The sequence below is a fragment of the Carnimonas bestiolae genome (genome assembly GCF_051251145.1).
GTDB lineage: Bacteria > Pseudomonadota > Gammaproteobacteria > Pseudomonadales > Halomonadaceae > Carnimonas > Carnimonas bestiolae.
Genome location: NZ_JBPCZK010000007.1, coordinates 57,672 through 173,014 on the forward strand (window position 1 = coordinate 57,672; position 115,343 = coordinate 173,014).

Genomic DNA, 115,343 nt, shown 5'->3' on the forward strand with positions numbered 1-115,343 from the left:
ATCGCATTCTGCCCACCGCCGCGCGCACCATGGTGGCGCTCGCCCAGCAAGGCATTACGCCAATGATCCTGAGCGGTGATCACCCGACTACCGTGGCTGCCGTCGCTGAGAAACTGGGCGTTAGCGATGCTCGAGGTGGGCTTGATCCTGCCCAGAAACACCAGGCCATTGATCAATTGATCGCGCAGGGACATCGGGTGGTCTATGCGGGCGACGGCATTAACGACGCCCCGGCGCTGGCGAGCGCTACTGTCGGTATCGCGGTGGGCAGGGGCACGGATGTTGCCATCGATGCCGCAGAGATCATCCTTATGCACAGCGATCCCGGCCAGTTGCTTAACGCCATTGCGCTATCGCGTGCCACCATGCGCAATATCCGCCAGAACCTGGGCTGGGCGTTCGGCTACAACGTTCTCTGCATTCCTCTGGCTGCCGGCCTTTACTACAGCTTCTTCGAGTGGATGCTATCACCACAGGCAGCCGCCTGCGTGATGGCGCTCTCCAGCCTGCTGGTCGTCCTGAATGCGCTGCGTCTGCGCCCGTTCAAGCCGCCGTTCATTGGAGCGCCCGCCGTCACCGAGCTGCTCCACGATGATGCTCCCTATCGCATTGCTGATGCAGCGCACATGCTCGCCGTACCGGAAGCCACTCTTACCGCCGTGGCCGCGCAAAACGGATTCGACAACGCGCTGCAGCACTTCGCCAGCAGCGCCGACATAAGCCGCTTGTGCTGGCTGGCACTGGCTGTTCAGGAAAATATACCCGTACCACAGCCGTTGCCGTGGTTCAGCGAGACAAGCAGCACGCCATTACTTGATCTCGACGCCATTGAGCGACGCATCAGCCGAGCGATAACCATCACCACTCGCTGGTTAGAAAACGGCTTTGACGAAACTACGGCAGCGCCCAGCAGCGATACATCATTGAAAGCACTGGCTGCCAACGCATCAGTATCGAGCGCTATGCTCGATCACTATATCGCCACCGGTCTGTTGCAAGGTGCCCCACAGCAGCCAGCGTCGGCGGACGATACAAGGCGCCTGGCGTTGATTCGTGAAGCGCGTTTGGCGGATGTGTCCCTCGAAACCACTCAGACGTTATTCGACGCATCTGCCAGCGAGCTGAATCGCCGCGAGGCTGGGCTGATCCATCTAGAGCGTCTTGGCGCTCGCCGAGATATTGCGCGTCGGGCCAAGGATACCGATCCGTCCGCACACTCCCCTACCACTCCTTGAGGATATTGCCATGATCGAGTCAGATTGGCTGCGCTGGCTGATTACCGCGCTGTTTGCGTTCGCTGCCATCGATTCTGCCTACCGCATTATCAGGCCAGAGCGCTCCATTCTGCGCTACTGTCACCTTTGGCACCTGCTAATGGCGCTAGCAATGCTGGCGATGAGCTGGCCATGGGGACACCAGTTGCCTGCCTTGCCGCAGGTGGTGCTGTTTAGCGTGGCAACGCTATGGTTTGTGTGGCTTGGTATTAGCGGTGGCTGCTGTGCAACTGATGATCCGCACCGCAACCTGACTCGCTTATCGATGGGCTATCACGCCCTGATGATGGCGGCGATGGCATGGATGCTGCTGGATATGGCCAGCATGGCCGGCATGAGTGATATGAGCGGAATGGCACATCACGCCCATCATGCGATGTCCCATGACGCTCATCACATGGCTCAGCCATCTTCCTCTTTGCTGTCGCGCTATCGCGAGGTGATCGGCCAAGCCTGGATCTTTGTATTCACGCTGAGCACGCTCTACTACCTGCTGAAAAGCTGCGTAAGGGTAATCAACCGGCATCGGGTTGTCGTGGAAGAGCTCAGCCAAGCGGCGATGGCACTCGGCATGCTGACGATGATAGGCGTAACGCTATGAACTGGCGCTGTCTCGCGGGGCTAGCGCTATGTGGAGTGCTGGCAGGCTGCAATCCGATCAGCGCTGATCAGCGTGTCGGACAGTGGAAGCTGGACAAGCCGGTAGAGGTACCGGGCAGTTCGATGGGCAAAGCTTACGTGTATCTCGATATCAGTTGGCAGAACAGCGGCATGGGCACGCGTAACTATCAGCTCGATCAAACGGTACGCGTACCTGCCACTGCGGATCAGCCCAGCAATGCCAACTGGCGTCAGATGGCGACGTTGATTACTGCGCGCGGGGAAGATGGCAAAGAGCGGCAATGGTGGCAGTTTGGCCGCGCCTTCCCGATGCTGCGCGGCGATCACGGCACGCTGTGCGAATCGGGTAACAAGTGCCCATTGAGACTGACCGAGGACGGCCAGCATTTGGAGGGTACGCTGCTTATTTTCGATACGCCGGTCAGCATGCGCCTGACCCGCATCGATGCACTGCGGCGGCAGTAGGCGCTAGCCGAACGCCTGCGCGGGCATGATCGCCTCAACGTGAATCGCCAGCTCTTCCAGCAACCGACGCTGACGCTCGTCCTCCGCCGACAGCGTTTGGTTAAGTCGCTCTATTTCGCGCGCGAACGCTTGCAGCGTTAGTGACGACAGCTGCGAAGAGTTGAAACGCTCCCAGCGCAGGGCGTCCCAGCGTTCGCGCTCTTCGCCTTCCAGGGTGTCGGGATAACTGCGCGCGCGCATTCTAAAGAGCATTTCCTCAAGGCGAGGGTCCTGAAACGACGGCGTCACGCCTACCAGATCCCAACCATGATGCTGATGCACCTGCGCCATGGCCGCTTTATCATCTTTACTAAAGAAAGCACCCGAATAGAGCATGAGATCGGGGTCATCCACTGAATCCTGATAGCCACCCGAGAATACCGCCGCCACCTTGTCGGCCAAATCGGTTGCCGAGGCAAGCGCTTGCCAATGCTGCTGCGCCTGATCGCGGTCGATATTCAAACGCTCTGCAGCCGTCGCATCGAGGGTGTTGATCGGCAGCAACACAGGGCTTTGATTGACCTGCACCACCTTGAGCGGAATCCGCTCAACACCTTCCGACAGCTCTTCGCGACTTACAAACACGCGCTCGCGAATTTCTTCCACCGACAGCGATAGCAGCGGCTCAGGGTCAACCGACAAATCCGCCACAATCACGCCATTGGCGTTGCTGGGATGTCGTGCCAGCGGTGCGATCAGCGCACAGCAGCCGCGTGCCGCAGGATAGCGCCGCGAGATGTGCACCATCGGCTTGCGCGCACCGATGTCCAGCAAACTGTTAACACGGTGCTTGTCGCGCAGCCCCAACAGGTGGGAAAACAGCTTGGCGTTGCACGATTTCAGCAGCTTGGCCATTTCGATGGTAGCGCGCACATCCGCCAGCGCGTCGTGGGCATCAGCGTGTTCGATACCGTTGGCTACCGACAGCTGATCCAGCTTGAAGCTGGGAACGCGCCGCCCTTGGGCATCCTCACGCATCGGCCATTCGATACCTTCCGGCCGCAGTGCGTAGAAGGTGCGCACCGCATCGATCAAATCCCAGCGTGAATTGCCGTTTTGCCATTCGCGAGCATAGGGGTCGAGCAGGTTGCGATAGAACAGATGCCGCGACACCTCGTCGTCGAAACGCAGCGAGTTATAGCCTACCGAGCAAGTGCCCGCCACGCTCATCAGTTCGTTGATACGTTCGGCAAATTCCATCTCAGGCAAGCCGCGACGGTTGGCCTGCTGCGGGGTAATACCCGTAATCAGGCACGCCATGGGGTGCGGTAGGTAATCTTCTGCCTGACGACAGTAGAGCACCTCCGGTTCACCGATCGGATTGAAATCAGCGTCAGTTCGAATGGCGGCAAACTGGGAAGGACGATCCCGCCGCGGATCTGTCCCGAAGGTTTCGTAATCGTGGAACAGGAAAGTAGGCTCTGACACAGCTTGCTACCTAACGCATGAGAGGCGGGGAAGAGAGCGACCAGCGCCATGGGCGCCGATCGCCAGGACGTCAGCCTTCCTGGTTGGGAAGCGTCACGTTGAGCTCGAGCACCGAGCAGTCAGCGTCACGATCAAGGCTGATGTTAATGGCATCGTCGTCTACTTCGACATAGCGACGAATCACTTCGAGCAGTTCTCGCTCAAGCATGGGCATGTAGTCGGGCTGGCCGCGCTGACCGCGCTGGTGCGCGACAATAATCTGCAGCCGCTCCTTGGCAACGGACGCAGACTTCTTGTTCTCACCCCTTAAGAAATCAAGCAGTCTCACCGACGACCCCCTCCGAACACACGGCTCAAGAACCCACGTTTCTGCTCTTCATGGAAGCGCAACGGACGGTCTTCGCCCAGCAGACGATCGACGGTATCGCCGTATGCCTGACCGGCATCGCTGTCGTGGTCATGAGTGACCGGCACGCCCTGGTTGGAAGCGCGCAACACGGCTTCCGACTCGGGGATCAGCCCCAGCAGCGGGATCGATAGAATCTCGCGAATATCTTCCAGATTAAGCATGTCGCCGCTGGTGACGCGGTTCGGCGAGTAGCGAGTGATCAGCAGATGTTCCTTGAGCGGATCGCCCCCTTGCTCGGCGCGACGCGTCTTCGAGCTTAACAGCCCCAGAATACGGTCGGAGTCACGTACCGAGGAGACTTCAGGGTTAGTGACGACCACTGCTTCATCGGCGAAGTACATGGCGAGCTGGGCACCGCGCTCGATACCGGCCGGCGAATCGCAGATGATGAAGTCGAAGTCTTCTTTCAGCGTGTCGAGTACCCGCTCAACGCCTTCGAGCGTAAGTGCGTCTTTATCCCGCGTTTGAGAAGCAGGCAGGACGTAGAGGTTATCGATGCGCTTGTCGCGAATCATCGCCTGGTTTAGCCCGGCTTCGCCCTGGATAACGTTAATCAGGTCGTAGACAACGCGGCGCTCGCAGCCCATGATCAAATCAAGGTTACGCAGGCCCACGTCGAAATCGATCACGATGGTTTTTTTGCCGCGCTGTGCCAGCCCGGTGGCGATAGCGGCTGCGCTGGTGGTTTTACCAACGCCGCCCTTTCCCGATGTCACTACTATGATCTTGGCCAAGGTAAGTTTCCTGTATGACGCAATTATCGACGCTCGGCCCCGCACGGTGGCTAGCACCCCAAGGCCCTTGTAGATACTTCCATCACAGCGATGGAAGAGCCGAATTTCTTATATAACTACCCATCGCTCTGATTCTACCTGCAATTGCTGGCAAGGCTAGCAGCAGTGCGACGGGCAGCCGAATAGGTGGCGATTACAGCTCGAATGCACTGATATCGAGCTGATCTTCTGCCATGTGAACCTGAACGCTCCTACCCAATAATGCAGGATCGATGTCTTCAAGCCGCTTATAGTTGCCTGCAACCGCGATGAGCTCAGCACGCAGCTCCTGACAAAACACCGCTGCGTCGAGATCACCGTGAATGCCTGCCAATGCCCGGCCGCGTAGCGCACCGTAAACATGAATGCTGCCTGCGGCGAGGATTTCGGCACCCGCGTTAACCGCACCGACCACAATCAAGTCGCCGCGCGGCGCGCTGAGTTGCTGTCCTGACCGCACCGTACCACGGAACACGCGCGCTCCGTAATGGTTTTCAGTGTCGCCTTGGTCGTCGCGGTTAGCCGCCGGAACCACCTGCTCAACCGGCGCTGCCTGCGTGGGCGTACGGGCTTCGTTGGGCGGGAACCAGCCCATCCCGAGCGCCCAGGCCGATTGCTTGATCTCATCACTGCCACCGCGCACTGCCACCGGCAGCAATTTATGCGCGCGCAGCATGGTGCAAAGCTTATCGAGCTCCAGCGCGCCGTCTTCCCATTTATCCAGCCCTAACACCACCGGCGTTTGCTGGAAGAAGGCCGGCGCCTGGCTGATTTTCCCACTAAGCTGCTGCTCAATGAGATCGACATCGTTTGAGGCTAGCTCAAGCACTGTCATCGGCAGCATCCCGCCTTTAAAGGTGAATGCTGCCGACTCGGCGTTCAGCTCTTGGCTCATCGATCGCTCCATACCTGAAAGGTACTCGTATTCAACAACATGCTATGGCGCATCCGATAGGTGAATATGACTAATAATAAGATCGGGCCTTGCGCTAGGCGTGACCCGAGTTGTCACGAACAACGGCGGCCTCGGTAATATATACCTTCTACCCTGCTCCACCCCGAGTACTCGAGCACTCCAGAGGGGGGCATTGAAAAGCGCCTGAAAACAGCGAGCGAGGCCGTGACAAGGCCCTTCACTGCGCCGGAAAACACCGAAACCGCCGCTCTCGACAGAGACTAGCAATTTTTATGATGCAACGCAGTCGCGAACTGCGATATCGCGCTAAATTTATATGCTGCGCGCGTATCTCCTTGACCTTCTGTAAAAAATCTGTAAGATTACGCCTCATTGATGCGGGGTGGAGCAGTCTGGTAGCTCGTCGGGCTCATAACCCGAAGGTCGTTGGTTCAAATCCAGCCCCCGCTACCAAATTTTAACCGGAAGCTTTTTAAAAAGGCTTCCGGTTTTTTATTGTCTCGCCATTGCCTACCCGCCTGAATCGCACCCTTTTCAAACTGCCGCTCCAGCAACTTTCAAAAAAGGAAATACATCGTCCTTTATTACGAAAACGTGGCGGCAAGCTTTATTCATTCTTAATATTGTAGTTTTTAAATCATCGCCGCTCTATTGTGCAAAAAAAGTTCACGCCAGCAAACCATCGTCGCTCATTTTCTCAAGACAATAATAGTTCGCCTCGAATACCCACATGGCGGCCTTTTCCTTAATTTCGACAACATTGCCTGATCGCGCTTCTGCCGCGTGAAATACGCCGCGCCGCAATAACAGCAATAATTATGAAAACTCCCCTTACTACCATCGGTTTAATCAATTACATACAATATCGGAAACAAATGAGGTCGCCATCATCGTGGCCTGACTATCTTCGGGCTACCGTTATGAGTAAACGTGATGACTAATGCACAGCGCTCACCGCTGACACATCAATCAGGCGCCTTCACCGGTTGGGAAATTCACTGCGACTTCGATGGCACCATCAGTCGGCAAGACGTCACTGACACCTTGCTCAACCGCTTTGGTCAACGCGGTTGGCAGGCTTACGAGGATGCGTGGGAGCGCGGCGAGATTGGCTCGCGCGAATGTATGGTGGCGCAAATTGCGCTGCTCGACATGAGCAAGGAAGAACTCGATCACTGCCTCGACATCATTGAGATCGACCCGGGCTTTATCGCTTTCGCTGCGGCAGCACGTCATGCGGGAATTCCGCTGATTGTCGTCAGCGACGGACTCGACTATGCCATCACCCGCATTCTGGCACGCGAGGGCATTACCGATGTTCCCGTCAGGGCCAATCGGCTGCTTCAGCACGACACGCGCGCATGGCGATTGGAAACGCCGTGGGCGAGCCCCGTATGCCCAAGCGCCAACTGTAAATGCCGAACTGCGAGAGAAGCCGCCTCGCGCGACAACGCGGTGCTGTATATAGGCGATGGCAGCTCCGATTTTTGCGTCTCGAAGCGCGCGCGTTTGGTGTTGGCAAAAGGCAAGCTGATCGACTTCTGCCAGACCCATCGCCTCCCCTTTCAATCCTTTAATCACTTTGAGCAACTAATGCCCACACTTGAACGTATCGTAGCGAGTACCACGCAGGACACCAAGGCATGAGCCTGACGCCATCGGCAGAACCGGCAGAACCGCAGCGCTCGTCTTCGGATGCCACTGCGCCCGAACCAGCGGGACTGTTGGAGCACGAGATCTGGATGCCAGGCCACGGTGAACACGCGCAAACCGGTGTGCTGCTGATTCACGGGTTAACGGGTACGCCTAACGAGATGCGCATTGTGGGGCGCGGGCTCAACAAGCAAGGGTTTACCGTCTTCGCGGTGAAGCTGGCGGGCCACTGCGGCACGGTCGAGGACCTGCTCGCGACCAGCTGGCACGACTGGCTTGATAGCGCATGCAGAGGCGCTGAGCTTCTGGCAACGCACGTCGACAAGATCGTTACCGGAGGGCTGTCGATGGGTGCTGTGCTGGCGCTAGCGCTGGCGCAGCGTCGCCCCCAATTGATTGACGGAGTGATGGCCCTTTCGACCACCTTTCGTCATGACGGTTGGAGTATTCCGTGGTGGGCACGCCCAATGACCGCACTGCTGCCCATCACCTGCAAGCTGGGCCTGGCACGCAACAAGGTGTTCAACGAGCAGCCGCCCTACGGCATCATGGACGAAGCCCTGCGCGCGATGATCGTTAAAAGCATGAACAGTGGCGACAGCGCCGAGGCTGGGCTACCGGGCAACCCCTGGTGGTCGGTAGCGGAGATGAAAAAGCTTTCGGAACATACCCGCCGTCACCTCGATAGCGTTTATGCCCCCTGTCTGGTGATGCACGCGCGCAATGACGATATCGCATCGGTCAAGAATGCCTACAAGATAGTAGCCGGCGCGCGCCATGCTGAAGTCACGCTGGTGCTGCTTACCGATAGCTACCACATGATTACCATTGATAAGCAGCGACGTCAGGTGATTGATACCACCATCGCCTTCGTCACTAACGTTCACAACCGCAAGTACAGCGTGACGTCGCATAATGATGAATAACAGCATGCTCTCACTGACCATCATCCTATGGGTGCTCAACGTGCTGGTGGACTCGGGCGGACAGCTCGCCTTCAAGGCCGCCGCCAGCCATCCTGATAGCGGCGATGGTGTTGAGCACTGGAAGCATATGGCCATGCGCCCTTGGCTGTGGATAGGCATCGCCTGCTACGTGTTCGAGTTTGTGCTGTGGTTGGCATTTCTATCGCTGGTGCCGCTATCGCTGGGCGTATTGATGGGATCGATCAATATCGTCGCAATCATGATTCTAGGCAGATTCATCTTCAAGGAGCGCCTTACGCCGATGCGCGTACTCGGTATTGTGCTGGTATCGCTTGGCGTGGCGGTGGTTGGTATACAGCTATGACTCACGCCGTTATGGCCTTTCAATGCCGCGTACATGTGCGGCTGCAGGTAGTGCGATGAAACGGTTTTACATCATTGGTTTTCTCGTCCTGATGGGCTTCGACACGCTCGCGCAGCTCAGCTTTAAAATGGCTGGAGAGCATGCGCTGCCGCTGGCGTTATCAACTGAATGGCTGGCGCGGGTGTTTGCTCACCCGTGGATTTACGGCGCCTTCGTTGGCTATATTGGCGCTTTTTTCACCTGGATGACGCTTCTGAAAAGCGCCCCGATTGGCCCGGCATTCGCTGCTTCTCACCTCGAGATTGTCTCGGTGCTGCTGATATCGGTGCTGTTTTTTGCTGAACCTTTCCATTGGCCACAAGCGTTGGGCGCGCTGCTGATTCTGGCAGGCATTGGCTGTCTGGCGGTCAGTGAGCGCGATATTGTCGAGCAGCAAGAGGCGCACTGACGATGTCGCCCCAGCCGCGTTCCGATGTCGCCAAACAACGCGCCGAGCCACCGCCCACCGGCGGACTGCCCGCGCGTGCGCGCGATTGGCTGCCGGGACGCTCGGACCTTACCGCTGAACTTGCGCGCTTTCTCGGGGTTGAGCGCGCCCTGCTCTCGTGCTCCGGCACGGCTGCACTGGTCGCCGCCCTCGATGCGCTGAAGGCCCGTGCGCCCGCACGCCGCAAAGTCATCATCCCCGCCTACACGTGCCCGCTGGTCGCCATTGCCGTCGTCCACTGTGGGCTCGAACCAATACTGTGCGACCTGCTGCCCGATAGCTTCGACCTTGAGCCTGAGCAGCTGGCACAGCTCTGCAGCAACGCCACGCTAGCGGTTGTGCCCACGCACTTCGGCGGGCGTGTCAGTGATATCGCGACCGCGGTTAGGATTGCTCACGCGCAGGGGGCTTGGGTGATTGAGGATGCAGCGCAAGCACTAGGGGCAACCATTGATGGCCATAGCGTCGGTTTGACGGGCGATATCGGCTTTTTCAGCCTGGCGGTAGGTAAGGGAATGACGTTGTTTGAAGGCGGCGTGCTGATCTCACGCGATGAAGCACTGCTTAACGCATGCGACCAGCAGCTGCACCAGCAGCAGCACCCATCGCGCTGGTCGCACAAACTCGGCGGATTACTGTGGGATGGTCGGCGCACCGCTGAGCTAATCGCCTATACGCTTGCCTATCGCCCGCGCTTGCTAAACTGGGCCTATGCCCGCGAGGTTCGTCGGGCACTGGCAGAAGGCGATTTGGTCGCAGCCGCCGGCGATGATTTTTCTCGCCAGATTCCGCTGCATCGCGTCGGCTACTTGCGCCGTCGTGCAGGCAGCAGTGCGCTGCAGCGCTTGCCCGAATGGCTAAGCCAGTGCTATCAGCAGGCCCAGCAGCGTCTTCCGCTGCTGCGGGCAATTAATGGCGTAACGGTACTGAGCGATAGCCCTCGGGCCCCTGCTGCTCAGGGCACATGGCCGGTGGTGATAGTCCTGCTTCCCAATCAGGCCATCCGCGATTGGGTACTGCATAGAAGCTGGGGAAAAGGCCTTGGCACCAGCCTGATGTTTGTTCACGCGCTACCCGACTATGAGTGCTACCGCGATATCTTTGCTGCCGAGGAAGGAGAGCAGGCGCCGAACGCGCGCCGGCTAGCGCAGCGCATGCTCGTGATCAGCAATAGCCCATGGCTCGACCAACCACGCTTTGAGCAACTGTGCGTATTGCTGCATCGCGCAACCAGCGAGGCGCGGGAATTACCAGCCACAGCATAGTCGTCGACAGCGCCGTCATCTGCCCTTGCCTCTCTCGGCACGCCAGCCCAAGCCCCTCATGATGACACCCTCGACCCGTGGCAACCACTTAACGCAAACGCTGCGTATCGACGCGTGCAGTCAGACTGCCGGCGCTGCGCAAGGCGTTAGTTGCAGCGCCATGCTCTTTCGAGTGTCGCCACGATATGCTGATTGAACAGCGCTTGCTGATGCTGCCATTCGCTCAGCTCAGCATGGCTAGCGCCGGTATCCTGACCGTCGGCGGCACTTAGCCAGCGCTTCCATGCCGCCTTGTAGTGCCAAGTGGATATTTCACCGGTTACATCGCTACCGACCAGCGTACCGCTTAACGCCGCTACCAGCGCATCGAACTGCTCGCGGCGCATCTGCCCCTGATCCCAATTGGTGCGAACGACATCGGGGGCGAAAACATCTTTATCGATACTGAGATAGGTGGCAGTGCGATCACTCGACAGCTCGCTCACGGCCGCCGCCACCAGCGCTTCCTCGCTATCAAACTGCCGAAAGCGTTGGCTTAGGCCGATACGCGATGCCCAGCGTGTATTCACGCCCGTACACCAGTAGGTAATCCGCCCTTTGAACAGCGCCGACAGATGGTGCTCCCATGCGTGCGCAGCACCGAGGTCACCAGAGGTGATGCCAATCACGTGAATATGGGCAATGCCCGTGAGTTTGGCAGCATGCGCCACCCACGAGCCGCAATGGATACCCCACGGAAAGCGCATGTTGTCGGGGTGGTTATCGAGCACTACCAGCCGCAGCCCGTTGGATTCACTGAAGCCGTAGTCCTTGATACAGCGCTCGACCAGCGCAAGGCTGAGATGATGGAAATCACCACTGCCCATGAACAGCGCGCCCTGCTCGCGCACGCAGGGCAAACCTGCCGTCGCTCGGGCGACCTGCTGACGATAGCTGGAAAAACGGCTGCCAAAGCGCACACACTCGCGCCACGCCCGCGACAGCGACACGCGTGTTTCGCCCTCGAGTACCGCCACCGAATCGTCGGTATCGAGCACCACTGGCTGCCTACCCATTACGAAGCCTCTTGTTCCGTTACCCACTCGCTGTCGGGCGATAGCCGATCAGCAAAGCGATTGAGTACCCACCGAAGCAGTGGATTGCGCACCAGCACCGCATGCCGCGTCGCGGTAAAACTGGCCCCCAGCATCGCTTTTACTGCGGGATCGGTCCAGCCGGCCACGTATGCGCTTAAACCTCGTTCAAGCGCATATTCAAGATTGACCACCCAACTCAGGAAGTAAAGGCTGAGCTCTTTGGCGTCGGGATAGCGCAAACCGATATATTTATCGATCAAGCGCCCCTGCTCTTCGTAGCAAAGGTTGAAGCCGAGCAGCTGATGGTCAGCGGCGCGGCGATATTCAAAGACGATGCCATCGGCAGTGGTGTCGCTCAGCAGCGCACCAAAGAACTCCCGCGTTAACAGATCGAAATGAATGTCGCTTTGGTCGTAGACCGCTGAGTAGAGCGCGTAATATTCATCAACGCGCGCTTGATTATCGTACTCATGGCCGGTGGCACAGCGAATTACCTGCACCTCGTCACGAGTGCGCAAACGGCGCTTGATATAGCGCCGAGAGCTCTTCTTGAGCCGCGCCAGATAGCTGTCGATATCGGGAAAATCGATCGGCACATAGGCCAGCGCCTGACCGTCCACCGCTAGAAACCCTTGCGCTCGACAGGCGCTCACCAGTTGGTCGGCGTAGCGGTTTTCGGCGTCGCTTAGAAGCGGCGAAGCCTGCGGAATATCCTTGATAATCACCAGCCGATGATCGCGGCCCAACTGGGCGCGTACATCGCGGGCAACGCTATCGGGATCGTCGGAAGGGGAAAACAGCGCGTATTCGCTGACGGTAGTGCCCACAAAGGCGGTGTTGATCGTCAGCCATTTCGACCAGTAGCGATAGCCGGGAATACGCTGAAGCTTGTGCAGCAGATCGTCATCTGCAGTGGTTAGCAAATTGAACGGCGCCACGAAAGCCGGCATTTCCGGCCACTCCTCAAGGGCAGTGAAGCCCTCAGGGGGGTGGCGCCGAAAATGCCGAACCAGTGACGCCGGCTCAAGCGCATTGCGCAACTTCTCCAACTGCCCTCAGCCTTTTTTGGCGCGGGTGATCAGTTGGTCAAGCAGGTACATGGCTTCGTCGATTTCTTCGCGCGAAATCATCAGCGATGGCGCGAAGGTAATCACGTTTTTGTAATACCCGCCGACATCGAGCACCAGGCCGCGTTTTTGCCCTTTGTACTCGAGATCACCCGCCAAACCGATATCGACCATGCGATCAAGCAGCTCGCGGTTAGGAGTAAAGCCGTCTTCGGTACAAATTTCGGCACGCAACGCCAAACCAAGCCCATCGACATCACCGATTTCGGGATGGCGTGTCTGTAGATCACGCAAACCTTCCAGGAAGTAGGCGCCTGAATCACACACCTGCTTACCGAAGTCAATTTCGTGGGTCATCTTCATTACCTCAAGACCCACTGATGTACCGAGCGGGTTGGAGGCAAATGTCGAGTGCGTGGAGCCCGGCGGGAAGGTGGTTGGGTTGATCAGCTCTTCCTTCGCCCACAGGCCGGAAAGCGGATTCAGCCCGTTGGTCAGCGCCTTGGCAAACACCAGTACGTCGGGAGTAATGCCGAAGTTTTCGACCGACCACAGTTTACCGGTACGCCAGAAGCCCATCTGGATTTCATCAACCACCAGCAGGATGCCGTACTTGTCGAGCACGCGCTTCAGACCAGTAAAGAAGTTGGCAGGCGGCACCACATAGCCACCAGTACCCTGAATCGGCTCGATATAGAAGGCAGCGTATTCGCACTCCTGAACCTTGGGATCCCAAATAGCGTGATATTCGTTTTCGAACTTGCGCTCGAACTGCTGCACGATGGAATCAGCGTATTCTTCCGCGGTCATGCCCTTGGGGCGACGGAACGGATAAGGGAAGGGAATAAACTGAGCGCGATCGCCGAAGTGGCCGTAACGGCGGCGATAGCGATAGCTGGAAGTAATACTGGATGCCCCCAGGGTACGACCGTGATAACCGCCCTCGAAGGCAAACATGAAACTTTTGCCCTGCTTGGCGTTGCGCACTACCTTCAGCGAGTCGTCAATGGCCTGAGCGCCGCCCACGTTGAAATGTACGCGCCCCTGCTCGCCCCACTTCTTCTCGGCATCCTGCGCGATAAACTTGGCAAGCTCGATTTTGGAAGGATGCAGATACTGGCTTGCTACCTGCGGCAATGTATCGATCTGCTGGTGGAGCACCTGATCAAGGCGCTTGTTCTTGTAGCCGAAATTGACCGCTGAATACCACATTTGCAGGTCAAGATAGCCCGTACCCTTGCTGTCGTACATGTAGCTACCTTCACAATCAGTGAAGATTTTGGGCGGGTTGACGTAGTGAACGGTGTCACCAAAAGAACAGTAGCGCGCTTCATCCTGAAGCAGCTGTTTTTCATCTATAGACATTTAACACACCTAGTAAAACAACAATGCATTCATGCCGAGACAGCAGGAATGTAATTTGTAGAACTTTACCATGAAAAAATTTGGTTTGGGGGCGCTTACTATAATTTGCCTTTATTAGTGCACAATCTTTTAAAACCCTTAACGACGGGCGCTACAACGCTACAAAGGGGATTAATCAGGACCCCAAACTTTAATTTATCTTAATATAATAGAGAGCAAATAATCTTCATTCCAGCTGTAGTGATAGTGTCAAAATCATACGTCTCCTAACGTTCTGCCGGAGTCTTAGCTTCGCGCCCACTTCTTAAGCTTGTCGTCAATGACTAAAACGGGCGATTTATCACTCGCAGCAATGGCATATACTCGGCGCGAATTTGCCGCCAGCGCAATGCACTGCGGAAGGAGACAGCGACTGGCGCCCTCGGCTATTTCAAGGGGCGCATTCGCCAGACGCTGCGCTATTTGACGTTGAAGCCATTACTATGAAAATTCTTTATCTGATTACCAGCCTGGAAACCGGCGGTGCCGAATTTGCCGTCGCCGACATCGTCGCGAGCCTGCAAAAACAGGGGCTATCGGTGGATGTCATCGCATGCGAACCGCGCGACATGGTGGCTGCCACACATTTGCAGGCCGCTGGCATTCCTTATCGGGTGCTGTGCTCACGGAGAAGAGCAAGCTGTGTGGTGCTGGCAAAACTGCTCCGCTACATGCGCCACCATCGCCCTGACATCATCTGGACATCGCTGAGCTGGGCTACCCGCATTGGGCAACGCGCCGGACAACTGCTCAACATTCCGGTGGTCAGCTTCAAACATAGCGCCAGCGTTAAACGCGCCACCTATCGCATGCGCCACCTGTCCGATCTATGGGTAGGCGATTCGTCGCTGGTCACCCGCTACCTTGTCGAGCACATGGGAATACCTGCCGACCGCGTGCTCAACTGGCCGCTTTATCAGTGCGATGCCCACGCCACCCTCGCGGCACCGTGGGACGGCTCTTCGACGTTACAGCTGGGCAGTGTGGGACGCCTGCACAGCGTCAAGCAGTACGACAAATTGATTGAAGCACTGGCACGCGCTATTGCTCGCACGCCCAGCCTCGCCCGTCGACTGCACCTGACGATTGTGGGAGAAGGTCCCGAGCGAGCGGCGCTAGAGCAGTTAATCGAACGTTTAGCGCTGCAGAACAACGTGTCGCTACCGGGATTCTCCAACAACGTCGACGCTTATCTGACAAGTTGGCATGTCTACTTTCAGCCATCGTTTTATGAAGGCATGTGCCTGGCCGTTCACGAGGCAATGAATGCGGGCCTGCCGATTGTCGCAACGCCGGTGGGAGAACTGACGAACTGCGTTCAAAACGGCGTTACTGGCTTTATCGCTGAAGGTGAAACGGTCGCCGCACTTACCGAAATCATCCTGCAAATCGCCGCCCACCCCGAACAGCTGGCCGCGCTTGGTCAGCAGGCACACCGCTACGTTCAGCAGCACTATAGCCGCGCTAGTTTTGACGCTGCCGCGCACGCCATCGCTACGCGACTCTCCACTCTGCCACCCCACCACGGCACCCGCATGGATAGGGCGGCGTCATGAGCATGTTGGTCAGCGATATTTGGCGTGTCGGCATTATTAGCGCCCCCATTAGCCAAGTGGCTCAGCAGAGCGCCTTGGAGCAAGCCAGCATTCACTGGCTCGAAGCCGCCGACTCGATGTGTTTCCTGGCCGATCCTTTTGGGCTGTGGCGCGATAACAGGCTCTATGTGTTCGTGGAAGCCTATGACTACCGCACTCGGCATGGCCACATTGAGGTTTACGTGTTCGACCGTCACCTTGAGCTCTTGGATCAGCGGGCGATACTGAAGGAGCCGTGGCACCTCTCTTATCCTTACGTCTTCGAGGATGGCGGCGAGATATGGATGCTGCCAGAAGGCTATAAGTCGGGGCGGCTATCGCTGTATCGCGCGGTCGACTTTCCATGGCGCTGGCAGCGTGTTGAGGAATTTGCTTTTCCAGCGGCGGCGATTGATGCGTCGCTGTATAGAAACGCAAAAGGCTACTGGATCTTTTACACGCCACCCGCTCCCAAACAAGCTCGTACCAGCGCCTTGATGCTGGCGCACGCCGACACATTACTGGGGCATTGGGAAAACGTCTCGCCGCAGCCTATCCATATCGATCGCGGTGGCGCACGCATGGGTGGCACCCCCTTTGAGAGCGGCGATCAACTGGTGCTGCCGACACAGGATTGCGCTGACAGCTATGGCGGTGCTCTGACACTGCTGTCGCTGCCCGTCGCACAGCTTCAGCGACCCACCTTCCAAACGCTAGGACACCTGACAGCGCCCGCTTCTGCCCGCCGCTACAGCGACGGTTTACATACGCTGTCAGCCGTCGGCGATGAATTCACGCTGATCGATACCAAGCGTCTCGTTAAAGGCTCACCCAAGCGGATTGCCATTGATATTGGTCGCGCGCTGAGAAAATCCCGCTGAGCAACCAAAAACGGCAGCCTAATGGCTGCCGTTGCTGCGATCACGAATCGTGGAAGGTCACTCGGACGTTCTGCCCCACTAACGCCTGGGCATTACCGTCGAAGGCGAGAATACATTGCACGACTCGTACCTCGCCGACCTGATTATTATTCGACAGCGTAGAGCTGCCGTACACCGGACTGATGTGCGTGACGTGAGCTTCTGGCAATGCCGGACCATCTGCACCGTCCATATCAGACACCACCGTCGCGCGCGCCCCCGGTTTTATCTTGTCGATATAGGCCGCCCCCACTTCGGCACGCACGATCAACGGTCGCGCTGGCATCAGCATCAGCGCCGTCGCACCTTGATGAAGGTAAGCGCCACGCTGCGTAGCCACGCTAACCACCGTACCGTCGTCAGGCGCCTTGATCGCGAGCAGTGCACGGCGATTGAGCGTTTGCTGGTATTCACTGTCGGCCAGCTTCACGCGTGCGGTGGCAATCGCAACATCCGACTGTGCCGAGGCAAGCTGTTGGCGAATATCGGATAGCTCGTTGCCATCTGCCGCGCCGGCTTGCGCCGCTTGTTCGTATCGCGATGCCTTACTGCGCAGCGCGGTAAATTCGCGCTGGGCGGCGGTTTGCTGCGCACGTGCCAACGTACGCTGACCATCACTAACGCTGAGTTGCCCAGCCAGTGCGCTATCGTTTTGCTGCAACAATAGCTGACCGCGTTTCACCCGCGTGCCCGGCTGTACCGCAACAGCGCTGACCACGCCGTCCTCAACCGCCGCGAGCTCGATAATGCCGCCATCGACATCGATCTTGCCGCGCGCCACTGCCACGCGGTCCGATGCCGCATGCTGATCGGAAGCAGCGGATGCACCAGGCTCATCGCTATCGGAAGAAGAACACCCGGCCACCAGCGCTAACATGATGGCTACGCCTGCCATGCGCCATTTGGCTGGGCGGCGAGCAAGGTGCGTTATCGCGTTACTCATAAGATTGTCACCTGTTAATACCGCGCTGCTGACGGGTCGGGCTGCGCGCCAGCAGCCATACGCGCGGCGGCGTCCCCACGCAAATCGTTGATAACTTGGCCGTCTTCCATCTGAACAATCCGATCGGCATAGCGCATAACGCGCGCGTCGTGGCTAACACACAGCACCGTTGCGCCCTGCTGCTTGGCAAAATGCTGCAGTAGATCAACCACCCGCTGACCGTTTTCAGCGTCCAGCGCACTGGTCGGCTCATCGACAAACAACAGCTCGGGCTGCTTCGAGATAGCGCGAGCAATCGCTACACGCTGTTTCTCGCCGCCGGAAAGATGCGCAGGACGCAGCTGCGCGCGGTGCTCCATATCGACATCGCGCAGCGCTTGTAATGCCAGCGCCTTGCTCGTTTTGCGATCCTTCCCTACATACCCCAGCAGCAGCTCAATCTGCTCCTGCGCCGTTAGCGCTGGAAACAAATTGAAGCCCTGAAATACGAACCCGGTATGCGCTAGACGAAACCGCTGCAGCTCACGCCCTCGCATGCTGGAAACGCACTGTCCAAGCGCCTCAACCCTGCCTTGATCGGCCTGCTGCAAGCCTGAAAGCAGCGACAGCAGCGTACTTTTGCCACACCCCGACGGCCCCGAAATCAGCGTGAACTGTCCGGCATACACCTCGAGATCAAGGCCGCGCAGCACCGACGTTTTGACGCTGCCGGTCACGAAAGACTTGTGAAGCCCTTGAGCGCGCAGCGAGGCCTGAGCAGCTGTCGATGTCGTCTGTTGTGAAGGATTGGCTGGCATCTCATTGCACCTAATAAGGGCGCTACGCTAGCGCAGCAAAATGGCTGGATCGGTACGCTGCAAGCTCCGCAGCGCCAGAATGCTGGAACACAGCGCCATTGCGATCACCAGCGCAATACAGCAGCAGGCCGCGAAGGGCGTTAGCGCCACTGGCACATTTTCAGCCGCGGCTAGCAGTAGCAGCACCGCGCTAGCGATACACGCGAGTATCAGTCCTACCAGACCGATCAGGCACGCTTCCTCAAGAACAACGCGCGCCAGCGACCAGCGGCTTGCCCCCAGGGCATTCAGCGTGGCGTATTCACGCGCTGACGATGCCACCACCGAGGCAAACGACTGATTGGTAATAATGGCCCCGACCAGACACACGATGATTGCCATGAACAGAATCGCCATACCGGCCCCGGTATCGAGCAACCAGAAATTTTGCGACTGGCGCGAAAACTGATCGGCGCTCCAAATCTGCACCGCACCGCCCACACCGCTGTGCTGAAGCTGCTCGCGCACCTGCTGTAAATCGCTGCCCGGGCGAAGATGCGCGACGTAATAGGTGGCACCCTCGCTCGCGTTTATCTCTCCTACCATTCTGGCGGTGTCGATGGACGACAGCACGTTTAGGCCGCCCAGCCCTCGCAGCCCGGGAATGGTCGCTACCACTCGTACTTCATGACCGTTAATAAAGCCGCGATCCCCAACGCCCTTCACACCCAACGCATCGAGATCGGCGCTATCGACGATAACGCTGCCAATTTCCCCTAGCCTGGCCCGCATGTCAGGCGTTAGCAGCTTGGAGAACATCAGCGCATCGGGCGCGACGCTGATGCCTGACAGATAGATTGACTGCGGCCCTGACGCTGAGTGACGAGTGTTCCAGTCACCGTCCACCCACTGGTAGGGCTCGGTTTTATCGACATCAGGATGGGCCCACAGCCTGACTTCTGCATCGGGAGACACCGGACTTCCCAGGTTGACGCTTTGAGTACCGGGATGCCCCGCCCATATCTCAGCCGACGAGGCCTTCACATAGATCGCGGTGCTTTGGAATATCCCCAGCACCAGCGCGGCCTGCGCTGTCAGCAGCACACCCACAAAGCCGACCGCCAGCACCACCGGCAGAAATCGCCGCCATTCATGGATCAGCGTTTTACGCGCGAGAGAAACCATTACTGGCTGGCCGCCCTGAGTTGATCGAAGGGGGCACCACCCAACGCCTTGTAAAGCGCGATAAACGCCAGCGAGCGTTGGCTTTCAGCCAGCAGTTGCTCGATGCTGGCGTCGCTTGCTGCCGCCTGCTGCTGCGCAACGGCATAGCGACTAGTCAAACCGAATCCCGCACGGGTACGCAGCCGCGTTGCGCGTTGGTCGGCGCGTTGGGTAAGTTCCGCCAGCAATTGTGCCTGCTGTCCTTGGTAGTGCAGTGAGGCGAGGCTTTTCTCTACTTCGGCTTCACCGCTTACCACCGCGTTGCGATAGCCCAGCAAGGCCGCGTTCAACGCCTGTTCGCTGGCGTCACGTCTGCCAATGCGCGCCCCCCAATCCCATAACGGGATATTGATACGCGGCCCGATTGAGGGCGTGGTGTCGCTGCCGCTGTGCTCATCACCGGTCACGTTGTAGGAATAGAGCATCGATCCTTCCAGACTCAGCTGCGGATACAGCTCGGAGCGCGCGAAACCTAAATTAGCCGCCGCATGCAAGACATCGGTTTCGGCCGCCAGAATATCCGGTCGAGTGCGCAGCAGATCGGCGGGCACCTGAGCAAGCGTGAAGGCTGCCAGCGTGGGCGGCGTGCTGATGGAGTCCCATCCGGCCTCTGGCTGATCGCGCCCCAGCAGTGCCGCCAAATCGTGCTTGCGATGGGCCGCTTCCTCGCGCACCTCAGCCAGTGCCGCTTGGGTATGCGTCAACTGCGCATCGGCCTGGTCGACGCCTTCTGGATCGCTGTGCAGATACCCTGCGCGCGCTTTAGCCAGACGCACCATGGTGCTGGCATGCTGTGCTTTCTGCTCGAGCAGCACCGCCTGCCGCTGCGCAACGCTGAGTGCCAGGTAATTGCGCACTACCTCGGCAATCACCGACACCATCGCGGCATGACGCTGATCAATGGCCTGCTGCAAATCGGCCAGCGCGGCCAAATGAGCGCTGCGATAAGCCCCGAAGATGCCCACCTCCCAGCTCATATCGATGCTGGCGTGGTAGAACGAGTTCTGCGCTTGAGCATCTTCGACAGGCGCACCGTTGGCGCTAATGCTGGGCAGAAATTCATTGTTCCAGCCGCGCGAGAGATTGCGAGCACTGGCAAGGCGGCTGCTCGCTTGCTGCAAGTCGAGATTGTCGCGCAGCGCCGTATCCACCAGCGCGTTGAGGCGTGGATCATTGAACGCCGTCCACCAGTGCCGTAAATCGACGTGAATACCGGCGGCATCGGTATCACCCGACTGCCACTGGGAAGCGGTTTGCTGAGGAAGTTCGGGCGGGTTAACCGTAATACAGGCGCTTAGCGCCAGACACGGCAATACCCCTACCACGGCCGTAATTACCGGCAAACGCGAGAAAGAAAAATATGACAAAACCCGCCCCGAATTCTTTTTCATGTGCCAAGGGTATCGCCGACGTAATGGATAGCAAGCATGCCTGGCCCCCTTGCACTATGTTACTAAGTGTAATTCGCTAAAGTTTGGCAGATTTGCCGCCAGATTCAAGCAAGCCTGCTGCTCTGCAAGCCCCTCCACAGCGCCATTCGTGGCAAACAGACGCAATCAGCCCAGGCGCTCCGATAGCTTAACGATAGCTGAATATATCGACGCACTTTTAATAGCGTTAGCGCGGTTTTCAGGGGGCATTCATCGCCATCAAAATGCACTGTTAGCATCAAACGGCATCGGTTTATTGCGTCGCCGAATGCTCTCTCTTCACAATGCAGCGTATTCACCGCCCACGCTTTCAATCGAGACGTTCAATGACATCGCGACCATCGCTGGTGCTCGCCAGCAGTTCTCCTTATCGGCGCGCATTACTAGAGCGCCTGCAGCTTCCGTTTACCTCTGCGTCGCCGGATATCGACGAATCAGCGCGCCCCCACGAAACGCCAGCAGCGCTGGCCGAGCGCCTTGCCATTGAGAAGGCGCGCGCTGTAGCAGCAAGCCATTCCGATACCATCGTGATTGGCTCCGATCAGGTATGCGCCATTGATGATGCGGTGCTAGGCAAGCCTGGTTCGGTGGCGAACGCATGCGCGCAGCTGGCGCGGTTTTCGGGCCGCAGCGTCGACTTCTATACTGGGCTTTGTGTCATCAATACCGCCAGCGGTGGCGAGAAGGTGGCTGTGGAGCGCTCTACGGTGACCTTCCGCACGCTCAGCGACGCGCAGATCACTGCCTATGTAGAGCGTGAACAACCGCTCGATTGTGCGGGCGCTTTCCGCATGGAGGGGCTGGGCATCGCGCTGTTTGAGCGCATTGATGGCGACGATCCGAATACGCTGATAGGGCTACCGCTGATTCGGCTCTGCCAGCTGTTGGGCGAGTTGGGCATCGATCCTTTGACAGGCGAGTAGCGCCACCACGATTGCGCCGACGCAGCACGAAGGTGCAGATCGCGCGATCAATCGACATATTGCCGAGCGATACTGAAGCGGAGTAACGCGTGATGCGCGGCACTATTTTCGACGACCTGCCCCGTGCCGATGCCCGCACAGCTACCCTGCGTCATCGCTCTGGCCTTGGCCCTTATCATCCCCGAAGGAGATTCTGTTATGGCGATTGCGAATACTTCCCGCTTGCTGGGCATAGTGGCTGGCTGTGGCGCTGCAGTGCTACTGGCAGGAGGGGCCGCGCAGGCAAAGCCCGCGCCTTCCGCCGCTGAAATTCGCGTTCCATGTGTGTTGGATAACTGTAGCAACGGCATCGCCATGCGCTTGATTGGAGAGCACGTGATCGCCACCGACAGCACCGTGGATGGCACGCCGGTGGGCGGCCTGTCGGGCATTGATTATGACCCGCGCAATAACCGCTACGCCACCATTTCAGATGATCGCTCGGCCAAGGCTCCCGCGCGTTTTTACTGGTTAAGCATCGATGCCGACCGCCATCGGCTGCATAGCGTGAAGGTCGAGCAGGTGCAGCGTTTGAAGGATGCCCTTGGCCATCATTATGCAGAGGGCACCGTCGATCCCGAGTCAATTCGCGTGGGCCAGGATGACAACCTGTATTGGACCAGCGAGGGCAACTCGGACAACACCGTGGCGCCGTCGGTTAACGTCTCACGCCCCGACGGGCAGTGGCTACGCCGCTTTCAGGTGCCCGCCGCCTTCACTCCGGACGCTAACCACCAGCATGGTATTCGCGCCAACCTCTCCTTCGAAGGGCTTACTTTTACTCCCAGCGGTGACGCACTCGTTTCTACCGAAGGCCCGCTGTATCAGGACGGCACGCTGCAAACGCTGCGCCATGGAGCGCTGGTGCGTTTCGTGCGTTTCGATCCGCGCACTGGAGCGGCTAAGGCGCAGTACGCGTACCCAGTGGATCCTGTTGCCGTCGCCAGTCAATTGCCCAACGGCGCGGAGGACAATGGCGTATCCGAGATTATGGCGCTGGATGACCACCGCCTGTTAGTGATAGAACGGGGATGGTCAGCGGGCTACGGTAATACCGTTAAGGTGTACGTCGCCGATACCGAGGGCGCCAGTGACGTATCACCACTCGACTCGCTGCAAGAGCGTGACGATTCGCTGGTGCCGATGCGTAAACAGCTGGTGCTGGATATGCGCGCGCAGGGCATTATTCCCGATAACATCGAAGGCGTTACCTTGGGCAAAGGCCGCGATGGCACCCCGCTGCTGGTCTTCATTGCCGACAACAACTTCAACGCTGAACAAAAAAACCAACTGCTGATATTCGCTCTCGACCGCTGGCCCAGCGCTGGCTAACGCCCCAAGGAGTAGTGCTCAACGCGCAACGCTCCACTTTTTTACTGCTGCGCTAAGGTTTTTTCGCATGTTAGACGCTTCTGCTTCCACGCCTGATCGGCACAGCACCCACCCTGCGCCCCGCCACGTTACGGTCATCGGCGCGGGCATTATCGGTGCCTCTATCGCGTATCATCTGGCGCGTCGCCACGCTAAGGTGACGCTGGTCGAGAAACACACCCCTGCGCAGGCGACCACCCGCACTTCCTTCGCATGGCTGAACGCCAATAGCAAAACCCCTTACGACTATTACCGTCTTAATTACGACGGTTTGCTGGGGTGGTATCGCTTGCAGCAGGAACTGCCCGACGCCTTCGATATTCAGTGGGGCGGCAGCGTGGCGTGGTGTTCATCCGATGCCGATGAGATCGCCGCGCTGGCCCACACAGTGCGCGAGCATCAGCCGTGGGGCTACCCCATTCACGACATCGACGCTGCCGAACTACAGCGTTTGCTACCTCAGGTAAGCACTGGCGAATTTGGCGGCGGTTGGCACTCCAGTGTCGATGGCACTCTCGACCCGGTGGCAGCGACTCAGGCGCTGGTGAGCGCGGCATGCGCGTACGGTGCCGAGCTGGTTCAGGCGGATGTCACCGGTTTGGCGACGCAGCAAACGCGCGTTACGGAGGTCGTCACCGCTCACGGACAATGGGCAACCGACGCAGTGATTATTGCCGCCGGCAACGACACGCCAGCGCTGGCCGAGCAGCTTGGCATTGCCGTGCCGATGCTCGATTCCTACGGTATTCTGGCGCACAGCACGCCGGTCGAAAAACGCTTGCCGCGCATCCTGCTGCCATCGGGTGCCGACATCAAACAGAATCCCGATGGCCGTGTTGTCACCGGTGAAAACTTCGGTGATAGCGGCGCTACGCCTGCCACCGAGGCAGTCGGCCAAGCGCTACTGGACAAGGCGAGCGAATTTCTGCCCGAGCTGGGGCGCCTAACACTTGATTTTGTGACGCGCGGCAAACGCGTATTGCCCGTCGATGAGCGGCCGATCATCGGCACCGGTGCCGATATCGACAACGCTTATGTAGCGGTCACCCACAGCGGCATTACGCTTGCGCCGGTGATTGGGCAGCTACTGGCAATCGAGGTGCTGGATGGTATTGCCACCGAGCAACTCGCGCCCTTCCGCCCCACCCGCTTTGATGGTGTTGAACGCTGATCGCGCCGCTGCATCGTCAATCCGGAATCTTGGCCCATGTACCTGCCTGCGGGCGCGTATGATTCAAGCTCGGCCGCCCGATACGCCCTTACTGTCCAACACGCGGCAGTTGAAGGCGCAGGCATTCAGGCGCACCTTGATAGCGCGCCATCAGCGCTTTTCCACTTCGATAACCTATGGCTACCATGGATACATCTAACGCAACACAGGGCACACAGCACCTTAGCGGTGCTATCTTCTCCGGCGAAGGCTGGCTGCAGGGAGAGCTAAGCTGGCATCAGGACAAGCTGATCTCGGTAAGCGGGCAACCGGTCGCTGAGCGAGATGCCCAGCCCCCCTATCTGGTCCCAGGTTTTATCGATTTACACGTCCATGGCGGCGGCGGTCGCGATGTGATGGAAGGCGGCACCGCCATGGACACCATCGCTGCCAGCCATGCCCAGCACGGAACGACGTCGCTACTCGCCACCACCATGACCGCCAGTCATCAGGATATCGTGACCGCGCTGGAGGGTGTGGCGGCCTTCCGTGAGCGGCAATCCGCGGGGGCTAACGATAGCGTTGCCGCTGCGGTGATCGGTGCGCATCTGGAAGGCCCCTATATCAATCCGGGCAAGCTAGGCGCCCAGCCCGATGCCACGCGCATCGCAACCGTTGAAGAACTGGCGCTCTATCATCAGCGGGTCCCGCTCAAGGTGATTACCCTTGCGCCTGAGTGTCTTGCCGAAAACGGTGCCCTCGAGTGGCTGCTCGAACAACAGGTGCGCGTACAGGCAGGCCACACGCTAGCCACCTACGAGCAGGCCAGCGAGGCGTGGGATGCCGGCGTGCGCGGGTTTACTCATCTGTTTAATGCCATGCCGCCGTTTAATCATCGCGAGCCGGGCCTACTCGGGTTTGCGCTGGCGCACGCAGAATATGCCGAAATCATTCCTGATCTGGTGCACGTACATGAAGGCGCACTAAACACGGCGCTGCGTGCGATTCCTTCGCTGTATGCCATTACCGATGGCACCGCCGCGTGCGCCATGCCTGACGGCGAATATCGCCTCGGCACCCAGCAGGTGTTCAAGCACGGCGGCTGCGTGCGGCTGCGCAACGGCAGTTTGGCCGGCAGTTGCCTCACTCTCGATCAGGCGCTGCGCAATCTGGTCACGCTGGGACGCTCATTGGGCGATGCCTGTCAGCGCGTTGCCACCCTTCCCGCGCGCTATCTCGGGCTTCGCGATCGGGGGCAGTTGGCGACAGGCCTGCGCGCCGATATTGCGGTACTCAACCACCAGCTACAGCTAGACAAGGTAATTTGCGCGGGGCGAGAAGTGCAGCGCTGAAGCCTTCACCAATACCACTCAGGATCATCGCGCAAATAACTCAATTGCCGCAGCGCACGCGCAGTTGCTAGCGTATGCGCTCTTTTTCCGATAACCAGCGTGGCCATTTATCCGATGGTCACGTGTCGCTTCGAGCTGTTCGCGCTGATGAATGTTTACTGCCGCCCCTCCCACACCCTACTGGCGTTAAGTTTGGCGCTACCGTGCTACTGCTGGGGCGCTCAGTCGGCAGCAAGCGACGCCGCCAGACAGCGGCACCCGCATGAACGCGCAGCAGCAGCGAACGAACAAGCTACCGCCGAAGCAGCGCTGGCACCGATGGTGGTTACCGCTGCCCTGACGCCGCAAACCGCCGATCAAAGTCTTGCGTCGGTAACGCTACTCGACCGCAAGGCACTGACGCGGCAGGCGCCGGTGTCGCTCACAGATGTGCTGCGTAGCCAGCCCGGTGTGGATGTCGCGAGCAACGGCGGCCCGGGCGCACCGTCAAATGTGTACATTCGTGGCGCTAACGCACAGTCGTCCACGCTGCTGATCGATGGCATTCGGCTGCGCTCGGCCACCACTGGTAGCGCCGCTTATCACTATCTCGACCCTGCCATTTTCAATCGTGCCGAACTGGTCAGAGGCCCGCGCGGCAGCCTCTACGGTGGCGATGCAGCGGGCGGTGTCATTCAGCTATTTACCGACGATGAGCAGCCCGGTGTGCGCCCGCGGCTGTCGATTGGCGGCGGCTCTCATGCGACCTGGCACTCCAGCGCATCGTTGAGCGGACGGCAGCATGGCACCGGCTTTACCTTCGCGGCCAGCACCATTAACAGCAACGGCACACGTGATCGCGCGGGTGGCAGCGGTCAGTCCTATGACAACCACACAGCGTTAGTGCACCTTAGCCATGACTTCGATAACGGTGCGCGCATCGGTGGCCTACTGCTGCGAGCGCGTGGTCATAGTGATTACGACGGCGGGGAAAGCTACTTTGCCGGCCGCAATGCCTTCGTACAGCAGGTTGCTGGTGTCTATGGCGAAGTACCGCTACTGACCCACCTGAAAAGTCGCGTTACGCTCAGTCAGGCCGACGACAAGCTGGATAATGCGGGCGACGGTGCTGCGACCAGCCATCTGAACACCCGTACCCAGCGCGTACGCTGGCAAAACACCCTGACGCTAGGGCAACAGCAGCTAATTGCCGGCGCTGAATACGCCGATGATCGCGTGACCGGCAATACCAACTACACCCATCGCCACCGCGACAACAAGGCAGTGTTCGGGCAAGGCGTATTCGATCTTGCGCCGTTTCGCGCGCAGGCCAGCGTGCGGCACGACGACAACCAGGCGTTCGGTGGTACGACCACCGGCGGGCTAGCGCTGGGCTACAGCCTTGACGATGTACACACCCTGCGCGCCAGTTGGGGCAATGCGTTCCGGGTACCAACGTTCAACGAACTGTACTGGCCGAACGACGGCTACTTCAGCGGTAATCCCGACCTCAAGCCAGAGAAGTCGTCCACCGTAGAGCTGGGAATGCGTGCCGAGCATCGCCTTGGCTTTTGGGACATCGCGCTCTATCAAAGTCGTTATCGCGATTTGATCAATTATGCGGGCGACGATTTCTCCCGCGAGGTCAATGTGAATCGCGCCCGAATCGAAGGCGTTGAGCTATCGGGCGGCATTCACCCCGGCCCATGGCAGATCGGTGCCAGCTTCTCCTACATGAAGCCACAGGACCGCAGCAGCGGGCTCGACTTGCAAAACCGCACGCGCCGCACCGCACGCCTTGACGTTGATCGCCAGCTTGGCGATCGCTTCGATGCGGGCGGCTCGGTGATCGCGCAGGGTTCGCGTTTTGCCGATACCGGCAACACCGACAAGATTGCCGGATTTACTACGCTCGATTTACGGGCGGGAATGCGTCTTGCGCAAGGCGTGCGCCTGCAGGCCAGCATTGAGAACCTGCTGAGCCACCGCTATCAGAGCATCAAGGGCTATCTCGAACCCGGCCGCACCGCTATGCTGACGCTATCGCTCGATCCTTCGCTATAGCGATGACCCGATGACCGTGACTTGTCCACCATGATGCACACCGACACCTTCTCTCTTAAGCTGCTGCTATGGCTCGTGCTGGTGCTGCTTGCGATGCTGCCATCGTTGGCCGTGGCCTCATCACCGCTATGCGCCGAGGACAGCGAAGGGAAGACGCTGTGCCTCGCGCAACCCGCCACCCGCATTATCGCGCTGTCACCGGCCGCGGTAGAGCAGCTATATGCCGCCGGGGCCGGTTCCCAACTGGTGGCGACCGTAGACTTCAGCAACTACCCCGCGACGGCACAGCGCTTGCCTTCGGTGGGAGGCAGTAGCCGCCTCGATCTTGAGCAGATAGTGGCGCGTCGGCCTGATTTGGTGGTGGCGTGGACATCCGGCAACTCTCCCGCGCAGCTGCGTCAGTTGGAACAACTGGGCATCAAGGTGCTGCGCCTCGACCCGCAGCATCTCGATGATATTGCGGCCGACATTGCCAAGCTCGGACGACTTAGCGGCCATGCAGCAATCGCACAACAGCAGGCGGCACACTTGCGCCACGGCATTACCGCGCTGCGCCAGCGCTACGCTGAGCGGCCCAAGGTAAGCACTTTCTATCAGGTGTGGGATAAACCACTGATTACCGTGAACCGCCGCTCGATCATCAGCGAAATGATCACCTTGTGCGGCGGCAGCAACGTATTTGCCCCACTAACGCCCTTGGCACCGCGCGTCAGCAGCGAAGCCGTACTCACCGCCAACCCCGACGCCATCGTCGGCGACAGTGCTGGGAAGCCACATCCGCTTGCCCCATGGCGTCGCTACCCACAGCTAAACGCGGTGCGCTTCGATAACCTGATCACGCTGCCTGCTGATATTACCCAGCGGGCAACACCACGCTTGCTCGATGGAGCCAAGCAGCTGTGCCAACAGCTCGATGGCGCGCGCCAACGTCTGGCGGGCGGGCAGTAGATGGCGAGGCTACGCGGCGGCACGCTGGCACTACTGTTAACGGTACTGCTGTTCGCGGCACTGCTGCTGGCGCTTTCGCTGGGCAGCGTCACGATCGCGCCGACGGCACTGCTCAAGCTGCTCGGTGCGCATCCGCCGTCGCTGGAGGCCACGTTGGTGACTCAGCTGCGCCTGCCGAGAGCGCTTAATGCTATTGCCGTGGGCGGCCTACTGGGGCTTTCCGGTGCGGTGATGCAGGTGCTGCTGCGCAATCCCTTGGCCGATCCCTACGTGCTTGGCGTATCAGGCGGGGCCTCGCTGGCAGCCTTGGGCGCCATGCTGCTCGGCATGGGAGGTATGCTGCTGCCGCTAAGCGCCTTCGGCGGCGCACTGCTCGCGATGGTGCTGGTATTCGCGCTGGCTGCCAGCGCTCGCGGCTTCCCTACTACCCGCTTGCTGCTGACCGGCGTGGTGATGGCATCGGGCTGGGGAGCGCTGATCGTGCTGCTGCTTGCCTTAGCCCCCTCCCAGCAATTGCCGAGCATGCTGTTCTGGCTGATGGGCGATCTCAGCTATGCCACCACCCCATGGCCGGGCCTGGCGGTGCTAGTCCTGTCACTGCTATTGCTATCGCCCTGGGGACGCACGCTTAACGTACTGGCGCGCGGCCCAATGCAGGCCGCCGCGCTTGGCGTGGCCGTGCGTCCGGTCAGTTGGGGGCTCTATGTGCTGGCCAGCCTGATGACCGCGGTGGCCGTTGCAAGTGCCGGCACCATCGGCTTTGTTGGCTTGATCACGCCGCATCTGCTGCGGCTGATGATCGGCAACGACCAGCGCCTGCTGCTTCCGGCCAGCGCTATGGCGGGTGCCATTCTGTTGCTGGTGGCTGATACGCTGGGGCGCAGCCTACTGGCACCGCAGCAACTGCCGGCAGGCGTGGTTACGGTGCTGCTCGGCGTGCCGGTATTCATTGCTCTATTGCGCAGGAGTAGCCAGTGATGTCGCTCCTGACCTGCCAACAACTAGTAGTGGATATTCCCGGTCGCGCCGAGGTACAGCCGCTCGATCTCGCTGTCGAAGGCGGTGAGCTGTGGGGCGTGCTTGGCCCCAATGGCGCGGGTAAAACCACGCTGCTGCACAGCCTGGCGGGGCTTAGGCCTCCTCGCAGCGGCGCTATCACGGTGGCAGGACGGGCGTTGTCAGACTGGCGTAAACGCTCGCTGGCCCAGCAGTTGGGCGTGCTGTTTCAGCAGCCGTCATCGGCAATGGAGATGAGCGTGTTTGAGAGCGCGCTCGCGGGACGCTACCCATGGCTGTCGCGCTGGCAGAGGGAAAGCAGCACAGACCACCAACGCGTATATGATGCCTTGGCCGCCGTGGGGCTGAATCAACGCGCTCGCCAGCGTGTTGCAACGCTCTCGGGCGGTGAACGTCAGCGCTTGGATATTGCCACCCTGATGGTGCAAGACCCAGCGCTGTGGCTGCTGGACGAGCCCACCAACCACCTCGACATGCACCAGCAGCAGCGCGTGTTGCAACTGCTGCGCCAGTACGCTCAGCAGGGCAAAGGCGTGATAATGACACTCCACGACGTAAATCTTGCCGCGCGCTGGTGTAGCCACCTGATGCTACTGTTCGACGACGGCTCGCTATACGCTGGGCCGCGCGATGCGCTGCTTGATACCGAACGGCTAAGTCGCCTGTATCACCAGCGCTTGCGCCGTTTGGATGTCGACGGCCAAGCATTCTTTTTGCCTATCTAGCGTCTCTGCACGCAAACGCCCGACTCTGATAAGAGCCGGGCGTTTGGTTTGCTGCCTATGTCAGTCTGGGAAAAGTGGCGATTGCTGATTCTTCTATCGAGTGCTGATATCCCGAGCGCTAGCCCACGCAGCCGCGCATGGGCATCTTTCGCTCGCCAGCCGGTAGCGATCTCCTAGCGCACACCTTTGATCGGAATGACCGCCAATGCACCCAGCACGGCAATTACCGCGGCAGCACAGAACAGCGCGCCATAGTTACCCCCGCCGCCAATCGCAAGAAATAGCGGCGCGGTGGCAGGCGCGAGCGACTGTGGTGCGACGTTGGAGATGTTGAAGATACCCATGTTCTTGGCGGCATCTTCGGCCCGCGAAGGCAGCACGTCGACCACTAGCGCCTGATCGACCGCCAAATAGATGCCCAATCCGCATGACGACACCAGAATGGCAGCGAGGAACATGGCGAAGCTGGAGCCTACCATCAGTAGCGCCAATCCCGCCGCGTACACCAGACTAGCGACAAACACGAACACCTTGCGGCGACCGGTAACATCGGATAACCAGCCAGAGAGCAGCGACATCACCACGATCGCACCGCCCATCAATAGCGATGCAACAAACACCGGCTTGCCTACCGTGACATGGCTGAAGCCGACCACATCCATCAAGTAGTACACCTGATAGGTCATCATCACCGATGCTCCGTACTGCACCAGAAAACGGCTCAACCATGCCCACGAGAAATCAGGATGCTGACGCGGATCGAACAGGAAGTTGCGTAGCATTGCCATTGGCCGGAACGGCTTGGGCGGCAGCTCGGCAACCTCGGGTTCGGGATAGCGCACCGCAAACACGGCCACCAGCGCCAGCCCCAACACGCCCGGCACCACGAACATCCAGATATCATCAGTGCCCACCACGTTAATCACCGCAGCGCCGGCGAAGATAGCCAGATTCGAGGACATTCCCGACAGCGCCGACAGTCGCCCGCGCTGCTGCTTCGGAATACGGTCGGGAATGACCGCCACCAGCGCCGCCAAACTGGCATTAATGGCAATTTGGGTGAGCCACCAATACAGCGCTACCAGCATCAGCGAGCCAGCGCTGCCCAACCCCAGCAGCGCCCCCACCGCGACCAGCATGCCACCCACCACCCAAGGCTTGCGCCGCCCGAAGCGCGAACGGGTCAGATCGGACAACTGCCCCAGTAGCGGATTCGCCACCATCGCGATCAAGGCCCCTACGCCCAAAATAAAGCCCAGGCTAGACGCTTTACTATCGGGAGCCAGCGCGGCGACACGTATTGCCAAGGTAATGGTGACGGGTGTCATTACCGCCAGATAGATGCCCACCACCGCCATCAGGTAGCGGAGCATAAAGCCAGACGATACCTGCGCAGGCTGGGTAGTCTGGTTGTAGCCCAAACTCGCATTCATCGAAGCCATGGCCGCTACCCCGCGCGATGATCGGCAAGCGCGTCGCTCAGGTGCCCTAGCAGCACCTCGAGATCGCTTTCGCCGAAGGCGCCCTCACTGAACGACACCAAGGCACGCAGCGGCAAATAGCGCCCCATCGCCTGCATCATCTCGTCGTCGCTGGCTTCACCGAACATGCGTTTCAGCTTCGGATTCTGCTCGAAGGTAGCGGACATTGCCTTCTGTAGCGCGCGCGCAGTGACATCGTGCGCCATCAGGTCGCCCACCAGCGCATTACGGCCAATGGCGGGAAGCATATGATCGCCCAGCGACTCGACGCTGCCGGTCAGGCGAATGTCACGCGAGGAAGCACCGATTTGCACCTCGAACTGCCCTTTCGGCATACGCCAGTCGTTGTGATCGACGTCGAAGTAGGCAAAATCGCGACGCTCAAGGGTGAGTTCGATACGCTTGGTTTCACCGGCTTCCAGCGCCACCTTGTCGAAACCGCGCAGCTGATGCACCGGCACGCTGATCTCGCCCGTTTGGTCAGCCAGATAAAGCTGCACCACTTCGCTACCCGCCCGTTCACCGCTATTGGTCACATCGAACGCGACGGTCAGCGTGTCCTGCGGGCCGACTCGGCTCGCCGACAGCGACAGATTGGCGTAATCGAAACGGGTGTAGCTGAGGCCAAAGCCGAACGGGAACTGCGGTTCGATCTGTTGGGTATCGTAGTAGCGGTAGCCCACCAGCAGCCCTTCGGCGTAATCTACACGATCACTGTTATTGGGCCGCGCGGGCGTGGCGAAATGGTTAAAACAGGGCGTCTGCTCAAGTGCGGCCGGATAGCTTTCTGACAGTTTGCCGGAAGGATTGCGCTTGCCGAACAGTACATCGGCCACCGCCGCGCCCACGGCCTGCCCGCCCAAGTGGCTTTCGAGCACCGCTGCCGCTTGCTCGATCCATGGCATGACCACCGGCGCACCGTTGGCAAGCACTACGATAATCTGCTGGTTAACCTCGCTCAGCGCCTTCAGCAGCTCGATTTGGTTACGCGGCAGATCTAGATGCTCGCGGTCATAGCCTTCCGACTCGTAACGATCGGGCAGGCCGAGATACAGCACCACCTTTTCAGCGCTTTTCGCCAGCGCCACCGCCTCTTGGAAGAGCGATTCGTTGGCGCGATCGCTATCGATATCAAACCCTTGCGCATAGCGATAGGACGCACCCGCTGCGTCGAGCGCTTCAAGCAGCGACTCAACGTGGCTAGCGTTAACGTGAGAACTGCCGCCGCCCTGATAGCGCGGGCGCTTGGCAAACTCACCAATTACCGCGACCTCGCTGCCTTCCGCCAGTGGCAGTACGTTGTGATGATTTTTCAGCAGCACCATCGAATCCGCTGCGATACGGCGCGCCAATTGGTGGTGCTGATCGGCAGAGAACTCGAGCGGCTCGGTGGCTTCGCGGGTGTTGAAATAGAGCGCCAGCAGGCGCTCGACGGCAGTATCCAGCACCGCCTCATCGAGTTTGCCTTCGCGCACCGCCTTCACGATCAAGCCATCGCGATCGTTGCCGCCCGGCATTTCAAGCTCGAGGCCTGCCGCTACGCCCGCCACGCGCTCGTTGACCGCGCCCCAATCAGACACCACTACCCCAGAGAAGCCCCACTCATTACGTAATACCTCGGTGAGCAGCCAGTGATTTTCCGAGCAATAGTCGCCGTTCAAGCGGTTGTAGCTGCACATCACTGTCCACGGCTGTGCTTTCTTGACCACGCGCTCGAAGGCCGACAAATAAAGTTCACGCAGGGTCCGCGGATCCACCACTGCATTGACCGACATGCGGCGATGTTCCTGGTTATTCACCGCAAAGTGCTTGAGCGACGTGCCCACACCCTGAGCCTGCAGTGCGTTGACATAGGAGGTTGCCAGCTCACCGGCCAGCAGCGGGTCTTCAGAGAAGTATTCGAAGTTGCGCCCACACAGCGGCGAGCGCTTGATATTGATACCGGGGCCAAGCACCACCGCCAGCTCAGCCTTGCGCGCTTCGTGGCCCAGCGCTTCACCGAGCTGAGCGGCAAGTGAGCGATCCCAACTGCTCGCCAGCGCAGAAGCGCTAGGAAAACAGGTGGCCGGATTACTGCCGGTTATGCCGAGGTGGTCGCCACCCTTGGGCTGTTGGCGCAGGCCGTGGGGACCATCCGCCATCATCCACTCCTCGATACCCAAGCGCTCAATGGGCTTGGTGTGCCAGAAGTCTGCGCCCGAGCACAGGCTGGCTTTCTCTTCCAGGGTAAGCTGTTTGATCAGTTGTTTGACGGCATGACTACTCATTAAGTGCTCCACTCTTTGTCGCAATAGCTGGAAAACGCTGTTCTGAAAGCAATGTTGGAGGAACTCCAATATCTTTATGAAAGCGCTTTCATACATCATCACTCAGAGCACCTTTGAGTAATAATCTACTTTAGTTAAGAGCATCATCAATAAAGGAGAAAAACGCCAAAAAAAACATAAGCTTACAACATGAAAACTTTAGTCGAAGCCTATGCACCCTTAAGTTCCATGCTAGTCTTGGCAACAGGCACAAGCAGCTTGCGAGCACTTTCAAACAGGAATCGAATGTGGCAACGATCAAGCAGGTAGCGGAGCTGGCCGGCGTTTCGCAGGCCACGGTATCGCGGGTCATGAGCGGTAGCTCGCGCGTTAACGAGGCAACTCGACAGCGTGTCGAAGAGGCCATCAGCGTCCTTGACTACCAGCCCAATGCCTTCGCACGCTCACTGGCGTCGAATCGTTCGTCCAGCGTCGGGCTGGTCATCTCGTACCTGGCCGGCGGCATGCTCGGACGACTAATGACGCACATTGAGCAGCATTTGCGCCAGCACAATATCTCGCTGCTTATTGCCGTGGGTCACGCCAACGCTGAGCAGGAGCGCGAAGCCGTTGCTTTCCTGCGCTCACGTCGCTGCGATGCGCTGATTGTGCAGGTCAATGGCTTGGCCAACTCGGAGCTACGCGCGCTCGCCAGCCAAACGCCAACGGTGGTGGTCAACCGAGAGGTGTCGGGGATCGAGCAGCAGTGCGTGTTCAGCAACGACGTGCACGGCGGCTATCTGGCCACCCAGCACCTGTTGGCACAGGGACATCAGCGTATTGTCTGCATCTCGGGGCCGCTGTCGCAGCAGGATGCGCAACGCAGAGTCGAGGGCTATCAGACGGCCATGCGCAATGCCGGCCAAGCGGCGAATATTCGTGTCGTTGAGGGCGATTTTACCGAAGCAGGCGGTCGCACTGCGGTGGAGCAATTGCATCAGCAAGGCGTGGCTTTCACCGCCATTGTGGCGGGCAGCGACGACACTGCGCTGGGCGCCATCAGCGCCTTGAGTGAACGTCAGCGACGTATCCCCGAGGATGTATCGATTGTGGGTTACGATGACGAGCGCCATAGCCGTCACATTGCGGGGGGCCTGACGACCATTCACGCCCCCGCTGAAGAGATGGGCGATGCGGTGGCGGCGCTTGCACGCCAGCTGATTGAGGGCACTGCCAAGCAAGCGCCCGCATGCTTCGCTCCGTACCTGGTCGAGCGCGCCACTACCCGTCCGCCGGCGTGAGCCCGCTGCGCTTACGCGTCGCAGGCGCCAGATAGCCAGTTTTTCGAGGGCACAGAACACCGTCTGCCCTGCGCGCTGCCATCAAGGTGCGCGTATTTCCCCTTCCCCTTCCCCTTGCGCTAGCGCGGTGCGCCGATAGTCACGACGGTACACCGCTAACGCACTCGCGCTGGTGCCTGTGTGCTCGCCGCCCCCTCCCAAGGTCTAACAGTGATCGCGCGTTCGTTTAATAAAACCAACACAATCTGCGGTAACGATAAGGAAGCTTACTTATTCCACCTTCCTTGCAGGATGACACTCGAATGCCTTGCTCTTATCGCCCTTTACTTATTGCTGGCCTATCGCTGGCTGCCTGTTGTTCCGCTGCTTCTCACGCTGCTGCCAGCGACCAGCCCCAATGGATGCAGCGCAGCGCCCAAGGCACGCTCGCTGAACATGGCGGCGCGCGACGCCTGCATGGCGATATCACCGATAATCTGCGCGACGCTATCAAGGGCGGCAAGGTACGCAATGTCATCTTATTAATTGGCGACGGCATGGGCGATTCGGAAATTACCGTCGCACGTAACTATGCCGAGGGCGCAGGCGGTTATTTCAAAGGGCTGGATGCGCTGCCCATTACCGGTCAGTACACCCACTACTCTCTGGACAAGAAGTCGGGCAAACCCGATTACGTGACCGACTCGGCAGCGTCGGGATCGGCGTGGGCCACCGGCACCAAAAGCTACAACGGCGCCATTAGCGTTGATATCCACGAAAAGCCGCAAGCGACGCTACTCGAACTCGCAAAAGAAGCGGGACTCGCGACCGGCGATGTGTCTACCGCTGAAATTCAGGACGCAACACCGGCGGTGCAAGTCGCGCACGTCAGCAAGCGCAAGTGTTATGGGCCAAACGTTACCGCCAAAGAGTGCCCTGCCAATGCGCTAGAGAACGGCGGCAATGGCTCCATTACCGAACAGCTCCTGAGCACTCGCCCTGACGTAACGCTAGGCGGCGGATTCAAGACGTTTGAGGAACAGGCGCATGCAGGGCATTGGAAGGGTAAAACACTGCTGGAGCAGGCGCGGGAGCGCGGCTATAAGATCGTCAATAATCAATCACAGCTGGCGAAAATCGATCGTGCCAATCAACAGCAGCCGTTGCTCGGACTTTTCGCCAGCGGCAATTTGCCAGTGCGCTGGAACGGGCCTAAAGCCAGTCATCACGGCAACCTCGACAAGCCTGCGGTGCAGTGCACTCCCAACAAGGAGCGCAGCAGCGCCATTCCTACCCTTGCCAACATGACGCAAAAAGCCATCGAGCTACTAAACGCGCACGACAAGGGCTTCTTCCTGCAAGTAGAAGGCGCATCCATCGACAAGCAGGATCATGCAGCCAACCCGTGCGGCCAGATTGGCGAGACCGTTGATCTCGACGAAGCGGTACAGCAGGCGTTGGCCTTCGCTCGCAAGGACGGCCATACGCTGGTGATTGTGACGGCGGACCATGCTCACGCCAGCCAGATTATCGCCAATGACTCGAAAGCACCGGGCCTTACCCAGCGGCTGATTACCAAAGACCAAGCGCCGATGACGGTTAGCTACGGCACCGCAGAAGACACCGACGAAGGCCACACCGGCGCACAGCTGCGCGTTGCCGCCTTTGGCCCGCACGCCGCTAACGTAACCGGCCTTACCGACCAAACGGACCTGTTCTACACCATCCGCGACGCGCTTGCGCTGTAATGGAGGGGCCTGGGCAGCGCGGCAGGATTGCGTGCCCAGGTGGCAATAGCGTGGATCGTGAAGGCTACAAGGGTTGGGGCTACCGCTAAGCCGATAGCGCGGCGGTAGCTCACACGAATATTCACTGAAAGGGTCCACCTGACAAAAAGAGCCGCCGCCCCTGACCGGGCGGCGGCTCTTTTGCTGGCTATCGTTGAAAATTTTGGCGCGGCGCGCTTACCACGCCCTGCGCTTGGCAATATGGTGGCGCAGTTCTTGGGGGATGCGTTTCAGCGCCTTCAGCACGCCCTTCTTGCCAACGCGATAAACGCGCAGCACGCGGCTGGCACTGATGAGCAGCACGAATACCTGGTCGGCCACGCGCTCAATGCGGGATTCGCTGGGGGAAGGCTGTGCCGCGACACCATCGCCCGACGATGTATAGTAGTCGCCGAGGGCTCGCCGCAATAAGACGTCGTCTTTTTTGTTCGACATGATGATTACCTCTCTCTGCTACCCCATACTAGACCAGTCAACGCGGGGAAAGTTTAATACTATGTGCCTATATCTAATGATCTGATGGCTGTCGTTGTTATTACTGAACGCGATTCACTGCGCTACTGTAGTGCGGACAGCGCAGCCGCTTTTCAAGTGACAGCATCACCCCCAAGCCGCCGCACCAGCGAGCGCGGAAACGCGATCATTTGCGCGCTGGCAGCAAATGCTGGTAAAACCTGCGCGGCGACAGTGGTGCCTCGATCGCGCCTCGTTCCCGTTATTCTTCACTTATCGCGCCGGAGCCTCCATGCAGCCACGCCGCCTTCTTCGTTCTCTCAAGCAGCGCGCTGCCCCTGCCGTGCTAGTGCCGGTCACGCACCCCTCGCCGCAGCAGGCGCTCGAGTTCATCAACGAGGCTGCCAGACAGCCTTTTATCGACTTCCTTGAGCTGCGCATTGATTGTCTTGAAGGTGCACGGGATATAGAAGCTGTCGGTACCTATGTCAAAAAAGCGCTGGCTGCCATGGGCGACAAAGGCGCCATCGTTACCTTTCGCACGGCGGCAGAAGGTGGCAACTGCGCTATTGCTGAAGCCGATTATGTCGCGCTCTACCAGCAGCTTATGGCAATTACCACACCGCACTATGTCGATGTAGAAGCCAATCGCGGCAGCGCGGTGGTTGAGCAGGTAATGGCCGCCGCGCGTGCGCAGCAGGTGGGGGTGATTGTCTCGCAGCACGACTTCAAGCGAACCGCAACGCGCGAGGTACTGATTGAGCAGCTTGAGCAGCTGCATCGATGTGCTGCCGATGTGGTAAAACTGGCGGTTATGCCCCACAGCAACGATGATGTACTGGCGCTGCTTGGTGCCACCTCGACGTTCAAGCAGCGTTATCCCGAGCAGCCATTGATTACCATGTCGATGGGCCCGCTTGGAATGCTGTCGCGGTTGGTGGGCGAGCAGTTTGGTTCAGATGCCACCTTCGGCAAGCTCGACAATGCTTCGGCACCTGGCCAAATTGACGCCGACGTACTGCACCAGCTTGTTACCCAGTTGCATCAGCTTAGCAACGACTAACCTGCCGCTCGCCGCATTGCGGGGCCGCGCGCCCAAGCAGCCAGCGGCGGCGCGCCGACAACACACCCTGTAAGCGCTGCCACTGCGTTACCGTGCGCATCGAACAGCGCCCTGTATGCAACCGTCCATGCTTTCCGCGGGAAGGCAGCCATCCACACACCGCACCAATAACGATAATGACTTCTTCCAGCAATCTTGGTATTTCCCGACAGCCCGGCTTTATCGCCTTTCTGGGCGCGCGTTTAGCGGCCGTATTCGCCATGCAAATTCAGGCGGTGGTAGTGGCCTGGCAGCTCTACGACATGACGCACGATGCCATGTCGTTGGCCTATGCGGGGCTGGCCCAATTCCTGCCGATGGTGGTGCTACTGCTACCCGCGGGCGATTTGATCGACCGCTTTCCCCGCAAACTGATTTTGATGCTGAGCTGGCTGCTGCAATGGCTGTGCAGCGGCGCGCTAGCAGCGCTATCGCTGCTGCCGCATAGCTCGCTGATGCCGTTTTATATGGTGCTGGTGCTGTTTGGCTGCGCACGCGCCTTTACCGGCCCAGCACTGCAAAGCCTGCTGCCGCAAATAGTGCCGCACCGCCAGTTGGCGCAAGCCATCGCGATTAACTCGGTGATCATGAAGGTTGCTACCATTGCTGGCCCGCTGCTGGGCGGCGTGCTTTATATAGGCGGCGCTGCCAGCGCTTATCTGGTGTGTTTCGCCTGTACTCTTGCCGCACTGCTGGCGATGCTGAAGGTGCCCGTGCGCGAAGCTAGCATCAGCACAGCTGCGCCCGACACCACAGCAGGCAGCAGTTGGCAGCGTTTTGCCGCCGGCCTGCGCTATATCGCGTCACGCCCGATTATCCTGGGGGCGATTTCACTCGACCTGTTCGCCGTGCTGCTGGGCGATGTGGTAGCGCTGCTGCCCATTTACGCCCAGCATATCCTGCTCACCGGCCCTGCCGGTCTTGGGGCACTGCGCAGCGCCTCTGCGGTGGGGGCAATGCTAATGGGCGTGTATCTCAGCATGCGCGCCTTCAACCGCCACGTGGGGCTAGTCATGTTCTCAGCGGTGGCGGTGTTTGGCGTGTGCAATCTGGTGTTTGCGCTATCGTCGGTGTTCTGGCTTTCGTGGCTAGCGCTGTTGATCGCGGGTGCAGCCGACATGATCAGCGTTTATGTGCGCTCCACGCTGATTCAGCTGGCAACGCCCGATGCGATGCGCGGTCGGGTTAACGCCGTCAACATGCTATTTATCGGCTCGAGCAACGAACTGGGCGAATTCCGCGCCGGCACCAGCGCTGCCTGGCTGGGCGCTCAAACGACCGCCGTGGCTGGCGGAGTCACGACGCTGGTAGTGGTGCTGGGATGGATGGTGCTATTTCCGGTGCTCAGGAAGGTCAATCGCTTCGAGCAGGCTGATGTCTCGAAGCAGACCACAGGCTAACGCGACACCGGTCGCGTCTTTCTTATGCCGCGTTATACGCTGCCGTCAAATCCTGGCGAAAGCTGGCAGGGTCAGTGTGACGCGTCCAGCGATGCCTGCTGCATCGCCCGCTCAGTAAGCAGAGTAATCTCATCGCGGCGTGACGCAATGCACAGCGTTTGATGAGTGTCACGGTAAATTTCATCCAGCAGCGCCAAGCGCTTGCGATAGGCCGAGCGGTGCTTGCTCTTCACCTCGCTGATATCCTTGCGCGGCAGTGCGGTAGGCAAACGATACCAGTACTGCTCGCGGATGCCGCCGGTTTCTTCCCAGTAGCTGTCGTAGTCGAGCTGGATCTTGTGGCCGTGCCGATGGTTGTTGGCATACTCGGCGGGAATGCCGTAAATCACCTTCAGTGCCAGCGCATCCTTAACACCAAACAGCGCGCTCATCAGCAGCGTGAACGGCCGCGCGTTGTGGCAGTAGCGATGCAGCGCTTTGATATCGTCGTTAGCGCCTTCGTGCTTGCCACCTTGCAGCGAGCCCACATAAAGTGCGCCTTCCTCGATATCAATGCAGAAGGTGACGCCGAACACAATGCGCCCCTGCTGATTGCGAATATAAAGCCCCTGCTCGCCTTCCTTGCGGTAACGACCGCGCTCCAGCTTGAGAAACCATTGGTCGGAGAAGGTCGAAATAACCAAGCCATAGCCGTTGTAGATTTGCTCAAAGGCTTCTGGCGTGAAGAACGAGAGCATGAACTCATTGTGGCCACGAATGGCCGCCAGCTTCTTGCGCGATGACCAATGGCGATGCACGTAGGAGTGCAGGTGACGATCGCTTTCACCGCGCACCATGGTGACCAGGCGCGGCTCGTTAGAGAGCGCGGCCAGCCAGCGCTTGTGCTGTTGTCGAATCGGAAACGAATTTACCGCTCGTGCGAGCCGTTTCTCCCACTCGCGAATCCTTGCAGACGCCATATCGCTGTTCCCTGCCTTGCCGCTGCGTTTCTACACTGAAGCGGACGATTATGTGAATGGCAGGAATGGTACGCCCTTCACTTCATCGCAAGGCTGAGGTTAGACGACGCTCCTCGAAGTTTTCCTGATCGGTGCACACAATGTTCACATATTGTTAATTTTCGTTTAAGCCCCGTATGGCGCGGCCTGTAGCGATACCCACCAATATTGCTGAAGGCATCTGCCCGCGTTTTCAGGCGGCGGCTCTCTCCGCACCAGCACCCTCAACGCTTATCCCTGTTCGCCTCCTATCTGATGCTGCCGCTAAAGGCAGGTACCGTAACGCTGGCACTGCTGTTGAGCAGCGTCATCACGATGCCTTTGGCTTTTGCATCGACGCGTGAGTGGACGCACAATACCCTGGCTGCCGCGGGCATAACGCTTGCTGCGCGCTTCCCTTTCAACCGATGAGTTGTTTCCGACATGACCTCTTCTTCGAAAAAGCTGGGCATAACAGCACTGGTAGTCATTGTTATCGTCGCTGCGCTTTACGTCTTTGGCATGCTGTATAGCCGTCACCTGTTCTTCTCTCATCTGGACAGCGTGCTTGATGATCTCAAGCAGGATCAGGGCATCACGCTGGAGAAGAAAGAAGTCAGCAAGGGCTTCTTTAGCAGTACCTTCACCCTGGAGGGGACGCTGGCAGCGGAGGGTGAAAGCAGCATGACGCTGAATGCACCGCTGACCGCTCATCACGGGATTTTCTCCTCGTCTGTTGACGGGCATCCGGCGCTGCTGGTGGAGGGCAAAAAGCTGTTCTCAGAGATACTCCAGGCCGACCAGGAGCCAATGGTTGACGCCAATTTCAGCTCGCTCAGCGGCCACTATCATGTGCATATCGAACTTCCCGATAGCCGCATCGACAACAATGGCAATACTGCACGTACCCATGACTTGCGGGTCAATGTTGATGGCAACGCCAACAAAAATCACATCGAGTCCGTGCTTGAGTGGCAACAGCTAAGCCTGAAAGACCTAGCCAATAACATCGTGATCGGCCCTGGCTCACTGCGCCTCAATGTTCCCAACCGCGACACCTTGGTCGGCACCAATACGCACTTCGAGCTGGACAACGCGACCATTCACAAAGTGTTGCTGGGAAGTGTTGAGCTCAAGGATCTTCACTACGACGATCATTATGACAAAGGCGATAACGGCATCGATTGGCACGGTGAATACCACATCGGTAGCGTGCTGCATTCGGACAAGGAAATAGGCAGCGGTGACGTTAAACTAAACATTGCGAACCTCGATGAGCAGGCGCTGCTATCGCTGGTAAGACGTCAGGCCAATGCCGTCGACAGTGACGAAGATGACGAAGCACGCGATACCGACGCACAGCGGCAGCGCGATATCCAGCGTCTGCTGTCGAATTCGCCGCTGCTGACCATTGAGCACTTCGAAGTTAAATCGCCACTGCTGGACAAACCGATCACTGCTAAAGGTCACTTGCAGGTTAATGGCGACAAGGTCAACTCGGCCCCGCAACAGCCGGCAAACGGACGCGTATTCAGTGTGGTGGCGCAGCAGTTTGCGCAATACGCCACCGGCCATATTACGCTGACTGGACTGGCAAACATTCTTGGCGGGCAATCCAGCAACGACAACACCGAGCTTGAGTTCAAGGATGGCCAGCTAACGATCGACGGTCAGCCGGTGGACGGTAGTGCATTGGGCGGCAACCCGCTGGATGCAGCCCCGCTGCCGAGCATGCCTTGATGGCAAGCGAACGCTTTGATCGTCGAGGGCACGGTTAGCTCGATACGATAAGCGCTGTACCAATAAAGAAGCCGGAGCGATATTCGCTCCGGCTTCTTTTATATCCAACGCTAACGCTTACTGCTGCTGCAGCTGATCGAACACTCCGCCATCGGCAAAGAAGGTTTGCTGCGCTTTGCTCCAGCCGCCGAACACTTGATCGACATTCACCAGATCGAGTTTCGGGAACAGCTTCAGTTCATCCTGCGGAATGCCATCGGTATTGCGCGGGCGGTAATAGTTGTCAGCGATAATGCGCTGCCCTTCCGGCGAATAAAGGTGCTTCAGGTAAGCATCGGCGGCCTTCTCTGCGGCCTCTCCCTTGCGCTTCACATTACCTTCCACCTTCGCAACCGGCGGCTCGGTAAGAATACTCAGGCTGGGCACCACGATTTCGTAGTTGCCTTTATCGAGCTTCTCGTTCGCCAGCAGCGCATCGCTTTCCCACGCGATCAGCACGTCACCCTGGCCGTTTTTAACGAAGGTGTTGGTCGAACCGCGCGCCCCGCTATCGAGCACCGAGGCGTTTTTGAACAAATCGCGCACATAGTCGCGTGCATAGGCCGTTGCTGCCTTCACCTCATCCGCATACTTGGGATCGTGCAGCTTATCCAGATTGCCCAGTTTCTGCTTCAGCGCCCACGCCCACGCAGCGAGGAAGTTCCAGCGCGCGCCGCCCGACGTTTTCGGATTAGGCGTGATGACTTCCACGCCTTTTTTGGTCAAATCGTCCCAGTCCTGAATGCCTTTGGGATTACCCTTGCGCACCAAAAACACGATGGTCGAGGTGTACGGGGACGAATTATCCGGCAGCTGCTTCTGCCAGTCCTTGGGCACACCGGCATTGCGATCGGCAATCGCATCGATGTCGTAGGCCAGCGCCAAGGTCACCACATCGGCGGGCGCGCCTTCGATCACACTGCGCGACTGACTGCCTGAGCCGCCGTTGCTTTGCTGAATCGACACCTGATCGCCGCTCTCTTTCTGGTACCACTGAGAGAAGGCTTTGTTGTATTGCTGATACAGCTCGCGGGTGGGGTCATAAGAGACATTCAACAGCGTGACGTTTTCAGCGTGGGCAAACAGCGAAGTCCCCAAGGCAGAGGCGGCAAACAGTAAGGCGAGAAAATGACGGGCTGACATGGCGAGCTTCCTGAACAGATCGATATGAGGATGTTCAGCCATGCTACGCAGCTGATAAATAACACTAAAATATTAATAATTGGTTTTTATATTCACAAAATGAATATCAGGTACGCCTGCGCGGCAAGGCTTAGGCGGTGCCCGCGCGCTTTCCTCGGGCACGATCACCATCGGTTGCCCACAGCCCGCGCTTACGCATTCGCAGCGCAATATCTACCGCAAAAAACGCCGCCGTGATCACACTAACGGCGTGAGCGCCGCACTCTCAGGATCGACCAGCGCCAGTCGGTGTGGATGCACATAGAGGGTATCGCCCACCGCGAAAGCTGCTTGCTCGAGATCACGCGGTGACAGCGTGACCTGTAGATTAGGCGCGTGCCAGGCTGGCTGAAGCTCAACCTCCACCACTGCGCCAATCGGGGCGATGGCACTGACCTTGGCCGGCAGCGTTGCGCTCTCGCTCGGCGAACGGTGCAGCGATAATTCGTGCGGACGTGCCACTAGCTCGGCCGCGCCAGCAGCCACCTTCGGTAGCCGTATGGTGCTCTGCTCACCCAAGTGCAGCAGACCGTCGCGTACTTCCCCTTTAAAGCTATTGGTGGCGCCAAGGAAATCGAACACGAAGCGATTGGCCGGCGCGCGATAAAGCTGCTCAGGCGTTGCAATCTGTTCGATTCGTCCTTGGCTCATTACCGCCACGCGGTCCGAGAGCTCCAAGGCTTCGTCCTGATCGTGGGTAACAAAGACACAGGTAAATCCGAGCTGCTCGTGCAAATGGCGCAGCCAGCGGCGCAGTTCGATGCGCACCTTGGCGTCCAGCGCGCCAAACGGCTCGTCCATCAACAGTACCTCGGGCCTGACCGCCAGCGCACGCGCCAAGGCAACACGCTGCTGCTGACCTCCCGACAGCTGTGCCGGCAAGCGCTTGGCATAGGGCTCTAGCTGGATTTGGGACAGCAGTTCGTTGACGCGCTCGGTAATCTCGCGGCGACCCAGCGATAAACGACGCGCATTGGCTTTGAGACCGAAGGCGATATTGTCGAACACGCTCATGTGCCGAAACAGCGCGTAGTGCTGGAAAACGAAGCCTACCCGCCGGTGGCGCGGATGCAGTCGGGTTACGTCGTGCCCTGAAAACAGAATGCGCCCCGCTGTCGGCGTTTCGAGTCCAGCGATAATGCGCAGTAAGGTGGTTTTGCCAGAGCCGGACGGCCCCAGCAACCCCACCAATTCGCCTTCCTTGATATCCAATGAGCTGGGCTGAAGCGCCACGGTGTTACCGAATTGGCGGGAAATCTGATCGATCGTAATACTCATGGCGACATACTCATGACATCAGCAAAAAAAGCAGGCACTGCGGCCCTATGGAAGGCACCCAGTGCAATGGGTAACGTTGGCGCGACCGCCTATGGCGTAGCGTTGGCAGCCAGTCGTGCGGCCGTGGCGGCAAATCGCGCCAGCGTATGCGCGCACCGCATCCCGCTCGATAAACAGCGGTGACAGCGACAGACCGCACTCCTGCCTTCAGCCTCTGAAGCAACCCTGACTAGCGCACGACTACGCATCGTCAGCAACGCCTTGCTGGCGCGCTTGCCGACGCTCGGCCTGCCACTCAAGCAGCGCTTTGATCACCAGCGTTAGCACCGCCAGCGCGGCCAGCAGCAGCGCCGAAACAAACGAACCAACGGTGTTGTAGTCCTGATAAAGCTGTTCAACCTGTAACGGCAGGCTAATGGTGACGCCATTAATCATCCCCGACACCACCGACACCGCACCGAATTCGCCCATGGCACGTGCATTGGTCAGAATCGCCCCGTAAATCAGCCCGCTGCGAATATTCGGCAGGGTAATGTGCCAGAACAGCGGCACGCTGCGCGCCCCCAGACTGACCGCGGCTTCTTCCTCCTGGCTTCCCTGCGCCTGCATCAGCGGAATCAGCTCGCGCGCCACAAAAGGACAGGTAACGAACAGCGTGACCAGCACCATGCCGGGCCACGCGAACATCAGTTGGATGTCGTAGCCCGCTAGCCACTGCCCCAGCCAGCCGTTGCGGCCATACAGCAATAGATACACAAGCCCTGCGATAACCGGCGACACCGCAAAAGGGATGTCGATCAGGGTTTGCAAAAATCGCCTGCCCGGAAAACGGAAGCGCGTTACCAGCCATGCCAGCACAATCCCGAACACCACGTTTAGCGGCACGGTAATCACTGCGATCAGTAGCGTCAGCCAAATGGCGCTGAGGGTGTAGGTATCGGTGAGGTTAGCGAGCAGCCCGCCAACGCCGTTTGCGAAGGCCTGACGCACGATCTCGACCAGCGGCACCACCAGCACTAACGCCGTTAGCAGCAGCGCTAGGACAATGAGCGTCCACTTTACCGCTGGGGAATCTCCGACCCGCTGCATCAGACAGCTCCTTCACACATGTTGGTTGGCGTGGATACGGCGGAAGAAGCGCGCCTGATAGATATTGATCGCCAGCAGCAGCAGTAGCGAGGCGATCAGCACCACCGATGCGATGGCGGCAGCGGCGGGATAATCGAATTCCTGCAAGCGCGTTACTACCATCAGCGAGGTGACTTCGGTTTTATAGGGCATATTGCCGGCCACGAAAATCACCGCGCCGTATTCTCCTAAACTGCGTGCGAAGGCTAGCCCGGTACCGGTCAACAGCGCGGGCCAGATAAACGGCAGAATGACGCGGCGGAACGCGTAAGCGTTGCTTGCGCCGAGGGTAATCGCCGCTTCATCGACACTGGCAGGAAGCTCCTCAAGGACCGGCTGCACCGTACGCACCACAAAGGGCACGCTGGTAAAGGCCATCGCAATCACAATGCCCAGCCATGAATACGCCACCTTGAAGCCCAGCCACTGCCCTATTGCCCCCTGCGATGCGTAAAGGGTGGATATGGTGATGCCCGCAACGGCCGTCGGCAGCGCAAACGGCAAGTCCATCAGAGCATCGAGCACGCGCTTACCGGGGAAGCTGTAGCGCACCAGTACCCACGCACACAACAGCCCAAACAGCATGTTGAATAGCGACGCCAGCAATGCGCTAAGCACCGTAATGCGGTAACTAGCGAGATTGCGCGGGTCGGTGATAATCGACCAATAGCGTGCCCAGCTGAGATCCGCCAACTGCCCCACCAGACTGCCTAACGGCAGCAGCAGCACGATCGCGACATAAACGAGCGCGATGCCCAGCGATAGATGGAAGCCGGGCAGAATACGACGGGGAGCTCGCCTGCTCATTGGCGCTGCAACTGATCGAGCTTGGCGCCCGAGGCAAAATGGGTGCTGAGAATATCGTCCCAACTACCGAATACGTCACTGATGTTGAGAAGTTGGGTGTCGGGGAAGCGCCCGGCCGTTTGCTTGGCTACTTCGGGGTTGCGCACGCGATAAAAGTGATCGGCGATAATGGTCTGCGCCGGCGCTGTGTATAGATAGTTGAGATACGCCTTGGCCAATTTCTCCGAGTGATTCTTACGCACATTGGCATCGACCCACGCCACCGGCATTTCCGCTATCACGTCGACCTTCGGCACCACCACTTCGTATTTATCGCCATACTGACGTGCCAGACTGCGCGCTTCCGCCTCGAAGGTAATCAGCGCATCCCCCTGACCGCGTTCGATAAAGGAAGTCGTCGCGCCCCGACCACCGCTGTCGAGCACTACCGCGTTGCCGAGGAAGTTGCGCATGAAGGCTTCGGTATCAGCTTCGTTGTTGTGATTCAGCGCGCTCTGCGAGGCCCAAGCGCCGAGATAGGTGTAGCGCCCATTACCTGAGGTTTTGGGGTTGGGGAAGACCAGCTCGACACCCGTTTCAGCGAGGTCTTGCCAACTGGTGAGGTGCTTGGGATTGCCCTTACGCACCAAGAACGCCATGGTCGAATAAAACGGTGAGCTGTGTTCGGGCAGGCGCTGCTGCCAATCGCTCGCAATCAAGCCAGCGTGGGCAATGGCATCGATATCACTGGTTTGATTGAAGGTCACTACATCGGCGTTCAAGCCTTGAATGATCGAACGCGCCTGAGTGGACGACCCCGCGTGGGTTTGCTTGATCACCAGATGATCGTCGTGCTGCTGATTCCATTCTTCAACGAAGGGTTTGTTGAGCGCTGTAAACAGCTCCCGCGCCACGTCAAACGAGGCATTGGTAAGGGTAGTGTCCGCTTGCGCGGCGGGCACGGCAGCGCTGCCTAGCGCCACGGTCAGCGCCAGCGGCGCAAAGCGACGCAGACGGGAAGCGGTTAACAACGACATTTTTCTCATGACTTGCACACCTGGTCGATAGCAACAAAAGGCACGGGTCGGCGGGCGTTGCCAGCCGCCTCCCTGGAAGGCCGCAAAAAGCGGCGTTTTCCGTTACGCAAAAATGCGTGCTTCGACTAGGCTATTTAAAGCCAAGAGTTATTACAACACGGCGATATATTCAATAAATGAATATCAAAATAGCGTTACGCCACTATATTCCTTAGTGGGCTAAATCTTCTTGGCAGATATCACCTTTAGTTATCAGGTGGTTCCATTTTTGAATTTCAGCAACGGCACCAAGATTTGCGACACTCACTTCCTCAGCGCTAACAATTTTTCCGTTAACGGCTGAAGAAGCATGCAGTGATCGAGTACGTTAGCCACATAACAACACCGAATGACTAACGGCTGCTCACCGTTGCTGCATTGATCAGCGCGTGACCCAGCGCAATAGCGCTTCATTGAGCACCAAGCTGGCGTGAGTGCTTGCCGAACGCTGATTACCTCCTCCGACGACCAGACTAGATACCGTACATGCCGTTTTTTTCAGCACTGCAACGCTCTGTTTCGCGCTCTTCGATGTTACTGCTGCTGGCCGCGGCGACCGCACTACCGCTTGGCGCTCAAGCGGCGGACGATGCTTCCTCCGGCAGCTTTACCTTTGCCTGGCAAACCGGTGCTGATCCAACCAAAGTGCCGCAGGCCCAGGGCGATTATGAAAAGGCAACGGGCTGGCACATCGACTGGAAACGCTTTGATAGCGGCCCAGCGGTCATTGCCGCACTCGCCTCCGGTGATGTGCAGGTTGCTGATCTTGGCTCTGGCCCACTGGCCGCGGCCACCTCGCGGGATCTACCGATTACCACCTTCCTGATCGTGAACCAACTGGGCAGCGCCGAATCACTGGTGGTTAGCAATAAAAGCGGCATCACTAATCCGCAGCAGTTGAAGGGCAAGACCATTGCCACCCCCTTCGTTTCTACCAGCCATTTCAGTTTGCTGGGCGCGCTCAAGCACTGGGGCATCGATCGCCGCGATGTCGATATCGTCAACATGGACCCGCCGTCCATTATTGCGGCTTACAAACGCGGTGACATTGACGGCGCTTATGTGTGGGCTCCGGCGCTGAACCAGCTAACGCCCTCTGGGCACGTGCTCACCGACTCGGATCAGGTCGCGAAATGGGGCTCGCCCACTTTCGAGGTGTGGGTGGCACGCAAGGATTTTGCTGAGCAGCACCCTGACGTGTTGCGCCAACTGGCCGCCGTCAGCCTGGATTACTTCGACCGCTACAACCGCAACCCCAAGGCGTGGAATGCCTCCTCTGAGCAGGCACAGCAGATTGCCAAGCTGATCGGCGTTTCGGCCGACGACGTGCCAGGGCTGCTGGCCGGCGCCCATTACCCCGATAAAAACGCCCAGCTATCACAACGCTATCTGGGCGGCGGCACCGCTTTGCAGCTCAAGAAGACCGCTGCCTTCATTTATGGACTAGGCACTATTCCGGCAGTGCTCGACGATTACGCTCCTTATGTAGATAACGCCTTTATCAAGGCGATACCCAGCACCTCTAAAACACAACAAGCGGCCGCCCATTCGGCCAATGGCTCTCCAAGCGACAACAGGTCTTCCCATGAGTGAATTGATCGCAGAGGGGATCAGCGTCAGCTATCCCACCGGCAACGGGCGCAAGCGCGTGCTCGAGCCGCTGAACGTGAGGATTCAGAAAGGCGAATCGGTAGTAGTGCTCGGCCCTTCCGGCTGTGGCAAGTCCACCCTGCTTAATGTGCTGGCGGGCTTTCTGGCACCGGACAGCGGCCGTATTCTGCTCGACGGGAAGGAACTGACATCCCCGGGCGGTGAACGCGGCGTGGTGTTTCAGGATGACGCGCTAATGCCGTGGCTAAACGCACGCGACAACGTGGCGCTGGGCTTGCGTATTGCTGGTATTGGACGCCATACACGCCGCCAGCAGGCAACTCAGCTGCTCGATCAGGTAGGGCTGGTGCAGTTTGCTGACCAGCGCCCCGCCGAGCTATCGGGCGGCCAGCGTCAGCGCCTGGGGTTGGCCCGTGCGCTGGCCGTCGATCCCGATTTCCTGCTGCTCGACGAACCCTTCGGTGCCCTCGATGCGCTTACGCGCGAACGCATGCAAGGGATGCTGCTGGAGCTGTGGCGCGATACCGGCAAGGGCATCTTCATGATTACCCACAGCATCGAAGAAGCCTTGCTGCTCGCCACTGATCTGGTAGTAATGGGCGGTCCGCCGGGACGCGTGGTTGAGCACAAGGCGTTGGGCTTTGCCCAGCGTTTTATCAATGGCGAATCGCCGCGCGCACTGCGTGGCGATCCTGAATTCGTGCGCCACCGCGAACATATCAATCAATTGCTCGATGACATGTCCCAGCAGGCGCAGGACGATGCACCGAGCGCTGCCAGGGCAGGAAACTAACATGGCTCTCTTCGAACAACTGCCCGCTGCTCATGAATCCGCGCCGCCTGCACCGCGCCGCGGAACGCGGCTGGCGCATCCCAAAATTGTCGCGACGCTCACGATACTGGTCGTGATTGCGGTGTGGGCCATCGTTACTCACGCGGGACTGGTCAGCACGCTGTTTCTGCCGCCGCCCGATCAACTGGTGCGCTCGTTCTGGGTGCTGCTGCACCAGGGCTATCTCGATGTGCCACTGTGGCAGCACGTGGCGACGAGTTTGGCGCGGGTGCTGGTGGCGCTGTTCTTCGCGGTGATTATCGCGGTGCCGCTCGGCATTCTGATGGGCAGCTGCGGCGTAATACGCGCGGCCATTGATCCACTGGTTGAATTTTATCGTCCAGTGCCGCCGCTCGCCTATTTGCCGCTAATCGTGATTTGGTGCGGCATTGGCGAGTTGTCGAAAGTGCTGCTGATTTTCCTCGCGCTGTTTGCCCCACTGCTGATCAGCACTGTGGGCGGCGTGCTACGCGTTGATCGCTCGCGCGTTCAGGCCGCACGCAGTCTGGGCGCTAGCCGCTGGCAAGTCATCTGCTACGTGGTGCTGCCCAGCGCCCTTCCCGAGATGATTACCGGGCTTCGCATCGCGCTGGGCGTCGGCTGGTCGACCCTGGTTGCTGCTGAGTTGGTGGCTGCCGATACCGGGCTGGGCTTTATGGTGCAATCGGCCGCGCAGTACCTGGCCACCGATGTGGTGATGGTGGGCATTATCATTATCGCGATCATTGCCCTGCTGATGGAGTTTGGCCTGCGCTGGGTGCAGCGCCGCTTCACCGATTGGTAACTGGGTAGCGAAGTGGCCCTGCCTATTAGCTAGCGTGATCAAGGCGACAAATCAAGGTGCAGATACCCTGTCGTGCGCGGAAATAAGCACAACGTCGCCCGACCCCTACCGTTCGCTGCGGTACGCAGGGCTCTCCCCGTATCTTGCCCGATGCACGCCCTAACAGACGCAGCTACCCTTTCCTGCGTACCATTTGCTGCGGGGAGGCCTTCGCCTAGTATGATAGCCACTGCAATAGCGCTATTCGAGAAGGCCGCCCTACCGATTACCCGCGATACGATTGCCCCAACCACTCGCTCGTTGTGGTTCCTTCCCTGAAGCAGTAACGATCTCACTGCTGGTCACATGTTCACTTTAGCGATTTTTTCCGTAAGACATTGGTCGCGATTTGAAGGCTATTTTCTCGCGCAAACCGGGCCCGCTAACATCCTATTTATGTGTGCTCTCACTCCTGCTCGCTACTGCCTGCTCCCCCATTAAAACGCCCTGTTGAGGGCTATTGTGTCTTTTTTCCTTTTTCATTCTAAGCCCTTGGCACTCGGGAAAATGCGCGTCGTCCCCGCACAGCGCAGACGCTGTTGACCGTAGGTAGGGATTGCACAACCTCGGGCGTTACACGTACTTTAGGTGAAGGCATGATTAAACTTAAGAAAACGATAATAATTCCCGACTAGAGCGATGAGGAAGACGGTAGATGGATGTTTCGCAGCTCACCTCGCTGGTACTGCTGGTATTGCTTCTGGTTCTAGCAATTTGGCGCAAGATAAATATTGGGTTACTAGGACTAGCAGCCGCTGCGGCGCTGCTGGTGGTTTCAGGCACTGGCACCAAAGCGGTTTTCGCTCACTTCCCCGGAGGAATCTTTACGCTGCTGGTGGGCGTCTCACTGCTTTTTGCCCATCTGGAGAAAAGCGGCGGCCTATCGTGGTTTGCGAGCAAGATCTATGACTCCATCGGTGAGCGAACCGCGCTGATTCCCTGGGCGGGCTACGTGCTTGGTGTTGCCATTACTACCGTCGGCGCATTTTCAACGGCCACCATCACCTTGCTGGTACCGATTATCGCCGCGCTATGTCGCCGTCATCCACGCATCTTCTTCATTAGCGAAATGGCCGCCATTATCGGTGCCAACACCGCAGGGCTATCGCCGCTTAACCCCACCGGGCAGATTCTGGGCAGCGTCGCCGCCAGCAACGGCACCCATTTCAATGGCTGGACGGTGTGGGCACTCGGTACCGTTATCTCATTTATTACCGTGTTGGCCCTGCAGCTGATCTTCAGCTCCAAACGGCTGGTGGACGGCGATGCTCAGAATGCTTCGACACAGCGCGGCTTCATGCTGATGCGCCCCGCGGCTTCGGAAGAGACCGGCATCAAACTCCAACCGTTCTATGCACTGTGCTCCGCGATCGGCGTGTTGGCTTTCGTGGCGCTGGTTATTTTTGCGGGAGCCGACGTAGGCTTTGCATCGATTTCAATCGCCGTTGTGCTAATGCTGATCTTCCCCGGCAGCAACTCAGGCTTCTTGCACAAGATCCCGTGGAACGCGGTAATTGTGCTGTGCGGACTGTTAACCTTCATCGGCGCAATGGAAGAAGTGGGCACCATGAAAGCGCTTGAAGAAGGACTGCTGGCGATGACCCACAACCCCATCATACTGATCTTCCTAATGGCGTACCTGACCACCTTCCTGGCCAACGTCGAGGCATCGACCATTGGTGTGATCAGTTTGATGGCCCCGATGGTCTGCACCATCTTTGGCGACTCGCCCTACCTCGCGCTGATTATTGCCGCCATTGCCGCCCCGGCGACGCTAAGCGTTATCAACCCCATCCACGTTGCGGGCACACTGGTCGTAGGCTTCACCGATGAACGCCAGCAGAACGCGCTGTTCCGCCGCCTGCTGTTGATCACTGGTTGTATTGTGGTGGTAGTGCCCGGGATAGTAGCGGTGCTACCGTCGGTGGTGTTGTAGGGAGATAGCTTTTTCTGGGTGGCTGATTTTGGAGTTTGCGCAGTCTTTCACTGTTAGCGTCTTTTCAAACGTTATTTATTGATATCTGAAGGGGACCTTGCAGGCCCCCTTTACCCCCGCTGTCGTCATGCGCGTCAGGCCATCCGCTTGCAAAACCACGCTGCAAGCGGATGATTCCGCGCCTTCCTTTACGAAGTTTGCGTATGTCGTTAATTAGCTACGCTAAGCGTTCTATTTGCCAAGCCATGACAGCCCATTGAATGTGTGCGCTGTGCATGCACAGCGACATCACATTCGGGGCGCTTCCACGAGCGGGAGAGGGACAAGGTTCCTCTCGCATTCAAAGGAAAAGTTGGGTTTGAAAAGACGCTAACAGTAAAGCCCTGCGCAGGCTCCCGAATGAGTTATTGGTAAAACCGCCACCGGTGAAAGACTGCGCAGGCTCCAAAATGAGTTACCGATAAAGCCGCCAACAACGAGAACCCGCGCAAGCTCCAAAATCAGCCACCCGATAAAGCCACCAACAACGAGAACCCGCGCAAGCTCCAAATCAGCCACCCAATAAAGCCACCAACACTGAAACCCCGCGCGAACTCCAAAATCCCCTCCCCTCAAGAATGCCTAACACTCTTGCCCTGCTGCTCTACCTGTAACGTCACATCCACGGCACGCCTAAACCATGGCCTCCCCAATAACAGCAAGGCGACGGCGGCACAGTCGAGCAGTGCGGTAAGCCCGAGCGATAGCGGTAATCCGATATGGTCAGCACCGATACCGATCAGCAGCGGGCATAGCCCTGCGCCTGCGAAGCCGAGGGTAGTCATGAGTCCCACCGCGGTGGCACGGGATGAGGGGGGAACGAGATCGTGCATCGAGGAGTAAATGGAGCCGTCAAAAATGCCTTTGAAGAAGCCGGCACACAGTAGGCAGATTGCTACGGTGGTGGCGCTGTGAGCAATGGCTATCGCAGCGGTAAACACGAGCGCGGCGGCCAATCCAATCGTGAGCACTGAGAAGCGCGCGGCACGGTGGCGACTTACTGCCCAGTCGGCGATAACGCCACTGCACAGCACGGCAATAAAGCCCGCCAGGTTGAGCGTTGCTGCGCCAAATAAACTGGCACCGGTTAGCGACATGTGAAGCTCATCGACGAACAAGGTGGGCGCCCAGATCAGCAAGCCGTTACTGACGGAGTTGGCGAAGAAGTAAACCAGACACAGTATCCAAACGGCGGGGATTCGTTTCAGCAGTGCGTAAGGCGTTTCTCTGCCCAGACTCACCACGCGCTCACGCCGCTTGCTGGTATTGCCGGGCAAAATACGCGCTAGCAGCAAGGCATAGGCGATGCCCAGTACACCATAAAGATAGAAGGCGTCGTGCCACGACCACAGTCCCGCAATCCAGGCGGCGCCAACGGTTCCTAGCGCGCCACCGGCGAAAACGGCGGTCTGATGGATCGACAGCGCTTTGCCACGCGTTCTGTCATCGTGAAAGTCGCTGATCAGCGCCGTACCCGCTGGGTAATAGCAGGCTTCTCCCAGTCCGGTCAGCGCGCGCAAAATCAAAAACAGCGGAAAAATGCTGGCGAGCGGCGATACCAGCGTGAAAAAGCTCCACGCGACCAGTCCCCAGATAATCACCCACTTGCGGCTATAGCGATCACCCAGAACCCCCACCAGCATAGCGGCACTGGCGTATACCCATAGGAACGAGGAACTCAGCAAGCCCAACGCAGCGTTATCAAGCTGGAAATCGCTACGAATCATCGGCATCACCGCCGTGATCGCATTGCGGTCAGCGTAATTGATGAACGAGACCAGCCATAGCAGCCCTACCACTCCCCACTTCGACTGCCACCAATGACCGACCGCAAGCGGCTTCACCATGTCGTGCTCCTGTGCTGGGCCGTTAGAAACGCACCGCCAGGCCAGCGCCCAGCAGCCCATATTGTTGTGTTTATCGCGTTCGTCAAAGAGCGGCGCCACGTGATGTACGATCATTAGCGCTTGCAAGAAGATTAGTGAGATTTTTGGGGCTTGCCTACCACCAAACGAAAGCAACCGTGCAAAACGACAGCGTCCGCCATCGAATAGTCGAATGACGGACGCTTGTATTAACCGTAGGGATTGGCCCGGGCCGCCGTTACTCCTCGGGTTTGTGAGGCGGATGCAGTTGGAAGTAGCGGATAATGCCGTCGGCTATTGCTTGGCCCATTCGCGCCTGGAACGCCGGCGATTTCAGCTTGGCAAGGCCCGTAGGACTCGAGAGGAAATCGGTTTCGACCAGCACCGCCGGGATATCAGGTGAGCGCAATACCGCGAAGTTTGCCTTCTCGACGTTGTAGTTGAACATCGAATTGACCTTGGAAATGCTTTTGACCAAATCCAGGCCTGCCGCTGACGAGCGCTCTTCCTTGGAGCCCAGGCTAAGGTCGATCAGCGTGCGCCGCACCGATGCCGATTTGTCGCTCAGATCCACTGCATCGGCATCATTGAGCATGGAAGAATGGTTCTCTTTGCGTGCCATCCAGCTTGCCATGGTCGAAGAAGCGCCGTGCTCCGATAGCGCAAAAATCAGCGTGCCATGCGCTGAGCGCCCTTTGGCCGCGTTAGCGTGAATCGAGGCGAAAAAGTCGGCATGGTGATCACGCGCGGTCTCGACGCGCTGCGGCAAAGTAAGGAAGTAATCGCCATCGCGGGTCATGAAGGCCTTGAAACCGGAGCGTTTGTTGAGGTTATTGACCACCTGCTTGGCGATGCTAAGCACCACGGTTTTCTCATAGGTGCCATCGCTTCCGGTGGTGCCGGTATCCTTCCCGCCGTGGCCAGGGTCGATCGCCACCACAATATCGCGATGGTGTTGCGTCGCTCCCTTCGAAGATGCCGTGCGGGACGCCGCTGCCGGTGCCGCCGCCTGAGCACCGCCAAAGGTCACCCTGACGTATCCCCCCGTGGTTTCTACCTGCGGCTGCCCCTGGGGAGCGCGCGACACATCCATTACCAGCCGCAAGGAGCCTCCCTTCAGGCTGCCATAACGCACGTTGGTTACCCAGTTCTTGCGCAGGCTGCCAAAGTTATTGCCTGACGCCACCTTCGACGCAGGCAAATCCACCACCACACGCGAAGGGTTCGAAAGAGTGAACACATGCGGCTGGCTGACCGCAGGGCCTGAGGTATCGATTCTGATGCGCTGTTCGGTACTACCGTTCACCGAACTGACTGCGCGCACTTGCGCTGCATGTGCAGCCTGAGCCGTAACGGCCAACATCAGCAGAGTAAAAAGCAGCAGCACACACCAGCCAGAGGGCGAGCGTTGCTGTACGGCGGGAAGCGAAGAATGATAAGACATGCGAATCCGAGAGTTGCTGGCCACGGTGTATTGTTAGAGGTGCTCTAGTGTAAGTGCTGCACGATCAGGAAGCGAATCGGAGCCAACCACAAAGACAGTGACCAGCGGGGCAGCGCGCCCTCCCTCATTGCACCGTGCCTTGAGAATGAAGCGGCAGCCAGACGCCAATGAGATCGCCAACGTTGCGTATCATCGATTGAAGCGCAGCAATGCTCTCAACGCTGCGCCTCAGCGCCAAGCATCTCCCACGCCCGCCAGACAACGAATCGCGTGGTGGTCCCTATAAGTTCGCCTCCCGGACAGCACCATTGGGACGCATGCCACGGCCAAGAGTTCCCGTTCGATAGCGATATCGATCGCTTACCGAAGCGTGATGACGCGGCCTTCCCTATCGACATACCTGTTTCCCCAACATTAAAAAAGCCTACCGGTAATCGGTAGGCAAAGGGGACATTGCCACTTGCGAATGCAGCCTGTGGCCGCACCGCTGGTGTTTATTGCTGCTAGAACTCCATTTGCACACCAAGCTGCACATTACGTCTGGCAGCGGGCGAATACTCGCGCAGCACCGAAGACGCATAGCGAATCTTGGCATCCGTGAGGTTGCCGCCTTTCACGAAGGCGAACCACTGGGTCGCCCCGACATCGAAATGGTAGCCAAGACGCGTATCCAGCCGAGTGTAGCCGCCAGTGCTCAAGCTATCGTCACCACTGTTATGCGGCACGCGATGCTGCCCCGCAGCATGCTCCACCGATACCTGCGCATCCCAGTCTTCAAGCTGCCAATCCAGCGCCGAACGCAACCGCAACGGTGCGATACGGGGCAGCGGCTGATGACGTTCGGTGTCTTCGGCATTGGTGTAGTCACCGCCGGCTTCGATCTGATAAAGCCCCGAAGGACCGTCGTACAGCTGCCATTTGCTTTGGGCTTCTACGCCATAAAAGCGCGCTTTAGTGTCGGCGTACTCATATACCGGCAGTGGACCGTCTTCACCGGGCTGCTCCTCGCCGGTGCCACGCATGCCTAGATAATTACCGAAATGAGTGTAGAACACGCCCACTCGACCAGAGTGCTTGCCGGTATCGAACTCCAGCGCTGCATCGGCGGCAACCGCCTTCTCGCGACTGGCATTGGGATTACCTACTTCATAGGTGCCGGTAGCGCCGTGAGGACCGTTGGCGTACAGCTCGTAGAAGGTGGGCGCGCGCTCGGTGTAGCTGAGATTTCCGGTCAGCGACCAGATATCGTCAAGCTTGAACACGCTGCCTAGCGATAGACTCGGGGTAACAAAATTACGGTCACGGCTATCAGCAAACTGTGCAGCCCCCTGAGCGTCCGGGCTCAGGCGGGTGTAATCGAGCCGTGCGCCGAAGTTCAGGTCGAGTCGCGGCGTTACCTGCCATTTCTCCAGCGCGAACAGCGCGTACTTATCGGTATCGGTTTGGGGAATGAAGCCCTCCTCGCCCAATGCCGAGAAGCGGCTATGCGAAAACTCGGTGCCCACCACTCCATCCAGCGGACCTAGCGCCGCATGGTGCGCTTCGATGCGCGCATCGACACCGCGATTCTTGAAGGTGGTCCCCACCTCGCCATCCTCGATTTCACTGTGCTTGTAGTGGGTGTAGTTGGCTTGCGCCTTTAGTGAGGTGAAAGGGCCGTCCAGATCACGTACTTCACTATCGAAACGATAATTGTCCTGCTGCATATCCAGCCGCGCATCGGGCTCCGCGACCGAGCCATAGTTGGAACGGTAGCGATTGTAGGAGAACCCAGCGTGGCCGTGATCCCACGCATAGGACGTGCCGATGGTTGCCGAATCCGCGCGACCATCGCTGTTAGCGAGCCGACCGCTCTCATCGCTGTGCTCGTCATCAGGGTTTTCCTGCCTGAAGCGCTTGGTCGCCGCATGCCCCGGAATACGCAGACGCTGGAAAGAACGCGATGAGCCGTCAACGTGTAGATTGAAGCCGTCGTGGCCGGTATTGAGCGAAGCGCCCGCATGACGATCGTTATTGGCCGCGGAGAAGCCACTTTCGACCTTACCGTTGACACCTTCCACTGGCTGTTTGGGAATACGCCCGTCGATGGTGTTGACCACCCCGCCGATGGCATTACCGCCGTACAGCAGCGCCGAAGGTCCACGTAACACCTCTACCCGATCCAGCCCCATAGGATCTTCCGGCACCGCATGGTCCTGCGACAGCGACGACGCATCGAATGATTCAGTGCCGTTGCGCAGAATACGAATACGATCACCATCCATACCCCGAATGATCGGGCGGCTGGCAAAAGGCCCAAAGTAGCTCGACGAAACGCCGGGCAAGCCGTTGAGCGTTTCGCCCAGGCTGGCTTGCTGACGGTAGTTAAGCTCATCCCCCGTGACTACCGTGCTTGGCGACGAAAGACGCGTGCTGGCGAAGGGGTTAGCGGTGACCTGGATTTCCGGTAGCCGCGTGGAGTGTTGCTGCTGGCTACCGGTATCGTCCTGTTGCGGCGTATTGGCGTTGGCGTTGGCGTTGGCGTTGGCGTTGGCGTTGGCGTTGGCGTTGGCGTTGGCACTAGCGTTGTCGGGTACGGGGCTTTGCGCTACAGCCGCCAAGGGATAGGCGAACAGCAGCGCTGCCGCCAAGCGGGGCCGCGCAACAGCGCGGAGGGGAAGAAACAACATGAAAGAGCTCTCTTGCAGTACGGGATGGAGTGAATGCTTGTTATTTTTGAAATGTTATACTATTGCACTTTAAAGGTGAAGAGCGACGAAAATCTTTTGTTAACCTCGACGCAGCGCAGAGCTGATTCGGCTGATTCGGCTGATTCGGCTGATTCGGCTGATTCGGCTGATTCGGCTGATTCGGCTGATTCGGCTGATTCGGCTGGTTCGGGGCGTCGGGGCGTCGGGGCGTCGGGGCGACATGCTACGACACTCGCCCGTCCGCTCGTGGCTTTACGCACACAAAAAAACACCCCCGAAAGCAACGCCTCGGGGGAGGTTTGACGGCGATTTCTACGAGGCTGCCACCCTGTTCGGTGGCAGCGCATTCGTTAGAACGCGTAGGTAGCGAACACTTCGGCAATCTGGCTGTTCTTTTTGCTGCCGAAGTCCGCTTTCGCCGCGTCGTCGGGGAACGCGATACCGTAGACCGTGGACAGCGAGAAGTTGTTGGTGATGGTCCAGTCAGCGTATAGGTTAATCTCTTTGGAGAAGTTTCTGCTGCCGCTGCCGGTCGCCGTTTTGCGGCGGAAGTTATATCCAATCAAACCGGTTTCGACGAAGTCGGCAGGCTGCACCGCAACCTTCAGCATATCGATGTTCATATTGTTGTTGCTGATCTGGTATTCGCCGGCGATTTCACCGTAGTACCAGCTTCCCCAGCCACCGGCAAAGGAGTTGTACATCGAGTCGTAGTTTTCACCGTACTCGGCACGACGGTAGGAAATAACGGGATTCCAGGGGGTATCCTGGAACGCATAGCTTGCCTGTCCATACCACGCATGGCCGTTGCCGCCCTGATCGCGGTCTTCCCACACGTACTGACCACCCACTGAGAAACCTGGCAGCGCTTCAAACGGCACTCCTTTGGCGCGCACGTTGTAAACGTCCATGCCGTTGCGTGAGGAGTCCCACGAGTTATACGCGTGCACATAGGCGGCGCCGAATTGGGCGCGCTTATCCAGCGTATAGTCGACGTTCAGGCCGTTAAGCGAAGTGTTCTGATATTCGCCGTAGTTGCCTTCCAGCAGATTGTATTCACTGGCCTTCAAGTGGAAGAGGTCAGCGTGCCAGCCGTTGCTATCAAACGACAGCACCGCGCTCGAATGGAAGCCGCTGCTTGGGCCAATATAGTAACCACCGTATTTTCCCTGCTCGGTGAAACCGTCGCCGATCAGGAAGCCATCGCCAAATTCGAATGACTGGCGACCGAAGGAGAAGGTAAACGCATCCTTGCCAAGGCTATCGGCAAACAGATCGCCACTGCGCCATCCAAGGTATGCCGTGTCGAGGCGGAAGTGCTCGGGGTGATCCGGCGTCGCGCCAGCGGGATCGCCGTCGCTATTACCGCGCGTCATGGTGTAGAACGCAGTGGTACCACCGAACAGCGTGCCAGCGTTATTGGGCAGGTCGTATTCCGCCGTCAGCGACGGCGCGACGGTTGCTTCCCACCAGGCAGGGCTTTTGTGTTTGTTACCGGTGCGGCTGCCGTAGTTGATGTTATGGGTACCAGCAGCGTAGCCCAGCAGCGAGAAGCCGCCGTTCAAGCGCACGCCCTGAGAGGGATTATCGTAAATCGCGTGATCGGCGGGGGATTCAAGAATGCCATCCTTGGTGAGCCCAACATCGGTCACCTCAGCCGCATGAGCCGACATGGCAAATAGCACCCCTGCAGTGCTGCTTCCCAAAAGACGCGACGCTGTGCGAACGCCGCTTTTGCGTGGAAAAGTTGTCATTGTATCCCCTAACAATATGTATAAAACATCATGCAATATCTTAATGGTGTATCGAACTGAGTAAATGCTTATTTCAGCAATCGGTGACTAACTACTTGCTGACCCAGCGTAAAAAGTAACCGTTACCATCGTGGGTATTCAACATAAGTGTTTAATTTCCAGCACCTATAAACGCGATATGTTGAGTTTCCAACAGCATCAAGCATCGCTGAATATCCCCACCACAGCCCAGCGTCGCGTAGTGAACGCCGCTGCCTCCCATGGCATGGCTTTTGCAGCATTATTCATACTCAACACGCCAGTGCATGCGATGAATCTGAATTTCCAAACGAGCGCCGATGCGGCATCGCCATATCGCCGCTACGCCCATCCCTGCTCTGGCGCTGTTTCCACTACAGGACATACGGATTTACCATGGCTTTAGATACCCAACCTCTCGATTTTTTATGGTTTATTCCCTCTTCGGGCGATGGCGCGTATCTGGGCTCTGATCAACGCGTGCGTGATCCGGACCCGGATTATTTTAGTGAGCTGGCTCAAACGGTTGATCGTCTTGGCTACTCCGGCGTGCTGATTCCTACTGGCTCCGCCTGCGAGGAGTCGTTTGTGCTTGCCGCTCACCTTGCCGCGCGCACCAAACGCCTAAAGTTTCTGGTCGCGATTCGTCCTGGCACCGCTTCGCCTGCACACTATGCGCGGCTAGCCTCAACCCTTGATCGTTTCTCGCGCGGCAGGCTGCTGCTAAATATCGTGGTCGGCGGCAACGCCGCTGAGCTGGCCGGCGACGGCGTATTCCTGCCCCACGACGAACGTTACGATCACGCGGAAGAGTTTTTCCAGGTATTCACACCGCTGATTGAAACCGGGCAGGCCAACCTTGATGGCAAGTACATCAAGGCGCACAACGCTCGTCTCGGCCTGCCGCCGGTGCAGGAGCCGCGACCGCCCATCTACTTTGGCGGCTCATCGGACGCCGCGATCGATTTCTCGGCTGGCTTCGTCGATAAATACCTCACCTGGGGCGAGCCGCCCGCGCAAGTGAAAGAGAAAATCGAACGGGTCAAGGCTGCTGCGGCCAAGAAAGGCCACAAGGTGACCTTCGGCATCAGGCTGCATTTCATTGTACGTGAAACCGACGAAGAAGCATGGGCAGCCGCCGACAAGCTGATTGAGCATCTTGATGAAGAAACCATCGAGAACGCGCAAAAAGCGCTGCGCGCCTCCTCTGATTCCGTCGGCCAGCAGCGCATGTTCGCGCTGCATAACGGCCGCCGCGATGCGCTAGAAGTGTCCCCCAATCTATGGGCGGGCATTGGGCTGGTGCGTTCAGGAGCAGGCACGGCGCTGGTCGGTTCTCCTGCGACAGTGGCCGAACGCCTGCGGGAGTACCAGGCACTGGGCATTGATACCGTGATCGGTTCGGGCTATCCCCATCTCGAAGAAGCCTACAGCGTTGCGGAATTGCTCTTCCCTGAGTTGGGCATCGACTCACCGCGCGATCGCATCCGCTCCTCCTTCGGCGAAAAGAGCGTGTTCGGCGGCGGTGGCCATGCTGGCAACGTCAGAAATCAGGCTACCTCGTAGCGGCCTGATCGCCCGCATCGCTATCGCGCTGCGGGAATACCCCAACCAACAAAAAACCGGCGCCTGAGCGCCGGTTTTGTTTGCTAGCTGTACCGCAAGAAAGCTTAGTTCTTCTCTTTGTCGACCAGCTTGTTGGCAGCGATCCACGGCATCATTGCACGCAGTTTGCCGCCAGTTTCTTCGATCTGGTGCTCAGCACCAAGACGACGCTTGGCCTTCAGGGTAGTGAAGCCAGCCTGGTTGTCGAGGATGAAGTCCTTGGCAAATTCGCCGGTCTGGATATCCTTCAACACCTGACGCATAGCGTTTTTGGTGTCTTCGGTGATGATCTTCGGACCGGTTACGTAATCGCCGTATTCCGCAGTGTTGGAGATCGAGTAGCGCATGTTGGCCATGCCGCCTTCGTAGATCAGGTCAACAATCAGCTTCATCTCGTGCAGACACTCGAAGTAAGCCATTTCCGGTGCATAGCCTGCTTCTACCAGCGTTTCGAAACCGGCCTGGATTAGCGCGGTAACACCGCCGCAGAGTACCGCCTGCTCGCCGAACAGGTCGGTTTCGGTTTCTTCGCGGAAAGAGGTCTGGATAACACCAGAGCGACCACCACCGACAGCGCTAGCATAGGAAAGTGCGATTTCCTTGGCCTGGCCGGACTTGTCCTGGCTGACCGCGATCAGGCAAGGGGTGCCGCCGCCTTCAACGAAGGTAGAGCGAACGGTGTGGCCCGGCGCTTTCGGCGCAATCATGATGACGTCGATGTCATCGCGCGCTTCGATCTGATTGAAGTGAATGTTGAAACCGTGCGCGAAGGCCAGCGCTGCGCCCTCTTTCAGGTTCGGCTCAACGTCACGGTAGTAGATTTGCTTCTGAAGTTCGTCAGGAGCAAGAATCATGACGACATCAGCGCCTTTTACCGCGTCAGCAACTTCCGCCACGTTAAGACCGGCTTTTTCAGCCTTGGCCCACGAGGAAGAGCCTTTACGCAGCGCGACGGTAACGTCAACGCCAGACTCTTTGAGGTTGTTAGCGTGAGCGTGACCCTGAGAACCGTAACCGAGAATGGTCACTTTCTTGCCCTGGATCAAAGAAAGGTCGCAATCCTTGTCGTAATACACCTGCATGTCGTTCACCTTTTCGCGTTAACCGCTTAATCGAATCGAGTTCATTAATGGTGCCCCCAACGGGCACCGATGGATCTGTTTATACGCTGAGCGTCTTCTCGCCGCGGGCGATACCAGACACCCCGGTACGTGCCACTTCGAGTACCGAAGATGGCCCCAGAGCTTGCAGAAAACCGTCGAGTTTTCCCGCATCGCCGGCAATTTGCACGGTATAGATGCTGGGCGTTACGTCGACGATCTGAGCACGGAAAATTTCCGCCGTGCGTTTGATTTCTTCACGCGCGTCACCCACCGCCTTCAGCTTGACTAGCATCAGCTCACGCTCGACGTGGTCGCCTTCGGTCAAATCAACCAGTTTCACCACGTCGATCAGACGATTGAGGTGTTTGGTGATCTGCTCGATGATGCGCTCATCACCGAAGGTTGTTACCGTGAGCCGCGACAGCGACGCATCTTCGGTGGGCGCAACGTTCAAGGTTTCGATGTTGAAGTTGCGCTGTGAAAACAGCCCTACCACGCGAGAGAGTGCGCCGGGCTCGTTCTCCAGCAGAATCGAGATAATGTGGCGCATCAGGTTCTCTCCGTCTTGGACAGCAGCATGTCGTTCATCGCGCCGTTGGGCACCTGCATCGGGTACACGTGCTCGCGCGGATCGACCTGCACATCAAGGAATACCAGTTCGTTGCGGTCGGCGAAGGTTTCCGCCAGCGCGCCTTCGAGCTGCTCGGCCTTATCAACACTAAGCGCCTTGAAGCCATACGCCTTGAACAAGGTAGTAAAGTCAGGCAGTGATTCAACGTAGGAATGCGCGTGGCGCGCCTTGTAGTTGAGATCCTGCCACTGGCGTACCATGCCCAGCGAATGGTTATTGAGGTTGATGATTTTCACCCCGATACCAAACTGCTTACAGGTCGATAGCTCCTGCATCATCATCTGGAAGCTGCCTTCACCGGTAAACAGCACCACCTGCTCGTTGGGGTGGTTCAGTTTTACGCCCATCGCGGCAGGCAGACCGAACCCCATGGTGCCAAGGCCGCCGGAAGTAATCAGGCGATGCGGCTTATCAAACTTGTAGTACTGGGCAGCAAACATCTGATGCTGCCCCACGTCGGTAGCTACGAACGCATCGCCATTGGTGGCGCGGTAAACGGCTTCGACCACCTCTTCGGGCTTCAGCAGTTCACCTGGCGCAGAGGGCTCATACAGCTTGCCTTCACGACTGGCGCGCCATTCATCAATACGCGTCCACCAATCGCTGAGCTGCTCGTCACGCTGCGCGCCGTCGACGCCACGCTCGCTTAGAAGCCCTATCATCTCGTTCAGCACGCTCGTGGCAGCGCCCACAATCGGCACATCGGCGGAGACGGTTTTCGAAATCGAGCTGGGATCGATGTCGACGTGGATAATCTTGGCCGTTGGGCAGAATTTCGCCACGTTATTGGTGACGCGGTCGTCAAAACGCGCCCCAACGCAGAAGATCAGATCGGCGTGGTGCATCGCCTGGTTGGCGACAAAACTGCCGTGCATGCCCGGCCAGCCCAAGCACTGGCGATCCGTTTGCGGGAACGCGCCAATGCCCATCAGCGACGTAATCACCGGTAGATTGAGGCGTCGCGCCAGATCAGTAAGCGGCTCACTGGCGTGACCGGTAATAATACCGCCGCCGGCGAACACCACCGGACGCTGCGCATTGGTGAGCAGCTCGACTGCTTTCTTGATCTGACCGGCGTGGCCGCGTGAAGGCGGCGCGTAGGAGCGCAGCTTGACCTTCTTCGGGTAGCTGTATTCGTGACGCTCGTTAGGCGACGTCATATCCTTGGGAATATCCACGACCACAGGGCCGGGGCGGCCTGAAGCAGCAATGTAGAAGGCCTTTTTCAGCACCGTAGGGATGTCGGAGGGATGCTTGATGGTAAAGCTGTGCTTCACGATCGGACGCGTTACGCCAACGATGTCGGTTTCCTGGAAGGCATCTTCGCCAATCAAATGGCTGGCCACCTGCCCGCATAGCACCACCATGGGGATTGAATCCATGTAGGCGGTTGCGATGCCGGTAACGGCGTTGGTCGCACCGGGGCCGGAAGTTACCAGCACGACGCCGGGCTTGCCGGTAGAGCGTGCGTAGCCATCAGCCATGTGCGTAGCGGCCTGTTCGTGACGAACCAGAATATGTTTGACGGCATCCTGACGGAACAGCGCGTCGTATATATGCAGCGCCGCACCACCGGGATAGCCATAGATGTATTCGACGCCTTCATCTGCCAGAAAGCGTGCGATCATGTCTGCGCCGGAAAGGAGTTCCACGGTAAATCCTCTTAGGTCTCGATATCGGTCACAGTGCAATACGCACTGGAGCTCGAGGGCGGTTATTCGCCTGTTCGACCGCCCGCGGCGGCGAACACCTGACGGCCTGGGTGCTAACGCACCCCACTGGGGCGCTGTAGCATGCTGGCGGGACCGGGAGCGCTGGCAAGGAGACTCCTCGCGCAGCGGCTTCCCACGACCGGGTAAGGTCAGCCCAAAGGGGTATCACGACTGGCAAAACAGTGGAGATTGACTGTTTGCCAGCGGGTCCGGGACGCGTAAGCAATAGGTGAATTGCAGTGCACCGAGGAGGCTTGGGTATTGCCGCCTAGAGTGCCACGTCATCAGGGAGGTATAGAGTGGTTGTTTTTTTATTCTTTGTCAACATATAGCGCACTAAAGTTTTATCAGGGTTGTTTATGCTTACGAAACCGCGATTTACCGCAATAAAAATTCAATAAAATGACATTTCATAAAACCTGAGTTCATAAAGCTCTTTCCAGCTGGAAGCATAGCCGCCACGCCCCCTTAGCGCCTCGCTGAGCGCGCCCTTTGCATCACATAGCGGTAACGATAAAGGCCACACCGAGAGCAGCGCCCTATTCCCGCTTTAGCGTTTTCTTTTGACCGCTCTGTCACCGAGTGGAAGGCGCAGTGCCAGGGTAACCTGCCGCTAGATTCACCATGAGCGACTAGCCGCTGTATCGCACAAAAAAATCCCCCGCAGGAAGTATCCTACGGGGGAGATTGCTGCTGAAGGAAGCACGTTAGCTCAGCGCTAGCTCGCCCTCTGCAGCCCCCACCTTGACGGTATCACCGGGGCCGTAGCGACCGGCCAACAGCTCCTGTGCCAGCGGATTCTCGAGACGCGTCTGAATGGCGCGTTTCAACGGACGGGCGCCAAACACGGGGTCGAAGCCCACCACCGCAAGCTGTGCCAGCGCAGCATCGCTAACCTCGAGCCCGATCTCGCGCTCGGCCAGCCGTGCACGCAAACGTTCGAGCTGAATCGATGCGATACGCTGGATCTGGTCCTGCCCCAGCGGATGGAAGACCACCACTTCGTCGATACGGTTGATGACCTCAGGACGGAAGTGCGTACCCACCACGTCCATGACCGCGCCTTTCATCTCGTCGTATTTATCCGCTTCACCGCCATACTGCTGGATAACATCGGAGCCGAGATTGGACGTCATCACCACCACCGTGTTGCGGAAGTCAACAGTGCGCCCCTGACCATCGGTCAAGCGGCCGTCTTCGAGCACTTGCAGCAAGATATTGAAGACATCGGGATGTGCTTTCTCGACTTCATCAAGCAGCACTACCGAATAGGGCTTACGACGCACCGCTTCAGTCAGGTAGCCGCCCTCTTCGTAGCCGACATAGCCGGGAGGCGCGCCGATCAAGCGGGCCACCGAGTGTTTCTCCATGAACTCGGACATATCGATGCGCACCATCGCTTCTTCGGTATCGAAGAGGAAGGTCGCCAATGCCTTGCACAGCTCGGTTTTACCCACCCCGGTCGGGCCGAGGAACAGGAACGAACCGTTAGGCCGATTGGGATCGCCGATGCCTGCACGCGAGCGGCGAACCGCATTGGACACGGCATCGACGGCTTCGTTTTGACCAATAACCCGCTCGTGCAGCGCATCTTCCATGCGCAGCAGCTTATCGCGCTCACCTTCCAGCATTTTGGAAACCGGAATGCCGGTCCAGCGTGACACCACTTCAGCGATTTCTTCTTCCGTCACGTTGGCGCGCAGCAGTTTAAGTGGCGCTTGATCGGCGTCTGCTGTTTCGTTGGCCTGCGCGATTTTCTCCTCCAACTGCGGAATCACGCCGTACTGCAACTCAGACATCTTGCCGAGATCGCCTGCGCGACGCGCGGCATCCAATTCGGTGCGTGCCTGCTCAAGCTCGGTCTTGAACTGCGCCGCGCCTTCCAGACTGGCTTTTTCCGATTTCCACAGTTCCTCCAGATCGGCGTACTCTTTCTCGAGCACCTGAATCTGCTCTTCCAGCGAATCGAGACGTTTGCGCGTTGCTTCGTCGGTCTCTTTTTTCAGCGCTTCACGCTCAATTTTAAGCTGAATCAAACGCCGTTCGAGCTTATCCATCGACTCTGGCTTGGAGTCCATCTCCATGCGGATGCGCGAGGCTGCTTCGTCGATCAGGTCGATGGCCTTATCGGGCAACTGCCGATCAGGAATGTAGCGCGTCGACAGCTTGGCCGCGGCGATAATGGCGCCGTCGGTAATCTGCACCCCATGGTGCACTTCGTAGCGCTCTTTCAGGCCGCGCAGAATGGCGATGGTGTCTTCTTCGCTCGGCTCATCGACCAGCACCTTCTGGAAGCGACGCTCCAGGGCCGCGTCTTTCTCAATGTACTGGCGATACTCGTCGAGCGTGGTCGCGCCAACACAGTGCAGCTCGCCGCGCGCCAGCGCTGGCTTGAGCATATTGCCCGCATCCATGGCACCGTCCGCCTTACCGGCCCCTACCATGGTGTGAATTTCATCGATAAACAGAATGACGCGGCCTTCTTCCTTGGCGAGCTCATTCAGTACCGATTTCAGGCGTTCTTCGAAATCACCGCGGAATTTGGCACCGGCCAGCAAGGCACCAAGATCCAACGCCAGCACGCGCTTGTCTTTCAGCGATTCCGGCACTTCACCGTTCACAATGCGCTGCGCTAGTCCCTCAACGATGGCGGTTTTACCCACCCCGGGCTCACCGATCAGTACCGGGTTGTTTTTGGTACGACGCTGCAAGACCTGAATGGCACGACGAATTTCATCATCGCGACCGATCACCGGATCGAGTTTGCCGCTGCGCGCGCGCTCGGTCAGATCCTGGGTATACTTCTCGAGTGCTTCGCGTTTTTCTTCAGCCTGAGCATCGTTCACCGCTGCCCCTCCTCGTAATCCATCCACTGCCGCGCGAGCGCTCTGCGCGGTGACACCTGCGTTTTTCAGCGCCTTGCCCACCTCGCCGCCGGCTTCCACGGCGGCAATCAGCACTAGCTCGGTCGCCAGATATTCGTCGCCTCGGGTTTGCGCCTCGCGATCCGCCAAATTAAGTAGCTGGGCCAAGCCCTGTCCCATGCCTACATTACCGTCAAACTGTGACACCGAAGGCAGGTTGTCGACTTGCTGCTTGAGCTGCTCTTTCAGGCGATCAACATCGCCGCCCGCCTTCTGTACCAGCGCGCGGAAGCCACCATCGCTATCGTCCAGCAGGGCCACCAGCAGGTGCGCTGGCTGAAGTTCATTTTGAGAATGGCCGACGGCAACAGACTGCGCATCGGCCAGCGCGTTTTGCAGCTTACTGGTCAAACGATCCATTCGCATAGACAGGTTCTCCTGTGTGCTCCGCCGCAAGCCAGTAGCGCGCTTCGCCAGAGCATGTAAATCGGGCGCCGCCTTCTCTATCGGGCAGCATTGTCTGGAAGAATAGATGGTGTTAGTCGGGCCGGTTTCAAGAGCAAATGAAAAAGTTATCCACTTTTTTTATGTTAAATAGATAAGTAACAGGTTGAGGCCTAACGTCAGGCCGACACCAGCGTATTCAGCAGCCATTGAAAGCTGGCTATTGCTTACTGGCAACGTGGAAGAAGAGGAGAAATAGCAGCGTTCAGGCAATCAGCAGCGCTTTACCCGGCCCCATTCCAGCGCAATGGAGGGCTGATCATCAGCCCATTGCGCGTTAACCGCGCAGCCAGATAACGCTTGCCATGCGACCGGTGATGCCGTCGCTTTCACGGTAGGAATAGAAACGCTTGTCGGAAGCTGTGCAGAAGAGACCACCGCTGATGTTTTTAATGCCACAGCGCTTAAGCCGTAGCTGCGCCAATTGATAAAGATCAGCCATGTAGTGCCCCAAGCGATAGGGGCTGTGCTCGAACGCGGTCTCGTCTTCGGCATTGGCCGATACGAAGCAGTCGAACACCTCCTGCCCTACTTCGAACTGCGCACTGGAAATAGCCGGCCCCATCCAGGCCATTACCTCGTGAGCTGGGCAATCGAGCGCTGCCAGCGTGCGCTCAAGCACGCCTTCCGCCAGCCCACGCCACCCGGCATGGGCGACCGCTACCCGCGTTCCAGCGGTATCGCAGAAGAACACCGGCAGACAGTCAGCGGTAAGCACCACGCAGGCGTAATCGCGGTTAAAAGCCACCGAGGCATCGGCATTGGGTACTTCTCCTGGCGCGGGCAGTGAGGTCTGCACCTGAGTGCCATGCACCTGATTCAGCCACAGCAGCGGCCGCTCGTCGCCAATACGCGCCGCTAGCCAGCGCCGGCAGCGGCTTACCGTCGCGGGGTCATCACCCACGTGCGCCGCTGTGTTGAAGGCATCAAAAGGCGCTTGGCTGGGGCCGGTTTCGCGGGTGGTCACCAGCGCTCGTACCGACGCCGGTGCCGACCAGTCAGGCACTAGCCAATGAGGCTGCTCGTCGAGTTCAAGGTGACGAGGCGAGTTGTTATCGTGAGTGTGTGTCATGCAGCCTTCCTGTCAGCACATCGCGTTAGCGGCAGCCAATGCCACCCCTGCTTACGCCACCTTGTTGATCGCTAGCGGCGCTATTCGTTGGCGTCGGCGCGCAGTGCGCTCAGCAGCGACACCATATCATTGGGTAGCGGCGCGTCGAAGCGCATCTGTCGGCCGCTTTGCGGATGCTCCAGCACCAGCCGATGGGCATGCAGCGCTTGGCGCGGGAATTCGCTGAGTTCGCGCTTGAGCGTCTCATCGGCGCCCGCAGGCAGCTTGAGTCGACCGCCATACACAGGATCGCCGACCAACGGCAGCTTCTGGTGCGCCATATGCACGCGAATCTGGTGCGTGCGCCCCGTTTCCAGCGAACAGCGTAGCAAGGTGTGCGCACGAAAGCGCTCAAGCACACGATAATGCGTAACGGCTGGCTTGCCACCCTGCACCACCGCTTGACGTTTGCGATCCTTGGGATGGCGGCCCAGCGGCGCATCGACGCGACCGCCGCTGATCGGTACTCCCACCACGACAGCGTCATACTCGCGCGCGACGCTGTGATCCTTCAACTGTTCGATCAAGGAACGCTGCGCCAGCAGTGACTTCGCCACCACCATCAAGCCGCTGGTATCTTTATCGAGGCGATGCACAATGCCAGCACGCGCCAGATTAATAAGCTCGGGCTGATGATGCAGCAGTGCGTTCAATAGCGTGCCATCAGGGTTGCCCGCCGCAGGATGCACCACAATACCCGCCGGTTTATTCAGCACCAGCAGGTGCTCGTCTTCGAAAACGATGGCAAGCGGAATATCTTCAGCCTCCCACTCGCCCGCCGGCTCGACCTCTGCTTCCAACGAAAGACGCTGACCCGCAGCTACTTTCACCTTCGGTTTGGCTATTTGACCATCGAGACGAAGCTGTCCGGATTCGATCCAGTGCTTGAGTTTTTCGCGTGACCAATCAGCGAACAAACGCGCGGCCGCCTGGTCGAAACGCAGGCCGTGCAGGCTTTCTGGCACGCTATGATGCTGATCTATGACTTCTGGCATAACTAACAGCTCCGCTGCTTCACGCGTGGCTCAGTACGAGATTCACCGTCCAAGCGGTGTCATAACTCGCGCTGGTGATTTATAGTGAAGCGGATTTTTGTCTCTACAGCGATGGCATTTTCGCATGCTATGCTGGCGGGACGCTAAAGATGATGAAGGACGGCGGCGAATTCTAGCATGGACGCCGTGGTTTGCCCGACACGAGGAAAACAATGCGCGCTTATCAATTGAGTGCTCTCGCGCTGGTCGCTGCCGTGCTGGTAGGTTGCGGCGGAAATACCAAGCCAGTGGCTGATCTTCCAGAACAGCAGCTCTACCAACAAGCCCAACAGTCGCTGAACAACGGTCGCTACTCAGCGGCGGTCACCCAGCTCGAAACACTTGATAGCCGTTATCCGTTCAGTCAAAACGCCGAAAACGTGCAGCTTGACCTGATCTATGGCTATTACCAGGTGAATAACTGGGACTCGACCATTGCCTCTGCGGGACGCTTCATTCGTCTTCATCCCGACAATGCGCAAGTGGATTACGCTTATTACCTGCGCGGTCTTGCCAACTGGCAGGCGGGTCGATTCGGCCTGGAGGGTCTTGATCTGGTCAGCATCTCCACGCGTGATCTGGGCGCTACCAACGCCGCCTACAAGGACTTCAACGAGCTGATCACGCGCTTCCCGCAAAGCCGCTACGCGCCCGACGCCCGTCAGCGCATTATCTACCTGCGCAATCTGACCGCGCAGCACGAGCTTGAAGTTGCTGATTTCTATCTGCGCAAGCGCGATTACGTCGCCGCCATCGAGCGCGGACGCTGGGTTATTTCGCACTATCCGCAAACGCCTGCCAACTATGATGCGCTGGCCAGCATGGTAGAAGGCTACATGGGGCTGAATATGGACGACCGTGCGCGCGAAACGCTCGCCGTGTTGATTCATAACAAGCCCGACTACAAACAGCTGAATGGCACTACCTTCAAAACGCGCCATTTGGGAAAAACACTTTCCCTCGACGGCTAGTAGGCTGGAGCTAAAAGGCCAAAAGGCGCGCAGCTTGGGCTGCGCGCCTTTTTGTTATCCAATCGAGCGATAAAGGTATCGCTATCGCGCGCCGCCCACCACCATTGGCGCGTCGTGCAAACTCGCTATACACTTCAGCGAATTCTGTCAGCCACTGGCTGCTTTGCTTTCGCGGGCCTCAATCAGGAGCCGTCACGTTGTTACAGTTCATCGCCATTGCTCTACTTGGCTACATTGCCTACAGATTTATCAGCAGCCTGAAGAAACCTTCCGTCGCACGCGAGCAGCGCTCGCCGAAACGTCACGACGTGCCCAGCATCAATACGGTGCGCTGCGCGCATTGCGGCCTGCACATTGCAGCAACCGATGCCGTGCATAACGACGCATCCTCGAATTCCTACTGCTGCGAAGAGCACGCACGTCTCGGTTAACCGAATATCCTGAACGTCTCGCAGGCTATCTTCGTCCCACCTGACCGGCAGCATTGCCTATCCCACGCTGCGCCCTTCGCTTTCTCTTCGCCCCACCATCTTGGTCAGCGCCGTTGTTGCCACGCGCCACGCGTTTACTCTCGGCATGAGCTTTGGCGACTTTCCTTCATTACGCGATCGATGATTTCTAACCTCGGCGTTAAACCTGAGTGGATGCCCTACCGATAGGCTGACTTCCTGCAGCTTCTCAAGGTGATACGGGTATGCCATCTCATTCCCAAAGCGGATTCTCGGTTGTTTCGATCATGGCGGCCATGCTGGTGGCATCGATATTACTCAGCTACTCGCTGCCGAGCGCGCAACGATGGCTGGCGGAGCGACGCGCAGTGGCCGACCGCCAGCGCTTTGCTGCGCTGATCGAGCAAGCACGTTTGGTCAGCATGATGACGGCAACGCCTCAGCGGCTATGCCCGAGAGGCGATTCGCAGCGCTGCGGTCAACAATGGTCGGCGGGAGCACTTCTCGATACCCCAAGCGACCGTACGCTTCCAATCAGCCGCTTCGAACTTTCGCCGGGAGTCCAACTGAGCGGGCCCGCCACCGAGCTGGTGTTCCGCCCAGACAGCGCTGCCAACATGCTTAACGCGACGTTTGATTTCTCCACCCGCTACGGCAGCCACCACCGCTTGATACTCAATCGTTCGGGGCGTCCGCGAGAAGAGAGCGACCTTGAGTCGGCTACCCCCAGCGCCAGTACCCCGGCACCATCGCGATGAAGGCGTTACCGTTGGACACTCGCCAGCCTCCTTTGAAGACCTTCTCGCCATAGGGGCGACCATCACACCGCCACGCAGCGACTTCCAGCGCTTGGCAGTGTCGTAATGGCAGCCAAGGGCAGACGGTTGGCGCAGTTAAGGTCGTGACCGCCACGCATGTTTCGCCATCGCTAAAGGAAGCCACGGGCGCACCCCGTTCGAGCGCTTGCCACGCCGCTTCGACTGACTGCGTTAGCGCGATGCTATTTTGCAGCGCGGAAAACTCTCGGTTCACGTTGGCGACTTCGTGGTGCAGGTGCGCTGCTGCTCCTTCTAATAACACCGCCAACAGCATCATCAACAGCAGCGCTAGCGGCAGCGCCATCCCTCGCTCGTTGGCAATCATGGAGAAACACCCAGCGATTGCCGCGCCAGCTGTTGCCAGGCACGCTGCGCTCTCCAGCGTTCCAGCGGATTGCGCAACGCCACCTCGAACTGACGCTGGACAGTAGCTGGCGAATCGGCACACTCGCTGCCTGTTGCGGTAACACGACACTGCACCGCCACCACCGCCGGCCATTGCTGGATAGCCGCAGCGGACCGCCATGGCGTTACGCGTCCTTGCGGGTCGAGCTCTGCATAGCGACATTTCAGCTCACAGATACCGCGCACCAGCTCTTCTGCATTACGCCTGCCCGCAATGCGCTGATAAAGCCCCGAAGGCTTTCCGGATAGATACAGCCCAGTGGCGTAGAAGCGCCACTCCTGCCGAGCATCGTCGACGGCTGCAAAGGGTAGTTCAGTGCCCGCCAATTCATGAGCCGCCCGCGCATAGCGCACAATCAACGCCTCGCTGCCCTGAGTACCGCCTGCGAGCGCATCGCCCAGCGAGCTCACGCAGGGCTGACGCTGGCACCTTATCTCGCCGCGCGCAGCACTGACCGCCGGCGGCACCAAGCTGCCCTCCACCCCTGCGGGCATGCCCCAGAAGCCAGCGCGCTTGAGCTCCTGTGTGATGACCAGGCTGGCCAAGCGTGCGCGCTCATGGGCTAACTGTTGCGCTCTCACGTGCATCAACTGGCCTTGCAACTGAGCATGCGTGCTCAACAGCGCCGCCACCAGCAGCGAGGTGATCAGCATCACCACCAGCATTTCGCCCAGCACCACGCCACGATCGTCCGCCGCGCTACTCATGGGTTGCTCGCAGCGTAATCAGCTCCGATGCCGCCGCATTCTGCCCCGCTACACAGCGCTGCTGTTGCTTCGACCAATCAAGCCACAGCTGAAGATTGCCACCAGCATGACGAGAACATATGACCACGCGATCATTGCCGGTAACCGCGGATTGTTCGCTGAACGCTACGCCGAGAGAATGATTTGCCGCCAGATTCGCCAGTGCCTGCACCGCGAGGCTGCGCTGCTGTAACAGCGCTGTCTGCCCGCTCAGCGCAACCATTCCGTTGGTGATGGCCGCAACGCCAATGGCAGCGATTGCCATGGCGGCGATCAGCTCAATCAGCGCAAAGCCTGAGTCATTGCCAGCCATTTTCTTCTCCCGATAAACCCAACGAGAGAATATCGGCAGCAATGAACACCGTTTTAGCGGCAGGCGGTGAGGACGGCAGGTCGGCAGAAAGGCAGGAAGGCAGGAAGGCAGGAAGGCAGGAAGGCAGGAAGGCAGGAAGGCAGGAAGGCAGGAAGGCAGGAAGGCAGGAAGGCAGGAAATGCTCGCGACGCCAGAGCATAACGACAAAACGCCCTTGTCGATGGCTCGACAAGGGCGTGAAGTTACCGGCCTATCGCGCTTAGTGCGTAGTAGTCGGTTTTACCGAGATGATTTCTGCGTCGAACACCAGCACCTTACCGGCCAGCGGATGGTTGAAATCCACGTCGACCTGCTCACCCTCTACCGTTTTGATAACGCCGGGAAGCTCGCCGCCAGCGGGATCGGTGAAAGAAACCACCGTGCCCACTTCCAGCTCAATGTCATCACTGAACGCATCCCGCGTTAGTAGCTGAACATTTTGCTCGTTGTACTGGCCAAAGGCGTGCTCGGGCGAGATGGTGAAGGAGTCGCGCTCACCAGCGTGCATGCCTTTTAGCGGCTGTTCGAAACCTGGCGGAAGATTACCGTCACCAAAATCGAAGGTGGCTGGCTTCTTATCGCGGGTGGTATCGACCTGGGTACCATCCTCGAGCGTCAGCGTGAAATGCAGCGTGACAGTGGTACCTTCCCCCACCGCAGCGCCGTCAGATGATATAGAGCTCATGAGCGCTCCTTGTTGATGGCCCTACGCGGCGATCTGAACGCATCCAGAATCAGCACGATGGCGCCGACGGTGATCGCGCTATCGGCAATGTTGAACGCTGGATAGTAATACGCGCTATGCCAATGAAACGACAGGAAGTCGATAACGTAGCCGTGCACCATCCTATCGAACAGATTGCCCAGCGCACCGCCGATAATCAGCGCCAGCGCAATAGCCATACCGCGCTGCCCCTGCTTGAGCCGGGTCAGCCAAAACGACAGCCCAACGACGGCGACGATGGCAATCAGGGCGAACAGCCAACGCTGCCAGCCAGCATGGTCGGCCAGAAAGCTGAACGCAGCACCATGATTGAACAGTAGCGTCAGATCGAAGAAGCCATTGATGACCGGATGCGGTTGGCGATATTCAAGGCCACTCACGGCCAGCCATTTGGCACCCAGATCAACGGCGATCACCAGTAGCGACAGCCACAGCCAGCGCAACGGTGAGCGCATCGGCGCTGCGGCTGGCGCAGCGCTGCGTGCAGACGAATCAGGCATACAAACGCACCTCACCTTCATGACCCGGCAGGTTCAGGATGCTGCGTTCGCACAGCGTCGGGTACTCGGCATGAGTGCCCACATCGGGACGACGTTCCCAACTGCGCTCACACTTGGGCCAGCTGCTTGCTTCTACCTTGACCTTCAGCCCTTCAAGTTCAGTGGCCGCCGCATCCGATGCCTCGGCAAGCGGTGCCAGACGCGCTTCAGAGGTAATCAGCACGAAGCGCAACTCGTGGCCTAGGCTGTCGAGCAGCGCGTGTAGCTCATCATCGACGTAGAGCGTGACCTCGGTATCCAGCGAGCCTTTGACCAAGCCTTCGCCACGCGCCGTTTCCAGACATTTGTTCACCGCGTGCTTCACGTCCATCACACGCGCCCAGAACTCGCGACCGTAGGCGAAATCATCGGGCAGCGCCGCCAGCTCGGTGTAGTACTCCTCAAGCAGCACGCTATCGAGCTTGCTGCCGGGAATGTTTTCGTACACTTCATCGGCGGTAAACGACAAAATCGGCGCCATCCAGCGGCTGAGCGCCTGTACGATGTGATAGAGCGCGGTCTGACAGCTGCGACGCGGCAGCGAGTCGGCCTGCGTGGTGTACTGGCGATCCTTGATGATATCCAGATAGAAGCTGCCCATGTCGCGCGAACAGAATGTCAGCACTTGCTGGTACACGTCGAGGAAACGGTACTCGCTATAGGCTTTTTCAACACGCTGCTGCAGCTGCGCGGCGCGATCGACCGCCCAGCGATCCAGCGCGATCATCTTCTCGGGCGCAACGATATCGCTCGCCGGATCGAAGCCGGTCAGGTTGCCCAGCATAAAGCGCGCGGTGTTGCGGATACGGCGATAGGCGTCGGCGATACGCTTAAGGATTTCGTCGGAAACCGGCATCTCTGCCGAGTAGTCGCTCGACGATACCCACAGCCTGAGAATATCCGCGCCCAGCTTATCCATAACCTGCTGCGGCGCGACCACGTTACCCACCGACTTCGACATCTTGCGCCCCTGCTGATCGACGGTGAAGCCGTGCGTCAGCAGCGCCTTGTAAGGCGGGCGCTCATCGATAGCAGAGCCGGTGAGCAGCGACGACTGGAACCAACCGCGGTGCTGGTCAGAGCCTTCCAGATAGAGATCGGCAACATTGCCTTCCAGATGCGCCAGCTCGGAGTGTGAGCCGCGCAGCACGTGGAAGTTGGTGGTGCCGGAGTCGAACCAGACATCGAGCGTGTCAGTAACTTTCTCGTACTGGCTCGCTTCATCACCCAGCAGCTCCGCCGCATCCAGCTTGAACCATGCCTCGATGCCTTCTTTCTCAACACGCAGCGCAACTTCTTCGATCAACTGCTGGGTACGCGGATGCAGTTCGCCGCTTTCACGATGCAAGAAGAATGGAATCGGCACGCCCCAGTTACGCTGACGCGAGATACACCAGTCAGGGCGCCCTTCGATCATGCTGTGCAGGCGGTTCTGGCCCCAACTCGGGTAGAAGCGCGTATCGTCGACGCCTTGCAGCGCTAGCTCGCGCAGGGTTTTACCATCTGCGCCTGCTTTATCCATCGCAATAAACCACTGCGCAGTGGCGCGATAGATCAGCGGCGTTTTGTGACGCCAGCAGTGCATATAGCTGTGGGTGATACGTTTGTGCGCTAGCAGATTGCCGGAGTCGCTCAGCACCGCCACGATATTGGGATTGGCTTTCCAGATAAACTGACCGCCAAACAGCGGAAGCGATGTAGCGTACACACCGTTGGACTGCACCGGGTTCAGAATGTCGTCGAAGCTGAAGCCGTTGCGCTGACAGGTATAGAAGTCGTCCTCACCGTAGGCTGGCGCGGAGTGAACCACCCCCGTGCCTGCGCCTAGCTCGACGTAGTCGGCCAGCAGCACCGGCGCGACGCGATCAAAACCGCTGTCGGTGAGTGCCAGCGGATGGCGGAATTCAAGGCGATCAAGCTTGCTGCCCGAGGTACGCGCGATTACCTCACCTTCCAGGCCAAAGCGCTCAAGGCTGCTCTCAACCAGCTCTTCGGCAAGCAGCAGCAGACGCTCGCCGGTATCGACCAGCACGTAGTCGAAGTCGGGGTGAACGTTCAGCGCCTGGTTGGCTGGAATGGTCCACGGCGTGGTTGTCCAGATCACCGCTGCAGCAGGCTTCGGCAGCGCATCCAGACCGAAGGCAGCGGCCAAGGCGGCATCATCGACGGCGGGGAACGCCACATCGATCGCGTCGGAATCTTTGTCCTGATATTCCACTTCGGCTTCCGCCAGCGCTGACTGACAGTCGAAGCACCAGTTAACCGGCTTGAGCCCTTTATAGACGAAGCCACGCTCAGCAATCTTGCCAAGCGCACGAATTTCGTTGGCTTCGTTGGAAAAGTTCATGGTCAGGTAAGGGTTCGCCCAGTCGCCCAGTACACCCAGTCGAATGAAATCGGCCTTCTGCCCTTCCACTTGCTCACTCGCGTATTCACGGCACAGTTCACGCGCCTTGTCCGCTGGCAAATGCTTGCCATGCACGGTTTCGACCTTGTGTTCGATGGGCAGGCCATGGCAGTCCCAGCCCGGCACGTAAGGCGCATCGAAGCCGGCCAGGTTTTTGGACTTGAGCACCATGTCCTTGAGGATCTTGTTAACCGCATGCCCGATATGAATGCTGCCGTTAGCGTAGGGAGGGCCGTCGTGCAGAATGAAGCGCTCGCGACCGTGGCGTGCCTCACGCAGTTTTTCGTAAAGGTGCATGTCGGTCCAGCGAGCCAGCCGCGCCGGCTCTTTGCTGGGCAGATTGCCACGCATCGGGAAGTCCGTATGCGGCAAGTTCAGCGTATGCTTGTAGTCGTGTGTTTGATCGCTCATGGCCTGCTCATGAAAGTCGTTACGAAGAGGGAGTGGGCACCTGTCGGCCCATTACAGAGAAAAACCTGCAAAGGCGCACGCGAGGCCACCATACGGTCACCAAGCGAGCGCCAGAAATAACGCACGGAACAACAGCGAAGCGGCTTCATGCTGAATCTCCAGCGGGCCGCGTGTGATCCGTCGACGGCGATAGCGGCACGCTTGCCAGCGGCAGCTGCGCAGCATTGTCCAGCGCGACCTGATGCTGGCGTATGTCTGGCAACAGCGGCACGAGATAATCGCGGCTGACCGCGACATCGTGATGGAGTTGCTGCTTCAACACCTCGATGCCCGGGAAAGCGACTTCGCCGCGCAGCCTTACGCACGGCACCACAACCAGCCGCTCGCCATAGAGGTCGCCCTTGAAATCAATCAGATGCACTTCCAGCACCGGGCGCTCGCTGCCCACCGTAGGCCGCCAGCCGAAGTTGGCCGCTCCCGCGTATAGCTCGCCATTTTCGCGCATCACCAGCACCGCATAAACGCCACGCAGTACCAGCGGCGTTTTGGGCAGCGGAATATTGGCGGTGGGCACGCCGATGGTGCGACCCAACTGGCGATCCTCCACCACCCGGCCGGAAAAACGATAGGCACGCCCCAGCAGCAGTGCCGCCTGACGAAAATTGCCGGAAGCCAGCAGTGTGCGCACGCGACTGGATGACACGCGCTCACCGTCAAGCTGGAAGGAACGCGTATTTACCACGCTAAAGCTGTGGGCGCGGCCAATCTCTTCCAATAGTGCGAAGTCGCCGGCACGGTCGCAGCCGAAGCGGAAATCATCGCCTACAACCAGATAGCTGACGTTCAGTCCATCGATCAGTACCCGATCGACAAATTCCCGCGCGGAAAGCTCTCTAAGCCGCTGGTTAAAGGGCAGGCACAGCACTCGATCGACACCAGCCTCCTCCATTAACCGCAGCTTGTCGCGCAGGGAGGTAAGCCGCGGTGGCGCCTGATCGCTGGAGAAATACTCGCGCGGCTGCGGCTCGAACAGCACCACCGTGGTAGGCAGCTGCAAGGCAGCGGCACGGCTGCGGAGCTGATTCAGAATCTCGATATGGCCCAGGTGTACGCCATCGAAATTGCCGATGGTGGCTACACAGCCACGATGAGAAGGGCGTAGGTTGTGCAGTCCTCTGATCAATTCCATTGCCTGTCAGCCTCGCATTCTGAACTGGGATACGCGCATGCCGGTCACTGCCAACCACCCAAAGTAAATGACCATCGCACCAACGACTGTCAGCGCCATGCCTTCGGCACGCTGCGCTGCGCCCCACGCCACCCACTGCTGCCAGGGGGGCACCCACCATAAAAGCGCAGCAGCCATCAGTAAGCACGCGGAGCCAATCTGCAGCCCATAGCGCCACCATCCTTTATGAAACCGCAGCACGCCGGCACGCCACAATCCACGCCCCAGCAGTCCCGCGTTAACAAAGGATGCCAATGCGGTCGATAACGCCAGCCCCACGTGCGCAAGCGGCCCCACCAACAGTAGGTTGAATACCATATTGGCGATAACCGCCACGATACCAATACGCACCGGTGTTTTGGTGTCCTGGCGTGCGTAAAAGCCGGGGGCCAGCACCTTGATCAGCATATAGCCGATCATGCCAAAGCAAAGGGCCCGCAGGCTCATAGCCGTCATGACAATATCGTGATCCGTCATCTTGCCATAATGAAACAGCGTCACCAGCATCGGTTCGGCCAGAATGAAGATCGCAATGGCCGCCGGAAGGCTTAACAGCAGGATAGTGCGCAGTCCCCAGTCGATCATGCGCGAAAAGTGCTGCGGGTCATTGGCCGCCTTCTCTCGCGATAGCGCCGGCAGGATGACGGTGCCAATCGCTACCCCCACGATACCGGTCGGCAAATCGACCAGTCGGTCAGAGTAAAATAGCCAGGTCGCGCTTCCCGTTGTCAGGAAGGAGGCCAGAATCGAGTTAAGCGTCAGGTTGATTTGCGACACCGACACGCCAAAGATTGCGGGGCCCATCAGCTTGAGAATGCGTTTGACACCGGGATGACGAAAATCGGGCCAGGGCTTCGGCAGCAGGCGTAAACGCCATAGGAACGGCAGCTGGAAACCCAACTGAATAACACCCGCAGCCAACACGCCCCACGCCAGCGCCATGGCAGGTATCGACAAATGCGGTGACAGCCACAGCATTGACGCAATCATGGTGAGGTTAAGGAACACCGGCGTGAGCGCCGGTACCGCGAAACGATCCCAGGTATTCAGCACGGCGCCGCAGAAGGCCGTTAGCGAGATAAGCAGCAGGTAAGGGAACATGATGCGCAGCATCTGCGCGGTCAGTTCCATCTTGCCCGGCACCTCAGCAAAGCCCGGCGCGAATACCCATACCAACAGCGGCGAAGCCACCACGGCCACGACAGTGATCGCAGCGAGAATCAGCGCCAGTGCGCCCGACGCTGAATTCAGCAGCCGTTTGACTTCGTTATGGTCCTTGGTGGTGGCGTATTCAGACAGCACCGGTACGAAGGCCTGACTAAACGCCCCTTCCGCAAACAGCCTGCGCAACAGATTGGGAATTCTGAAGGCAATAACGTAGGCATCAGCGCTGCCAGTGGCCCCTAACAAGGCACTGGTCATCATATCGCGCACCAGCCCCAGTACCCGCGAGACCATTGTCATTGCACCGACGACTGCGCCGGATCTAAGCAACCCTGCCACCCGAGGCTCCTTTATTGGCTATCCATCAAAACCAAACGTCACACGCTGATATCGCTACATCCGAGCACTAACGCGCAACATGCGCAGCACGCCATCGAGGGCGCAAAGCAGCATGCAGACTGCCTTCATGCGATCAGCGGGTACAGACTTTTATTCGTGACGCCGCTTGATTACATGAAATGTGCACGATGTACGGCGCTGCGCTCCACTTCGTACAGCCATAAAAAAACCGGCCGAAGCCGGTTTTTAGTGCAGCACCTGACCGGCTTAGGCAGCCAGGCTTTTAATTCGCGCGTTAAGACGGCTCTTGATACGAGCAGCCTTTTTCTTGGCGATAACGTCCTTGTCAGCAATGCGGTCGATAACCGGCTGAGCTGCCTTGAACTCGGCAGTGGCTGCCGCGTGGTCGCCGCTTTGGACTGCTTTAAGAACGCGTTTTACGTAGGTACGTACCATGGAACGCTGACTGGATTTCAGAACGCGACGTTTTTCGTTCTGACGTGCGCGTTTGCGAGCTTGCTTGGAATTCGCCACCGTCTACTCCCTCGGAATATCGACAGTAAAAAGATAAATGGATTTTCAAATGCCACCCGACGCTGACCGCTCTCGCCATAAGAGGGGATGCGCCCGGGATGAGCAACGACTGCAGGCGGTCGGGTTACCAGTAGAGCCACGGCAAACGCTGCCGTAACCTTCTGAAACACGCGACAAAGCAGCTGCAATCGCACGGGCCATGTCTGAGAGGATGCAGCATTCTATCAGCGATAACCAACAATGCCAACATACGGAGTGAATATCCCCCGCTTCGCGCGTGGGCAGTGATCGCTATTGGCGGCATCCTTCGACAGCGATGCCGCCTGAATACGTCACACCATTACGAGATTGTCGCGATGGATCAGATCGGGGGAATGGCAGAAGCCCAGAATAGGTTCGATGGCGCGGCTAGGCATGCCGAGAATACGCTTGGTATCCTGTGAACCATAATTGATAATGCCTTTCGCCACTGATTCTCCCTGCGCGTTCACACACAGCACGATATCGCCGCGATTGAAGTCGCCGGATACCTGCTTGACACCCACCGGCAGCAAACTCGACCCTTCATCCCGCAGGCGAGCCACAGCACCATCGTCTAACACCAGCGTACCGCGCACCTTAACCTGCCCCAGCAGCCACCGCTTACGCGCCGTCACTCCGCTTCCTTCCGGCTTCAGCAGCGTTCCCAACTCTTCGCCATCGACGACGCGCAGCACCACATTGGGCTGGCGACCGCTGGCGATTACCGTAACGGCCCCAGAGCGAGCGGCCACGCGCGACGCCTTGACCTTGGTCGCCATACCGCCGCGGCCTAGCGCCCCGCCATCACCCGCCATCGCATCGAGGGAGGTGTCGTCGGCATCCGCTTCGGGAATCAGCTTGGCATCAGGATTTTCGCTAGGGTTATCGTCAAACAGCCCTTCCTGATCAGTTAGCAGCACCAGCACTTCAGCTTCCACCAGATTGGTCACCAGCGCGCCCAGAGTATCGTTATCGCCAAAGTTGATTTCGTCATTGGCGACCGTGTCGTTTTCGTTGATAACCGGCACCACGCCCAGCTCGATCAGCGTTTTCAACCTCGCCTGAGCATTCAGGTAGCGCCGACGATCAGCCAAATCATCATGGGTAAGAAGGATCTGGGCACTCAGCACACCATGACCAGCAAACTGATCTTCCCAGCACTGCACTAACCCGGACTGCCCTACCGCGGCCGCGGCCTGCAGGTGATCGAGCTCGGTGGGGCGCTCGCTCCATCCCAGCCGTGTCATGCCTTCGGCAACAGCGCCCGACGACACCACCACCGGATGGATACCACGCCGCCGCAGCTCTACGAGCTGCTCTACCCATTGCGCAATACCGTCGCGGTTAAGACCACGACCATCGTTGGTGAGAAGCGCACTACCAATCTTGACGACAACACATTTCACGTTGGCAAGATCAGCGCGTCCGAGTACCTGACGAGCCATTCGTTGTTCACCTCTTGTGGCGTAACACATTCCATTATCGACACCAGCCCGCAACGCTCGATGAACGTCGCGCCAGCCAGATTGGCCTTACCTACCGCCGCGTATTCGACAAAACATTACAATGACACCAACCCAGGTATTCATCAACGCCCTATCCCCCCGCCCGCTGCCGCTTCAGCCAAACCGGCTGTGGATAACGTAACGGGGCGGCGCCCAGCCCCAGCACGTGTCGTGCCGGCGACCGAACGCCACCCCGTTGTGGATAAGACAGAAAATAAACGCCTAGGGAGCGTACTCGACGTCTACGTCGTAATCGTCGTCGTTCCAATCATCATCGTCATCTTTCTTTTTACGCCGACGCCCTGCAAGCCGTTCTTCGGTACGCGCCACTGCCTCTTGCTCCAGCGCTTCGATACGCTCACGTTCACGCTCGGCTGCTTCCTCGTTTTCAGCCACTTCTTCGCGCTGCTCAACGATCCAGCGATGGGCTGCTTGCACCAGGGCATCAGTACCTTCGCCGCTGGCGGCAGAAATGCGATAGACAGGCCCTTCCCAGGCCAGTCGCTCGACGATCTCGGCAACGCGCTCGTCGCGCTCTTCCTGAGGCAGCAAGTCGAGCTTATTAATCACCAGCCAGCGCGGCAGCGACGCCAGTGCCGGGGAGAATCCGGCCAGTTCTTCGCTAATGGTAGTGACTGCCTTGACCGGATCGCTCTCATCAATCGGTGCGACATCAACAACATGAAACAGCAGGCGAGTGCGCGACAGATGCTTGAGGAAGCGCAGACCAAGCCCAGCACCTTCAGAGGCACCCTCAATCAGCCCTGGTACATCGGCAATCACGAAATGCTCGTGGGAACCAATTTTTACCACGCCCAGATTGGGCACCAGCGTGGTGAAGGGATAATCCGCCACCTTGGGGCGCGCCGCAGAGACCGAGCGAATCAGCGTCGATTTGCCGGCGTTGGGCATCCCCAGCAGACCGACGTCGGCCATCACTTTCATTTCCAGACGCAGCTCGCGACGCTCGCCTTCAGTACCCGGAGTGGTACGACGCGGTGCCCGATTGGTCGACGATTTGAAGTGAATGTTGCCAAGGCCACGATAGCCGCCCTGAGCAACCTTGAGCTGCTGCTCGTGTTCGGTAACGTCGCCGATGACTTCGAGGGTTTCGACATCGATCACGGTGGTGCCCACCGGCACCTTGACGTACAAGTCTTCGCCCTTGCGACCGCTCATTTGGCTGCCCTGCCCGGGACGACCGTTTTCGGCCTTGTAGAAGCGCTGGAATTTGAAATCCACCAGGGTGTTGAGCGCCTCATCCCCCACTAGATAAACGCTGCCGCCGTGGCCGCCATCGCCGCCATCGGGGCCACCCTTGGGAATGAACTTTTCACGACGGAAGCTCAAGCAGCCATTGCCGCCCTTGCCCGCTTCGACGGTGATCGCCGCCTCATCGACAAATTGCATGATTTCTCCTGCCCCACCCAGCGGGGCTGATCCTGTAAACGACGAGACACTTCCCAGCGATTACCGCATGCCCAGGGCGCTGCGATCCAGATAACGTATCTACTGCCGTTGATAAGCAATATGACAGCCGGTGCTGCCATTAGTAAATTCTGGCCTGCTCGGCAATGATTGCAAGCAGACAAAAAAGCCCCGCAACAAGGGCGGGGCTTTTAAAGGCAAGTCGCGTCAATGCGACACTTGCTCGCGCGCTGTTACTTCACGCGAAGAATGCCTTAGGCAGGAACAACGCTAACGAATTTGCGCTGTTTCGGGCCTTTGGTTTCGAACTTCACATGACCGTCGGTCAGTGCGAAGAGGGTGTAGTCCTTGCCTACACCTACGCCAGTACCCGCGTGGAACTTGGTGCCGCGCTGACGAACGATGATGTTGCCCGCGATCGCTGCCTGGCCACCGAAGAGTTTCACGCCGAGGCGTTTGGACTGGGAATCGCGTCCGTTACGCGAACTACCCGCTGCCTTTTTATGAGCCATTGCTAAATCCTCGTAGCTGGGGAAAAACGCGCTTACGCGGTGATTCCGGTGATTTTGACTTCAGTGAACCACTGACGGTGGCCCTGACGCTTCATGTGGTGCTTACGGCGACGGAACTTGATGATGTTCACTTTTTTGCCGCGGCCATGGGAAACCACTTCTGCGGTTACCTTGGCACCTTCTACCAGCGGCGCACCGATTTTAACTTCATCGCCGCCAACCAGCAGCACCTGATCGAAATCGATGCTTTCACCAGTAGCAACTTCAAGCTTTTCAAGCTTAATGCTCTGGCCTTCTTCTACGCGGTACTGCTTACCACCGCTTTTGATTACTGCATATGTCATGGGACTCTCCAGAGGACTCATCTTGATTCGCTGCTTGGGTAACCTGCGTCGAGTGGCACCCCTCTTGGCACCATCTAACAGGGAGCACGACGAGTTTTAGGGCGCACTATTTTAACGATACCGCTAAAGAAAAACAATCCCACTGAAGCGTTCGCTACAACACGCCCATCGCGCGGGTAAAACAGAGCGGCCAGCGCCGCTTCCAATCGCGCAGCCCTGCGTATGCTCGACCACACAGCGCAAGGGCCTCGCTGCCAAACAAGGACGCCGCAAGCGCTATTTACCGCCATCCATAAATGGCGCCATCAGCCCTACCAGCTTTAAGTTCATGCGCCGCGATGGCATTATCAGCACGGCTGCCTTGGATAACGAGGCGGCAGGTCGGCCCTATCCGACACGTTCAATCCACTGATACGCTCGCCATCGCTGACTGCGCGCTTGGCGCAACGACTGCCAGCATTCAACGAAGACTCGCCTAACATGTCACTCAGCGCCTCCAAGACTCACGCCCCCGTAGCGGAAGACTTTGCCGCGGTAAACCGCACCATTACCGAACGTCTCGCCTCCGATGTACCGCTGGTCGAAACCATCGGCCACTACATTGTCGAAAGCGGCGGCAAGCGAGTGCGTCCACTGCTGGTCCTGCTGGCGGCGCGCGCACTGGGTTATCAGGGCGACAAGCACCAGCTACTAGCCGCCCTGATTGAGTTCATGCATACCTCGACGCTGCTGCACGACGACGTAGTAGACGAATCGCATATGCGCCGCGGCAAGGCGACGGCCAATGACGAATGGGGCAATGCGCCCTCGGTGCTGGTGGGCGACTTTCTCTACTCGCGCTCGTTCCAGATGATGGTCGATGTCGGCTCAATGGAGATCATGCGAGTGCTTTCGGCCGCCACTGCGACGATTGCCGAAGGCGAAGTGCTGCAATTGACCAACATTGGCAACGCCGATATCAACGAAGACGACTACTTCCGCACCATCCAGGGCAAAACTGCGATGCTGTTCGAAGCGGCATCGCATACCGGCGCCATGCTCACCGATGGCAGCGCTGAGCAGATCGAAGCGCTTCAGCTTTATGGCCGCTATCTTGGGCTCGCCTTCCAATTGGTCGATGACTTGCTCGACTATCAGGGCGACGCCGAAGCGATGGGCAAAAATGTCGGCGACGACCTTGCCGAAGGCAAACCTACCCTACCCTTGATTCAGGCAATGAAAGTAGCGAATGAAGAAGACGCCGCGCTGATCCGCCAAGTAATCGAGCAGGAAGGTGGACTGGAGCACTTGGAGCGCGTCCAGGACATCATTAATCGCACTGGCGCACTCGAATACACCCGTGACAAGGCGCTGGAGATGCGCGACCGCGCGCGCGCCTGCCTCGAGCTGCTGCCAGCGAGCGAATATCGCGACGCGCTCGCACTGCTGGCAGAGCAAGCTGTCGAGCGCACCGCATAAGGCCTCAGCAACAGTAGGGGCTTGCAAAAGCACCGTGAAGACTTATAATGCGCCCCACTTCCGCAGCGCCCAGCGCGCTACGCGAACATCGGAGTGTAGCTCAGCTTGGTAGAGCGCTGCCTTCGGGAGGCAGAGGTCGTAGGTTCGAATCCTGTCACTCCGACCAAGAATTTCAAAACCGCCGAGTAGCCTAAGCGCTATCGGCGGTTTTTGTTTTTGCACTGGCGATATCTGTTCGAGTCACCGCACATCGACTGCTTCCCTTAATACCTCAGAATGTAGCTGCGCATAGCGCTGCGCTGTTCCGTCACTGCCATGTTCGAGCGAATCGCACACTTTGTTTACCGCTTATCACCATCCAGCTCGCTAACGTGTGACGCAGATCGTATTGATGAAATCAGCAAGCCCGCTACTTTGGTCGCCGCATGTTAATGAAGCAAACCGCCCTCTGCGTATCGAATATGCCGGTGTGAACGTTACGCCAGTGAACACTTCTTCCCGACAGAACCGCCAATAAATCGGTTGCCGAACGAATACCGGCAAAGGCCCCGTACTTAAGTCAACGACAACTACTGAAATAACGAGTCCAAAGAGAATTAATTAGATGGCTAATTACCACGCTTAGTGATTATTTGCGCGGGGTGGCACTATCAAGTACGCGGTGATGAGTAAAAACCACCTCGAAAATCAAATAACAGTTGCCACTAAAGGCTAAATCCATGCTATAAGCTTCGCACCATTCACTAGGAGTATGCGAGAGGATTGCATGGATAGCATTGGTAAAGTACCGAACAAACATAAGTGGCTCATCATGGTTATCATTAGCTGGTTGTTTTTCGCTGTATCTCTGATTCCAGCAGGCATAGTCATATGGGACATTGCGATTACTGGAAGTGAGGAAAACCTTACTGACACCTCGAATTTTTATCCATGGCTGTTCGCGTCTTTCCTTACACTACCCGCTCTTATAATGGCGGGAGCAGTTAGCATGCTAAATAGTATATACGTTAATTCATGCTATACACTTGAATTAGCAAAAGATAATAACCGCTCTACGTCCAGCAACTAATAACGCGCAAGAAGCTTCAATACGCCGCCTACGGGCGGCTTTTTTACGCATGAATAAATGAGTGGCCTCTCGTTTGCATAATGTGATCGTTCGACTTGGTACTGATTCCCCAATCTACAGGCGGGAGAGGCAGGCAATACTTTTATAGACTAAAAGCTACGCGAAGCCATGTGTCTTTAACGTTAAAGTCCTCAGGGCACATATTCCTCTGAGACTTCCAATAATGGCTCCCTTTGGTACTCACTTACCCTCTCTGAAACAACCATCGCCAGCGCCTCTTTCGCTCTCATCGATGCTGGTACTCCTACTGGCTAGCCCAGCGGTCATGGCGGCATCGGCAGACACCATAGAAGCTCGACTGGCAGCTCTTGAAGCGCGCGTTAGCGCCGCAGAACAGCGCGCCTCAGCAGCCGAGCGGCGCGCCAGTAATGCCGAAGCACGTGCGATTCAGGCGCAGCGAACGTTGCATCAGGCTAAACAGCGTTTGGCGTCGGTTGCCGATTCGCCCCACAACGCTACCCCGGCCAGTCCGCCGCTTGTTGCTGCTGACTCGCCGTCCCACGCCCCAGCGGATGAAGGTGATACGGCTCCGCTCTCGAACGTCAACACGACGCCTGAAGGTACGCTGTCTTTTGGCGCGTACGCGCGCTCGGGGGTGTTGTTCAACGATCATCTGGAAGGCGGCAAAGGTGGGCCTTACCAGTCGCCAGCGGGGTCGGTCGGTGGCGCTGTCGGACGATTGGGTAATGAGCAGGACACCTACGTGGAGGCCACGTTCGGCTATCAGCAGCTCTTCAGCAATGGCACTCGCGCGAATTATACGGTCATGTTGGCCGACGGCGTTGATACCCTCAATGACTGGACCTCTGACGATAGTGATTTGAACGTGCGCCAGGTGTATGCGGAGTTGTCGTCACTGCCAACACTGCGTAACAGCAGCCTGTTCAAGGATGCAACGTTCTGGGCGGGCAAGCGTTTCGATCGTGACAATTTCGATATCCACTGGCTCGATTCAGACTTCATCTTCCTCGCCGGCACGGGTGGCGGTATCTACGACATTCAGCTTACCCCTGACTGGAAGAGCAACGTCTCGCTGATGGGGCGCAGTTTTGGTGACTTCTCTACCGCTGGTGGCAGCAGCGATGTCCAAAATTACATCCTCACGTCCAACAACTTTTTTGGCCCGTGGCAGTGGATGATCAACGGGATGCATGCCAACGGCAACGACAGCAATTGTCGCGTTGGTGGTGATGCGGGGCTCACCCAAGAGGAATGCACCGAGCAGACACTGAACAGTCGACAAGGTCGGAGCGCGAAAAACGGTGCTCACACCATGCTGGCCTACCACGGCGACAGTTTCTTTGGTTTGCGTGAAGGTACCTTCAAGGTAGCCATGATGTACGGTCGTGGGTTAGGCGCAGAGGTCAAATCGATCGGGTCTGATTCAGAGCTGCTTAGCGACGCGCAAAGTGTCCGCATAGGAGGTTACGGGACAACCGCGCTCACCAATACATGGAGTATTGCCCCCATGATCCTCGCTGAGCACAGTAAAGATCGCTACGTCAAAGGGGACCGTTATGACTGGATTACGTTTAATGCGCGCCTGTCTCAAGCAATAAACGAGAACTTTGAGCTGCAATACGAAGCCACATGGCAAAACATGGACTTGTCTCCTCGTGGGTGGGCCAACCGTCGTAGCGCCAGCGGCAGTGTCACCAAGCTGACGTTTGCGCCCACGCTCAAGCCATTTACCGGAGACTTCTTCATGCGTCCTGAATTGCGCGCTTTTGTCTCCTATATGGATTGGAGCAAAGGGCTGAACGGCTACAGCGACAACGACGCCTTCGGCAGTAACGGTTTTACCGGCAGCGAATGGCAATTTGGCGTGCAAATGGAAACCTGGTTCTGATTAGCCAGCAAAGCCGCTGCAGATCAATGCTCTGCAGCGGCTTCTTTTTGCCCTTCCTACGCTAACCACCACTCTATACACCCGCCAACATCAGTTCTGAGCGTCGGCAAAGTCGGCTCGACGCACCAAGCGCTGCATATCCCGATGGAGCATATCGACCGCCTGATCTACAGAGGCTTCTCCTCCCAAGACCCGGTGTGAACGGTCAAATATCGCGTTGGAATAGCGTGGGTAGAGCGTTTTGACCAAGCCAGCGGGCCGCGGTATTGCCTGCTTGATGGGCTCAAGTAGACTCCCGATAAACGGTGACGCTTCCAGAACCTGCGGGTCACTGTAAAGATCGGTGTAGGTGGGCAGAAACGAGAACTCAATCGCGCGCTGCTTCTGGTTTTCCTTGCGCGTGAGCCAGGCCACCAGCTCAGCGGATTCGCGCGGATGTTGCGAATAGCGGCTAACGGCGAGACTCCAACCACCCAGTGTTGAGGCATGGCGGCCGCCGTCGCTATCGCCGGCCGGTAGAGGGGCTACCCCTACCTTGCCTTTAATCACGCTGTTGGGGCTCTGCGACAGCGCCCAGACATAAGGCCAGTTGCGCATGAAGACCGCATTGCCTGATTGAAACACGCCGCGAGAGGTCTCTTCTTCGTAGCTCAACACCCCTTTGGGTGCGATCGTTCCGATCCATCCTCCCGCTCGCTTCAACGCACTGCGCACGGCAGGCGTATCGACTTCCACATTGCCGTGTTGATCGAGCAAGATGCCCCCTCCGTCAGAGGCAACCCACTCCAGCACATTACAGGTCAGCCCTTCATAGGCCTTGCCCTGGAACACGTATCCCCACAGCGAGCGATTCCCGGCCGCGCGCTCTTGCTCCTGAATATAGCGCGCGCTATCGGTCATTTGTTGCCAGGTCACCGGCACGTTGCGGTGATACTTTTCAAGCAGGTCCTTGCGGTAATAGAGCAGGCTAGCGTCAGCGTAGAATGGCATCGCCTTTAGATTGCCATTGACCGTATTGTTGGCGATCGACGAGGCAATCTGCCCCTTGGCGAGGTCGCCCGGCAATAGCGTGTTGAGGTTGGCAAGGTGGTCATTGAGGATGCCGGACCAGGTGGTATCCACCATGATCACATCAATATCGCTTGAGTGTGAACTCAACAGTTGTTGATAGAGCGACAGCTGCTCAGTGGAGGATGCAGGCATCGATACCAGATTGACGCGGTTACCGGTTTGCTCTGCCCACTTCTGTGCTTCCTGTGCACAGGCCGCCGAGTTACTGCCATCACCGCAGGTATAGTGGATGGTGACACCCGCAGCCATGGCCGCCGGTGAAGTGCTCAAGATGCAGCCCAGCATTGCCCAAGGCTGCCACCAACAGGTTAGATAAAATCGCATGCTTCCCCCTGAAAGAGTCTGTGTCACACCGCTGATGACAGCGAATGAGGGTAAGCACTAGACACTCTTGGCAGAGCGACCCCGAGAGCATCAAACAGGTGCGCATGTTCAGCCTTGAAGCTAACGTGCACGGTGTCGCCAATCGAAAGCTCGTTATCGACGGGCATACGACATACAGGCGGATCTTCCTCGAGCCCTACCGACTCTCCTGGCGGATGCAGATAAATGTAGGCTTCGTTGCCCAGGTACTCGATATTGCTCACGCTGAACCCGTGCTTGCCGGAGGCGCGCGTTAAAACCATATGCTCTGGACGTACTCCTAGCGTCAACGCAGAGGATGCATGGTCTGGAGAAGGCTGGAAGGGCAGCGTGATGGGCTCAATCCCCTCGCCTTCCACGGTACATCCCGTCTGGTCGGAGTGACGGGTCGTTACGCTAAAGAAGTTCATTTTGGGCGAGCCGATAAAACCAGCCACGAAGGTATTGGCGGGACGTTCGAAGAGCTCACGAGGAGAGCCGACCTGCTCGACCTGCCCGCTCTTCAAAACGACGATGCGATCAGCCAGCGTCATGGCTTCGGTCTGGTCGTGAGTGACATAAATCATGGTGCAATCGAGGCGTTTATGAAGGCGGGCAATCTCAACGCGCATACGCACGCGCAACGCGGCATCCAGATTGGACAACGGCTCGTCCATGAGCAGAATTTCTGGTTCACGGGCGATCGCGCGGCCAATCGCCACACGCTGTCGCTGACCTCCGGAAAGCGCCTTCGGCTTACGGCCCATCAGTTCCTCGAGCTGCAATGTCTTGCCTGTCTCTACCACCCGCTGGCGTACCGCCTCCTTGTCGCCGCCCGCAAGTTTGAGACCGAATGCAATGTTGTCGAATACAGTCATGTGCGGATAGAGCGCGTAGGACTGAAATACCATGCCCACACCGCGCTCTCGAGGAGGCGCTTCGTTGACCTCTTTGCCATTGATGCTCAGCGTTCCGTCACTAATCGATTCGAGCCCGGCAATCAGGCGTAACAGGGTTGATTTGCCGCACCCTGATGGGCCGACAAACACCATGAATTCTCCGCTTTTGATATCAAGATCGACACCTTTGATAATCGCCTGCCCACTGAATTTCTTGGCGACTTTTTCGAGCTTCACACTGGCCATTACTCATTACCCCTACCATCTAACCCATTGATTGGTATGAATTCGTGCCACCACTCGTCACCCCTTCACGGCCCCCGCCGTCAGGCCTGAGACAATACGGCGCTGGCATAACAACACCAGCACGACCAGTGGCACAGTCACCACGACAGAGGCAGCCATAATGGTTCCCCACGGCAATTCGAATTGGCTGTCGCCGGAAATCAACGCAATAGTGACGGGCACCGTGCGCTGAGAGTTGGTCAGCGTGAACGTTAACGCGAAGAGAAATTCATTCCATGCGGCGATAAATGCGAGCAGGCCCGTGGTCACCATGGCTGGCAGCATCAGCGGCATGAAGACTCTGGTCAGCGTGACCCACGGAGTGGCGCCGTCCATGATCGCGGCTTCTTCAAGCTCTGCCGGCAATTGACGCATGAAGGTAGTCATTACCCATACCGTGAACGGCAGCGTAAAGATGGTGTAGGAGAGCACCAGCGCCCACGGCGTGTTGTAGATGCCAAGCCAGCGAATCACTTCAAAGAGCCCGGAAAGCACGGCAATTTGAGGAAACATGGAGACACCCAGCACCACCACCAGCACCGCCCCTCGACCGCGGAAGCGTACCCGCCCCAAGGCATAAGCGGCGGTCAGCCCTAGCAACAGCGCCAGCAAAACGACGCACAGCCCGATCAGCACAGAGTTAAAGATGCTGCGACCAAAGGTGGGTTGAGAGAACAGGTCGCGGTAATTGGAGAGGTCGAATACGGTCGGCAGCACACTCACTTCGAACAAGGCGCTCGATGGCTTAAGAGAAGAGATAACCGCGTAATAAAATGGAAAGAGTGCATACACTGCCAGCACCGCGACCAGGCACCAAAAGCCTAGCTGCAAGCTGATCCGCTTAAACCTTTCCCATGGTCCTACTGAACGAACACGACTCATGACGAAATCCCCAGTTGGCGCCGTCCCAGGTAGAGATACACCACGGCAATCAGAGAGATCGCCAGAAACAGCACCGTAGAGGCCGCACTGCCGTACCCGACGTCCTGAAATTCGACCAACTGCTGGCGAGCGTATACCGACATGGTCATGGCGCTACTGGAGTTGGAGGTGAGCACGTACACCAGATCGAATACCCGTAGTGCGTCCAGCACGCGAAAGATGATAGCCACCAACAGCGCGGGCATAATCAGCGGCAACGTGACTCGGTAAAACACCTGGATGGGCGAAATGCCATCCACTTTGGCGGCTTCGTAGCAATCTGACGGCAGCATTTGCATGGCCGCCAGCACCAGTAATGCGACGAATGGCGTCGTTTTCCACACGTCCACCATGATGACCGCCCACATCGAGAGATGGGCATTGGCGGTCCAAGCCAGCGGCTCATCGATCAGGCCCAGCCCCAATAGCAGATAGTTGATGATGCCGAACTGATCATTGAGCATCCACGCCCACATTTGTGCCGACACCACGGTAGGAATGGCCCAGGGAACCAGCATGGCGGCACGAATCCACATCCGCCCTTTGAAATTGGCATTGAGGATCAGTGCCACAATAACACCCAGCACCACCTCCAGAGCGACTGACGTTACGGTGAAGAAAAAGGTGTTATAGACCGAATTCCACCAGTCGGGATCGGCCAGCACGCCGTACCAGAGGCCATTATCGTGGAATAGGTAATTTTCGAATCCGATCCATTTCGCCTGCTCAAGCTGTGCCAGATTGGCATCCGTCATACTGAACCAGAGGGTTCGCACAAGAGGCCATCCGGCCACTAGCAGCAGCCCTGCCATTAGCGGGGTGAGAAACAGCCAGGCAGCCCTCACGCGCTCGCGCCTGACGCGCGTCGATTTGCCTGTGCTACGACGTCTGGGCCGCAGCATCTCGTGTTGGGACGTGGTCTCACTCATGCGCCATTGCTCCTGCACACCAGCTAAAACGTGAATTCACTGTTTCTTTAACGTTTCAGAACGATGTCATTAAAGACTGAATTACAGGCGAGCGGCAGCTAGACCTTAGAAGCAAGACTAAATGCTAAATAGCGAATATTCGTATTATTTGCGGTATGGAAAGAGTAATTTCGGCGCATTTAAGCGCTTTCTGACGTGACTGGAGAGGTGTTCTAGCGGGCTGGGCAACTTTCGCCATAGATAATGAAACTGCGCAGGATGGCTTTATTGGTGGTTTCCTTGCCCAAAGCCATTTGTGCCGCTATCCGCCCTTTGTATCGATTGTCCTGATACACCGTGGTCAGCTGTGGGGAGCGCCCCTGGCCCTCGTTGACGCCATCGAATCCGACCAATCGCACGTCGTCGGGAATGCTAAGCCCACTTCGTTCGGCCAAACGCAGCGCATTCAATGCCAGCGTGTCACTCATGCACAGAAACAAGCGCTTTTGCTCTTTGTCCAGCCACTCGGGCAGCAGTTCATCCAGACCATCTCGGCTCATCGTGGCATTGACGACCACCGGCACATCGTCGGGTTCGAACCCGGCATCCGACAATGCGCGCCGCATCGCGGCAAGCCTTCGCAGGGGTGCGATATCCGGCGGTGGCCCATCGTGGTGCTGCGCCCAATCACCATTGCGCATAGAGACGATCACGGGAGCAAAGTCACGTGGTGTATTTTCCAGCGCCCAGCGAGTCAAATGGTAGGTGCTGATATCATCATCAATCAGCACGCAGGGTATGTCGTTCATTTGTACTTCGACGGTCACTACCCGTTTGCCACGTTGGCTGAAGTGCTCCGCCAGCATAGGATTATGGCTAATTCCGTAGACAATGACGCCATCTACTGCGGGCTCTCTCCCGCCACTCTCGCTCAATGACGATTCCGGCAGCAACAGCATGCGATAGCCGTTTTCACCCAGCACCTGGGCAACACCGCTCAAAAACTGGGTAGCCACGGCATCTTCAAAGTAATACGTGAGCTCTTCGGGAAGGATGACGCCAATCACGTCTGTTTTGCCGGTACGCAGACTACGGGCAGTCTGGTTGGGGCCGCAAAAGCCTAGCTGTTTGGCCTGCGCCAAAATGTGTTCGCGTAACTCCGCAGACAGTTGGTCCGGTCGATTAAACGCGTTCGAGATGGTGGTTACCGAGACATTCAAGCGCGCAGCCAAATCGGTCAAGGTGAAGGACTGACGCGGGGGCATGCGAGCTCTCCTATTGGAATCAGTGCAGCCGGTATGGCGCTGGACCAGCGTGCGATCATAGCAAAAGGGCATCGACTCTTCAGCCGATGCCCTCATGATAATAGCCACTACTTAGGTGAGCCGAGAAGCCTCAGAGGCGCTTGAACCACACTCCGCCACCGCTTTGCAGCTGCTGATGCGCCGATAACGCTTTGCTTGAAGCGAGTATTTCTACGTCAGACCACGGTAGTGCCACGGGCTCCGCACCAAAATTCAGCAACGTATAGACGTCGCCGTTACGCGCCAGCAACGCGTCAGGGGTCGGGCTTTCAAGCCACTCCAGCTCACCTTTGCCCAGTCGATACTCGGCACGCAGCGCTAACACCCGGCGGTAGAGCGCCAAAGTGGAATCGCTGTCCTTTTCTTCGACATCAACGGCGTAGCGGGCAAAATTTGGCGGCTGAGGCAGCCATGACTTATCGCTGGGGCCGAAACCGAACGCGGGGGCATCAGCCTGCCAGGGCAAGGGGACACGACAGCCATCACGACCGATCTCTTCCCCCTTGGTACGCCAAAAGGTAGGATCCTGACGGTACTTGTCATCCATGGTGGTATGTTCCGGCAGGCCCAATTCTTCGCCCTGATAAATATAAGCGGACCCCGGCAGGAAGAAGGTCATGAACGCGAACCCGCGGGCTCGCTCAAGCCCGAGTGCTTCATCGGGCTGTTCGTCCTTGGCACTAATACCCTTGGGACGATACCCGGGTGTGGACAGCCCAAATCTTGAGGCATGCCGCACGCCGTCGTGATTCGACATGACCCAGGTAGTGGGTGCCCCTACCAATGCGGTTTGCGCCAGCGAGTCATCCACCACTTTGCGCACATCGCGCGCATTCCATTGGGAGCCTAAATATTCGAAGTTGAAGGCCTGCTGCATTTCATCGCTGCGGATATAGCGCGCCAGCCGCTCCTGCGGCACGACCCATGCCTCGGCGACCATCATGCGGTCACCATCGTACTCATCAAGTACGCTGCGCCATTGTTTATAGATGTCATGAACGCCATCCTGATCCCACATTGGGCCCGGATCGCCGCCCTCGATCATCGCTTGCTGAACCGAGCAATCGGGCAGCCCCTCCTTCTTGATCAACCCGTGGGCAACATCCACACGGAAGCCGTCCACCCCTCGATCAAGCCAAAAGCGCAGCACTGCGGTGAACTCATCGCGTACTTCGGGATTATTCCAATTGAAATCCGGCTGTTTGGTATCGAATAGGTGCAAATACCACTGCTGTTCTCCTTCCGGGCGCGTCCAGGCACCGCCGCCAAACACGCTTTTCCAATTGTTGGGCGGTAATTCACCATGCTCGCCTTTGCCATCGCGGAAGATATAGCGCTCCCGCTCAGGGCTTCCCGGCGGCGAAGCTAGCGCGGCCTGAAACCATTCATGCTCATCAGAACTATGGTTGGGTACGAGATCAACGATAATGCGCAGCCCCAACCCATGCGCCTTGTTCAGCATGGCATCGAAATCATCCAGGGTGCCGAACAACGGGTCTACCTGACGATAATCCGCGACGTCATAGCCAGCATCGGCCTGCGGCGATTTATAAAAAGGAGATAGCCACACCGCATCGACCCCAAGGCTGGCAAGATAAGGCAGGCGCTGGGTTATTCCCTGCAAATCACCAATCCCGTCGCCATTGGCGTCGGCGAACGAACGCGGGTAAATCTGGTAGATCACCGCCGACCGCCACCATTCATCTTTAACGTTAAAGATAGCTTGCGAACCCATAGTGCATTCTCCCTGTTGAGCAATAACCAGTGCCTGCCGGTTAATAGGCTGTGACCGGCTTTATAAGGCAGCAATACGCGCACGCTGCCTATTGGCCTTTGGTGGCATCACACCGGTGATATAAGGATGGGCGAAGGTGAGGATTGGTGACTTTTTCAGACAAGGGCGGTGGTGCTGTTACCTCATCACCCTCACCGATACCCGCTCACCCATTCGCCCAACGCTGCTTTAACCCCCTGCTCCGCTATCGCGATATAGGCGTCGGTGAGCGTGGCAACGAAGGTAGCGTTGGCCGGTAGGTCGCGGCCGAAAATGCTTTCCAGCGCTACGAACCCTTTCACCGTAGCGGCGGCATCCGCTGATTCGCTGGCGATGCGGGCGAGGGTGTCGGCAAGCGGGTCGCGCACGTCGATGGCGTTGCCTTGCGGGTCCTTGCCGCTGACGTAGTGCATCCAGGCAGCGATACCGAAGGCGAGCATATCGAAGCGACGGCCCTGCTCCAGATGCCAGCGGACGCTGTTGAGCATGCGTTGGGGGAGCTTTAGCGAGCCGTCGGTGGCGATCTGGGCGGTGCGGTGCTTGAGCGCTTTATTTTCAAAACGATGCTTAAGCGCTTCGGCGTAATCCTCGAGGTTAATATCCTCAACGCTGAGCGTGGGGGCTTGCTCCTTCAGCATCAGCAGGCTAATGGCATCCACCAGCCGCAGGTCTTTCATGCATTCACTGATAACGGCGTAGCCGCTCAGATAGCCGACGTACGCCAAAAACGAATGGCTGCCGTTGAGCATGCGCAGCTTCATTTCTTCATAGGGCCGCACGTCATTGACCAGCGTCGCGCCGGCCTGCTCCCACTTGGGGCGACCGCTAACGAAACTGTCTTCGATGACCCACTGAAAGAACGGCTCGCACTGCACCCCTGCCGGATCTTCGACGCCTAACTGGGCCGCGATGGCGGCTAATGCCTCGTCGGTCACGGCAGGCACAATGCGATCTACCATGGTGGAAGGAAAGCTGATCGTGCGCTCGATCCACTCGGCTAACGACGGCTCCTGCGCTGCGGCCAATTGCACCACCACACCGCGCGTGGTCTCGCCGTTGTTGGGCATGTTATCGCACGACATGACGCTGAACGGCGCGAGCCCTGCGTCACGCCGGCGCCGGATGGCTTCGAGAATAATACCGGGCGTCGAACGTGGCGCGTGAGGATAAGCAAGATCATGACGAATCAGCTCGTTGTCGGTATCCAGCTCGCCCATAGAGGAACAGCAGTAGCCCTTCTCGGTGACGGTCAGCGACACAATGGCGATATCGGGTTCGCACAGTGCATCCAGCACCGCTTCCAGCCCGTCATCCGGCACGCTCAGCGCGGCCGTTGCTACGCCAATCACCGTCGATTGACAGCGGTTGCCTTCCAACTCAGAGACCGACCACAGGCACTGCTGCTGCTTGATATTGGCAATCTGCTGGCCGCTGAACAGACTTAGCTCACAGTAGCCCCAATCGCTGTCATGCTCCTGTGCCAAGTGATGGGCGCACACCGCTTGGTGGGCACGATGAAAGGCCCCAAAGCCGATGTGCGCAATGCGCGTGCGCAGCCGCGAACGGTCATATTGAGGGCAACTTACGCTTGGGTGAAGTTTATCCAACGCTAGCACTTGAGCTCTCCTCGAACGGCAGTCACTCCACCTTCCGACGGTTCGAATACCTACGCAAGCTGCATTCGACCAATTCACAATCGCTGGATAGTTGGCACATAACCGCGGCCGCTGCTCAAGCAACTGCTCGGCATTGCCATCGTATTAGCTTCGTTACCGCTGATGGGCTATTTCATCAGGAGATAATCCGGCGCGCTTTCCTCCAACGACAGCGCCCTCCCATACCGCACAGAAACATCCGATGCTCTTCACCTGAATTTAACAATCACCGCCACATAATGCCGACGCTTACTTTTGACGTTTTTTTCAGCCATCGAGAAGCCTCGCCATGTCGCCTGCTGCACATCCTGGGACCTTCCGTATAACCAAGCGTCGGGCGCTACTGCTCGCCCTGCCGCTACTGATATTAATTACTGCGGGAAGCGTTATTGCCGGAGTCACATCGACACACCGACTGCCGCATCTGCCACCGCAACACCTCGCTCAATTACTCAGTGACGACAACGGCGCGGCGGTCATCGTGCTGCTGCGGCACGCTGAACGCTGCGATCGCTCCGATCATCAGTGCCTGAATGATCAGCACGGTATCACCGTACGTGGTCAACAGCAGGCCGTTGCTTTGGGAAGAGCATGGCGGATGGCGATGCCTCATGCGTATCAGACGTTTTCGAGCGATACACTAAGAACCCGACAAAGTGCCCAAGGATTTACCGGCACAGCGTCGGTTAACGTGCTGCCACAGCTTGGCTCTCACGCATGCAAACAGGCATCGCCCGAGCAACTATTGAAGGAAGTTGCTGAACGCGGAGCGTCCGCCAAAGTGCTGTTCACTCACAGCGAATGTCTTTCCCATATCGCACAGCAACTGGCCGATGCACGTTTTTCTCCCGATTACCTAACCGGCATTGTGCTCAGCGTTCATTCGTCCGGCGTCAGAGTAGAAGGCACTATCACGGCTCAGGAGATGGTGATCGCCGCGCGCGGCCAATATGCCGCCAATCAAAAAAATCGCAATTAACGAAAAATTGACGGTCGCTTTGCATTAATAGGGGCATGCTTATTGATTACTACGACTTTTGCGCTGGGGTTAACGCCATGCAGCTACCGACCGACGCTCGCCACGACGAGGATAGTCGCCCCGTCCTGCCGTCTTCAGAAAACGACCAGTTATGGGAGAACATCAGTATCGCCTTGGTCTTTGCTATACCGATTGTGCTGGCTCTGACATTATGGACCTGAGTTCCCTCTTACCAGTACGTTAACCGGCACGGCGGCGCGCCATGAAACTCTTGGTCATTGAAGACAATCCGGATATTCGGGCGAATCTTATCGATTATCTGGAGCTTCGAGGGTACAGGGTGGATGCCGCTCACAGCGGTACGCTGGGCCTTGAGCTGGCGACCAGCCAATCCTTCGATTTGATCGTGCTCGACCTGATGTTACCGGGGCTTTCCGGCTATCAGGTGGCCAGCAAACTGCGCGATGAATGGCAGAGCACCACCCCGATCATCATGCTGACAGCGCGAGATGCGCTGGAAGATCGCCTGCACGGCTTTGACAGCGGTGCCGACGATTACCTGATCAAGCCATTTGCGCTGGAAGAACTGGCCGCCCGTATCGAGGTAGTGCTAAAACGCGCCAGCGGAAGCATTGCCCGCCAGCTACAGGTAGCGGACCTTACCCTCGATCTTGATACGCTGATCGTTACTCGCGCGGGCCAGCCGATTCATATCAAGAATGCAGAGCTAACGATACTGACGCTATTAATGCGCAAAAGCCCCCACATGGTCAGCCGCCAAACCATCGAAGAGCATTTGTGGGGCGACGACCCTCCCGATAGCGATAGTCTGCGCACCCATATTCATAACTTGCGCAACGCCATCGATAAGCCCTTCCGTCGCCCCCTTCTGCATACCTTGAGAGGGCAAGGGTATCGATTGACGGAAGAGATATAGGACAACATGAGCACGCCCCGATACAAAAAACGCCTGACCCGACGCATTGAGTGGGCGGTGTTCGCCATGTGCCTGATGGTCGCCACCATTTTCTCCTGCGGCACTGTTTACAGCATTCTGTATATTGAGTCGGAAACCGCGCAGCTTAATCTGGGCGATACCCTCGATGTATTGATCAAGCAGCAGCGTCGCCAGATCCCCATCGATGCCGACTACGCCTCCAACTTCTATACCGAAGCCGCTGACGGCACGGGAATTCCCTCATGGCTGCGTGATACCGAGGATGGCTTTAATCGCGTGAGCCACGCCGGCAGTGATTGGTACGCGCTGGTCCGACAACAGGACGATCAGCGCTACATCCTGGTACAACGCAGCGATGCCTTAGGCTGGCGTCAGCAGCATATCTACTGGGCACTGTTTATCTGCTGGGCGGTCTGCGCAGGTGCCGGGCTGCTGATCGGCCGTTGGCTGGTGCGTATCGCCATTCACCCGCTGATTCGACTGAGCAATGATGTCGAAAGCCTTCACTCCTCTACCGAACATGCGCCGCTGGCAACGAAATACTCCAACGATGAAGTAGGCCAATTGGCTGCCTCCTTCGACCGCGCCACGCACGAAATCCTGACCTTGCTAGCGCGCGAGCGAGCATTTACCGGCGGCGTTAGCCATGAGCTCAGAAGTCCGCTGATGGTGATACAGGGGGCTTCTGAATTGCTGTTATCAGCAGCGCTGCCCGCCGAACAGCGCCGCGTAGTGAAGCGCATCGCCAACGCCAGTGCGCAGATGGAAGCACTGGTCGAGGCGTTTCTCGAGATGGCACGTGGGCAACAGCAGCCCCAACGCCGGTTGCCGCAGCAACCGTTAGAGACCATCGTCCGCGACGTTATCGCGCAGCTCGAACGCCACTCGGCACTGCCGCCAGGCACGCTCTCGTTAACAACAACAGCGCAGACAGAGAAGTGCTACCCCCCAACCTTTATCACCATTGTATTAAGCAATCTGCTGCGTAACGCGATCGCTTATAGCAACCGCGCCACTGTTGAGGTAAGCCTTGATGATGAAGGTATCGAAGTACGAGATAACGCGCCGCTGATGGGCGCAGAGATATTCGCGCACATGCTGGCGCCGTTAACGCGTGGTCAGACCGAGCAGCACCGCGACGGCGTGGGTCTTGGGCTGGCCATTGTCACGCGCATCTGCGACTTCATGGGCTGGCAACTCGACTATCGCGTGGTGGATGATCACAACTGCATTCGCGTACAGCTTGAGCACCACACAGCCAGCCAGCGTGAGTAGCGTCCCACGTTACGCTCTAGACTGCCGTAGCCCGATGCTATGGATCACGCCTGCTCCGTTGAGCGCGCCCGCCGCAATGCCTTGGCAGCTGTGCAACACCAGCAGCCAAGGTGTTTTCCGCTACTCGTGTGCGCAGGGCGTCGTGCCCTGCGCTGCCCATTTCCGCTAACAGCAGCGGCCTAAGCGCGGCTATTAGAAGCTCGAGTGCATTGACAGAGTAACGGCACGCGGTTCGCCATAGAAGTTACGCGAGGTGGTGTCGTACATGGTTTCGTAGTAGTGGCGGTCGAACAGGTTGGTAATATTCAGAGCGAACGACAGATTCTTGTTCACCTGATAACTACCGCCGATATCGGCCACGGCATAAAACGGCTGCGAGAAGTCGTATGGCTTCATGTTGCCGTTACACGAGGTCTGGTCACCAAACAAGCCACTGGAGGTGGTGCTACCGGCACATACCATGCCTGCGTTGGTACGTTTGGATTCCATTCTTACGCCGCCAAACACCGTCGCACCTTCCAGCACACCAGGCAGATCATAGGACGACCACAGCTTGAACTGATGCTTGGGCGACTGACTCTGCGCATTTGACACTTCGCTGCCTGAGGCATTGTCCTTGTAGTCCTGGTTGTAGTGCGTTTCGACGAAGGTGTAGCCAGCATTCACCTGCCAGCGCGACGTCAAGGCACCAGAGAGCGTGATATCAAGCCCGTCGGACTTGACCGTGCCGCCCGGGATATAGGCGGCATCGAGGGTGTTCTCGACAAAATCGCCGGTAGAAATCGGCTGGTTCTCGTTGCGCTGCCAGAAGTACGCTATCTGCCCCGTTAGCGCACCATCGAAGAAGTTCATGTTGGTGCCGAGCTGGAAGGTCTTGCCACGCTGAAGCGGCAGCAAGGCCCCGTCTACGGTACGGTAGAAGCTCTGGGTATTAACGATATCGTCGTATGACACATACGGCGTGAAGTTATCGGTCAGGTCGTAGGCCAGCGAGTAGTGTCGAGACAGCCCCGACACGCTCTCGGAGTCACTCTGACGGCTACCTTCAACGATGGTTGGCGTGCCGTTGATGTCCTGAGTGGTGACTTTGGAATTGGAGTTGCCGTAATCCAGCCAGGTTTTGCGCAGCCCCAGTTCGAGATGCAGCTTGTCGATGGGGGTGAGATAAATACCGGCGTAGGCGCCCTTCTGGGTAGAGTGTTCCTCGGCAGGCTGATGCTCGAAGTTGGTGGTCTCCCGCAACGGCTCGCCATTGAATTCAGCACCCTCTGGGTACCTGCCGGGCGTTGGCGTGCTGTAGCCGCCAATCGACCCCGGGTTGTAATGATACGGGTCGAGATTCAGCGCGGGCGAGGTGCTGTAGTTATCGGTGAAGCCAGGCATTTTGTTGTGGCTGTAATCACCGCCCACCACAATCTTCTGCTCATGACCTAGCCACTGAAACTTGCTGGTCAGGCTGCCGTCCAGCTTGTCCTCGGTCTGGGTGGCGTGGTTAAAGTTGGTTTGGCTGAGACCAAAATAGCCATCCGACGGCACCCGCGGCCCCGGCACATAAGCGCCTTGGATTTCGGGATACTGCATATCCGAGTGGGCGCGAGAGTGGTTGTATTTGAGGTTACCGGTAACGCCGTGCCCGAAATTTTGCTCCAGCTCGGCGAAAAACTCGCGGTTGCTGCTCTTGTCGTACGCCCAAGGGGCGGTGAAGTTGGTCTTACGCGGCAGGTTGAGATCGCTGCCATCGTCGCCGCGCGGTACGCCGAAAAGATTGGGCGAGCGATCGTGCTTCTGGTTCCACTGGAAGCCGCCGCGCAGAATGGTCGAACTGGTGATATCACCTTCCAGCACCGCGTACAGGTTGGTGCTGCGGTGCTTGGCGTACCGAGAGTACTCGCCGTCGTTTTCCTGCGCTCCCACAATACGGCCGCGCAACCTGCCGTCGAAGGCCAGCGGCGAAGACGCATCGAATACCGCACGCTTCTTGTTCCAACTACCGGCTTCCAGATCCATATTGACCTGCTGATGGTCGGTAGGACGTTTGCGCTGCAGGTTGATTACCCCGCTGGGGTTGGCCGCGCCAGCGAACAGCGCATCTGCTCCCTGAATCAGCTCGGTGTGATCGTACGCGGAAAGATCAGGCAGTGAAGAAGAGCCGGTGACCGGACCGCGTGCCGGGCCTGCCCCCGGCATCTGTGAAGCTGCGCCACCATCCTGCTGATAGCTGGTAATCTGGAAGCCACGCGAGTAGTAACGCTCGCGAGCACCGCTGGCACCCTTGCGCACGGTCACGCCCGGCGTGGCGGCCAGTGCGTCAGAGGCATTGTCGAGGTTCTGCTGGCGCATTTGCGTTTGCGTCACAATCCGTACGGTCGCCGGCGTATCCTGCAGCGCGGTAGGCGATTTACCGGCCACCGAGGAATACTTCGAAGTCAGGCTATTAGTGCCTTCAGTGGCCGTCGCATCGGTGCTGCCGTTGGCCCCCGCGCCAACGCCAAAGGTATCGGCGTCACCGAAGTAGGGGCCGCCCTCATCCGCGCTGGTCTCAACATTCACGGTATCCAGCGACTGATCAGCCTGAGCGCTATCGCCCTGCCCTGAGCCCCCCGCCGATGCGGTCGCGTCGCCACCGCCCGCCGTAGCGGCATCCATGATCGCGTAAGTTCCCTCACCTGCGGCTACCCACGTCAGGCCAGTTCCCTCCAGCATAGCGTCGAGCGCCTGCTCGACCGACTGCGCATTGCTGGCCGCGTGGCTGCTGATCGCGGCATCCACCGACATATCCAGCACAATGCTGGTACCTGACTCGCTCTGCAGTTGCTCGACCGCCTGACCAATCGGCATGGCGTGCACCGAGTAGTGGCTAGCGTTTGACTGCTGAGCCAGGGCGCAGGGAGCGCTCAGCAGCAGTAGGGTTCCATAGCACAGCTGGCGTACGTTGTTGTTCATAGCGTTCTCTTGTTCGTTGTTGTTCCGGGCAGCAATCGCTGTGGTGTATGTCTATGAATGTCGTTGCGGCGCGATGTCTTCGGGGCGCTTAAGCTCCCACTCACCCTTCGCCTTCATTTCCAGCACCTGGGTGTGGAAGCCGATGATGGTGTCGCGGTGGCCCACGCTGACAAAACTGGCGCCGGTTGCCGCAAGCGCCTTGTACAGCGCAGTTTCGGTGCGGAAATCCACTGCGCTGGTGGCTTCATCGAGAAACACGAAACGCGGCTCGTTGATAATGACGCGGGCGAACGCTAGGCGCTGCTGCTCACCCAGCGACAGCACCCGCCCCCAATCGTTAACCGCGTCGAAGCCACCGTACTTTTCAGCGAGCTGCGGCAGGCAAACGTGATCCATCACCCGCTGGAGCTCTTCGTCCGTGTGATACTGCTTGCTGGGATAGATAATTTGCGTGCGCAAGTCAGACAGCGTCATGTAAGGGCGCTGTGGTAAGAATAGACACTCCTCACCATCAGGCATTTCGATGGTGCCGCTGCCACGTGTCCACAATGCCGACATAGCGCGCAGCAGCGAGCTTTTGCCAACGCCGGTCTGACCGATAATCGACAGGCTCTGGCCCGCGTCCAGTTGAAGCGATAGATGCTGCACCAACCGCTGCTCACCGCGCGGAGTTTCAAGGCATACATCGTGCAAACGCACATGGTCGGCACCGCGCGTGATCTGGATCGAATGTCCGCTGGAGTTCACCGCGTCTTCGTCCATCTCGGCGAAGCGCTCCTGAATATGCGCCAGACGCACCGCCTGGGGTGCCGCCCCACTGATGGTAGGCAGGAAGTTGGCCAGGGTACGAAACGCGCCAAGGCTCATCGTCGCCAGCATGGTTGCCTGATTCAGCGTGCCCAGGTCCATATCGCCGCTAAGCACCTTCGGTCCCAGCACCAGAAACGGCATCGCGGTCCATACCACTGCCAGAATGTTGTAGGCGCCGAAGTACACAATGGCCTGATAGTAAGCAATCTTGAGCTGCTTCTTGATGGCGACCCACAGGCGCACCGCCAGCTGTTCCTGCTCTTGTTTTTCGCCATGATAGAACGCGATGGCCTCGGCGTTTTCACGCACGTGCAGCAGCCCGTGACGCAAATCTGCCTCGGCAATTTGCGACTCCATGTTCTGCTTGATAGGCGGAATATTGATCGCAAACAGCACCACGCACTGCACCACGCCATAAATGCACACCGCGATCAGCATCGAGACATCCATGGTCATCAGCGTGCCCAGACTGCTCGCCGACGCCACGAAACCGGCCACCACCTGACTAGGAAAGCTGGCCGCTGACGTTACGAACGGTTTTACGTTTTCCTGAATACGCTGATCGGGGTTATCAAGATCGCCGTACACGGCAATGTGATAGTAGGTACGCCGCGCCAGATAGTTATTGATCAAATGCGACGTTAGCCACTTTCGCCAATCCGCATCCAGCCAGGCTTCGGCAATCTGCATGATCGGCGTGGTTAGCATCGACAGCAGCGACAGCCCGATAAAAAACGCGAGCGACCAGTAGAAGGTGTGGCTTTCGTGATTGACCAAGGCGTTGGTCATGTCCTTCATTTTGTAAGAAGAGACAATGCCGGTGTAGGCGCCCCAGAAAATCGATGACAGCAAAAACAGCAGAATCAGCCACGATTTCCAGCACGCCTTGCGCGCCCAGTACGGCTTGATCAGTCGCCACAGGCGGGCAAACAGCCGCTTGCCCAACCGCACATCATCCGGCGAAAACGAGGCTTGCGAGTGAGACGTGCTCATGGCGCGCCTCCTTCGGCATCGTCGAGCGATGCAGTGCTGGCCGAGAGATCAAGTGAGGTGCCCGGATAGTCGGCGCTCGACCACGGCTCGGCACGTCCGCCCAAATGGCGCGCCAGGAAGGTTTCCACCAGCCCATTGAAGGAACCAACGTTGGCCTCGCGGCCAAAGCCGTGCCCTTCATCAGGATAGTACGCATAGATCACCGGCACTTCGTTGCGCTTGAGCGCAGCGACCATTTGTTCCGATTCGGCCTTGTTAACGCGCGGATCGTTGCCGCCCTGACCAATCAGCAGCGGCGCACGAATATTCCCAGCGCGATACACCGGTGAGCGCTCTCTAAGCAGCTTGCGACCGTGCTCGGTGGCCGGGTCACCGATCGCGCGGTACTGGGCATGCAGCGCCGCCTTCCAGTAAGAAGGAATGGTCTGTAGCAGGGTTTCAAGGTTGGCTGGCCCTACGATATCGATACCGCAGGCATAGGTGTCAGGGAAGCGCGTCAGTCCGGATAGCACCGCATAGCCGCCGTAGGAAGCGCCCATAATGGCCACCCGCTGCGGGTCGGCAATGCCTTGCTCAACGGCCCAATTAACGGCATCGATTAAGTCATCGTCCATCTTGCCGCCCCACTCTTCATCACCGGCATTGATGAACGCTTTGCCGAAGCCAATCGAGCCGCGGAAGTTAACCGCCAATACCGCATAACCACGATTCGCCAGCCACTGGTGCGTCGCGCTGTAGCCGTAGCTGTCACGGGTCCACGGGCCACCGTGCACCAACAGCACCAGCGGCAACGGCTGTTTGGTCAGCGCGGTCGCCAGGTAATCCCGCGGCGGAACGCTGAGCAGCGACACCAGCTCAAGACCATCGCGCGATGGAATAATCACCGGCGTCATCGGTGCCAGCTCTAGGTCATCGAGCTCAGGGCGGAAAGAGTGCAGCAGCGTGACGTCACGCTTGTCACGGTCGAAGATATACACTGCACCCGGCTGAATATCCGCCGCCGCCATCACCAGCCAAACGCGATCATCGTCGCTGCGATCCGCCAGATTCCACTCGCCAATACCGACGGTATCGAGAAACGCCACGTCGTCACGCAGTGCGTCGTCCAGCACCACGCGCTCGAACTGGGTGTAGTTCACGCCGTACGCCAGTGGGTGGCGATCGACCAAATCGTTGATGGTGCCCGCGATATCCGCTTTCGGATGCTCGGCAACAACGCGCGATTCACCGGATTCGACATCAATGGCGACCAGTGCGGCGGTATCTCGTTCGCGGCTATCGAACGCATACAGCACTCGGCCATCGGCACTCAGGTGGGAAGGCCCTGACATGCGCGCGTCCTCGAAGTCCCATTTCAGCCACGCATGCCACTCACCTTCGGGCGACCGTTTAAGCATCTGGGTGCCACCATCGGTGGTGCGCTCCAACGCAAACAAGGCGTTGTATTCATCGTCGTACAGATAGCCAGAAAGCCCGGGGTTCTCCATGATTAGCGTGCGTTCACCGGTCGTCAGGCTAACGCGATAGATATCGCCCAGGTTGGGATCACGATCATTGATCGAGACGACAATCTCGCCGGGAAACTTGCGGCTGGTGCCCATCAGACCGATACGTGCCTCGCCGAAGCCAGGCAGCAGTTCCCGAGGCTCAAGGCTTTCCAGATCAACGATGTAGTGCTTCCACGCCCCATCGCCGTCCTTGTCTTGCATGAACACCAGCGTGCCGGGCAGCGGCGCCCACGAATACCCTGAAATGCCGCGCGGATTGAACGTTACCTGACGGGCAGCGGAAAGATCATCACGCGGCGCCACCCAAACATTCATGGCGCCCTCATGATTGACCGTCCAGGCGAGCCACTGGCCGTCACCGCTTAAGGTAAACGAGCCACGCTGGGGATGCGCGAAGAAGTCGGATCGCGGCCGCAGCGGCACTGGCGTTTGATGATCAACCCTGAAGGCCTGGAACAAAATCTCGGTGAGTTCGCGCCAAATACGCTCCGCCAATGCGGTACGGTGACGCTGGAAGGCGTAGTAACGATCCACCAGTACAGGATCATGGCGATGCACCACGTCCATGTAATACGGCGAGTCGGCGTTGGAGAAAGCCCCTTCGGGCGCTTCTTCGATCACCTGACGGCTTAATGCCTGAAGGCGCTGATAATCGTCGCTCGACCAAGGGTAGTAGCCAAATTCGTGCTCATTGCGCAGCGTAAACAGCGACTTGAAGCTATCTGCCACTACCGTAAATGACGTAGTGGGGTTCCACGCGGCCGCCTCAATGCAGCGCCCCGCGTACTCTGCCATCGAGCCTTCTTCAAGATCATCGACGCAGAAAATGACCCGGCGTCGAATCGCTCGCCATTCGCGATCGGAAATGGTGTCACCGCACACAAAGCGACGATAGGTAGCGACAATCTCGTCGAACACCTGCTGCAGAGGCTCAGGAAACTCAATGCCTTGCCCAAGCAGGCCAATGCGGGGGTGAGTAAGCAAATTGAGCACGCACACGCCAGCCGTGCGTTCGAGCGGCTGCCCTCCTTCAATGGTGCCCAGTAGATCAACGGCGACGCGCAATGCTTCGCGATCATCCGGCCCCATGAACACCAGCATATCCGCCAGCATGCCCACCCACGCAGGCAGTCCGGTTTGTGCTTCCCAGTCGCTAACGTTATCGCCTTGAATCAGCTGCCCCACAATGCTGCCTTTGGTGCCATCCCAATACAGCGGGCGGTGGTCCCAGCGATCAGACGCGATGAAATCCGCTAGCTTTTGAAGAACCTCTGAGCGCAGCGAGGCATCGTTTCTGTAGGCGGTCATTTGCATTCTTCCGCTACTCCTCAATGAACTCATCGACCAGCGCGAAGATGCGCGACTTCGAGACCACACCCGAAAGGCGCTGCTGCTGTTCACCGTTAACGAACACAATCAGCGTCGGCAGACTGCGTACGTTGTATTCTCGGGTCAGCGCTACCGCAGCATCGGCGTCGATGGTGCACAGCGCTACTTCGTCACCAAAACTGGCAACGAAGTCGTACAACACTGGCTTGAATTCCTTGCAAGGCCCGCACCAATCTGCCCACCAATACGTTAACACCACGCCACGGGCGGCCAGCACGTGGTCGTGAAAATCCTGCTCGTTGGTACTAATTGCATATTGTTGTTGGTTGTTCATTGATACGGCTCACAGTGGTTGAAATCGGGCACTTCTTCGCCAAAACGATGGCGACTTATGGGTGAGATACGACAGCGATCTCGGCACTACGCAAGGTTCCTCAGCTACCGGTAACGCGAAAATTGATGGGCACCATGACCGTGATTGTCTCGCCGGGAATCGAATCCGGCAGCGGCGGCAACTTAACGCTCGACATCATGCGGTCTACTTCGCGATCAAGCAGCATCACGTGATGGCTCATCACAATGCGGTGCTGCACGATGCGCCCCTGGCGGTTAACGGTCATCATGACGCGGATCACGTCCTGCTGGCGTCGTTGCCGCGCCGCCGGTGGATAACGCTTGGCGGCTTCCAGCTTGGCGACGGCCTGACTATTCCAATTCTGACGGTCGCTAGCGACTCCGCGCGACTGCGCATTGCGTACCTTGGCCGCGCTGGCGGACTGTTGCGATGCCGACTGGCTACGGCTCTCGGGTGCCGGTTTCTTGCTTGCCGCTGCGGACTGGCTTGGTGCTGCCTGAGCGGGCTTTTCAGCCGGCTTGGGCGTAGGCCGTGGAGGCTTTTCAGCGGGCTTAGGCGTTGGCCGAGGCGGCTTCGGTGCAGGTTTCGGTGTTGGTTTGGGATCAGGGCGCTGCTTGCGCTGATCATCCCGCTGGGCGTTCTTTTCACCGTGCTTGTGCGGCGGACGCTTGCGGGTAGCCAGGGGGTCTTCTACCGCGCGCTGCTGAGCGTGGCTAGGTTCGGGTGGCTGAGCGGGCGGCGGTGGCGACTGCGGCTGGGGTGCAGCCTGCTGTTGGGTCAGATTGACCGTCACGGTTTGCGCACTGGCAACTCGCGTTGGTTTGGGCGGCGTGCGGTGCTCGGTCAGTTTTAGATACACGGCGATATGCGCCGCAAATGAAACAAGCAGTGCGATAGCAATCAGTATTTTCCAACGCCATTTTCCACGCGTTTCCCAGAAAGGGGACGCGTCAACGTCGAGCTTGGAATCCTTCGATGCCGGCATCGCGGTGATCTCTTTTATCAGGTGCTGAAGGTCTTCGCGGAACAAGCAATAAAAACATGGAGCGGCTAATCGAATGCTCACTGACAGACTGTTAACCACTCCATGCGGTAAGGCAACGCGGGGCACAGCGACGCAGGCATACTCAATCACTACCTGCCGCGAACCGCCCCTCTTATTCTTGTTCGATCGTTACGCCGCTCTTCTATTTATAAGAATCTGGCGTTTTTTGTTTCTAACGTTATGCACAAACGTTTCATATAAGGCCGGTAAATCAATAACTTCCGACACACCCCAAGATTATCCTACTACCAATGTTGTATTCACTATCATTTTTTGTTTATTTAGCGGAACAATTAAAACATTTATAGGAAAAATGGCGTGAATCTAGATCATATTGACCGGCGCTTGCTGGCTGAGCTTCAGCGCGATAGCACGCGTTCCCAGCGTGAATTAGCCGACCTGACTGGGCTGTCGCAAAACGCTTGCTGGCGTCGACTTCAGGCGCTCAAGAAGAGCGGTATTATCGATCGCTACACTGCGGTGGTGAATCGCCATCGGCTGGGGCTTAACATGACGGTTTTCATGATGCTAAAGGCGGGGCAATACACGGCGCTATGGCACGACCATCTATGCAATATCGTGTCGCGCACGCCGGAGGTGGTCGATTTTTATCGGGTTGGTGGTAGCTACGACTACTGTTTGAAGCTGGTGACTCAGGATATGGCGTCCTTCGATGCCACCTACCGGCAGATTACGGAGCATATCGAGCTCAAGGATGTGGTCACCCACTTCGTCATGGAAACCCTCGAGGAACAGCGGCCGCTGCCGGTCAAGGGAAAATAGTGGAGCGCGCTATCCTGCTCTGGCTATCGATATAACGCAGAGCCCGCATTGCGCCACTCCATGGCTAACGAATAACCAGGTACACACTGTGCTAATCCGCCTTGCGGCAGGCCCTCTACCGTCGTATCAACGAAGGGCGTGCCGCTAAATTGTTGACAACGTTTCAGAAAAAACCGGATTCAGCGGCGAAATTTGCTCATTTCAGCTCAATAACAGAAAGACACAATATTCTGTCAACCCCCGAGCAGCCCGCTATTCATGCAGCTTGAAGCGCGATCCAACGGCGCTGTCTATAAGCCAGAGGTATAATGAGCGCTTCCCTTAGCATTAATAGTCCTTATGATATGGCGTCGAATTATCAGGCGTATCATTAAGAAAACGCTGATCGAAACTCAACCGAGGATGAATCATGGCAGTTACGACCGCCCATACCCCCGGCAGTAAAAAGAAACGCAGCAAAAGACGCGCACTTACCCTCAACGACGTAACACTGGTTGAGAAATCAACGCTGAAGCGCACAATTCTAGGCACCTCGCTGGGTAACGCGATGGAATGGTTCGACATGGGTGTTTACGCCTATCTCGCCGCCATTATCGGGGTAGTGTTCTTCCCCGGAAGCAGCCCCGGCATCCAGATGATGGCCTCGTTCGGTGCCTTCGCTGCGGCCTTCCTTGCCCGCCCCATCGGTGGTCTGGTGCTGGGTCCGCTGGGCGATAAGCTCGGACGCCAAAAGGTACTCGCCTTTACCATGGTGCTGATGTCAGTCAGTTCCTTCTGTATTGGCCTGATTCCCAGCTACGACACCATTGGTATCTGGGCACCTATTCTGCTGCTATGCCTACGTTTGCTGCAGGGCTTCTCTACTGGCGGCGAGTTCGGCGGCGCGATGACCTTCCTTGCCGAGCACGCACCTGACCGTATCCGCGGCTTCCTGACCAGCTGGCTCGAGTTCGGTACCTTCATCGGCTATATCGCCGCGGCGCTGATCGCCACGCTGGTGCAGCAGTTCCTCAGCGAAGCTGACCTGTACAGCTGGGGCTGGCGTATTCCCTTCTTCATCGCGGGTCCGCTTGGCCTGATCGGTATCTACATGCGTCTGCGTCTCGAAGAAACGCCGGCGTTCGAGCAGACCGAAGACGACGAAGAAGCACAGAAAGCACAGGAATCCGCCACTCAGGGCCTGACCACCATGGTCTCTGGCCACTGGCGTCCACTGCTGCTGTGCATGGGGCTGGTGCTGGTGTACATGGCGACCAACTACATGGTGCTGGCGTACATGCCTTCCTACCTCTCTGAGGTGGTCGGCCACTCTGCCAGCCACGGCCTGTGGCTGCTGATTGCAGTCATGGCGGTGATGATTATCATCCAGCCGTTCATGGGCCTGGCGACCGACCGCTTTGGCCGTCGTCCGGTCATCTTCTCCGGCTGTCTGGGCTTCCTGATCTTCTCCATCCCGTGCTTCATGATGCTGCACTCCGATAGCATTGCGGTCATCTTCGCGGGCCTGATGATCATGGGCGCGTTCCAGACCTGCTTCACCGCTTCAATGGCCTCCACGCTGCCGGCACTGTTCCCGACCGCTATCCGCTATGGTGCCATTGCAGTAGCGCTGAATATCTCTACCTCGCTGTTCGGTGGTACTACGCCGCTGTTCTCTACCTGGCTGGTCGATACCTTCGGCAACGACATGCTGCCCGCCTACTACATGATGATCACTGCGGTGATCGGCATGGTGATGA

Annotated in this window: 97 protein-coding genes and 2 tRNA genes (2 of these 99 cut by a window edge); 42 read left to right on the top strand and 57 right to left on the bottom strand. The window is 58.2% G+C overall.

The window, feature by feature from the left end:
- The 3 genes in view from R84865_RS09570 to R84865_RS09580 are tightly spaced (at most 10 nt apart) and all read left to right on the top strand, a layout consistent with a single transcriptional unit that may run on beyond the window.
- Positions 1-1,235 carry the final stretch of a heavy metal translocating P-type ATPase gene (locus R84865_RS09570; RefSeq protein WP_435639576.1) on the top strand. The gene continues 1,267 nt to the left of window position 1, outside the view, so only the last 1,235 of its 2,502 coding nucleotides appear in the window; the start codon falls outside the window, past its left edge; its stop codon occupies positions 1,233-1,235.
- 10 nt (positions 1,236-1,245) lie between these two features.
- Positions 1,246-1,875, top strand: a complete 630-nt coding sequence (locus R84865_RS09575) for a DUF5134 domain-containing protein (RefSeq protein WP_435637421.1) — start codon at positions 1,246-1,248, stop codon at positions 1,873-1,875.
- A complete protein-coding gene (locus R84865_RS09580) occupies positions 1,872-2,360 on the top strand; it encodes a hypothetical protein (RefSeq protein ID WP_435631790.1) in 489 nt (162 codons plus the stop codon). The genes R84865_RS09575 and R84865_RS09580 overlap by 4 nt, the downstream gene beginning before the upstream one ends.
- A 3-nt stretch (positions 2,361-2,363) precedes the next feature.
- On the opposite strand, the gene sbcB is transcribed toward R84865_RS09580, so the two are convergent.
- The 4 genes from sbcB to minC all read right to left on the bottom strand — a co-directional run bounded on the left by sbcB (position 2,364) and on the right by minC (position 5,904).
- A complete protein-coding gene (sbcB, locus tag R84865_RS09585) occupies positions 2,364-3,827 on the bottom strand; it encodes an exodeoxyribonuclease I (RefSeq protein ID WP_435639506.1) in 1,464 nt (487 codons plus the stop codon).
- A gap of 70 nt (positions 3,828-3,897) precedes the next feature.
- Positions 3,898-4,155: a cell division topological specificity factor MinE gene (gene minE / locus R84865_RS09590; RefSeq protein ID WP_435631792.1), complete on the bottom strand. Its 258-nt coding sequence runs from the start codon at positions 4,153-4,155 to the stop codon at positions 3,898-3,900.
- Positions 4,152-4,970 (bottom strand): septum site-determining protein MinD, encoded by an 819-nt coding sequence (minD, locus tag R84865_RS09595; RefSeq protein ID WP_435631793.1) that lies wholly within the window; start codon positions 4,968-4,970, stop codon positions 4,152-4,154. The genes minE and minD overlap by 4 nt, the downstream gene beginning before the upstream one ends.
- A 193-nt stretch (positions 4,971-5,163) precedes the next feature.
- A complete protein-coding gene (gene minC, locus R84865_RS09600; RefSeq protein ID WP_435637424.1) occupies positions 5,164-5,904 on the bottom strand; it encodes a septum site-determining protein MinC in 741 nt (246 codons plus the stop codon).
- 397 nt (positions 5,905-6,301) lie between these two features.
- Here minC and R84865_RS09605 point away from each other — a divergent pair.
- The 6 genes from R84865_RS09605 to R84865_RS09630 all read left to right on the top strand — a co-directional run bounded on the left by R84865_RS09605 (position 6,302) and on the right by R84865_RS09630 (position 10,620).
- Positions 6,302-6,378, top strand: a tRNA-Met gene (locus R84865_RS09605).
- 480 nt (positions 6,379-6,858) lie between these two features.
- Positions 6,859-7,572 carry an MtnX-like HAD-IB family phosphatase gene (locus R84865_RS09610; RefSeq protein WP_435639507.1) on the top strand — a complete coding sequence of 238 codons (714 nt, stop codon included), beginning with the start codon at positions 6,859-6,861 and terminating at the stop codon, positions 7,570-7,572.
- Positions 7,569-8,504: an alpha/beta hydrolase gene (locus R84865_RS09615; RefSeq protein WP_435639508.1), complete on the top strand. Its 936-nt coding sequence runs from the start codon at positions 7,569-7,571 to the stop codon at positions 8,502-8,504. The genes R84865_RS09610 and R84865_RS09615 overlap by 4 nt, the downstream gene beginning before the upstream one ends.
- Positions 8,505-8,508: 4 nt before the next feature.
- Positions 8,509-8,868, top strand: coding sequence for an EamA family transporter (locus tag R84865_RS09620; protein ID WP_435639509.1), 360 nt, complete (start codon positions 8,509-8,511; stop codon positions 8,866-8,868).
- Between the two features lie 55 nt (positions 8,869-8,923).
- Entirely contained in the window at positions 8,924-9,316 is a 393-nt protein-coding gene (locus tag R84865_RS09625) for a DMT family transporter (protein ID WP_435637426.1), read from the top strand.
- A 2-nt stretch (positions 9,317-9,318) separates the two neighbouring features.
- The gene (locus R84865_RS09630; protein ID WP_435639510.1) at positions 9,319-10,620 is read left to right on the top strand and encodes a DegT/DnrJ/EryC1/StrS family aminotransferase; all 1,302 of its coding nucleotides are present in this window, start codon (positions 9,319-9,321) and stop codon (positions 10,618-10,620) included.
- Between the two features lie 146 nt (positions 10,621-10,766).
- On the opposite strand, the gene R84865_RS09635 is transcribed toward R84865_RS09630, so the two are convergent.
- The 3 genes from R84865_RS09635 to R84865_RS09645 form a co-directional block, all read right to left on the bottom strand.
- Entirely contained in the window at positions 10,767-11,675 is a 909-nt protein-coding gene (locus R84865_RS09635; RefSeq protein ID WP_435639511.1) for a hypothetical protein, read from the bottom strand.
- Positions 11,675-12,646, bottom strand: a complete 972-nt coding sequence (locus R84865_RS09640) for a GNAT family N-acetyltransferase (RefSeq protein WP_435639512.1) — start codon at positions 12,644-12,646, stop codon at positions 11,675-11,677. Before R84865_RS09640 ends, R84865_RS09635 begins: the two co-directional genes overlap by 1 nt.
- A gap of 105 nt (positions 12,647-12,751) precedes the next feature.
- Positions 12,752-14,128, bottom strand: coding sequence for an aspartate aminotransferase family protein (locus R84865_RS09645; RefSeq protein ID WP_435639513.1), 1,377 nt, complete (start codon positions 14,126-14,128; stop codon positions 12,752-12,754).
- Positions 14,129-14,610: 482 nt separating this feature from the next.
- On the opposite strand from R84865_RS09645, the gene R84865_RS09650 reads away from it, so the two are divergent.
- Complete coding sequence (locus R84865_RS09650) at positions 14,611-15,723, top strand: glycosyltransferase (RefSeq protein ID WP_435639514.1); 1,113 nt, start codon at positions 14,611-14,613, stop codon at positions 15,721-15,723.
- Entirely contained in the window at positions 15,720-16,622 is a 903-nt protein-coding gene (locus R84865_RS09655; RefSeq protein ID WP_435639515.1) for a glucosamine inositolphosphorylceramide transferase family protein, read from the top strand. Before R84865_RS09650 ends, R84865_RS09655 begins: the two co-directional genes overlap by 4 nt.
- A 40-nt stretch (positions 16,623-16,662) precedes the next feature.
- On the opposite strand, the gene R84865_RS09660 is transcribed toward R84865_RS09655, so the two are convergent.
- From R84865_RS09660 to R84865_RS09675, 4 genes are read right to left on the bottom strand one after another with little or no spacing between them, the layout of a single operon-like run.
- Entirely contained in the window at positions 16,663-17,604 is a 942-nt protein-coding gene (locus R84865_RS09660; protein ID WP_435637433.1) for an HlyD family secretion protein, read from the bottom strand.
- Between the two features lie 14 nt (positions 17,605-17,618).
- Positions 17,619-18,401, bottom strand: a complete 783-nt coding sequence (locus R84865_RS09665; protein WP_435631806.1) for an ABC transporter ATP-binding protein — start codon at positions 18,399-18,401, stop codon at positions 17,619-17,621.
- A gap of 27 nt (positions 18,402-18,428) precedes the next feature.
- The gene (locus R84865_RS09670; protein WP_435639516.1) at positions 18,429-19,565 is read right to left on the bottom strand and encodes an ABC transporter permease; all 1,137 of its coding nucleotides are present in this window, start codon (positions 19,563-19,565) and stop codon (positions 18,429-18,431) included.
- A complete protein-coding gene (locus R84865_RS09675) occupies positions 19,565-20,971 on the bottom strand; it encodes an efflux transporter outer membrane subunit (RefSeq protein ID WP_435639517.1) in 1,407 nt (468 codons plus the stop codon). Before R84865_RS09675 ends, R84865_RS09670 begins: the two co-directional genes overlap by 1 nt.
- Positions 20,972-21,360: 389 nt before the next feature.
- On the opposite strand from R84865_RS09675, the gene R84865_RS09680 reads away from it, so the two are divergent.
- The 8 genes from R84865_RS09680 (at position 21,361) to R84865_RS09715 (ending at position 30,602) form a co-directional block, all read left to right on the top strand.
- Positions 21,361-21,957 carry a Maf family protein gene (locus R84865_RS09680; protein WP_435639518.1) on the top strand — a complete coding sequence of 199 codons (597 nt, stop codon included), beginning with the start codon at positions 21,361-21,363 and terminating at the stop codon, positions 21,955-21,957.
- A gap of 198 nt (positions 21,958-22,155) precedes the next feature.
- Complete coding sequence (locus tag R84865_RS09685; RefSeq protein ID WP_435639519.1) at positions 22,156-23,328, top strand: esterase-like activity of phytase family protein; 1,173 nt, start codon at positions 22,156-22,158, stop codon at positions 23,326-23,328.
- A gap of 67 nt (positions 23,329-23,395) precedes the next feature.
- Positions 23,396-24,538: an NAD(P)/FAD-dependent oxidoreductase gene (locus tag R84865_RS09690; protein ID WP_435639520.1), complete on the top strand. Its 1,143-nt coding sequence runs from the start codon at positions 23,396-23,398 to the stop codon at positions 24,536-24,538.
- A 176-nt stretch (positions 24,539-24,714) separates the two neighbouring features.
- Positions 24,715-25,869 carry an N-acetylglucosamine-6-phosphate deacetylase gene (gene nagA / locus R84865_RS09695; protein ID WP_435639521.1) on the top strand — a complete coding sequence of 385 codons (1,155 nt, stop codon included), beginning with the start codon at positions 24,715-24,717 and terminating at the stop codon, positions 25,867-25,869.
- Positions 25,870-25,983: 114 nt separating this feature from the next.
- Positions 25,984-27,912 carry a TonB-dependent receptor domain-containing protein gene (locus tag R84865_RS09700; protein WP_435639522.1) on the top strand — a complete coding sequence of 643 codons (1,929 nt, stop codon included), beginning with the start codon at positions 25,984-25,986 and terminating at the stop codon, positions 27,910-27,912.
- A gap of 30 nt (positions 27,913-27,942) precedes the next feature.
- Positions 27,943-28,860, top strand: a complete 918-nt coding sequence (locus R84865_RS09705; protein WP_435639577.1) for a cobalamin-binding protein — start codon at positions 27,943-27,945, stop codon at positions 28,858-28,860.
- The gene (locus tag R84865_RS09710; protein WP_435639523.1) at positions 28,861-29,838 is read left to right on the top strand and encodes a FecCD family ABC transporter permease; all 978 of its coding nucleotides are present in this window, start codon (positions 28,861-28,863) and stop codon (positions 29,836-29,838) included. It begins immediately after the preceding gene.
- Positions 29,838-30,602: an ABC transporter ATP-binding protein gene (locus R84865_RS09715; RefSeq protein ID WP_435639524.1), complete on the top strand. Its 765-nt coding sequence runs from the start codon at positions 29,838-29,840 to the stop codon at positions 30,600-30,602. Before R84865_RS09710 ends, R84865_RS09715 begins: the two co-directional genes overlap by 1 nt.
- Positions 30,603-30,775: 173 nt before the next feature.
- Here R84865_RS09715 and R84865_RS09720 read toward each other — a convergent pair whose 3' ends face one another.
- Both R84865_RS09720 and R84865_RS09725 read right to left on the bottom strand, forming a co-directional pair.
- The gene (locus R84865_RS09720) at positions 30,776-32,044 is read right to left on the bottom strand and encodes an MFS transporter (RefSeq protein ID WP_435639525.1); all 1,269 of its coding nucleotides are present in this window, start codon (positions 32,042-32,044) and stop codon (positions 30,776-30,778) included.
- Between the two features lie 5 nt (positions 32,045-32,049).
- A complete protein-coding gene (locus R84865_RS09725; protein ID WP_435639526.1) occupies positions 32,050-34,350 on the bottom strand; it encodes a glycoside hydrolase family 3 C-terminal domain-containing protein in 2,301 nt (766 codons plus the stop codon).
- Positions 34,351-34,637: 287 nt separating this feature from the next.
- On the opposite strand from R84865_RS09725, the gene R84865_RS09730 reads away from it, so the two are divergent.
- Positions 34,638-35,630 carry a LacI family DNA-binding transcriptional regulator gene (locus R84865_RS09730; protein WP_435637445.1) on the top strand — a complete coding sequence of 331 codons (993 nt, stop codon included), beginning with the start codon at positions 34,638-34,640 and terminating at the stop codon, positions 35,628-35,630.
- Between the two features lie 302 nt (positions 35,631-35,932).
- On the top strand, positions 35,933-37,357 hold the full coding sequence (gene phoA, locus R84865_RS09735) for an alkaline phosphatase (RefSeq protein ID WP_435639527.1): 1,425 nt from the start codon (positions 35,933-35,935) through the stop codon (positions 37,355-37,357).
- Between the two features lie 216 nt (positions 37,358-37,573).
- On the opposite strand, the gene R84865_RS09740 is transcribed toward phoA, so the two are convergent.
- On the bottom strand, positions 37,574-37,831 hold the full coding sequence (locus R84865_RS09740; protein ID WP_435631820.1) for a hypothetical protein: 258 nt from the start codon (positions 37,829-37,831) through the stop codon (positions 37,574-37,576).
- 310 nt (positions 37,832-38,141) lie between these two features.
- Here R84865_RS09740 and aroD point away from each other — a divergent pair, with 310 nt between their 5' ends.
- Together aroD and R84865_RS09750 are read left to right on the top strand one after the other, a co-directional pair.
- Complete coding sequence (aroD, locus tag R84865_RS09745; RefSeq protein ID WP_435639528.1) at positions 38,142-38,912, top strand: type I 3-dehydroquinate dehydratase; 771 nt, start codon at positions 38,142-38,144, stop codon at positions 38,910-38,912.
- A gap of 176 nt (positions 38,913-39,088) precedes the next feature.
- Positions 39,089-40,351 carry an MFS transporter gene (locus R84865_RS09750; RefSeq protein WP_435639529.1) on the top strand — a complete coding sequence of 421 codons (1,263 nt, stop codon included), beginning with the start codon at positions 39,089-39,091 and terminating at the stop codon, positions 40,349-40,351.
- Between the two features lie 71 nt (positions 40,352-40,422).
- On the opposite strand, the gene R84865_RS09755 is transcribed toward R84865_RS09750, so the two are convergent.
- Both R84865_RS09755 and R84865_RS09760 read right to left on the bottom strand, forming a co-directional pair.
- On the bottom strand, positions 40,423-41,310 hold the full coding sequence (locus R84865_RS09755) for a DUF535 family protein (RefSeq protein ID WP_435639530.1): 888 nt from the start codon (positions 41,308-41,310) through the stop codon (positions 40,423-40,425).
- 287 nt (positions 41,311-41,597) lie between these two features.
- A complete protein-coding gene (locus tag R84865_RS09760; RefSeq protein ID WP_435639531.1) occupies positions 41,598-41,774 on the bottom strand; it encodes a hypothetical protein in 177 nt (58 codons plus the stop codon).
- On the opposite strand from R84865_RS09760, the gene R84865_RS09765 reads away from it, so the two are divergent.
- Entirely contained in the window at positions 41,773-43,068 is a 1,296-nt protein-coding gene (locus tag R84865_RS09765; protein WP_435631825.1) for a DUF945 family protein, read from the top strand. The two genes, R84865_RS09760 and R84865_RS09765, sit on opposite strands and share 2 nt — an antisense overlap.
- A 117-nt stretch (positions 43,069-43,185) precedes the next feature.
- Here R84865_RS09765 and R84865_RS09770 read toward each other — a convergent pair whose 3' ends face one another.
- Together R84865_RS09770 and R84865_RS09775 are read right to left on the bottom strand one after the other, a co-directional pair.
- Positions 43,186-44,250, bottom strand: coding sequence for a sulfate ABC transporter substrate-binding protein (locus tag R84865_RS09770; RefSeq protein ID WP_435639532.1), 1,065 nt, complete (start codon positions 44,248-44,250; stop codon positions 43,186-43,188).
- 237 nt (positions 44,251-44,487) lie between these two features.
- Positions 44,488-45,567: a sulfate/molybdate ABC transporter ATP-binding protein gene (locus R84865_RS09775; protein ID WP_435639533.1), complete on the bottom strand. Its 1,080-nt coding sequence runs from the start codon at positions 45,565-45,567 to the stop codon at positions 44,488-44,490.
- 12 nt (positions 45,568-45,579) lie between these two features.
- On the opposite strand from R84865_RS09775, the gene R84865_RS09780 reads away from it, so the two are divergent.
- Entirely contained in the window at positions 45,580-45,750 is a 171-nt protein-coding gene (locus tag R84865_RS09780) for a hypothetical protein (protein WP_435639534.1), read from the top strand.
- 57 nt (positions 45,751-45,807) lie between these two features.
- On the opposite strand, the gene cysW is transcribed toward R84865_RS09780, so the two are convergent.
- The 3 genes from cysW to cysP are packed head-to-tail and all read right to left on the bottom strand — an operon-like array spanning position 45,808 to position 48,518.
- A complete protein-coding gene (cysW, locus tag R84865_RS09785; protein WP_435631828.1) occupies positions 45,808-46,656 on the bottom strand; it encodes a sulfate ABC transporter permease subunit CysW in 849 nt (282 codons plus the stop codon).
- Between the two features lie 12 nt (positions 46,657-46,668).
- Complete coding sequence (cysT, locus tag R84865_RS09790) at positions 46,669-47,502, bottom strand: sulfate ABC transporter permease subunit CysT (RefSeq protein ID WP_435631829.1); 834 nt, start codon at positions 47,500-47,502, stop codon at positions 46,669-46,671.
- Entirely contained in the window at positions 47,499-48,518 is a 1,020-nt protein-coding gene (gene cysP, locus R84865_RS09795) for a thiosulfate ABC transporter substrate-binding protein CysP (protein WP_435639535.1), read from the bottom strand. The genes cysT and cysP overlap by 4 nt, the downstream gene beginning before the upstream one ends.
- Positions 48,519-49,043: 525 nt before the next feature.
- Here cysP and tauA point away from each other — a divergent pair.
- From tauA to R84865_RS09815, 4 genes are all read left to right on the top strand, one after another.
- The gene (gene tauA, locus R84865_RS09800) at positions 49,044-50,150 is read left to right on the top strand and encodes a taurine ABC transporter substrate-binding protein (protein WP_435639536.1); all 1,107 of its coding nucleotides are present in this window, start codon (positions 49,044-49,046) and stop codon (positions 50,148-50,150) included.
- The gene (locus tag R84865_RS09805) at positions 50,143-50,961 is read left to right on the top strand and encodes a taurine ABC transporter ATP-binding protein (protein WP_435631832.1); all 819 of its coding nucleotides are present in this window, start codon (positions 50,143-50,145) and stop codon (positions 50,959-50,961) included. The genes tauA and R84865_RS09805 overlap by 8 nt, the downstream gene beginning before the upstream one ends.
- A gap of 1 nt (position 50,962) precedes the next feature.
- On the top strand, positions 50,963-51,784 hold the full coding sequence (locus R84865_RS09810; RefSeq protein WP_435639537.1) for an ABC transporter permease subunit: 822 nt from the start codon (positions 50,963-50,965) through the stop codon (positions 51,782-51,784).
- Positions 51,785-52,478: 694 nt separating this feature from the next.
- Positions 52,479-53,759, top strand: a complete 1,281-nt coding sequence (locus R84865_RS09815) for an SLC13 family permease (protein WP_435631834.1) — start codon at positions 52,479-52,481, stop codon at positions 53,757-53,759.
- 611 nt (positions 53,760-54,370) lie between these two features.
- On the opposite strand, the gene R84865_RS09820 is transcribed toward R84865_RS09815, so the two are convergent.
- The 4 genes from R84865_RS09820 to R84865_RS09835 all read right to left on the bottom strand — a co-directional run bounded on the left by R84865_RS09820 (position 54,371) and on the right by R84865_RS09835 (position 61,551).
- Positions 54,371-55,645, bottom strand: a complete 1,275-nt coding sequence (locus R84865_RS09820) for an MFS transporter (RefSeq protein WP_435637457.1) — start codon at positions 55,643-55,645, stop codon at positions 54,371-54,373.
- 256 nt (positions 55,646-55,901) lie between these two features.
- A complete protein-coding gene (locus R84865_RS09825) occupies positions 55,902-57,107 on the bottom strand; it encodes an N-acetylmuramoyl-L-alanine amidase (RefSeq protein ID WP_435639538.1) in 1,206 nt (401 codons plus the stop codon).
- Positions 57,108-57,610: 503 nt separating this feature from the next.
- A complete protein-coding gene (locus tag R84865_RS09830) occupies positions 57,611-59,776 on the bottom strand; it encodes a TonB-dependent receptor (protein ID WP_435639539.1) in 2,166 nt (721 codons plus the stop codon).
- Between the two features lie 371 nt (positions 59,777-60,147).
- Complete coding sequence (locus R84865_RS09835) at positions 60,148-61,551, bottom strand: alginate export family protein (protein ID WP_435631838.1); 1,404 nt, start codon at positions 61,549-61,551, stop codon at positions 60,148-60,150.
- Positions 61,552-61,681: 130 nt separating this feature from the next.
- Here R84865_RS09835 and R84865_RS09840 point away from each other — a divergent pair, with 130 nt between their 5' ends.
- Together R84865_RS09840 and ssuD are read left to right on the top strand one after the other, a co-directional pair.
- Positions 61,682-61,975: a hypothetical protein gene (locus tag R84865_RS09840; protein ID WP_435639540.1), complete on the top strand. Its 294-nt coding sequence runs from the start codon at positions 61,682-61,684 to the stop codon at positions 61,973-61,975.
- On the top strand, positions 61,966-63,135 hold the full coding sequence (ssuD, locus tag R84865_RS09845; RefSeq protein WP_435631839.1) for an FMNH2-dependent alkanesulfonate monooxygenase: 1,170 nt from the start codon (positions 61,966-61,968) through the stop codon (positions 63,133-63,135). The genes R84865_RS09840 and ssuD overlap by 10 nt, the downstream gene beginning before the upstream one ends.
- A 104-nt stretch (positions 63,136-63,239) precedes the next feature.
- Here ssuD and ilvC read toward each other — a convergent pair whose 3' ends face one another.
- The 6 genes from ilvC to rluD all read right to left on the bottom strand — a co-directional run bounded on the left by ilvC (position 63,240) and on the right by rluD (position 72,094).
- Positions 63,240-64,256: a ketol-acid reductoisomerase gene (gene ilvC, locus R84865_RS09850; protein WP_435631840.1), complete on the bottom strand. Its 1,017-nt coding sequence runs from the start codon at positions 64,254-64,256 to the stop codon at positions 63,240-63,242.
- A 79-nt stretch (positions 64,257-64,335) separates the two neighbouring features.
- A complete protein-coding gene (gene ilvN / locus R84865_RS09855) occupies positions 64,336-64,827 on the bottom strand; it encodes an acetolactate synthase small subunit (RefSeq protein ID WP_435631841.1) in 492 nt (163 codons plus the stop codon).
- Positions 64,827-66,560, bottom strand: coding sequence for an acetolactate synthase 3 large subunit (locus R84865_RS09860; RefSeq protein WP_435631842.1), 1,734 nt, complete (start codon positions 66,558-66,560; stop codon positions 64,827-64,829). Before R84865_RS09860 ends, ilvN begins: the two co-directional genes overlap by 1 nt.
- 767 nt (positions 66,561-67,327) lie before the next feature.
- A complete protein-coding gene (gene clpB, locus R84865_RS09865; RefSeq protein ID WP_435639541.1) occupies positions 67,328-69,910 on the bottom strand; it encodes an ATP-dependent chaperone ClpB in 2,583 nt (860 codons plus the stop codon).
- A gap of 355 nt (positions 69,911-70,265) precedes the next feature.
- Positions 70,266-71,060, bottom strand: coding sequence for a peptidoglycan editing factor PgeF (gene pgeF / locus R84865_RS09870; protein ID WP_435639542.1), 795 nt, complete (start codon positions 71,058-71,060; stop codon positions 70,266-70,268).
- Between the two features lie 80 nt (positions 71,061-71,140).
- Positions 71,141-72,094, bottom strand: a complete 954-nt coding sequence (gene rluD, locus R84865_RS09875) for a 23S rRNA pseudouridine(1911/1915/1917) synthase RluD (RefSeq protein WP_435639543.1) — start codon at positions 72,092-72,094, stop codon at positions 71,141-71,143.
- Between the two features lie 212 nt (positions 72,095-72,306).
- Here rluD and R84865_RS09880 point away from each other — a divergent pair, with 212 nt between their 5' ends.
- From R84865_RS09880 to R84865_RS09890, 3 genes are all read left to right on the top strand, one after another.
- A complete protein-coding gene (locus tag R84865_RS09880; RefSeq protein ID WP_435631846.1) occupies positions 72,307-73,104 on the top strand; it encodes an outer membrane protein assembly factor BamD in 798 nt (265 codons plus the stop codon).
- A gap of 197 nt (positions 73,105-73,301) precedes the next feature.
- Positions 73,302-73,535: a PP0621 family protein gene (locus R84865_RS09885; RefSeq protein WP_435631847.1), complete on the top strand. Its 234-nt coding sequence runs from the start codon at positions 73,302-73,304 to the stop codon at positions 73,533-73,535.
- Between the two features lie 263 nt (positions 73,536-73,798).
- Positions 73,799-74,311: a GspH/FimT family pseudopilin gene (locus R84865_RS09890; protein ID WP_435639544.1), complete on the top strand. Its 513-nt coding sequence runs from the start codon at positions 73,799-73,801 to the stop codon at positions 74,309-74,311.
- On the opposite strand, the gene R84865_RS09895 is transcribed toward R84865_RS09890, so the two are convergent.
- The 14 genes from R84865_RS09895 to rplU form a co-directional block, all read right to left on the bottom strand.
- On the bottom strand, positions 74,274-74,696 hold the full coding sequence (locus R84865_RS09895; RefSeq protein WP_435639545.1) for a hypothetical protein: 423 nt from the start codon (positions 74,694-74,696) through the stop codon (positions 74,274-74,276). The two genes, R84865_RS09890 and R84865_RS09895, sit on opposite strands and share 38 nt — an antisense overlap.
- Entirely contained in the window at positions 74,693-75,484 is a 792-nt protein-coding gene (locus tag R84865_RS09900; RefSeq protein WP_435639546.1) for a PilW family protein, read from the bottom strand. Before R84865_RS09900 ends, R84865_RS09895 begins: the two co-directional genes overlap by 4 nt.
- The gene (locus tag R84865_RS09905; protein WP_435639547.1) at positions 75,477-75,836 is read right to left on the bottom strand and encodes a prepilin-type N-terminal cleavage/methylation domain-containing protein; all 360 of its coding nucleotides are present in this window, start codon (positions 75,834-75,836) and stop codon (positions 75,477-75,479) included. The genes R84865_RS09900 and R84865_RS09905 overlap by 8 nt, the downstream gene beginning before the upstream one ends.
- Entirely contained in the window at positions 75,823-76,035 is a 213-nt protein-coding gene (locus tag R84865_RS09910) for a hypothetical protein (RefSeq protein WP_435639548.1), read from the bottom strand. The genes R84865_RS09905 and R84865_RS09910 overlap by 14 nt, the downstream gene beginning before the upstream one ends.
- Positions 76,036-76,095: 60 nt before the next feature.
- On the bottom strand, positions 76,096-76,560 hold the full coding sequence (fkpB, locus tag R84865_RS09915) for an FKBP-type peptidyl-prolyl cis-trans isomerase (RefSeq protein WP_435631852.1): 465 nt from the start codon (positions 76,558-76,560) through the stop codon (positions 76,096-76,098).
- Positions 76,557-77,099: a signal peptidase II gene (gene lspA / locus R84865_RS09920; protein ID WP_435639549.1), complete on the bottom strand. Its 543-nt coding sequence runs from the start codon at positions 77,097-77,099 to the stop codon at positions 76,557-76,559. The genes fkpB and lspA overlap by 4 nt, the downstream gene beginning before the upstream one ends.
- Positions 77,092-79,956, bottom strand: a complete 2,865-nt coding sequence (gene ileS, locus R84865_RS09925) for an isoleucine--tRNA ligase (protein ID WP_435639550.1) — start codon at positions 79,954-79,956, stop codon at positions 77,092-77,094. The genes lspA and ileS overlap by 8 nt, the downstream gene beginning before the upstream one ends.
- A 145-nt stretch (positions 79,957-80,101) precedes the next feature.
- Positions 80,102-81,145 carry a bifunctional riboflavin kinase/FAD synthetase gene (gene ribF / locus R84865_RS09930; protein ID WP_435637468.1) on the bottom strand — a complete coding sequence of 348 codons (1,044 nt, stop codon included), beginning with the start codon at positions 81,143-81,145 and terminating at the stop codon, positions 80,102-80,104.
- 6 nt (positions 81,146-81,151) lie between these two features.
- Entirely contained in the window at positions 81,152-82,687 is a 1,536-nt protein-coding gene (gene murJ, locus R84865_RS09935; RefSeq protein ID WP_435631856.1) for a murein biosynthesis integral membrane protein MurJ, read from the bottom strand.
- Between the two features lie 267 nt (positions 82,688-82,954).
- A complete protein-coding gene (gene rpsT, locus R84865_RS09940) occupies positions 82,955-83,221 on the bottom strand; it encodes a 30S ribosomal protein S20 (RefSeq protein WP_435631857.1) in 267 nt (88 codons plus the stop codon).
- A gap of 332 nt (positions 83,222-83,553) precedes the next feature.
- Positions 83,554-84,687 carry a glutamate 5-kinase gene (proB, locus tag R84865_RS09945; protein WP_435639551.1) on the bottom strand — a complete coding sequence of 378 codons (1,134 nt, stop codon included), beginning with the start codon at positions 84,685-84,687 and terminating at the stop codon, positions 83,554-83,556.
- Positions 84,688-84,969: 282 nt separating this feature from the next.
- Positions 84,970-86,157 (bottom strand): Obg family GTPase CgtA, encoded by a 1,188-nt coding sequence (gene cgtA / locus R84865_RS09950; RefSeq protein ID WP_435639552.1) that lies wholly within the window; start codon positions 86,155-86,157, stop codon positions 84,970-84,972.
- 272 nt (positions 86,158-86,429) lie between these two features.
- Entirely contained in the window at positions 86,430-86,687 is a 258-nt protein-coding gene (gene rpmA / locus R84865_RS09955) for a 50S ribosomal protein L27 (RefSeq protein ID WP_025733426.1), read from the bottom strand.
- Positions 86,688-86,719: 32 nt separating this feature from the next.
- The gene (rplU, locus tag R84865_RS09960; protein ID WP_435631860.1) at positions 86,720-87,031 is read right to left on the bottom strand and encodes a 50S ribosomal protein L21; all 312 of its coding nucleotides are present in this window, start codon (positions 87,029-87,031) and stop codon (positions 86,720-86,722) included.
- Between the two features lie 480 nt (positions 87,032-87,511).
- On the opposite strand from rplU, the gene ispB reads away from it, so the two are divergent.
- The 3 genes from ispB to R84865_RS09975 all read left to right on the top strand — a co-directional run bounded on the left by ispB (position 87,512) and on the right by R84865_RS09975 (position 91,467).
- On the top strand, positions 87,512-88,489 hold the full coding sequence (ispB, locus tag R84865_RS09965) for an octaprenyl diphosphate synthase (protein WP_435639553.1): 978 nt from the start codon (positions 87,512-87,514) through the stop codon (positions 88,487-88,489).
- Positions 88,490-88,578: 89 nt separating this feature from the next.
- Positions 88,579-88,655 (top strand) — tRNA-Pro (locus R84865_RS09970).
- 1,195 nt (positions 88,656-89,850) lie between these two features.
- A complete protein-coding gene (locus R84865_RS09975) occupies positions 89,851-91,467 on the top strand; it encodes a carbohydrate porin (protein WP_435639554.1) in 1,617 nt (538 codons plus the stop codon).
- Between the two features lie 90 nt (positions 91,468-91,557).
- On the opposite strand, the gene R84865_RS09980 is transcribed toward R84865_RS09975, so the two are convergent.
- From R84865_RS09980 to R84865_RS10010, 7 genes are all read right to left on the bottom strand, one after another.
- Positions 91,558-92,862, bottom strand: a complete 1,305-nt coding sequence (locus R84865_RS09980; protein WP_435639555.1) for an ABC transporter substrate-binding protein — start codon at positions 92,860-92,862, stop codon at positions 91,558-91,560.
- 23 nt (positions 92,863-92,885) lie between these two features.
- Positions 92,886-94,025 (bottom strand): ABC transporter ATP-binding protein, encoded by a 1,140-nt coding sequence (locus R84865_RS09985; RefSeq protein ID WP_435639556.1) that lies wholly within the window; start codon positions 94,023-94,025, stop codon positions 92,886-92,888.
- Between the two features lie 57 nt (positions 94,026-94,082).
- Positions 94,083-94,946 carry a carbohydrate ABC transporter permease gene (locus tag R84865_RS09990; RefSeq protein WP_435639557.1) on the bottom strand — a complete coding sequence of 288 codons (864 nt, stop codon included), beginning with the start codon at positions 94,944-94,946 and terminating at the stop codon, positions 94,083-94,085.
- Entirely contained in the window at positions 94,943-95,887 is a 945-nt protein-coding gene (locus tag R84865_RS09995; RefSeq protein ID WP_435637511.1) for a carbohydrate ABC transporter permease, read from the bottom strand. The genes R84865_RS09990 and R84865_RS09995 overlap by 4 nt, the downstream gene beginning before the upstream one ends.
- Positions 95,888-96,126: 239 nt before the next feature.
- Positions 96,127-97,158: a LacI family DNA-binding transcriptional regulator gene (locus R84865_RS10000; protein ID WP_435639558.1), complete on the bottom strand. Its 1,032-nt coding sequence runs from the start codon at positions 97,156-97,158 to the stop codon at positions 96,127-96,129.
- A 130-nt stretch (positions 97,159-97,288) separates the two neighbouring features.
- Positions 97,289-98,932, bottom strand: coding sequence for a glycoside hydrolase family 13 protein (locus R84865_RS10005; RefSeq protein WP_435639559.1), 1,644 nt, complete (start codon positions 98,930-98,932; stop codon positions 97,289-97,291).
- Positions 98,933-99,123: 191 nt separating this feature from the next.
- The gene (locus R84865_RS10010) at positions 99,124-100,587 is read right to left on the bottom strand and encodes a mannitol dehydrogenase family protein (protein WP_435639560.1); all 1,464 of its coding nucleotides are present in this window, start codon (positions 100,585-100,587) and stop codon (positions 99,124-99,126) included.
- A gap of 328 nt (positions 100,588-100,915) precedes the next feature.
- Here R84865_RS10010 and R84865_RS10015 point away from each other — a divergent pair, with 328 nt between their 5' ends.
- The 3 genes from R84865_RS10015 to R84865_RS10025 all read left to right on the top strand — a co-directional run bounded on the left by R84865_RS10015 (position 100,916) and on the right by R84865_RS10025 (position 103,838).
- Complete coding sequence (locus tag R84865_RS10015; protein ID WP_435639561.1) at positions 100,916-101,605, top strand: histidine phosphatase family protein; 690 nt, start codon at positions 100,916-100,918, stop codon at positions 101,603-101,605.
- Between the two features lie 262 nt (positions 101,606-101,867).
- Positions 101,868-102,542: a response regulator transcription factor gene (locus R84865_RS10020; protein ID WP_435639562.1), complete on the top strand. Its 675-nt coding sequence runs from the start codon at positions 101,868-101,870 to the stop codon at positions 102,540-102,542.
- Between the two features lie 6 nt (positions 102,543-102,548).
- Positions 102,549-103,838 carry a sensor histidine kinase gene (locus tag R84865_RS10025; RefSeq protein ID WP_435639563.1) on the top strand — a complete coding sequence of 430 codons (1,290 nt, stop codon included), beginning with the start codon at positions 102,549-102,551 and terminating at the stop codon, positions 103,836-103,838.
- A 192-nt stretch (positions 103,839-104,030) separates the two neighbouring features.
- On the opposite strand, the gene R84865_RS10030 is transcribed toward R84865_RS10025, so the two are convergent.
- The 5 genes from R84865_RS10030 to R84865_RS10050 form a co-directional block, all read right to left on the bottom strand.
- Positions 104,031-106,781, bottom strand: coding sequence for a TonB-dependent siderophore receptor (locus R84865_RS10030; protein WP_435639564.1), 2,751 nt, complete (start codon positions 106,779-106,781; stop codon positions 104,031-104,033).
- Positions 106,782-106,832: 51 nt separating this feature from the next.
- Positions 106,833-108,584 (bottom strand): ABC transporter ATP-binding protein/permease, encoded by a 1,752-nt coding sequence (locus R84865_RS10035; protein WP_435639565.1) that lies wholly within the window; start codon positions 108,582-108,584, stop codon positions 106,833-106,835.
- Positions 108,581-111,400 carry a S9 family peptidase gene (locus tag R84865_RS10040; RefSeq protein ID WP_435639566.1) on the bottom strand — a complete coding sequence of 940 codons (2,820 nt, stop codon included), beginning with the start codon at positions 111,398-111,400 and terminating at the stop codon, positions 108,581-108,583. Before R84865_RS10040 ends, R84865_RS10035 begins: the two co-directional genes overlap by 4 nt.
- Before the next feature lie 13 nt (positions 111,401-111,413).
- The gene (locus R84865_RS10045) at positions 111,414-111,755 is read right to left on the bottom strand and encodes a thioredoxin family protein (protein ID WP_435631878.1); all 342 of its coding nucleotides are present in this window, start codon (positions 111,753-111,755) and stop codon (positions 111,414-111,416) included.
- A 100-nt stretch (positions 111,756-111,855) separates the two neighbouring features.
- On the bottom strand, positions 111,856-112,761 hold the full coding sequence (locus R84865_RS10050) for an energy transducer TonB (RefSeq protein ID WP_435639567.1): 906 nt from the start codon (positions 112,759-112,761) through the stop codon (positions 111,856-111,858).
- Positions 112,762-113,139: 378 nt separating this feature from the next.
- On the opposite strand from R84865_RS10050, the gene R84865_RS10055 reads away from it, so the two are divergent.
- Complete coding sequence (locus R84865_RS10055; RefSeq protein WP_435639568.1) at positions 113,140-113,604, top strand: Lrp/AsnC family transcriptional regulator; 465 nt, start codon at positions 113,140-113,142, stop codon at positions 113,602-113,604.
- Between the two features lie 409 nt (positions 113,605-114,013).
- Positions 114,014-115,343, top strand: partial view of a glycine betaine/L-proline transporter ProP gene (gene proP, locus R84865_RS10060; protein ID WP_435639569.1) — the 5' portion only. Its footprint extends 197 nt past the window's final position; the window shows 1,330 of its 1,527 coding nt (coding positions 1-1,330); its start codon is at positions 114,014-114,016; its stop codon lies off the right edge, out of view.

Coding starts and splice junctions, on each gene's coding strand:
- R84865_RS09825 (WP_435639538.1), bottom strand. CDS start 57,107: ATGTCTTATCATTCTTCGCTTCCCGCCGTACAGCAACGCTCGCCCTCT.
- ispB (WP_435639553.1), top strand. CDS start 87,512: ATGTCACTCAGCGCCTCCAAGACTCACGCCCCCGTAGCGGAAGACTTT.
- ileS (WP_435639550.1), bottom strand. CDS start 79,956: ATGAGCGATCAAACACACGACTACAAGCATACGCTGAACTTGCCGCAT.
- R84865_RS09715 (WP_435639524.1), top strand. CDS start 29,838: ATGTCGCTCCTGACCTGCCAACAACTAGTAGTGGATATTCCCGGTCGC.
- R84865_RS09835 (WP_435631838.1), bottom strand. CDS start 61,551: ATGACAACTTTTCCACGCAAAAGCGGCGTTCGCACAGCGTCGCGTCTT.
- R84865_RS09690 (WP_435639520.1), top strand. CDS start 23,396: ATGTTAGACGCTTCTGCTTCCACGCCTGATCGGCACAGCACCCACCCT.
- R84865_RS09990 (WP_435639557.1), bottom strand. CDS start 94,946: ATGAGTCGTGTTCGTTCAGTAGGACCATGGGAAAGGTTTAAGCGGATC.
- cysW (WP_435631828.1), bottom strand. CDS start 46,656: ATGCAGCGGGTCGGAGATTCCCCAGCGGTAAAGTGGACGCTCATTGTC.
- R84865_RS09905 (WP_435639547.1), bottom strand. CDS start 75,836: ATGGCTGGCAATGACTCAGGCTTTGCGCTGATTGAGCTGATCGCCGCC.
- ssuD (WP_435631839.1), top strand. CDS start 61,966: ATGGCTTTAGATACCCAACCTCTCGATTTTTTATGGTTTATTCCCTCT.
- R84865_RS10040 (WP_435639566.1), bottom strand. CDS start 111,400: ATGACCGCCTACAGAAACGATGCCTCGCTGCGCTCAGAGGTTCTTCAA.
- R84865_RS09670 (WP_435639516.1), bottom strand. CDS start 19,565: ATGGTTTCTCTCGCGCGTAAAACGCTGATCCATGAATGGCGGCGATTT.
- R84865_RS09775 (WP_435639533.1), bottom strand. CDS start 45,567: ATGAGTATTACGATCGATCAGATTTCCCGCCAATTCGGTAACACCGTG.
- rluD (WP_435639543.1), bottom strand. CDS start 72,094: ATGCCAGAAGTCATAGATCAGCATCATAGCGTGCCAGAAAGCCTGCAC.
- R84865_RS10050 (WP_435639567.1), bottom strand. CDS start 112,761: ATGCCGGCATCGAAGGATTCCAAGCTCGACGTTGACGCGTCCCCTTTC.
- R84865_RS09895 (WP_435639545.1), bottom strand. CDS start 74,696: ATGATTGCCAACGAGCGAGGGATGGCGCTGCCGCTAGCGCTGCTGTTG.
- R84865_RS09575 (WP_435637421.1), top strand. CDS start 1,246: ATGATCGAGTCAGATTGGCTGCGCTGGCTGATTACCGCGCTGTTTGCG.
- R84865_RS09815 (WP_435631834.1), top strand. CDS start 52,479: ATGGATGTTTCGCAGCTCACCTCGCTGGTACTGCTGGTATTGCTTCTG.
- R84865_RS09650 (WP_435639514.1), top strand. CDS start 14,611: ATGAAAATTCTTTATCTGATTACCAGCCTGGAAACCGGCGGTGCCGAA.
- ribF (WP_435637468.1), bottom strand. CDS start 81,145: ATGGAATTGATCAGAGGACTGCACAACCTACGCCCTTCTCATCGTGGC.
- R84865_RS09665 (WP_435631806.1), bottom strand. CDS start 18,401: ATGCCAGCCAATCCTTCACAACAGACGACATCGACAGCTGCTCAGGCC.
- rplU (WP_435631860.1), bottom strand. CDS start 87,031: ATGACATATGCAGTAATCAAAAGCGGTGGTAAGCAGTACCGCGTAGAA.
- fkpB (WP_435631852.1), bottom strand. CDS start 76,560: ATGAGCTCTATATCATCTGACGGCGCTGCGGTGGGGGAAGGTACCACT.
- aroD (WP_435639528.1), top strand. CDS start 38,142: ATGCAGCCACGCCGCCTTCTTCGTTCTCTCAAGCAGCGCGCTGCCCCT.
- R84865_RS09610 (WP_435639507.1), top strand. CDS start 6,859: ATGACTAATGCACAGCGCTCACCGCTGACACATCAATCAGGCGCCTTC.
- R84865_RS09750 (WP_435639529.1), top strand. CDS start 39,089: ATGACTTCTTCCAGCAATCTTGGTATTTCCCGACAGCCCGGCTTTATC.
- R84865_RS09640 (WP_435639512.1), bottom strand. CDS start 12,646: ATGCCGGCTTTCGTGGCGCCGTTCAATTTGCTAACCACTGCAGATGAC.
- R84865_RS09820 (WP_435637457.1), bottom strand. CDS start 55,645: ATGGTGAAGCCGCTTGCGGTCGGTCATTGGTGGCAGTCGAAGTGGGGA.
- R84865_RS09980 (WP_435639555.1), bottom strand. CDS start 92,862: ATGCGATTTTATCTAACCTGTTGGTGGCAGCCTTGGGCAATGCTGGGC.
- tauA (WP_435639536.1), top strand. CDS start 49,044: ATGCCGTTTTTTTCAGCACTGCAACGCTCTGTTTCGCGCTCTTCGATG.
- R84865_RS10020 (WP_435639562.1), top strand. CDS start 101,868: ATGAAACTCTTGGTCATTGAAGACAATCCGGATATTCGGGCGAATCTT.
- R84865_RS09830 (WP_435639539.1), bottom strand. CDS start 59,776: ATGTTGTTTCTTCCCCTCCGCGCTGTTGCGCGGCCCCGCTTGGCGGCA.
- rpmA (WP_025733426.1), bottom strand. CDS start 86,687: ATGGCTCATAAAAAGGCAGCGGGTAGTTCGCGTAACGGACGCGATTCC.
- R84865_RS09780 (WP_435639534.1), top strand. CDS start 45,580: ATGACATCAGCAAAAAAAGCAGGCACTGCGGCCCTATGGAAGGCACCC.
- clpB (WP_435639541.1), bottom strand. CDS start 69,910: ATGCGAATGGATCGTTTGACCAGTAAGCTGCAAAACGCGCTGGCCGAT.
- R84865_RS09995 (WP_435637511.1), bottom strand. CDS start 95,887: ATGCTGCGGCCCAGACGTCGTAGCACAGGCAAATCGACGCGCGTCAGG.
- R84865_RS09765 (WP_435631825.1), top strand. CDS start 41,773: ATGACCTCTTCTTCGAAAAAGCTGGGCATAACAGCACTGGTAGTCATT.
- R84865_RS09770 (WP_435639532.1), bottom strand. CDS start 44,250: ATGTCAGCCCGTCATTTTCTCGCCTTACTGTTTGCCGCCTCTGCCTTG.
- R84865_RS10015 (WP_435639561.1), top strand. CDS start 100,916: ATGTCGCCTGCTGCACATCCTGGGACCTTCCGTATAACCAAGCGTCGG.
- R84865_RS10030 (WP_435639564.1), bottom strand. CDS start 106,781: ATGAACAACAACGTACGCCAGCTGTGCTATGGAACCCTACTGCTGCTG.
- R84865_RS09740 (WP_435631820.1), bottom strand. CDS start 37,831: ATGTCGAACAAAAAAGACGACGTCTTATTGCGGCGAGCCCTCGGCGAC.
- R84865_RS10045 (WP_435631878.1), bottom strand. CDS start 111,755: ATGAACAACCAACAACAATATGCAATTAGTACCAACGAGCAGGATTTT.
- R84865_RS09755 (WP_435639530.1), bottom strand. CDS start 41,310: ATGGCGTCTGCAAGGATTCGCGAGTGGGAGAAACGGCTCGCACGAGCG.
- R84865_RS10035 (WP_435639565.1), bottom strand. CDS start 108,584: ATGAGCACGTCTCACTCGCAAGCCTCGTTTTCGCCGGATGATGTGCGG.
- R84865_RS09685 (WP_435639519.1), top strand. CDS start 22,156: ATGGCGATTGCGAATACTTCCCGCTTGCTGGGCATAGTGGCTGGCTGT.
- R84865_RS10025 (WP_435639563.1), top strand. CDS start 102,549: ATGAGCACGCCCCGATACAAAAAACGCCTGACCCGACGCATTGAGTGG.
- pgeF (WP_435639542.1), bottom strand. CDS start 71,060: ATGACACACACTCACGATAACAACTCGCCTCGTCACCTTGAACTCGAC.
- R84865_RS09975 (WP_435639554.1), top strand. CDS start 89,851: ATGCTGGTACTCCTACTGGCTAGCCCAGCGGTCATGGCGGCATCGGCA.
- ilvC (WP_435631840.1), bottom strand. CDS start 64,256: ATGCAGGTGTATTACGACAAGGATTGCGACCTTTCTTTGATCCAGGGC.
- R84865_RS09890 (WP_435639544.1), top strand. CDS start 73,799: ATGCCATCTCATTCCCAAAGCGGATTCTCGGTTGTTTCGATCATGGCG.
- R84865_RS09810 (WP_435639537.1), top strand. CDS start 50,963: ATGGCTCTCTTCGAACAACTGCCCGCTGCTCATGAATCCGCGCCGCCT.
- proB (WP_435639551.1), bottom strand. CDS start 84,687: ATGGCTCGTCAGGTACTCGGACGCGCTGATCTTGCCAACGTGAAATGT.
- R84865_RS09805 (WP_435631832.1), top strand. CDS start 50,143: ATGAGTGAATTGATCGCAGAGGGGATCAGCGTCAGCTATCCCACCGGC.
- R84865_RS09910 (WP_435639548.1), bottom strand. CDS start 76,035: ATGCTCTGGCGTCGCGAGCATTTCCTGCCTTCCTGCCTTCCTGCCTTC.
- minC (WP_435637424.1), bottom strand. CDS start 5,904: ATGAGCCAAGAGCTGAACGCCGAGTCGGCAGCATTCACCTTTAAAGGC.
- phoA (WP_435639527.1), top strand. CDS start 35,933: ATGCCTTGCTCTTATCGCCCTTTACTTATTGCTGGCCTATCGCTGGCT.
- R84865_RS09680 (WP_435639518.1), top strand. CDS start 21,361: ATGACATCGCGACCATCGCTGGTGCTCGCCAGCAGTTCTCCTTATCGG.
- R84865_RS09645 (WP_435639513.1), bottom strand. CDS start 14,128: ATGTCTATAGATGAAAAACAGCTGCTTCAGGATGAAGCGCGCTACTGT.
- R84865_RS09630 (WP_435639510.1), top strand. CDS start 9,319: ATGTCGCCCCAGCCGCGTTCCGATGTCGCCAAACAACGCGCCGAGCCA.
- R84865_RS09580 (WP_435631790.1), top strand. CDS start 1,872: ATGAACTGGCGCTGTCTCGCGGGGCTAGCGCTATGTGGAGTGCTGGCA.
- ilvN (WP_435631841.1), bottom strand. CDS start 64,827: ATGCGCCACATTATCTCGATTCTGCTGGAGAACGAGCCCGGCGCACTC.
- R84865_RS09625 (WP_435637426.1), top strand. CDS start 8,924: ATGAAACGGTTTTACATCATTGGTTTTCTCGTCCTGATGGGCTTCGAC.
- R84865_RS09635 (WP_435639511.1), bottom strand. CDS start 11,675: ATGGGTAGGCAGCCAGTGGTGCTCGATACCGACGATTCGGTGGCGGTA.
- R84865_RS09710 (WP_435639523.1), top strand. CDS start 28,861: ATGGCGAGGCTACGCGGCGGCACGCTGGCACTACTGTTAACGGTACTG.
- cgtA (WP_435639552.1), bottom strand. CDS start 86,157: ATGCAATTTGTCGATGAGGCGGCGATCACCGTCGAAGCGGGCAAGGGC.
- R84865_RS09900 (WP_435639546.1), bottom strand. CDS start 75,484: ATGAGTAGCGCGGCGGACGATCGTGGCGTGGTGCTGGGCGAAATGCTG.
- R84865_RS10005 (WP_435639559.1), bottom strand. CDS start 98,932: ATGGGTTCGCAAGCTATCTTTAACGTTAAAGATGAATGGTGGCGGTCG.
- R84865_RS09705 (WP_435639577.1), top strand. CDS start 27,943: ATGATGCACACCGACACCTTCTCTCTTAAGCTGCTGCTATGGCTCGTG.
- cysP (WP_435639535.1), bottom strand. CDS start 48,518: ATGTCGTTGTTAACCGCTTCCCGTCTGCGTCGCTTTGCGCCGCTGGCG.
- R84865_RS09700 (WP_435639522.1), top strand. CDS start 25,984: ATGGTCACGTGTCGCTTCGAGCTGTTCGCGCTGATGAATGTTTACTGC.
- R84865_RS09660 (WP_435637433.1), bottom strand. CDS start 17,604: ATGAGTAACGCGATAACGCACCTTGCTCGCCGCCCAGCCAAATGGCGC.
- cysT (WP_435631829.1), bottom strand. CDS start 47,502: ATGAGCAGGCGAGCTCCCCGTCGTATTCTGCCCGGCTTCCATCTATCG.
- R84865_RS09760 (WP_435639531.1), bottom strand. CDS start 41,774: ATGTCGGAAACAACTCATCGGTTGAAAGGGAAGCGCGCAGCAAGCGTT.
- R84865_RS09655 (WP_435639515.1), top strand. CDS start 15,720: ATGAGCATGTTGGTCAGCGATATTTGGCGTGTCGGCATTATTAGCGCC.
- R84865_RS09985 (WP_435639556.1), bottom strand. CDS start 94,025: ATGGCCAGTGTGAAGCTCGAAAAAGTCGCCAAGAAATTCAGTGGGCAG.
- R84865_RS09615 (WP_435639508.1), top strand. CDS start 7,569: ATGAGCCTGACGCCATCGGCAGAACCGGCAGAACCGCAGCGCTCGTCT.
- nagA (WP_435639521.1), top strand. CDS start 24,715: ATGGCTACCATGGATACATCTAACGCAACACAGGGCACACAGCACCTT.
- R84865_RS09725 (WP_435639526.1), bottom strand. CDS start 34,350: ATGAGTAGTCATGCCGTCAAACAACTGATCAAACAGCTTACCCTGGAA.
- R84865_RS09880 (WP_435631846.1), top strand. CDS start 72,307: ATGCGCGCTTATCAATTGAGTGCTCTCGCGCTGGTCGCTGCCGTGCTG.
- R84865_RS09620 (WP_435639509.1), top strand. CDS start 8,509: ATGCTCTCACTGACCATCATCCTATGGGTGCTCAACGTGCTGGTGGAC.
- R84865_RS10000 (WP_435639558.1), bottom strand. CDS start 97,158: ATGCCCCCGCGTCAGTCCTTCACCTTGACCGATTTGGCTGCGCGCTTG.
- lspA (WP_435639549.1), bottom strand. CDS start 77,099: ATGCCTGATTCGTCTGCACGCAGCGCTGCGCCAGCCGCAGCGCCGATG.
- R84865_RS09720 (WP_435639525.1), bottom strand. CDS start 32,044: ATGGCTTCGATGAATGCGAGTTTGGGCTACAACCAGACTACCCAGCCT.